Annotated in this window: 111 protein-coding genes and 1 riboswitch (2 of these 112 cut by a window edge); of the genes, 52 read left to right on the top strand and 59 right to left on the bottom strand. The window is 71.4% G+C overall.

What is annotated here, in order from left to right:
- The 6 genes from DDE18_RS10590 to mraZ form a co-directional block, all read right to left on the bottom strand.
- Positions 1-161, bottom strand: partial view of a UDP-N-acetylmuramoyl-L-alanyl-D-glutamate--2,6-diaminopimelate ligase gene (locus DDE18_RS10590; RefSeq protein ID WP_116572229.1) — the beginning only. The gene continues 1,366 nt to the left of window position 1, outside the view; 161 of the gene's 1,527 nt are visible here — the first part of the coding sequence; it begins with the start codon at positions 159-161; its stop codon lies off the left edge, out of view.
- 23 nt (positions 162-184) lie between these two features.
- Positions 185-1,936 (bottom strand): peptidoglycan D,D-transpeptidase FtsI family protein, encoded by a 1,752-nt coding sequence (locus DDE18_RS10585; RefSeq protein ID WP_245916594.1) that lies wholly within the window; start codon positions 1,934-1,936, stop codon positions 185-187.
- A gap of 104 nt (positions 1,937-2,040) precedes the next feature.
- Positions 2,041-2,628 (bottom strand): cell division protein FtsL, encoded by a 588-nt coding sequence (gene ftsL, locus DDE18_RS10580; RefSeq protein ID WP_116572227.1) that lies wholly within the window; start codon positions 2,626-2,628, stop codon positions 2,041-2,043.
- Complete coding sequence (gene rsmH / locus DDE18_RS10575) at positions 2,628-3,608, bottom strand: 16S rRNA (cytosine(1402)-N(4))-methyltransferase RsmH (RefSeq protein WP_116572226.1); 981 nt, start codon at positions 3,606-3,608, stop codon at positions 2,628-2,630. The genes ftsL and rsmH overlap by 1 nt, the downstream gene beginning before the upstream one ends.
- Before the next feature lie 10 nt (positions 3,609-3,618).
- Positions 3,619-3,765, bottom strand: a complete 147-nt coding sequence (locus DDE18_RS22955) for a hypothetical protein (RefSeq protein ID WP_165821117.1) — start codon at positions 3,763-3,765, stop codon at positions 3,619-3,621.
- Between the two features lie 235 nt (positions 3,766-4,000).
- On the bottom strand, positions 4,001-4,429 hold the full coding sequence (gene mraZ, locus DDE18_RS10570; RefSeq protein ID WP_116572225.1) for a division/cell wall cluster transcriptional repressor MraZ: 429 nt from the start codon (positions 4,427-4,429) through the stop codon (positions 4,001-4,003).
- A 367-nt stretch (positions 4,430-4,796) separates the two neighbouring features.
- Here mraZ and DDE18_RS10565 point away from each other — a divergent pair, with 367 nt between their 5' ends.
- The 3 genes from DDE18_RS10565 to DDE18_RS10555 are packed head-to-tail and all read left to right on the top strand — an operon-like array spanning position 4,797 to position 9,395.
- Positions 4,797-5,771 (top strand): AAA family ATPase, encoded by a 975-nt coding sequence (locus DDE18_RS10565; protein WP_116572224.1) that lies wholly within the window; start codon positions 4,797-4,799, stop codon positions 5,769-5,771.
- On the top strand, positions 5,764-7,017 hold the full coding sequence (locus tag DDE18_RS10560) for a DUF58 domain-containing protein (protein ID WP_116572223.1): 1,254 nt from the start codon (positions 5,764-5,766) through the stop codon (positions 7,015-7,017). The genes DDE18_RS10565 and DDE18_RS10560 overlap by 8 nt, the downstream gene beginning before the upstream one ends.
- Entirely contained in the window at positions 7,014-9,395 is a 2,382-nt protein-coding gene (locus DDE18_RS10555) for a transglutaminase TgpA family protein (protein WP_116572222.1), read from the top strand. Before DDE18_RS10560 ends, DDE18_RS10555 begins: the two co-directional genes overlap by 4 nt.
- Positions 9,396-9,697: 302 nt before the next feature.
- On the opposite strand, the gene DDE18_RS10550 is transcribed toward DDE18_RS10555, so the two are convergent.
- From DDE18_RS10550 to DDE18_RS10520, 7 genes are all read right to left on the bottom strand, one after another.
- Complete coding sequence (locus DDE18_RS10550; protein WP_116572221.1) at positions 9,698-10,138, bottom strand: DUF3040 domain-containing protein; 441 nt, start codon at positions 10,136-10,138, stop codon at positions 9,698-9,700.
- 107 nt (positions 10,139-10,245) lie between these two features.
- Complete coding sequence (dinB, locus tag DDE18_RS10545) at positions 10,246-11,436, bottom strand: DNA polymerase IV (protein WP_116572220.1); 1,191 nt, start codon at positions 11,434-11,436, stop codon at positions 10,246-10,248.
- Between the two features lie 18 nt (positions 11,437-11,454).
- Complete coding sequence (locus DDE18_RS10540) at positions 11,455-12,192, bottom strand: methyltransferase domain-containing protein (protein WP_116572219.1); 738 nt, start codon at positions 12,190-12,192, stop codon at positions 11,455-11,457.
- Between the two features lie 28 nt (positions 12,193-12,220).
- Complete coding sequence (locus tag DDE18_RS10535; RefSeq protein WP_116572218.1) at positions 12,221-16,069, bottom strand: DNA polymerase III subunit alpha; 3,849 nt, start codon at positions 16,067-16,069, stop codon at positions 12,221-12,223.
- The gene (locus tag DDE18_RS10530) at positions 16,017-16,454 is read right to left on the bottom strand and encodes an SAV_6107 family HEPN domain-containing protein (protein ID WP_116572217.1); all 438 of its coding nucleotides are present in this window, start codon (positions 16,452-16,454) and stop codon (positions 16,017-16,019) included. The genes DDE18_RS10535 and DDE18_RS10530 overlap by 53 nt, the downstream gene beginning before the upstream one ends.
- An 11-nt stretch (positions 16,455-16,465) precedes the next feature.
- Positions 16,466-16,747: a DUF6504 family protein gene (locus tag DDE18_RS10525; RefSeq protein WP_116572216.1), complete on the bottom strand. Its 282-nt coding sequence runs from the start codon at positions 16,745-16,747 to the stop codon at positions 16,466-16,468.
- A gap of 167 nt (positions 16,748-16,914) precedes the next feature.
- Complete coding sequence (locus DDE18_RS10520; protein WP_116572215.1) at positions 16,915-17,385, bottom strand: hypothetical protein; 471 nt, start codon at positions 17,383-17,385, stop codon at positions 16,915-16,917.
- Positions 17,386-17,468: 83 nt separating this feature from the next.
- On the opposite strand from DDE18_RS10520, the gene DDE18_RS10515 reads away from it, so the two are divergent.
- Genes DDE18_RS10515 through DDE18_RS10505 form a run of 3 tightly spaced genes read left to right on the top strand, consistent with a single transcriptional unit; the run spans position 17,469 to position 19,877 of the window.
- Positions 17,469-17,942, top strand: a complete 474-nt coding sequence (locus tag DDE18_RS10515; RefSeq protein WP_116572214.1) for a YbaK/EbsC family protein — start codon at positions 17,469-17,471, stop codon at positions 17,940-17,942.
- 24 nt (positions 17,943-17,966) lie between these two features.
- The gene (locus DDE18_RS10510) at positions 17,967-18,557 is read left to right on the top strand and encodes a DUF4126 domain-containing protein (RefSeq protein WP_116572213.1); all 591 of its coding nucleotides are present in this window, start codon (positions 17,967-17,969) and stop codon (positions 18,555-18,557) included.
- Between the two features lie 18 nt (positions 18,558-18,575).
- The gene (locus DDE18_RS10505) at positions 18,576-19,877 is read left to right on the top strand and encodes a phytoene desaturase family protein (protein WP_116572212.1); all 1,302 of its coding nucleotides are present in this window, start codon (positions 18,576-18,578) and stop codon (positions 19,875-19,877) included.
- A gap of 32 nt (positions 19,878-19,909) precedes the next feature.
- Here DDE18_RS10505 and metF read toward each other — a convergent pair whose 3' ends face one another.
- Entirely contained in the window at positions 19,910-20,800 is an 891-nt protein-coding gene (metF, locus tag DDE18_RS10500; protein ID WP_116572470.1) for a methylenetetrahydrofolate reductase [NAD(P)H], read from the bottom strand.
- A gap of 63 nt (positions 20,801-20,863) precedes the next feature.
- Between metF and DDE18_RS10495 the strand changes: the two genes are divergently transcribed.
- Positions 20,864-21,931 carry a polyprenyl synthetase family protein gene (locus DDE18_RS10495; RefSeq protein WP_116572211.1) on the top strand — a complete coding sequence of 356 codons (1,068 nt, stop codon included), beginning with the start codon at positions 20,864-20,866 and terminating at the stop codon, positions 21,929-21,931.
- A gap of 4 nt (positions 21,932-21,935) precedes the next feature.
- Here DDE18_RS10495 and DDE18_RS10490 read toward each other — a convergent pair whose 3' ends face one another.
- Entirely contained in the window at positions 21,936-22,307 is a 372-nt protein-coding gene (locus DDE18_RS10490; RefSeq protein ID WP_116572210.1) for an Rv2175c family DNA-binding protein, read from the bottom strand.
- 157 nt (positions 22,308-22,464) lie between these two features.
- On the opposite strand from DDE18_RS10490, the gene DDE18_RS10485 reads away from it, so the two are divergent.
- The 7 genes from DDE18_RS10485 (at position 22,465) to DDE18_RS10455 (ending at position 28,677) form a co-directional block, all read left to right on the top strand.
- Positions 22,465-23,268 carry a transglycosylase SLT domain-containing protein gene (locus DDE18_RS10485; protein WP_116572209.1) on the top strand — a complete coding sequence of 268 codons (804 nt, stop codon included), beginning with the start codon at positions 22,465-22,467 and terminating at the stop codon, positions 23,266-23,268.
- 119 nt (positions 23,269-23,387) lie between these two features.
- Positions 23,388-25,412 (top strand): Stk1 family PASTA domain-containing Ser/Thr kinase, encoded by a 2,025-nt coding sequence (pknB, locus tag DDE18_RS10480; protein WP_245916591.1) that lies wholly within the window; start codon positions 23,388-23,390, stop codon positions 25,410-25,412.
- Positions 25,413-25,458: 46 nt separating this feature from the next.
- Positions 25,459-26,451 (top strand): deoxyribonuclease IV, encoded by a 993-nt coding sequence (locus DDE18_RS10475; protein WP_245916589.1) that lies wholly within the window; start codon positions 25,459-25,461, stop codon positions 26,449-26,451.
- Positions 26,448-27,356 carry a DMT family transporter gene (locus DDE18_RS10470; protein WP_245916588.1) on the top strand — a complete coding sequence of 303 codons (909 nt, stop codon included), beginning with the start codon at positions 26,448-26,450 and terminating at the stop codon, positions 27,354-27,356. Before DDE18_RS10475 ends, DDE18_RS10470 begins: the two co-directional genes overlap by 4 nt.
- Positions 27,357-27,454: 98 nt before the next feature.
- Positions 27,455-27,931 (top strand): SRPBCC family protein, encoded by a 477-nt coding sequence (locus tag DDE18_RS10465; protein WP_116572206.1) that lies wholly within the window; start codon positions 27,455-27,457, stop codon positions 27,929-27,931.
- A 42-nt stretch (positions 27,932-27,973) separates the two neighbouring features.
- On the top strand, positions 27,974-28,195 hold the full coding sequence (locus tag DDE18_RS10460) for a hypothetical protein (protein ID WP_116572205.1): 222 nt from the start codon (positions 27,974-27,976) through the stop codon (positions 28,193-28,195).
- Between the two features lie 2 nt (positions 28,196-28,197).
- On the top strand, positions 28,198-28,677 hold the full coding sequence (locus DDE18_RS10455) for a GNAT family N-acetyltransferase (protein ID WP_116572204.1): 480 nt from the start codon (positions 28,198-28,200) through the stop codon (positions 28,675-28,677).
- On the opposite strand, the gene DDE18_RS10450 is transcribed toward DDE18_RS10455, so the two are convergent.
- From DDE18_RS10450 to DDE18_RS10435, 4 genes are all read right to left on the bottom strand, one after another.
- Positions 28,649-29,656 carry a threonine aldolase family protein gene (locus DDE18_RS10450; RefSeq protein ID WP_116572203.1) on the bottom strand — a complete coding sequence of 336 codons (1,008 nt, stop codon included), beginning with the start codon at positions 29,654-29,656 and terminating at the stop codon, positions 28,649-28,651. The genes DDE18_RS10455 and DDE18_RS10450 overlap by 29 nt on opposite strands.
- A 23-nt stretch (positions 29,657-29,679) precedes the next feature.
- Positions 29,680-31,029: a class II 3-deoxy-7-phosphoheptulonate synthase gene (locus DDE18_RS10445; protein WP_116572202.1), complete on the bottom strand. Its 1,350-nt coding sequence runs from the start codon at positions 31,027-31,029 to the stop codon at positions 29,680-29,682.
- A gap of 66 nt (positions 31,030-31,095) precedes the next feature.
- Positions 31,096-32,562, bottom strand: a complete 1,467-nt coding sequence (locus DDE18_RS10440; RefSeq protein WP_116572201.1) for an APC family permease — start codon at positions 32,560-32,562, stop codon at positions 31,096-31,098.
- A gap of 199 nt (positions 32,563-32,761) precedes the next feature.
- Positions 32,762-33,790: a 6-phosphofructokinase gene (locus tag DDE18_RS10435; protein WP_116572200.1), complete on the bottom strand. Its 1,029-nt coding sequence runs from the start codon at positions 33,788-33,790 to the stop codon at positions 32,762-32,764.
- Positions 33,791-33,870: 80 nt separating this feature from the next.
- Here DDE18_RS10435 and DDE18_RS10430 point away from each other — a divergent pair, with 80 nt between their 5' ends.
- On the top strand, positions 33,871-34,692 hold the full coding sequence (locus tag DDE18_RS10430; RefSeq protein WP_116572199.1) for a DUF1028 domain-containing protein: 822 nt from the start codon (positions 33,871-33,873) through the stop codon (positions 34,690-34,692).
- On the top strand, positions 34,689-36,161 hold the full coding sequence (gene glpK, locus DDE18_RS10425; protein WP_116572198.1) for a glycerol kinase GlpK: 1,473 nt from the start codon (positions 34,689-34,691) through the stop codon (positions 36,159-36,161). The genes DDE18_RS10430 and glpK overlap by 4 nt, the downstream gene beginning before the upstream one ends.
- Here glpK and DDE18_RS10420 read toward each other — a convergent pair.
- From DDE18_RS10420 to DDE18_RS10385, 8 genes are all read right to left on the bottom strand, one after another.
- A complete protein-coding gene (locus tag DDE18_RS10420; RefSeq protein WP_133241209.1) occupies positions 36,158-36,916 on the bottom strand; it encodes a methyltransferase domain-containing protein in 759 nt (252 codons plus the stop codon). The two genes, glpK and DDE18_RS10420, sit on opposite strands and share 4 nt — an antisense overlap.
- A 78-nt stretch (positions 36,917-36,994) precedes the next feature.
- A complete protein-coding gene (locus tag DDE18_RS10415; protein WP_245916586.1) occupies positions 36,995-37,882 on the bottom strand; it encodes a hypothetical protein in 888 nt (295 codons plus the stop codon).
- Positions 37,883-37,891: 9 nt separating this feature from the next.
- Positions 37,892-38,365 carry a GNAT family N-acetyltransferase gene (locus DDE18_RS10410; protein WP_116572196.1) on the bottom strand — a complete coding sequence of 158 codons (474 nt, stop codon included), beginning with the start codon at positions 38,363-38,365 and terminating at the stop codon, positions 37,892-37,894.
- A complete protein-coding gene (locus DDE18_RS10405; RefSeq protein ID WP_116572467.1) occupies positions 38,352-38,987 on the bottom strand; it encodes a response regulator in 636 nt (211 codons plus the stop codon). The genes DDE18_RS10410 and DDE18_RS10405 overlap by 14 nt, the downstream gene beginning before the upstream one ends.
- A 42-nt stretch (positions 38,988-39,029) precedes the next feature.
- A complete protein-coding gene (locus DDE18_RS10400) occupies positions 39,030-39,542 on the bottom strand; it encodes a flavin reductase family protein (protein ID WP_116572195.1) in 513 nt (170 codons plus the stop codon).
- Positions 39,539-40,693 carry a MacS family sensor histidine kinase gene (gene macS / locus DDE18_RS10395; RefSeq protein ID WP_116572466.1) on the bottom strand — a complete coding sequence of 385 codons (1,155 nt, stop codon included), beginning with the start codon at positions 40,691-40,693 and terminating at the stop codon, positions 39,539-39,541. The genes DDE18_RS10400 and macS overlap by 4 nt, the downstream gene beginning before the upstream one ends.
- A complete protein-coding gene (locus tag DDE18_RS10390) occupies positions 40,690-41,427 on the bottom strand; it encodes a lysophospholipid acyltransferase family protein (RefSeq protein ID WP_116572194.1) in 738 nt (245 codons plus the stop codon). Before DDE18_RS10390 ends, macS begins: the two co-directional genes overlap by 4 nt.
- A gap of 31 nt (positions 41,428-41,458) precedes the next feature.
- A complete protein-coding gene (locus tag DDE18_RS10385; protein WP_245916585.1) occupies positions 41,459-42,256 on the bottom strand; it encodes an alpha/beta hydrolase in 798 nt (265 codons plus the stop codon).
- Between the two features lie 25 nt (positions 42,257-42,281).
- On the opposite strand from DDE18_RS10385, the gene DDE18_RS10380 reads away from it, so the two are divergent.
- Both DDE18_RS10380 and DDE18_RS10375 read left to right on the top strand, forming a co-directional pair.
- Complete coding sequence (locus DDE18_RS10380; protein ID WP_165821110.1) at positions 42,282-42,716, top strand: hypothetical protein; 435 nt, start codon at positions 42,282-42,284, stop codon at positions 42,714-42,716.
- A 37-nt stretch (positions 42,717-42,753) separates the two neighbouring features.
- Positions 42,754-43,992, top strand: a complete 1,239-nt coding sequence (locus DDE18_RS10375; RefSeq protein ID WP_116572191.1) for an ornithine cyclodeaminase, nickel-pincer nucleotide-dependent — start codon at positions 42,754-42,756, stop codon at positions 43,990-43,992.
- Here DDE18_RS10375 and DDE18_RS10370 read toward each other — a convergent pair.
- Genes DDE18_RS10370 through DDE18_RS10350 form a run of 5 tightly spaced genes read right to left on the bottom strand, consistent with a single transcriptional unit; the run spans position 43,977 to position 47,953 of the window.
- On the bottom strand, positions 43,977-44,930 hold the full coding sequence (locus DDE18_RS10370; RefSeq protein WP_116572190.1) for an ROK family protein: 954 nt from the start codon (positions 44,928-44,930) through the stop codon (positions 43,977-43,979). The genes DDE18_RS10375 and DDE18_RS10370 overlap by 16 nt on opposite strands.
- 5 nt (positions 44,931-44,935) lie before the next feature.
- The gene (locus DDE18_RS10365) at positions 44,936-45,886 is read right to left on the bottom strand and encodes an ROK family glucokinase (RefSeq protein ID WP_116572189.1); all 951 of its coding nucleotides are present in this window, start codon (positions 45,884-45,886) and stop codon (positions 44,936-44,938) included.
- On the bottom strand, positions 45,883-46,341 hold the full coding sequence (locus tag DDE18_RS10360) for a hypothetical protein (protein WP_116572188.1): 459 nt from the start codon (positions 46,339-46,341) through the stop codon (positions 45,883-45,885). Before DDE18_RS10360 ends, DDE18_RS10365 begins: the two co-directional genes overlap by 4 nt.
- Positions 46,338-47,507 carry an ArsA family ATPase gene (locus tag DDE18_RS10355; RefSeq protein WP_116572187.1) on the bottom strand — a complete coding sequence of 390 codons (1,170 nt, stop codon included), beginning with the start codon at positions 47,505-47,507 and terminating at the stop codon, positions 46,338-46,340. The genes DDE18_RS10360 and DDE18_RS10355 overlap by 4 nt, the downstream gene beginning before the upstream one ends.
- Before the next feature lie 8 nt (positions 47,508-47,515).
- Positions 47,516-47,953 (bottom strand): SRPBCC family protein, encoded by a 438-nt coding sequence (locus DDE18_RS10350; RefSeq protein WP_116572186.1) that lies wholly within the window; start codon positions 47,951-47,953, stop codon positions 47,516-47,518.
- A 92-nt stretch (positions 47,954-48,045) separates the two neighbouring features.
- On the opposite strand from DDE18_RS10350, the gene DDE18_RS10345 reads away from it, so the two are divergent.
- The 13 genes from DDE18_RS10345 (at position 48,046) to DDE18_RS10285 (ending at position 62,678) form a co-directional block, all read left to right on the top strand.
- Entirely contained in the window at positions 48,046-49,845 is a 1,800-nt protein-coding gene (locus DDE18_RS10345) for an AMP-dependent synthetase/ligase (protein WP_116572185.1), read from the top strand.
- A gap of 189 nt (positions 49,846-50,034) precedes the next feature.
- Positions 50,035-50,454 carry a TadE family protein gene (locus DDE18_RS10340; RefSeq protein ID WP_116572184.1) on the top strand — a complete coding sequence of 140 codons (420 nt, stop codon included), beginning with the start codon at positions 50,035-50,037 and terminating at the stop codon, positions 50,452-50,454.
- Positions 50,454-52,100, top strand: coding sequence for a pilus assembly protein TadG-related protein (locus tag DDE18_RS23350; protein ID WP_211754504.1), 1,647 nt, complete (start codon positions 50,454-50,456; stop codon positions 52,098-52,100). The genes DDE18_RS10340 and DDE18_RS23350 overlap by 1 nt, the downstream gene beginning before the upstream one ends.
- 30 nt (positions 52,101-52,130) lie before the next feature.
- Entirely contained in the window at positions 52,131-52,907 is a 777-nt protein-coding gene (cpaB, locus tag DDE18_RS10330; protein WP_116572183.1) for a Flp pilus assembly protein CpaB, read from the top strand.
- Complete coding sequence (locus DDE18_RS10325) at positions 52,904-54,106, top strand: CpaE/TadZ family protein (protein WP_116572182.1); 1,203 nt, start codon at positions 52,904-52,906, stop codon at positions 54,104-54,106. Before cpaB ends, DDE18_RS10325 begins: the two co-directional genes overlap by 4 nt.
- A 1-nt stretch (position 54,107) precedes the next feature.
- Entirely contained in the window at positions 54,108-55,517 is a 1,410-nt protein-coding gene (locus tag DDE18_RS10320; protein ID WP_116572181.1) for a TadA family conjugal transfer-associated ATPase, read from the top strand.
- A gap of 17 nt (positions 55,518-55,534) precedes the next feature.
- On the top strand, positions 55,535-57,400 hold the full coding sequence (locus DDE18_RS10315; RefSeq protein ID WP_165821116.1) for a type II secretion system F family protein: 1,866 nt from the start codon (positions 55,535-55,537) through the stop codon (positions 57,398-57,400).
- Between the two features lies 1 nt (position 57,401).
- Positions 57,402-58,334: a type II secretion system F family protein gene (locus DDE18_RS10310; RefSeq protein WP_116572179.1), complete on the top strand. Its 933-nt coding sequence runs from the start codon at positions 57,402-57,404 to the stop codon at positions 58,332-58,334.
- A complete protein-coding gene (locus DDE18_RS10305) occupies positions 58,334-59,932 on the top strand; it encodes a sensor histidine kinase (protein ID WP_116572178.1) in 1,599 nt (532 codons plus the stop codon). The genes DDE18_RS10310 and DDE18_RS10305 overlap by 1 nt, the downstream gene beginning before the upstream one ends.
- The gene (locus DDE18_RS10300) at positions 59,904-60,551 is read left to right on the top strand and encodes a response regulator transcription factor (protein ID WP_211754503.1); all 648 of its coding nucleotides are present in this window, start codon (positions 59,904-59,906) and stop codon (positions 60,549-60,551) included. The genes DDE18_RS10305 and DDE18_RS10300 overlap by 29 nt, the downstream gene beginning before the upstream one ends.
- 213 nt (positions 60,552-60,764) lie before the next feature.
- Positions 60,765-60,950 carry a Flp family type IVb pilin gene (locus DDE18_RS10295; protein WP_116572176.1) on the top strand — a complete coding sequence of 62 codons (186 nt, stop codon included), beginning with the start codon at positions 60,765-60,767 and terminating at the stop codon, positions 60,948-60,950.
- Positions 60,951-61,044: 94 nt separating this feature from the next.
- A complete protein-coding gene (locus DDE18_RS10290) occupies positions 61,045-61,206 on the top strand; it encodes a Flp family type IVb pilin (RefSeq protein ID WP_211754502.1) in 162 nt (53 codons plus the stop codon).
- A gap of 8 nt (positions 61,207-61,214) precedes the next feature.
- The gene (locus tag DDE18_RS10285; RefSeq protein WP_133241207.1) at positions 61,215-62,678 is read left to right on the top strand and encodes a hypothetical protein; all 1,464 of its coding nucleotides are present in this window, start codon (positions 61,215-61,217) and stop codon (positions 62,676-62,678) included.
- Here the strand turns inward: DDE18_RS10285 and DDE18_RS10280 are convergent.
- From DDE18_RS10280 to DDE18_RS10255, 6 genes are all read right to left on the bottom strand, one after another.
- The gene (locus tag DDE18_RS10280; RefSeq protein WP_245916584.1) at positions 62,672-63,943 is read right to left on the bottom strand and encodes a M48 family metallopeptidase; all 1,272 of its coding nucleotides are present in this window, start codon (positions 63,941-63,943) and stop codon (positions 62,672-62,674) included. The two genes, DDE18_RS10285 and DDE18_RS10280, sit on opposite strands and share 7 nt — an antisense overlap.
- Entirely contained in the window at positions 63,940-65,133 is a 1,194-nt protein-coding gene (locus tag DDE18_RS10275; protein WP_133241206.1) for a hypothetical protein, read from the bottom strand. Before DDE18_RS10275 ends, DDE18_RS10280 begins: the two co-directional genes overlap by 4 nt.
- Before the next feature lie 52 nt (positions 65,134-65,185).
- Positions 65,186-66,175 carry a C40 family peptidase gene (locus DDE18_RS10270; protein WP_116572172.1) on the bottom strand — a complete coding sequence of 330 codons (990 nt, stop codon included), beginning with the start codon at positions 66,173-66,175 and terminating at the stop codon, positions 65,186-65,188.
- A 15-nt stretch (positions 66,176-66,190) separates the two neighbouring features.
- Positions 66,191-66,371, bottom strand: a riboswitch (cyclic di-AMP (ydaO/yuaA leader).
- 149 nt (positions 66,372-66,520) lie between these two features.
- A complete protein-coding gene (locus DDE18_RS10265; protein ID WP_116572171.1) occupies positions 66,521-66,727 on the bottom strand; it encodes a hypothetical protein in 207 nt (68 codons plus the stop codon).
- A 73-nt stretch (positions 66,728-66,800) separates the two neighbouring features.
- Positions 66,801-68,027 (bottom strand): NYN domain-containing protein, encoded by a 1,227-nt coding sequence (locus DDE18_RS10260; RefSeq protein WP_116572170.1) that lies wholly within the window; start codon positions 68,025-68,027, stop codon positions 66,801-66,803.
- 32 nt (positions 68,028-68,059) lie between these two features.
- The gene (locus tag DDE18_RS10255) at positions 68,060-68,323 is read right to left on the bottom strand and encodes a hypothetical protein (RefSeq protein ID WP_116572169.1); all 264 of its coding nucleotides are present in this window, start codon (positions 68,321-68,323) and stop codon (positions 68,060-68,062) included.
- Positions 68,324-68,415: 92 nt separating this feature from the next.
- Between DDE18_RS10255 and DDE18_RS10250 the strand changes: the two genes are divergently transcribed.
- Positions 68,416-70,200: a DEDD exonuclease domain-containing protein gene (locus tag DDE18_RS10250; protein WP_116572168.1), complete on the top strand. Its 1,785-nt coding sequence runs from the start codon at positions 68,416-68,418 to the stop codon at positions 70,198-70,200.
- Positions 70,201-70,260: 60 nt separating this feature from the next.
- Here the strand turns inward: DDE18_RS10250 and DDE18_RS10245 are convergent, their stop codons facing one another.
- Positions 70,261-70,539 (bottom strand): Lrp/AsnC family transcriptional regulator, encoded by a 279-nt coding sequence (locus DDE18_RS10245; RefSeq protein ID WP_116572167.1) that lies wholly within the window; start codon positions 70,537-70,539, stop codon positions 70,261-70,263.
- Between the two features lie 155 nt (positions 70,540-70,694).
- On the opposite strand from DDE18_RS10245, the gene DDE18_RS10240 reads away from it, so the two are divergent.
- Positions 70,695-74,822, top strand: a complete 4,128-nt coding sequence (locus DDE18_RS10240) for an Ig-like domain repeat protein (protein WP_133241205.1) — start codon at positions 70,695-70,697, stop codon at positions 74,820-74,822.
- A 123-nt stretch (positions 74,823-74,945) separates the two neighbouring features.
- Positions 74,946-75,170 (top strand): hypothetical protein, encoded by a 225-nt coding sequence (locus tag DDE18_RS10235; protein ID WP_116572165.1) that lies wholly within the window; start codon positions 74,946-74,948, stop codon positions 75,168-75,170.
- A gap of 225 nt (positions 75,171-75,395) precedes the next feature.
- Here the strand turns inward: DDE18_RS10235 and trpD are convergent, their stop codons facing one another.
- The 3 genes from trpD to DDE18_RS10220 form a co-directional block, all read right to left on the bottom strand.
- Positions 75,396-76,424 carry an anthranilate phosphoribosyltransferase gene (gene trpD / locus DDE18_RS10230; protein WP_116572164.1) on the bottom strand — a complete coding sequence of 343 codons (1,029 nt, stop codon included), beginning with the start codon at positions 76,422-76,424 and terminating at the stop codon, positions 75,396-75,398.
- Positions 76,425-76,607: 183 nt separating this feature from the next.
- Positions 76,608-77,021, bottom strand: coding sequence for an Rv3143 family two-component system response regulator (locus DDE18_RS10225; protein ID WP_116572163.1), 414 nt, complete (start codon positions 77,019-77,021; stop codon positions 76,608-76,610).
- 50 nt (positions 77,022-77,071) lie between these two features.
- Entirely contained in the window at positions 77,072-78,004 is a 933-nt protein-coding gene (locus tag DDE18_RS10220) for a cytochrome c oxidase assembly protein (RefSeq protein ID WP_245916583.1), read from the bottom strand.
- 134 nt (positions 78,005-78,138) lie between these two features.
- Here DDE18_RS10220 and ctaE point away from each other — a divergent pair, with 134 nt between their 5' ends.
- The 4 genes from ctaE to qcrB all read left to right on the top strand — a co-directional run bounded on the left by ctaE (position 78,139) and on the right by qcrB (position 82,475).
- Complete coding sequence (ctaE, locus tag DDE18_RS10215) at positions 78,139-78,717, top strand: aa3-type cytochrome oxidase subunit III (protein WP_245916581.1); 579 nt, start codon at positions 78,139-78,141, stop codon at positions 78,715-78,717.
- A gap of 31 nt (positions 78,718-78,748) precedes the next feature.
- Positions 78,749-79,621: a cytochrome bc1 complex diheme cytochrome c subunit gene (gene qcrC, locus DDE18_RS10210; RefSeq protein WP_116572160.1), complete on the top strand. Its 873-nt coding sequence runs from the start codon at positions 78,749-78,751 to the stop codon at positions 79,619-79,621.
- A 65-nt stretch (positions 79,622-79,686) separates the two neighbouring features.
- Positions 79,687-80,721 carry a cytochrome bc1 complex Rieske iron-sulfur subunit gene (gene qcrA, locus DDE18_RS10205; protein ID WP_245916624.1) on the top strand — a complete coding sequence of 345 codons (1,035 nt, stop codon included), beginning with the start codon at positions 79,687-79,689 and terminating at the stop codon, positions 80,719-80,721.
- A gap of 2 nt (positions 80,722-80,723) precedes the next feature.
- Positions 80,724-82,475: a cytochrome bc1 complex cytochrome b subunit gene (qcrB, locus tag DDE18_RS10200; RefSeq protein WP_116572158.1), complete on the top strand. Its 1,752-nt coding sequence runs from the start codon at positions 80,724-80,726 to the stop codon at positions 82,473-82,475.
- A 69-nt stretch (positions 82,476-82,544) separates the two neighbouring features.
- Here the strand turns inward: qcrB and DDE18_RS10195 are convergent, their stop codons facing one another.
- The 4 genes from DDE18_RS10195 to ctaC all read right to left on the bottom strand — a co-directional run bounded on the left by DDE18_RS10195 (position 82,545) and on the right by ctaC (position 86,929).
- The gene (locus DDE18_RS10195; protein ID WP_116572157.1) at positions 82,545-83,750 is read right to left on the bottom strand and encodes a L,D-transpeptidase; all 1,206 of its coding nucleotides are present in this window, start codon (positions 83,748-83,750) and stop codon (positions 82,545-82,547) included.
- Positions 83,751-83,889: 139 nt separating this feature from the next.
- The gene (locus tag DDE18_RS10190; RefSeq protein ID WP_116572156.1) at positions 83,890-84,288 is read right to left on the bottom strand and encodes a cytochrome c oxidase subunit 4; all 399 of its coding nucleotides are present in this window, start codon (positions 84,286-84,288) and stop codon (positions 83,890-83,892) included.
- Complete coding sequence (gene ctaD / locus DDE18_RS10185) at positions 84,285-86,048, bottom strand: aa3-type cytochrome oxidase subunit I (RefSeq protein ID WP_116572155.1); 1,764 nt, start codon at positions 86,046-86,048, stop codon at positions 84,285-84,287. The genes DDE18_RS10190 and ctaD overlap by 4 nt, the downstream gene beginning before the upstream one ends.
- Positions 86,045-86,929, bottom strand: a complete 885-nt coding sequence (ctaC, locus tag DDE18_RS10180) for an aa3-type cytochrome oxidase subunit II (RefSeq protein WP_245916579.1) — start codon at positions 86,927-86,929, stop codon at positions 86,045-86,047. Before ctaC ends, ctaD begins: the two co-directional genes overlap by 4 nt.
- A gap of 117 nt (positions 86,930-87,046) precedes the next feature.
- On the opposite strand from ctaC, the gene DDE18_RS10175 reads away from it, so the two are divergent.
- The gene (locus DDE18_RS10175; protein WP_116572153.1) at positions 87,047-88,177 is read left to right on the top strand and encodes a cysteine desulfurase family protein; all 1,131 of its coding nucleotides are present in this window, start codon (positions 87,047-87,049) and stop codon (positions 88,175-88,177) included.
- Entirely contained in the window at positions 88,174-88,452 is a 279-nt protein-coding gene (locus tag DDE18_RS10170) for a sulfurtransferase TusA family protein (protein ID WP_245916577.1), read from the top strand. The genes DDE18_RS10175 and DDE18_RS10170 overlap by 4 nt, the downstream gene beginning before the upstream one ends.
- Before the next feature lie 89 nt (positions 88,453-88,541).
- Here the strand turns inward: DDE18_RS10170 and DDE18_RS10165 are convergent, their stop codons facing one another.
- Positions 88,542-89,528 carry a carbohydrate kinase family protein gene (locus DDE18_RS10165; RefSeq protein WP_116572152.1) on the bottom strand — a complete coding sequence of 329 codons (987 nt, stop codon included), beginning with the start codon at positions 89,526-89,528 and terminating at the stop codon, positions 88,542-88,544.
- Positions 89,529-89,590: 62 nt separating this feature from the next.
- On the opposite strand from DDE18_RS10165, the gene DDE18_RS10160 reads away from it, so the two are divergent.
- Positions 89,591-89,833 carry a hypothetical protein gene (locus DDE18_RS10160; RefSeq protein ID WP_116572151.1) on the top strand — a complete coding sequence of 81 codons (243 nt, stop codon included), beginning with the start codon at positions 89,591-89,593 and terminating at the stop codon, positions 89,831-89,833.
- A gap of 66 nt (positions 89,834-89,899) precedes the next feature.
- Here DDE18_RS10160 and erpA read toward each other — a convergent pair whose 3' ends face one another.
- A complete protein-coding gene (erpA, locus tag DDE18_RS10155) occupies positions 89,900-90,262 on the bottom strand; it encodes an iron-sulfur cluster insertion protein ErpA (protein ID WP_116572150.1) in 363 nt (120 codons plus the stop codon).
- A 318-nt stretch (positions 90,263-90,580) separates the two neighbouring features.
- Positions 90,581-91,663, bottom strand: a complete 1,083-nt coding sequence (locus tag DDE18_RS10150; protein ID WP_116572149.1) for a glycerate kinase family protein — start codon at positions 91,661-91,663, stop codon at positions 90,581-90,583.
- A gap of 73 nt (positions 91,664-91,736) precedes the next feature.
- On the opposite strand from DDE18_RS10150, the gene DDE18_RS10145 reads away from it, so the two are divergent.
- Together DDE18_RS10145 and nadA are read left to right on the top strand one after the other, a co-directional pair.
- Complete coding sequence (locus tag DDE18_RS10145; protein WP_116572148.1) at positions 91,737-92,636, top strand: GNAT family N-acetyltransferase; 900 nt, start codon at positions 91,737-91,739, stop codon at positions 92,634-92,636.
- Between the two features lie 32 nt (positions 92,637-92,668).
- On the top strand, positions 92,669-93,841 hold the full coding sequence (gene nadA / locus DDE18_RS10140) for a quinolinate synthase NadA (RefSeq protein ID WP_116572147.1): 1,173 nt from the start codon (positions 92,669-92,671) through the stop codon (positions 93,839-93,841).
- Positions 93,842-93,854: 13 nt separating this feature from the next.
- Here the strand turns inward: nadA and pspAB are convergent, their stop codons facing one another.
- From pspAB to DDE18_RS10120, 4 genes are read right to left on the bottom strand one after another with little or no spacing between them, the layout of a single operon-like run.
- Entirely contained in the window at positions 93,855-94,424 is a 570-nt protein-coding gene (gene pspAB, locus DDE18_RS10135) for a PspA-associated protein PspAB (protein ID WP_116572146.1), read from the bottom strand.
- A 1-nt stretch (position 94,425) separates the two neighbouring features.
- Entirely contained in the window at positions 94,426-95,325 is a 900-nt protein-coding gene (gene htpX / locus DDE18_RS10130; RefSeq protein WP_116572145.1) for a zinc metalloprotease HtpX, read from the bottom strand.
- Position 95,326: 1 nt separating this feature from the next.
- Positions 95,327-95,605 carry a PspA-associated protein PspAA gene (gene pspAA / locus DDE18_RS10125; protein WP_116572144.1) on the bottom strand — a complete coding sequence of 93 codons (279 nt, stop codon included), beginning with the start codon at positions 95,603-95,605 and terminating at the stop codon, positions 95,327-95,329.
- Positions 95,602-96,396, bottom strand: a complete 795-nt coding sequence (locus DDE18_RS10120; RefSeq protein ID WP_211754501.1) for a PspA/IM30 family protein — start codon at positions 96,394-96,396, stop codon at positions 95,602-95,604. The genes pspAA and DDE18_RS10120 overlap by 4 nt, the downstream gene beginning before the upstream one ends.
- Positions 96,397-96,547: 151 nt before the next feature.
- On the opposite strand from DDE18_RS10120, the gene DDE18_RS10115 reads away from it, so the two are divergent.
- The 5 genes from DDE18_RS10115 to DDE18_RS10095 are packed head-to-tail and all read left to right on the top strand — an operon-like array spanning position 96,548 to position 99,486.
- A complete protein-coding gene (locus DDE18_RS10115; RefSeq protein WP_116572143.1) occupies positions 96,548-97,138 on the top strand; it encodes a DUF3043 domain-containing protein in 591 nt (196 codons plus the stop codon).
- Positions 97,139-97,180: 42 nt separating this feature from the next.
- Positions 97,181-97,840 carry an alpha/beta fold hydrolase gene (locus tag DDE18_RS10110; protein ID WP_116572142.1) on the top strand — a complete coding sequence of 220 codons (660 nt, stop codon included), beginning with the start codon at positions 97,181-97,183 and terminating at the stop codon, positions 97,838-97,840.
- Positions 97,841-97,871: 31 nt separating this feature from the next.
- Positions 97,872-98,423 (top strand): GNAT family N-acetyltransferase, encoded by a 552-nt coding sequence (locus DDE18_RS10105; RefSeq protein WP_116572141.1) that lies wholly within the window; start codon positions 97,872-97,874, stop codon positions 98,421-98,423.
- Positions 98,420-99,190, top strand: a complete 771-nt coding sequence (locus DDE18_RS10100; RefSeq protein WP_116572140.1) for an AzlC family ABC transporter permease — start codon at positions 98,420-98,422, stop codon at positions 99,188-99,190. The genes DDE18_RS10105 and DDE18_RS10100 overlap by 4 nt, the downstream gene beginning before the upstream one ends.
- On the top strand, positions 99,190-99,486 hold the full coding sequence (locus DDE18_RS10095; RefSeq protein ID WP_116572139.1) for an AzlD domain-containing protein: 297 nt from the start codon (positions 99,190-99,192) through the stop codon (positions 99,484-99,486). Before DDE18_RS10100 ends, DDE18_RS10095 begins: the two co-directional genes overlap by 1 nt.
- An 87-nt stretch (positions 99,487-99,573) precedes the next feature.
- On the opposite strand, the gene dapB is transcribed toward DDE18_RS10095, so the two are convergent.
- On the bottom strand, positions 99,574-100,320 hold the full coding sequence (dapB, locus tag DDE18_RS10090) for a 4-hydroxy-tetrahydrodipicolinate reductase (RefSeq protein WP_116572462.1): 747 nt from the start codon (positions 100,318-100,320) through the stop codon (positions 99,574-99,576).
- An 87-nt stretch (positions 100,321-100,407) separates the two neighbouring features.
- Here dapB and DDE18_RS10085 point away from each other — a divergent pair, with 87 nt between their 5' ends.
- The gene (locus tag DDE18_RS10085; protein ID WP_116572138.1) at positions 100,408-100,923 is read left to right on the top strand and encodes a class I SAM-dependent methyltransferase; all 516 of its coding nucleotides are present in this window, start codon (positions 100,408-100,410) and stop codon (positions 100,921-100,923) included.
- A gap of 25 nt (positions 100,924-100,948) precedes the next feature.
- On the opposite strand, the gene DDE18_RS10080 is transcribed toward DDE18_RS10085, so the two are convergent.
- From DDE18_RS10080 to DDE18_RS10065, 4 genes are all read right to left on the bottom strand, one after another.
- Positions 100,949-102,328 carry a M16 family metallopeptidase gene (locus DDE18_RS10080; RefSeq protein WP_116572137.1) on the bottom strand — a complete coding sequence of 460 codons (1,380 nt, stop codon included), beginning with the start codon at positions 102,326-102,328 and terminating at the stop codon, positions 100,949-100,951.
- The gene (locus DDE18_RS10075) at positions 102,325-104,577 is read right to left on the bottom strand and encodes a polyribonucleotide nucleotidyltransferase (protein WP_116572136.1); all 2,253 of its coding nucleotides are present in this window, start codon (positions 104,575-104,577) and stop codon (positions 102,325-102,327) included. The genes DDE18_RS10080 and DDE18_RS10075 overlap by 4 nt, the downstream gene beginning before the upstream one ends.
- A gap of 365 nt (positions 104,578-104,942) precedes the next feature.
- Positions 104,943-105,218, bottom strand: coding sequence for a 30S ribosomal protein S15 (gene rpsO, locus DDE18_RS10070; protein WP_116572135.1), 276 nt, complete (start codon positions 105,216-105,218; stop codon positions 104,943-104,945).
- Positions 105,219-105,392: 174 nt separating this feature from the next.
- Entirely contained in the window at positions 105,393-105,656 is a 264-nt protein-coding gene (locus DDE18_RS10065) for a DUF6458 family protein (protein ID WP_116572134.1), read from the bottom strand.
- A gap of 147 nt (positions 105,657-105,803) precedes the next feature.
- Here DDE18_RS10065 and DDE18_RS10060 point away from each other — a divergent pair, with 147 nt between their 5' ends.
- Complete coding sequence (locus DDE18_RS10060; protein WP_116572133.1) at positions 105,804-107,912, top strand: molybdopterin-dependent oxidoreductase; 2,109 nt, start codon at positions 105,804-105,806, stop codon at positions 107,910-107,912.
- Positions 107,913-107,930: 18 nt separating this feature from the next.
- Here DDE18_RS10060 and ptsP read toward each other — a convergent pair whose 3' ends face one another.
- Positions 107,931-109,622, bottom strand: coding sequence for a phosphoenolpyruvate--protein phosphotransferase (gene ptsP / locus DDE18_RS10055; RefSeq protein WP_116572132.1), 1,692 nt, complete (start codon positions 109,620-109,622; stop codon positions 107,931-107,933).
- A 112-nt stretch (positions 109,623-109,734) separates the two neighbouring features.
- Here ptsP and DDE18_RS10050 point away from each other — a divergent pair, with 112 nt between their 5' ends.
- Entirely contained in the window at positions 109,735-110,502 is a 768-nt protein-coding gene (locus tag DDE18_RS10050) for a DeoR/GlpR family DNA-binding transcription regulator (RefSeq protein ID WP_116572131.1), read from the top strand.
- Positions 110,499-111,397: the 5' portion of a 1-phosphofructokinase family hexose kinase gene (locus DDE18_RS10045; RefSeq protein ID WP_116572130.1), read on the top strand. Its footprint extends 55 nt past the window's final position; 899 of the gene's 954 nt are visible here — the first part of the coding sequence; its start codon is at positions 110,499-110,501; its stop codon lies beyond the right edge, outside the window. Before DDE18_RS10050 ends, DDE18_RS10045 begins: the two co-directional genes overlap by 4 nt.

Below are 111,397 nucleotides of genomic sequence, written 5' to 3'. Positions count from 1 at the left end.
ATCCGCTGGCTGCTCAGGGACAGGCCCGTCACCTCGGCGTCCAGCTCGCCGGAGGTACGTACGGCGGTCACGCCGGCGAGCCAGCCGGCGAGCTCGCGCAGCGACGACCGGACAGGCGTGGCCGGGCGTGCGGCCCGCACGAGGTCGTCCGGAGTGCTCACCGACCGACCGTATCCCGCCCCCCTCACCACGTGACGGGGAGGCGCGAGGGCTTGCCGCCGGTGGGCGGGACGCCGTAGCGGCTCAGCGTGTAGCCCATGATCCGGGAGAAGGCAGGACCCGCGATGGAGCCACCGCCGCCGTCCTTGGTCGGCGCGTGCACCACGACGTAGACGGTGAAGCGCGGGTCGTCCGCCGGCGCGAAGCCGCCGAAGGACACCGTGGTGGAGCCGTCGTAGCAGCCGCACTTCTCAGAGACGCGCTGGGCCGTGCCGGTCTTGCCGGCGACGAGGTAGCCCGGCACCTGGGCGCGGGGCGCCACGCCGACGTTCTCGTCGACGACCCGCTCCATCATCCGCGCCACCTGGCGGGCGGCCTGCTCGCTCACGACGCGGGTCTCGACCGCGGTGTCGGTGCCGACCGTGACGCCCTCGTCGGTCGTGGCCGAGCCCTGGACCAGGCTCGGCGTGACGTGCACCCCGCGGTTGGCGATGGTGTTCACCGCCGCGGCCATTTGCATCGCGTTGACCGACAGCGACTGGCCGAACGCGACGCGGTCCTTGGTCTGTGACGTCATCGACTCACCGGGCGTGAGGATGCCGGCGCTCTCGCCGCGGACGCCGACGTCGGTGCGCTGGCCGAGGCCGAACTTGCGCAGGTAGTCGACGAGCTCGAGCTGGCTGAACGCGTCGGCGGCGAGCACCGTGCCGATGTTGGACGACTTGGCGATCACCCCGGTCAGGGTCAGCCGCAGGTTGCCGTGGTCGAACCAGTCGCCGATGGACCGGTCCTGGCGGTCGAGGCTCGGTGGCACCTTGATCCGCGTGCGCGGCGTGACCTTGCCGGCGTCGATCAGCGCGGCGACGGTGAGCACCTTCTGGACCGAGCCGGGCTCGTAGGGCTCGCTGAGGGCGCGGGAGCCCAGGTCGTCCTCGTCCGCCTCGAGCGGCTCGTTGGCGTCGTACGTCGGGTAGTCGGCGAGGGCGAGCGTCTCACCCGTGCGGGTGTCGAGGACGACGGCGGCGCCGCTCCTGGCGCCGTAGCTCTGCACCGTCTGGGCGACGACCTTCTGGGTGAACCACTGCAGGTCGCGGTCGAGCGTGGTCTGCAGCGGCGTGCCGTCGCGCGCCGGGACGACGGTGTTCTCACCGAGGGGGATGCGGTTGCCGGCGCCGACCTGGTAGCGGGCCATGCCGTCCTTGCCGGCCAGCTGGCGGTCGAAGGTGCGCTCGAAGCCGCCGAGCGCCTCGTCGGTGCCGAGGAAGCCCATCAGGTTGGCCGCGACGTCCCCGGCGGGATAGTCCCGCACCGGGTCGTCGCGGAGGATGATCCCCTCGAACCCCAGCTCCTCGAGCTCGTCGACGGCGTCGTTGGCCAGCGTCGACGGCACCCGCCGCGCGACGTACTCGAAGCGGCTGCCCTCCTTGCGCCCCCGCAGCCGCTCGAGCGCCGTGAAGTAGTCGATGCCGAGCCGCTGGGCCAGGAACTGCGCGATCTCCGGGGCGTTCTCGGCCGTCATCAGCGGGTCTGCGATCACCATCTTGCCGTGCACCGAGTCGGCCAGGGCCACGCCGTTGCGGTCCAGGATGTCGCCCCGCTCGGCGGGGAGGACCACCTCCTCGACGCCCTCGGCGGCCGCCATCGCGGCGTACGAGTTCGGGTCGATCCCCTGCAGCTGCACCAGCCGGGCCCCGAAGAACGACAGCACCATCGCGATCACGATGAAGCCGAGCCGCAGGCGGAGCTGCGGGGCGCCTCTGCCGGGGGTGCGGGACAACGGGGCTCCGTTCCTCATCTGTCTCGGGGGGTCCACGGGGGACGGAGCCCCCCGTGTGTGTGTTTCTACCTTCCGGGGGGTGCCCCTCCGGTGAGGCCGCGCCGTCAGCGCTGCTTCTGGCGGGCGTTCCTCTGCTTGTGCTCTGCCGTGTGCTGCGCCTTCTTGCCCTTCTTCTTCCCGGCCTGCGCGTCCTTGGTGACAGGCGTCGGCTCGGCCGTCACCTTCACGATCGTGGGCGCGGGGTCGAGCACCTTTGGCTTCGGCACCGGCGGCGGGCTGATCCGCAGGCCGTCCTCGGGCGTCGCGGGCACCTTCATGCCGCGCACCTCCCCATCGAGGGAGAGGAACGTCGGAGCCGGGGGGACGACCATGCCCATCTGCTGGGCCTGGGTCGCCACCCGCTGCGGGTCGCGCAGCTCCTCCAGCTCCATCTGCAGCGTCTGCTCGCGCGCCGCCAGGTCGCTCGCTTGCTGCTCCAGCGCCGTGGCGGCGAAGGCGGCCTGCTGCATGGAGGTGTTGAAGAGGAGGAGGCCGACGATGCCGCCCACCAGGATCAGGCTCACGAGGGTCACGAACGGCACGCGTGCCGCGCGGTTGCGGGCTCGCGGGACGACGCTCAGGCGGGCCCGCTCGACGGCGGCCTCGGCGATGCGTGGGACTCGGTTGCGGAGCTGGACGGCGGGGCTGGACATCAGGCGACTCCTCGGCGACGGGTGGGCCGATTCGGGGGAAGGACGCGTTCGATCGCCCGCAGCCGCACGGAGGCTGCGCGCGGGTTCTGCTCGATCTCGTGCTGGTCGGCCTGCTCGGCCCCGCGGGTGACGAGCCGCAGCGCGGGCTCGGCGCCCTCGGGGACGAACGGCAGGTCGTGGGGTACGTCGAGGCGCGAGGCCTCGGCGAAGGCCCGCTTGACGAGCCGGTCCTCGAGCGAGTGATAGGACTCCACGACCACCCGGCCGCCGACGCTGATGGCGTCGATGGCTGCCGGGATGGCGCGACGCAGGACGGCCAGCTCGTCGTTGACCTCCATGCGCAGGGCCTGGAACGTGCGCTTCGCCGGGTGGCCGCCGGTGCGGCGGGCCGGCGCCGGGATCTCGGCGTACAGCAGCTCGACGAGCCGGCCGCTCGTGGTGAACGGCTCCACCTCGCGCTGCCGGACGATGGCCGCGGCGATCTTGCGGGCGAACTTCTCCTCGCCGTAGTCGCGCAGCACGCGGGTCAGCTCGGCGGCGGAGTAGGTGTTGAGGATGTCTGCCGCGGTCGGGCCGGTGGTGCGGTCCATCCTCATGTCGAGCGGCGCGTCCTCGGCGTAGGCGAAGCCGCGCTCGCGCAGGTCGAGCTGCATCGAGGAGACTCCGAGGTCGAAAAGGACGGCGTCGACGCTCTCCAGGCCCTGCTCGGCGATCACGTCGGCGATCTCGTCGTAGACGGCGTGCACGGCCGTGAACCGCTCGCCGAAGGGGGCGAGCCTCTCGGAGGCCAACGCGAGGGCCTGGGGGTCGCGGTCGATGCCGATCACCCGGGCCAGGCCGCACCGCTCGAGGACCGCCTCGGTGTGGCCGCCCAGGCCGAGGGTGCAGTCGACCATGACGGCGCCCTCGTGGGCGAGGGCGGGCTGCAGGAGAGCGACGACCCGGTCGAGCAGGACCGGGGCGTGGCTGGGGGTCGGCATCTCCGTGGACCTAGCGACCGAGCCGGGTGAGGACCAGGAGTGCCGTGGCGAAGGCCGCGGAGGTCACGGCCGAGAAGGCCATCAGCGTGGCGGCCTGGCGCGCCTGGTCACGCACGCGCAGCTGCGGCGGTGCCACGCCCTGCGTCGAGTTGCCCATGGTGTCGACCCGCTTCTCGTTGACTGTGCTGCTGGGGAATCTGGGTGGGAATGCCACTGGCGAGCCGCCGCCGGACCTGGTCCCTGCCCGCTCCTTCGGTGGGAAGTGCCGTCTGGAACCGGGGAAGGTGCCCCAGAAGGCCGCGAAGGAGCGGGCACGAGACCGGGTGCTGCGGTGTGCTCGCCAGCTGTGGAGTTGTGGTGCTGCTTCGTGGTGCCGGGTGGAACGGGGTGGGTCAGATGCCGGGGAAGACCTCGTCGCTGAGCTCGGAGAACTTCTGCTCCTGCTCCTCGGAGTAGGCCGTCCAGGAGGCCGGGTCCCAGATCTCGATGCGGTTCATCGAGCCGATGACGACGACGTCCTTGTTCAGCGACGCGTACTCGCGCAGTGCCGGCGGGATCGAGATGCGCCCCTGCTTGTCCGGCACCTCGTGGGAAGCGGCGGCGAACAGCATGCGGACGTAGTCACGAGTGCCCTTGTTGGTGACCGGCGCCTCGCGCAGGCGCTCGGTCAGCCGGCCGAAGTCCTCCATGGACCAGACCGTCAGACAGCGCTCCTGACCTCGAGTCACCACGAGTCCCTCCGTGAGCTGGTCCCTGAACTTGGCCGGGAGGAAGAGCCGCCCCTTCTCGTCGAGCTTGGGCGTGTAGGTGCCGAAGAACATCCGGCACCTCCCACGATTCGACCCCTGTCCCCCACTGCGCTCCACTTTACCCCACTTCCCTCCACCGTCAACCATTCCGCGCATGAATTCCTCCGCGAACGGGCCGCGGGTCGCGTCGAGGGCGGCGCTGGCGGCCTCGCGGCTGTCCGGGCAGCCGGGTTGGGGCGTGCTGGCACAAAGGCGCAGGTCAGCGCGTCGTACGCCGCCTGGTGGTGCGTCGCGGAGGGCCCGTGTGGAGCACCGGTGGGGAGGCGCTGCGGCCGGTGGTGGAGGAAAGTGGAGCGAAAGGTGGAGCAAAACCGGACCGGTTATCTTGCGCGTGGTCCTAGGTTGGGGCTGAGGCACTGGACGAGGGGATACGGCGGACGTGAGTGGGAACGCGGGCGGGGCGGACCTGGACACCCTGGCGAGGGTGACCGGGCGAGTCCGGGCCAATATCGAGAAGGTGATCGAGGGCAAGCCGGACGTCGTCGCGGCGGCCCTCGTCGTGATGCTCGCCGAGGGCCACCTGCTCATCGAGGACGTCCCCGGCGTCGGCAAGACCCAGCTGAGCAAGGCGCTGGCGCGCAGCATCGACTGCTCCGTGCGCCGGATCCAGTTCACGCCCGACCTGCTGCCCTCCGACGTCACCGGGGTGTCGGTCTTCAACCAGGACACCCGCGAGTTCGAGTTCCGCCCCGGTGGCGTCTTCGCCAACATCGTGGTCGGCGACGAGATCAACCGCGCCTCGCCCAAGACCCAGTCGGCGCTGCTCGAGTGCATGGAGGAGCGCCAGGTCACGGTCGACAACACGACCTACCTCCTCGACCGGCCGTTCATGGTGATCGCGACGCAGAACCCGATCGAGATGGAGGGCACCTACGCGCTGCCCGAGGCCCAGCGCGACCGCTTCATGGCGCGCGTGTCCGTCGGCTACCCGGTCGAGGCGGCCGAGATCGCGATGCTCGACTCGCACACCGACGCCAACCCGCTCGACGACCTCGAGCCGGTCACCGACGCCGCGGAGATCGGCAAGCTGATCGACATCGTCGGCCAGGTCCACGTCTCGCAGGCCGTGCAGCGCTACGCCGTGGCCCTGACCACGGCGACCCGCAGGTCGCCCGAGCTGCACCTCGGCGCCTCGCCGCGGGCCACGCTCCACCTGGTCCGCGCCGCCAAGGCGGTCGCGGCTCTCCAGGGGCGTGACTACGTCCTGCCCGACGACATCCACGGACTGGCGCAGCCGGTGCTCGCCCACCGCCTGCTCCCCAGCGTCGAGGCCGCGATGGGCGGGCGCACCAGCACGGCGATCCTCGAGGGGATCATCGGCGGCGTGCCGGTCCCCGAAGCCGGCCGTGCGTGAGGCCCTGGCCTCGCTGACCGTCCGCGGACGGGCCTTCCTCGCTGCCGGAGTCACGGCCATCGCCTGTGCCATCGTCACCGGCCACCCCACGATCGTGCGGGTGGGCGTGCTCGTCGGACTGCTCCCGATCCTGGCCGCCGCCTGGATCGGCCGGTCGCGCTACCGGCTGGCCCTGGTGCGCACGGTGCACCCCCAGCTCGTCTCCGCCGGCCAGCCCTCGCGCGTCGACCTCACCCTGACGAACGAGGCCCGCACGCCGACGGGGGTGCTGCTGCTCGAGGACCAGCTCCCCTACGTCCTCGGCACCCGGCCACGCTTCGTCCTGGACGGCATCGGGCAGGGCTGGCGTCGCCACGTCACCTACCAGGTGCGCTCCGACGTCCGTGGCCACTTCGAGATCGGCCCGATGACGGTCCGGGTGACCGACCCGTTCGGCCTGGTCGAGCTCGGGCGCGCCTTCCACACCACGGTGGGGCTCACGGTGACTCCGCGCACGGTCGCCCTGCCGACGATCCCGCTCGGGGGTGCGTGGACCGGCTCGGGCGACAACCGGCCCCGGGCCTTCGCCACCGGAAGCGCCGAGGACGTCACCGTGCGGGAGTACCGCCGCGGCGACGACCTCCGGCGCGTGCACTGGCGCAGCTCCGCCCGCGTCGGCGAGCTGATGGTGCGCCGGGAGGAACAGCCGTGGCAGTCCCGCGCCACCGTCTACCTCGACAACCGGCTGGTCGCCCACCGCGGCCAGGGCATCGCCTCGTCGTTGGAGTCGGCCGTCTCCGTCGCCGCCTCCATCGCCGTACACCTGAGCCAGCGCGGCTATCTCGTGCGCCTGGTGACCGCGGCAGGCGAGCAGCGGGGCGCGGCCTGGCACGCGCACAGCTCCGGGGTCGACGTGGCCCCGCTCCTCGAGGCGCTGGCCGTCGTGCAGGTCGACCACACCCCCCACCCGGACGCCGGCTGGCTGGCTGAGCCCGGGCACGGCGGGCTGCTCGTCGCCGTGCTGGGCGGCATCACCGACAGCGACAACGGCTTCCTCCGCCGCCTCCAGCACCAGGCGGCGACCGCGATGGCGGTCGCACTCGACGTCGACGCCTGGGCCCCCCACCTCCCGGCGCTCGGCGGCGACGGCCCCGCCGCGCTCGGCGCTCTGGGCTGGCAGGCCGTCGGCCTCGGTCCCCGCGACCGGCTGGAGGTCGCATGGCAGTCGCTCGGACGGGTGGGCACCCGGCAGCGGGTGGGCACATGAGCCGCGTCCGCCCCCCGCTCCCCCGCGCCCTGCTCCACGCGGTCGTCACCGCGCTGACCGGCTGGGCCACGCTGCTCTCCTGGCGCGTGCTCACCTCCGACTCCTCGGAGGTGATGATGCCGCTGCTCTTCGCGGCCCTCCTCCTGTGCGCGGGCGGAGCAGCCCTGCGCTGGCTGCGCGTGCCGACGGTCGCCGTGATCGCGCTCCAGGTGCTCGTGGCGGGCGGTCTCCTCCTCGCGAACGTCGCCGGCAACCCCTTCCCCACCGACACGACCCTCGCGTCCTTCGGCGCCCACTGGCAGGCAGCGCTGGAGTCCTCGCGGCTGTACGCCGCGCCCGTTCCGCCCCATGCCCCGCCGGTCCATCCCATCCTGCTCGTCGGCGGGCTGCTGGTCGTGCTGGCCCTCGACGTCGTGGCGGGCAGCCTCGACCGGGTCACGGCCTCCGGCCTCGTCCTCCTCGCGGCGTACAGCATGCCGGCGACCCTCACTGGCGACAGCGTCTCCTGGTGGGTGTTCCTGGCGGCGGCTGCGGGTTACCTGGCGATGGTCTTCCTGCAGCACGACGACCACATCGATCGCTGGGGACGCACCCTGGGCGGGATCGACGGCGACCTCACGGCGTTCGGCGTCCGCACCGGCGCCGTGCGGCACACCGCCTTCTCGCTGGGCGCCGTGGCCACGGCGTCGGCGCTCCTCCTGCCGATGGCCGTGCCCACCCTGGAGCTCACCCTGCTGCCGGGCACGGGCCCGGGCACCCGCGAGATCGAGGTCGAGGACCCGCTGCTGGACATGCGCCGCGACCTCCAGCGGGGCGAGGACGTCCCGCTGGTGTACGTCGAGACGCGCGGGGCGCGGCCCAGCTATCTCCGGCTCTCGGTGCTCACCCACTTCGCCGACAACACGTGGAGCCCGGGCGACCGCGAGATCCCCGAGGAGCAGACGGCCGGCTCCGAGCTCCCGGGCCTGCAGGGCGTCGACCGCGCGCTGCGGCGCACCGAGCAGCAGCACCACGTCGACGTCAGCGAGGACTTCCGGTCCACCTGGCTGCCGACCAGCGAGCACGTCACCGAGGTGCAGGCGCCGCCGCTGTGGCGCTACGACATCTCGACGATGGACTTCATCTCCTCGGAGGAGGACCAGACCACCGCCGGGCTCAGCTATGACTTCACGGCTGTCGCGCTCGACTACGAGCAGCAGCGGCTCGACGCCTCGATGCCGGGCACGGCCCTGGTGCGGCCGATCTTCTCCGACGTGCCGGCCGACCTCAGCCCGCAGGTGCGCGAGCTCGCGTCGGAGGTGACGGCGCAGGCCCCCACGCGGTTCCAGAAGGCCGTCGCGCTCCAGCAGTGGTTCCGCGAGGAGGGCGGGTTCGTCTACGACGCGAGCGCGGTCGAGGAGGCCGGTGACGGCGACGACATGAGCGCGTTCCTCGAGGAGCGCAGCGGCTACTGCGAGCAGTTCGCCGCCACCATGGCGATCATGGCGCGCACGCTCGGGATCCCCGCCCGGGTCTCGGTCGGCTTCCTGATACCGCGGTCTGTCGGCGACGACCGCTGGGAGTTCTCCGCGTGGGACCTGCACGCCTGGCCGGAGCTCTACTTCCCCGGATCGGGCTGGATGCGGTTCGAGCCGACTCCGGGCAGCCGCGCGCCCCAGGTGCCGTCCTACACCCAAGGCCAGCTGAGCGGCCCGCTGCCGTCGGTCTCCCCCGGCGCCAGTGGCGCGGGCCAAGAACGGCCCACGCGTCCCACCGAGCCGCCCGCCGCACCCGACACCGGCAGCGGCACCGGCTCCTCGGACGACAGCGTGCTGCCGCGGGGCATGGTCCTCGGGGTGGCGGCCGGCCTGCTCGTCCTCCTCGCGCTCGTGCTGCTCCCCCGCTTCCTGCGGCAGGCGCGACGTCGGCGTCGCCTGGCAGGCGGGATCGAGGAGCTCTGGCTGGAGCTGCGGTCGGTCGCGACCGACCTCGGCCATGCCTGGCCGGCAGGCCGGTCACCCCGCGCCCAGGGCGCGTGGCTCGGGCGGGTCTTCGGCCGGCCCGGCGAGGACGCCGACCGGGTCGAGCGGCCGGTGCGAGGCCGCGAGCAGGCACCCGAGGCCGCCGACGCCCTGGACCGGCTGGTCGGCGCACTGGAGCGGTCGCGCTACGCCCGCGAGCCCGGGGAGTCCGACCTCGCCGCCCTCCGCGCCGACGTCACGGCCGTCGAAGCGGCGCTCACCGCCGGGGTGTCCCGCCGCACCCTGCGCCGCGCGACGTGGTGGCCGCGGTCGCTGCGGCTCGACCCCCGCGGGCGCACGGTCTCCACGGCACCCTCACGGGGAGAGGCCCCCGTCCAAGTGGCGACCGCCGGCGGCGTGGTCGACCGGGTCGAGTGAGTCGGCGCGTCTGTACACGCCCCCGGTGCCGAGTCGGCGCGTCTGTACACGCCCCTGGGGCCGAGTCGGCGCGTCTGCACACGCCAGGTGGCTTCGCGGGCGGTGAGCCAGCAACCGTCTGCGGCCGCGCAATGGTTGCCAGGTCACCGGCCGTGCGGCGTGTCTCGGCGACTCGCCCAATCGGGAGGTGGGACAGCAACCATTCGCCGCGGCGACACGGTTGCCGGGTCACCGCCAGTGCGTCGAAGCGACTGCACCCAAGGCGTACTGACCTGTCGCTCGGCGGCGCGGTCGGCGGAGGGTCAGAGGCCCTGCTCGCGGCGACGACGCCAGCGCTCCTCCATCCGCTCCATGAAGGAGCCGGAGGGGCGCGGCCGACGGGTGCGGTGGGGGCGGTGGCCGCGACCACCGTCGACGACGCCGAAGCCGTCGTGGCGGGTCTCGCGGAGGTGGGGGTGGGGCATGGTCATCGGCGCGGGGTTGCGCAGCGAGGCCACGGCGATGGTGGCCGCGAGCAGCATCACGACGAAGCCGATGATGCCGACGACGGCGAGGCTGGTGATCACCCCGGTCGTGAGGAGGGCGATGCCGGCCACGAAGACGACTCCGCTGATGATCGCTCGACGGCGCGCAGCGCGCTGGAGCGACGTGCCCCGGAGGGTGGAGGCCAGCTTGGGATCCTCCTCCACGAGGGCGCGCTCCATCTGCTCGAGCAGTCGCAGCTCTTCCTCCGACAGTGGCACGGTTCCTCCTCCACCCAGTCGGGCTCGCACCTTGCGTGTCTTCAAGTCTAGGCACGCCCTCGCGCAGGGGGTAGGGCGAGCCCCGAAATTGGCCCGGCCATCTGTGCTCACGCCGGCCTGAGCAGGCTTGCCGGGCGGACTGCGGCGTTGCCGAACCGGCGAGTGGCCCGGTCGACGGCCCGGTCGGCGTCCGCCCAACCGTGGTCACGCTCGCCCAGCACCAGCTGGCGGTGCACCGTCTCACGCGGCACCAGGCCCTCCACCCGCACTCCCACCAGCCGGAGCCGGGCGCGCTGCAGCCCGAGGGCGTCGAAGAGGCTGGTGGCGGTGTGATGGATCTCCACGGTGACGTCGGTGGCCTCGGGCAGCGTGCGCGAGCGCGTCAGCGTGGTGAAGTCGGCGAATCTGACCTTGAGCGTCACCGTGCGCCCGGCCACCCCCGCGGTGCGCATCCGCGTGGCGACCCTGCTGGAGAGCCGCAGCAGCTCGCGCCGGATCACCTCGGGGTCGTCGGTGTCGCGGGCGAACGTCTCGTCGGCGCCCATCGACCGGTCGGGCTCGTGCGGACCGGCTCGCGGGGTGAGGGCGCGGCGGTCGGTGCCCCACGCGAGGTCGTGGAGGTGACCGCCGAGCTGGTGGCCGACCACGCGCTGGAGCGTCTGCACCGGCGTGTGGGCGACGTCGCCGACGGTGACGAGGCCGAGGCGGTGCAGCATGTCGCGGGTCTTCTCGCCCACGCCCCACAGCTCGCCCACGTCGAGGGGGTGGAGGAACGCCGTGACCTGGGCCGGCGGCACCACGACCACCCCGTCGGGCTTGGCCCGACGGCTGGCGAGCTTGGCAACCGACACCGTGGCCGCGACGCCGACCGAGCAGGTGATGCCCTGCTCGTCGTGGATCGTGGTGCGCACCTGCTCGGCGATCTCGGCCGGGGAGCCCAGCCGCCGGGTCGCGCCCCGGACGTCGAGGAACGCCTCGTCCAGCGACAGGGCCTCGACGATCGGGGTGACCCTCCGGAAGCACTCCATCACCGACGCCGACACCTGGCCGAAGGTCTCGAAGTCGGGCGGGATCACCACGGCGTGCGGGCACAGTCGCCGCGCCCGGGTCATCGGCAGCGCCGAGCGGACGCCGCTCTTGCGGGCGAGGTAGTTGGCCGAGAGGACGACGCCCCGGCTGCCCCCGCCCACGATCACGGGTACGTCGGCCAGCTCGGGCCGGTCGCGGGTCGCCACCGACGCGTAGAACGCGTCCATGTCGACGTGGAGGATCGGCGCGCGCCAGGACTGGTCGGTCATGGCCGACCCCTGGTGCGGTCAGTGGCGGGCCAGGACGTGCAGCTGGGTCGCGAGCGGGAAGAAGTCGGGGCGGGACGAGACCGCCTGCTCCAGCTCGACCAGGGCCGCGGCGGCACCGGGCTCGGAGTCGAGCAGGGCGCCGGGGACGAGGTCGGCGAAGACGCGTACGGCGTGCACCGAGGTCGTCGCGAGACCGGCTCCGGCCAGCAGCGGCTCGAGCTCGTCGAGGGTGAACCGGCGCCCGCCCCGGCCGGTCGACGGGTTGTCGAGCAGCTCGCGGGCGGCCTGGAAGTGGCCGGCCATCGCCCGGGCCACCACGGCGGCGTGCCGCTGGGCGACGAGCAGGCTGAGATGGCCGCCGGGGCGGAGCACGCCGGCGATGGTGGCCAGCGCCGCGGCGGGGTCGTCGACGACCTCGAGGACCCCGTGGCAGAGCACCAGGTCGGCCTCCTCGACGAGGTCGGCGAGGTCGGCGAGGTCACCCTGCTGACCGGTGATCCGGTCGGCGACGCCGCTCTCGCGGGCCCGGCGGCCGAGGGCGGCCAGGGCGTCGGGGCTGGGGTCGATGACCTCGACCCGGTGGCCGAGCGCAGCCAGCGGGACGGCGAAGCCGCCGGTGCCGCCGCCGATGTCGATGATCCGGGCCTGCGTCGAGGGGTCGGCCTCGGGCCGGGCCAGCAGCTCGTGGATCGCGGTCCACACCACGCCGGTGCGGACGGACTGGCGACGCTCGCTGGCGGAGGCAGGACCCGGCATGTGGCCAACCCTAGTGGCAGGGAGGCGCTCATCCCGGGCTCCCCGGGCTGCGGTGCCACAGCTTCCGTGCCACGTCGCGGGCCGGCTCGCCGGCCGGGCGGATGTCGGAGTAGGGGGACATCTGGAACCCACTGGTGTGCACAAGCACCCGACGGCGCTCCGGCTCGTCGGCCTCGCGGTAGCCCAGCGGCAGCCGCGCCATCTCCGCCCGCACCGCCTCGAGCCCCTCCTCCACACTGCGGGCCCGCGAGTAGAGGGACGCCAGGGCGGGCAGCTCCCAGGCGCCGGTGGCGCGCAGCGAGACGCCTCGGTATCCGGTGCGCCGCAGCTCGCCGCGCACCACCAGCAGCCAGGAGTGGAAGACCGTGGCGGCGTAGGGACCCTGGACGTCCTCGAAGAAGGTGGCGTCCACCGGGCCGGTGCCGTCATCGAGGGTCAGGAAGACGACCCGGCGGCCCGACCGCACCGGCGGGGTCTGGGTGGCGACCTTGACGCCGGCCACCAGCAGCTCGGACTGGCTGCGCCGCTGGAGCAGCTCGCGGCTGCGGGTGACGCCGAGGACGTCGAGGAACGGGCCGTAGGCGGACACCACGTGCTCGCTGACGTCGAGGCCGAGGATCTCCAGCTCGGCGCGCATCCGCTCGGCAGTGGTCATCTCGGGCAGCCCGCTGGCGACCTCCCCCGGCTCGTCGCCGAGCTCGAGGGCCAGCTGCACCGAGTCGACCGGTCGCACCGGCCGGGGGGCCTGCGACTGGGCCGCGGCCCGCACCGCGGGGTCGGAGCTGTTGCGCCCGCCGGCGGCATCGGCGCGCACCGTCGCCGGGAGCGGCGCCCGCCCCCGGGCCAGCCCCCGTCCCCGGGCCAGCCCCCGTCCCCGGGACGTCCGGTCGAGCAGCCGGGCGTGCTGGTCGAGCTCGGCCACCTGCAGCAGCAGGTCGCGCCGGGTGACCCGGCCACGCGGCCGCACGGTGCGGTCACCGGCCCCGATCCCGTAGAGGGAGTCGAAGGCACCGCCCAGCACCAGCCGCTCCAGCACCGGCCGCGACACACATGCCCGCTGGAAGAAGTCGGTGAGTGAGGCATAGGGCCGGGACGCCACGATCCGCTGCACCTCGGCCTCGTTGATGCCCTTCACCTCGGCCAGGGCCAGCCGGATGCCGTAGCCGGTGGGAGCCGATCCGTCCCGGTGCGGCGGCTCGTCGTGGACCGGCACCTGCTCCACGGCGTACGACGCTTCCGAGGCGTTGACGTCGAGCGGGAGCACGGCCACGCCACACTGCCGGGCGTCGTCGAGGATCAGCCGCTTGGGGTACATCCCCGGGTCGTGGGTGAGGACGCCCGCCAGGAAGTGGGCCGGCCAGTGGGCCTTGAGCCAGGCCGACTGGTAGGTCGGGAGCGCGAACGCCGCCGCATGGGCCTTGCAGAAGCCGAACGACGCGAACCCCTCGAGCACCTTCCAGATGCGCTCGACCAGGGGCAGGGAGTATCCCCGGCCCAGGGCGCGCGGGAAGAACCACACCTTCGTCTCGGCCATCCCCTCGGTGTCGCCCAGCGCGCGGCGCTTCTCGTCGGCCTCGGCGAGCCCGACCCCGGTGAACAGCGCGATCATCTCGATCACCTGCTCGTGGAAGACCACCACGCCCTGGGTCTGGCCGAGGATCGGGGCCAGGTGAGGATGGAGGTGCTGGACGGTCTTCCAGCCCTGCTTGGCCTCGAGGTAGGGGGTGATCATGTCGCTCTTGACCGGCCCGGGCCGGAACAGCGAGATGTCGGTGATGATCTCCTCGAAGGACTCGATGCCGGACTTGCCGACGAGCTCGCGCTGGCCGGGCGACTCGATCTGGAAGACGCCGAGCGTGCGGGCCTCGCTGATCATCGTGTAGGTCTGCTCGTCGTCGAAGGGCACCTGCGCCTCGTCGTCGAGGTCGATCTCGACGCCGTCGACCCGCTGGATCTCGGCGACGGCGTGGGCCATCGCCGACTGCATGCGGATGCCGAGGACGTCGAGCTTGAGCAGGCCGAGCTCCTCCACGTCGTCCTTGTCGAACTGGCTCATCGGGAAGCCGGCGAACGACGCCTCCACCGGCGTGCGGTCGAGCAGGGTGGCGTCGGAGAGCAGCACCCCGCAGGGGTGTACGGCGATGTGCCGGGGCAGTCCGTCGAGCCGCTCGACCAGCCGGAACATCAGGTCGAGCCTTTCGTCGCCGAGCCCGCTGAGCCGCAGCTCGGGCAGCTCGCGCAGCGCCACCCGCGCGTCGCGGGCGCGGATGTGCGGGAACGCCTTGGCGATCGCGTCGATCTCGCCGGGCGGCATGCCGAGCGCCGCGCCGACGTCGCGCACCGCGTGGCGGACCCGGTAGGTGTCCATCATCGAGACGCACACGCACCGCTCCCCGCCGTACTTGGCCAGGATCGCCTCGTAGACCTCGAGCCGCCGGGCGGACTCGACGTCGACGTCGATGTCGGGCAGCGAGGCCCGCAGCGGGGAGAGGAACCGCTCCATCAGCAGGCCGTGGCGGATCGGGTCGACCCCGGAGACGCCGAGCAGGTAGTTGACCAGGCTGCCCGCCCCCGACCCGCGGGCAGCGCGGCGCACGCCCATCTCCTGGATCAGGTCGGTGACGTCGGCGACGGTGAGGAAGTAGGACGCGTAGCCGAGGGTGCGGATGATCCCGAGCTCGTCGTCGAGGCGCTTCCAGATGCGCTGGCGTGGGGCGCTGCCGTAGCGACGCCCGATCGCCCCCTCGCAGCGCAGCCGCAGCACGGCGTCGGCCTCGGTCTCGTCGCCGCGCCGGGCCGCTCCTGGCCGGAGGGACGTCGCGACCTCGAACTCCGGGAAGTGCACCTCCCCGATGCCCAGGTCGGCGCGCGGGTCGAGGGCGCAGCGGTCGGCCACCGCCCGGGTGCGGGCGAGCAGCTGGCGGGCGGCGCCGGCGGAGTCACCGGCCAGCCCGGCCAGCCGGCTGATCTCCTCGGCCACCTCCTGCATCTCCTTGCCGGACTTGAGGAACCCCTCGGCGTTGCCGCGGTAGTGGGCCGGCCCGATCCGGCGCTGCTGGGCCGAGCCGAGCGGCACCAGCCGGCGGGCGGCGTCGAGCACGTCGACGACGGGGGCGTCGAGCCGGTCGGCGTAGCGCACCGCATTGGTCAGCACCGTGCCGAGACCGGCCCGGTGGGCCAGGCCGGCCATCCGGGCGGCGTGGGGGGACGTGCCGGGGCCCCACGTGCCGCCGGCACCGGCCAGCCGGTGGGAGACGAGCTCGACCAGGACGTTCTCCCGCGGGAGGACCTCCAGCCACGGGGCGAGGGCGGCCAGCCCGAGGTCGTCGCGGCGGCGGGTGGCGGCCACGCCGACCTCGGAGGACGGCCCGAGCAGCACCAGCACGTCGCCCCCGGCGAGGTGCTCGGCCAGCAGGTCGAGGGTGGCGACGGGTCGGCCCCGCTCCCCGGCGAGATGGGTGGCCGAGACCATCCGGCAGATCGCCGCCCACCCCGCCCGGCCGCTGGCGAGGAAGGTCGCCCGGGGCAGGTCGTCGTCGCCCCGCACCGCCCCGCCCCTGACCGGCGTACGGCGCGTGACCGGCGCCGCCCGGCCCGGGTCCGCCGGGCCGACCGGCGCCACGGCGAGGTCGACGCCGAGCACCGGCCGGATGCCCGCGGCCATGCAGGCGCGGGTGAACTTGACCGCGCCGTAGGTGCCGTCGCGGTCGGTGAGGGCGAGGGTGTCCATCTCGTGCTCCACGGCGCGCTCGACCAACACGTGGGGGTGGGACGCTCCGTATTGCAGGGAGTGGCCGGAAGCCACGTGGAGATGGACGAACGGGTCAGGCGACACCGGACCAGGCGCCGGCCGCGAGCCGGCGTCCCATCGGGGCATGGGGCACCAGGCCCAGCGACGACTCCACGACCGCGAGGAACCGGTCGGCGTCGCGGACCAGGTCGTCGGCCTCCCGCTCGCTGACCGCCCGGGTGGAGCCGGCCTCCGCCGCGGCCCGCTTGGCGGCCCCGGCGGCGAAGAAGGTGGCCCACTCCGACAGCTCCGGGGCGACCTGGGCGAGCAGCACCCAGGCGTTCTTCTGGCGGCGGGGCCGCGTCTCGGGCCGCGCCCGGGCCGCGAGCAGCGCCGCCGCGGCCCGCAGCGCCGCCACGTGGGCGCACGCGTAACGGGTCGGCACGTCGGGGGTGGTGACCGCCTCGTGCAGCGACTCGGCCGCCCGGGCGAGGTAGGAGTGGGTGGTCGCGGGAAGGGTGAACGGGCTCATGACCACTCCCCTCAGTCCGCGCAGCCGACGAGCTGCCAGCAGCCGTCGGTCCAGCTGAAGGACAGGTCGAACACGCCGCTGCGGTCGCCCCCGCGGCCGGCCTCGACCCGCCACAGCTCCCGCTCCACCAGCAGGTCGGAACCGCTGGGCTCGGTCCCCTGCCACCACGGCGCGGTCTCCACCCAGTGGGCGACCACCGCGCGCACCTTCCACAACCGTCCCCGCCACAGGAACTGCTCGGGCCCCTCGGTCTCTCCCCGTCGCACCTCGACGGGGTCGTCGTACAGCCTCATGTGCGCCTCCTCGCTGTCCTCGACCCCACCGGCGACCCCGGTGGACGGTGGGGGTCGAGGTCACCGCCACCGAGGTCGCGTCCGAACAGATGTTCGAACAAGACCTACGGTACACGCGCCCACCGACACCGGGTCAAGCCCTGCGAGGAGGCCTGTGGACGACGGAGTCAGAACTCGCGGAGGTAGGCGCTGGTGTCCTTGTGCCAGAGGAAGAAGAGCAGCGCGAGGTGCAGCACCGCTGTGACGATCGAGAGCACCAGGAACGCGGTGGGCAGGTGGTTGCGCACGGCCAGCACGGCGACCAGCACCCCGAATCCGGCGCTCGCGGTGAGCGCGAGCCGGGCCCAGCCGTGGCCGTCGACGAGGAAGGCGCCGAGCACGAGCGCGAGCAGCGCGAAGACGACGAAAGAGACGATCGCCAACGGGAGGAAGTTGGGCACGATCGGGCTCTCGCGCAGGACCCCGAGACCTCCCTCGGCGAGGATCTCCCGGGCCGAAGGATTGCCCTTGCTCCACGACAGGATCAGCTCGTCGCGCTCCACCCACGTGAGCACGGCGGTGATCCCGAAGGCCACCACGAGCGCAACGAGCACCCACAGCGCATTGACGATCGAGCCGGGCAGCTGGCGAGTCAGCAAGTCGTCCCCCTGTGAACGGAGCTGGTGGAATCGTGGTCTGGCGCGGCCGCCGTCGCCGACCGCTGCGTCACTAGGCTCGCAGCATGTCGAACGAACACCCGGCCATCACCTCATTTAGGGCGGCGCTGGCCCGCGAGGGCGGGACCGGCGACGTGGTCATCCTGCCCGATTCGGTCCACACCGCCGCACTCGCCGCGGCGGCGCTCGGGTGTGAGGTGGGCGCCATCGCCAACAGCCTGCTCTTCGACGCGGGCGGCACACCGGCCCTCATCCTCACCTCCGGAGCCCACCGGGTGGACACCGCCAAGGTCGCCGGGACGATCGGCGTGGAGAGGCTCAGGCGGGCCACGCCGGACTTCGTCCGCGAGCACACCGGGCAGGTCATCGGGGGCGTCTCGCCGCTCGACCACCCCCGGCCGGTGCCGACCTGGATCGACTCCTGGCTCCGCAAGTACGACGTGGTGTGGGCCGCCGCGGGCCATCCCGCCGCGGTCTTCTCGACCGACTTCGACGAGCTGGTCGCCCTGACCGGCGCCACGGAGATCGACGTCGAATGAGGGCTCCGGCCCTACCCTGACCTCGTGGAATCCCTCCCCCTGGTCTTCTCCAGCGGCTGGGCGAGCGGCATCAACGCCTACCTCGTCGTGCTCGTGCTCGGGATCGCCGAGCGGCTCGGCGACCTCGCCCAGGTGCCCGACGTGCTCGCCCGGTGGGACGTGCTGGCGGCTGCCGGCTTCATGTACGCGATGGAGTTCATCGCCGACAAGATCCCCTACATCGACTCCACCTGGGACGCGATCTCGACCGCGATCCGGCCGACCGCAGGCGCCGTGATCGGCGTGCTGCTGGCCGGCGAGGCCTCCACGCTCGACCAGGCGGTGCTCGGCGTCGTCGGCGGCGGCACCGCCCTGCTCTCGCACCTCGTGAAGGCCGGCGGCCGGCTGGCGATCAACTCCTCCCCCGAGCCGGTCACCAACGTCGTCGCCAGCGTGACTGAGGACTTCGCGGTGCTGGGCGTGGTCTGGTTCGCGCTCGAGCAGCCCCGTGTCGCCGCGGGCATCGCCGGCGTGCTGCTGGTGATCGGGCTGGTCCTGCTCGTCGTCCTCGCCCGGCTGGTCCGCCGTGGCTGGCGCCGGTGGAAGAGGAAGGACCCCCTCACCTCGTCCGCGTGACCCCCTAGGCTGCGCCGCATGTCTCGCGTGGTGGTGGTCGGTGGCGGCTTCGGCGGCATGGCCTCGGCGGCGAGACTAGCCAAGCTGGGCCACGAGGTCACCCTGCTCGAGCGCGCCGACGCCCTCGGCGGAGCCCTGTCCCGCGTGCAGCTCGAGGGCTTCACCTGGGACGCCGGCCCGGCGATGACGCTCCTGCCGGCCGTGATCCGCGACCTGTTCCGCAAGTCCGGCCGCCCGCTGGAGCGCGAGCTCGACCTCGAGCCGCTCGAGGTGATCCGCGAGCACCGCTTCGCCGACGGCTCCTCGGTCGCCCTCCCGGGCGGGTCGCGGGCCGCGCAGGTCGCCGCGTTCGACGCGCTCGCGCCCGGGCTCGGCGACTCGTGGGCCGCCCACGTCGCGTCGTACGGCGACGCCTGGGAGCTGCTGCGCCGCGACTACCTCGAGCGCCCCTGGGACCCCGCCGTCTCCGGCAAGGACCTGACCGCCCTCCTGGAGAGCCGGGAGACGTTGCGCAAGCGGCTGCGCCACGACTTCCGCGACGAGCGGCTGCGCCTCGTCGCCGCCCACCCGTTCGTCGTCGACGGGCACGACCCGCGCAACGTCCCTGCCTGGGCGGGCGTGACGGCTTACCTCGAGCAGCGCTTCGGCGCCTGGACCGTCCCAGGAGGCCTGGCCCGCCTGGGCGACGCGATGGCCGACCGGCTCCGCACCCGCGGCGTCACGGTCCTCACGGGTGCCGAGGCGCTCGACATCGTCGTCCGGGACGGCCGGGCCGTAGCCGTGAGGACACTCAGCGGCGACCTCGACGCCGACGTCGTCGTGTGCGCGGTCGACCCGCGCCGGCTCCCCGCGCTCGCGCCGTACGTCGCCCGCACGATGCCCGCGATCCCGCCCGTCGTGTGCCACGTCGGCCTCGAGGGCGAGGTGCCGGACCTTCCCCGCGAGCTGGTGCTGCACGGCGACCCGATGCTCGTCGTGCGCACCGGCGGGCAGGCACCGGCGGGTGGGGCTGCCTGGACCGTGCTCGCCCGCGGCCGGATCGCCGAGGACCTGCTGCGGGCGCTCGCCCGGCTCCGGATCGACGTACGCCAGCAGGTGGTCTGCCGTGTCGACCGCTCGCCCCGTGACCTGGTGCAGGAGTGGGGCGGGTCGCCGCTCGGCGTCCTCTGGGAGGGCCGCGGCACGGTGCGCAAGCGCCTCGGTCCGCGCACGCCCGTGGCCGGGGTCTTCGCTGCCGGCGCCCACGCGACCCCGGGGTCGGGGCTGCCCTTCGTCGGCCTCTCGGCCGCGCTCGTCGCCCAGGCGGTCGGTCCGGCCTGACGGCCTCGGCACCGCTCGACCAGCCGGAACCGTCAGGCGGTGATCTGCAGCGCCGCGAAGATCTCGCGCGTGGCGCGGGAGAAGTTGAGCGTGTAGAAGTGCAGGCCGGGCGCACCGCCGGCGAGCAGCTCCTCGCACAGCTCGGTGGAGATCCGGATCCCCTCGGCCCGCAGCGCCTCCGGGTCGTCGGCGAGCGGCTCGATCCGGGCGGTGACCTCCGGCGGCATCTGGCGGCCGGAGAGCTCGACCATGCGGTGCATGGAGCGCAGGTTCACGATCGGCATGATCCCCGGGATGATCGGGAAGTCGACGCCGATCGCCCGGGCGCGCTCGACGAGGCCGAAGTAGTCGCTGGCCCGCAGCACCATCTCCGTGACCGCGAACTCCGCGCCCGCGTCGTACTTGGCCTTGAGCACCTGGGTGTCCTGCTCCAGGCTCTCGGCGTTGACGTGGCCCTCGGGGAAGGCGGCCACGCCGACGGCAGCGCCGTAGTGCTCCTTGATGAAGGCCACGAGCTCGGAGGCGTACTCCAGCCCGCCGTCGGTGCTGACCCACTCGGTGTGCGGCCCGCCGGGCGGGTCGCCGCGCAGGGCCATGATGTGGAAGACGCCGCCGTCGCGGTATTCGTCGAGGATCTGGGCGAGCTCGTCGCGGGTGTGTCCGACGCAGGTCAGGTGGGCCACGGGGGTCAGGCCGGTCTCGCGGGCGATCCGGCCGGTGATCCGCACGGTCGTGTCGCGCGACGAGCCGCCAGCGCCGTAGGTCACCGACACGAACGTCGGGCGGTAGGGCTCGAGCTCGGTGATCGCGCGCCAGAGCCGCTCCTCGCCCTCGGCGTCCTTGGGCGGGAAGAACTCGAAGGAGAACGACCTCTCGCCGCCCTCGATGAGCTCCCGCATGCTTCGACCACGACCCAGCGTCATGCCGCAAGGGTAGGAGCCGACGCCCTGCACGGGAGAATCGGTCCACTGACTAGGCTCACGTGCGTGACCGAGCCCTGGGATCCCGCAGCCTTCCGCGCCGGGGTCCAGACGGCCCTCGACGACTTCCTCGACGGGCAGGCCGAGCGCCTCGCCGACCTCGGCGACGACGCTGCCCGCCTGGTCGCGGAGGCCCGCACCTCAGTGAGCGGCGGCAAGCGCTTCCGCGCCGCGTTCTGCTACTGGGGCTTCCGTGCGGTCCAGCCACACGTCGCCGACGACCCCGCGCTCGTCCGGGCCTGCGCGGCCCTCGAGCTGCTGCACGCCAGCGCACTCGTTCACGACGACTACATGGACGCCTCCGACACCCGGCGAGGCCGGCCGGCCACGCATCGCCAGTTCGAGGGCGAGCACCGGGGTGCGGCCTGGCGCGGGGACGCAGGACAGTACGGCGCGGCCGCGGCGATCCTGCTGGGCGACCTGCTGCTCTCCTGGGCCGACGAGATGCTGCGGCGCTGCGGACTCCAGGCCGAGCAGGTCGCCCCGGCGCTGGACGTCTTCGACCTGTGCCGCTCCGAGGTGATCGCCGGGCAGTTCCTCGACGTCTCCGTGCAGGCGCGGGGCCGGGCCGACGTCGAGACCGCCATGACGGTGCTGCGCTACAAGTCGGCGAAGTACTCCATCGAGCGGCCGCTGCACGTCGGCGCCGCCCTGGCCGGGGCGACGCCGGCGCAGCTGGCCGACCTGACGGCGTTCGGGCTGCCGCTCGGCGAGGCGTTCCAGCTGCGCGACGACCTGCTCGGCGTCTTCGGCGACCCGGCCACGACGGGCAAGCCCGCGGGCGACGACCTGGTCGAGGGCAAGCGGACCGTGCTGGTCGCGCTCGCGCTCGACAGTGCCGACGAGGCGTCGGCGCGCGAGCTCGACGCGGCCCTGGGCAGCCCGCTCGACGAGGCCGAGGTGCAGCGGCTGCGCGCGATCATCGACGGCTGCGGGGCGCACGCCGCGGTCGAGAAGCTGATCGACGAGCTCGGCACCCGGGCCGTCACCGCGCTCGAGGTCGCCGACGTCGACCCCGGCGCGCGCGGCGTACTCCGCGACCTGGCGGCCGCCGCCACCCAGCGCGTCGTCTGAGGGGTCAGAGCGCCATCGCCTGGGCGCGGCGCTTGACCTCGGCTCCCCTGTTCTCGCGCAGCGCGTCGATCGGGCGGCCGGGCAGGTCGGCGTCGGTGAAGATCCACGCGATGCACTCGCGGTCGCTGTAGCCGCCGTCGTGCAGCGTGGTCAGCAGCCCGGGCAGGCCCTTGACCACGAGCCCGTCCTGCAGGAACTCGGCCGGCACCTTCGGGCCGCCGCCCGGCACCGGCACGGCCTCGGCGAGCTCGTGCTCCTTGATCATCGCCCGCACCCGCGAGACGCTCACGCCGAGCTCCGAGGCCACTTGCGACCAGTCGAGCCAGGCCGGCACGAGGGCGTCGAGATCGGCTTCCGAGAGCGGTACGTCGTTCATGCCGGCCAGTCTTTCACGCGGCTGACGACACGCCGGGACGGGCCGACGGCGTGGGCGGGCATGGTCCCGTGGGTAACGTCGAGGGCTCGTCCTGCGGTGCTTCCCCCTCCGGGAACCTCGGACTCCCGGGCTCCGCGGACGGGACGAGGAGCCCCTGATGCGACCCCTGCGCCGCTTCCCCACCACGCTCGTGACGGCCCTGGCGATCGGAGCCGCAGGCGTGACGGTCCTCGCGTCGCCCGCGGCCGCCGACCACGTGGACCTCCCCCGCAGCCGTGACCTCACGCCGTACACCGTCCGCTCCGGCGACACCGCCACGGAGCTGGCCGTGCGGTTCCGCGCGTGGACCGACGAGCTCATCTCGCACAACCACCTCGGCGGCTCCGGGTCGCTGCGCGTGGGCCAGCGGATCGAGATCCCGGTGGTCGTCGACGCGAAGAAGAAGCAGGACCAGAAGGAGAAGGAGAAGGAGTCGAAGTCCGGGTCGAAGAGCCAGGACAAGGGCGAGCCGAAGGCCGAGCCGGAGGCGAAGGGCTGGCAGCACGCCGACCCCTCGCGCGAGCGGGTCCGCCGCACCATCGTCCGGCTGTCCCACCGCTACGGCGTCGACCCCGAGCTCGCCCTGGCGGTCTCGTGGCAGGAGGCCGGCTGGCAGATGCACCACGTGTCCAGCGCGCACGCGATCGGCGCGATGCAGGTGCTGCCGAGCACGGGCCGCTGGATGGAGTGGTACGCCGGACGCCGCCTCCACCTGCACCGCCTCCGCGACAACGTGACCGCCGGGGTCCTGCTCCTCGGCGTGCTCGACGACCAGACCGGCTCCGTGCGCCACCAGGTCGCGGCCTACTACCAGGGCCTCGGCGCGCTCCGCCGCCACGGCCTGTACGACGACACGCAGGGCTACGTCGCCAACGTGCTCGCGATCCGGCAGCGCCTGGAGGCCGGCCGGTCGCCGGCCTGAGCCTGCCGCAGACGCGCTCTCGCGCCACGCCGGGGGCGACCAGCGCCCGGGAGCCGCCCGCGCGTCTCCGTACCATGGGACGACCGGATCCTTCCCCGTCCGGTGATGGAGGTCGACCTGTGCAGCCACCTGAGCACGCCCGCGCCGCCGACCCGGTCGTCGGCAGGATCCTGGACCGCCGCTACCGCATCGGCGCCCGGATCGCTCGGGGCGGCATGGCCAGCGTCTACGAGGCCACCGACCTCCGCCTCGACCGCACGGTCGCCGTGAAGGTGATGCACCCCGGCCTCGGCGACGACGACGACTTCGCCCAGCGGTTCGTGCGCGAGGCGCGTGCCGCGGCCCGGCTCAACCACCCGCACGTCGTGGGGGTCTTCGACCAGGGCGACGACGACGGCACGGTGTTCCTCGCGATGGAGTATGTCCCGGGGCACACGCTGCGCGACGTCGTACGCAAGGAAGCGCCGATGACGCCGACCCGGGCGCTGGCGCTGCTGGAGCCGGTCGTCTCCGCCCTGGCCGCGGCGCACCGCGCCGGGCTGATCCACCGCGACGTGAAGCCGGAGAACGTGCTGATCGCCGACGACGGCCGGGTCAAGGTCGCTGACTTCGGCCTCGCCCGCGCGGTGAGCGCCGACACCCAGCACACCGCCACCGGCGGGGTGCTCATCGGCACGGTCTCCTACCTCGCGCCCGAGCTGGTCGTCGACGGCCGGGCGGACGCGCGCGCCGACGTCTACGCCGTGGGCGTCGTGCTCTACGAGCTGCTCACCGGCCGCAAGCCGCACGACGGCGAGTCGCCGATCCAGGTCGCCTACAAGCACGTGCACGAGGACGTGCCGCCGCCGTCGGAGGCCGTGCCCGACCTCCCCGACTACGTCGACGCGCTGGTCGCGCGGGCGACCAGCCGCGACCGCTCGCAGCGCCCTGCGGACGCCGGGGTGCTGCTCCACCAGGTGCACCGGGTGGCCCAGGCGCTGCGCGAGGGGCTCACCGACGACGAGGAGCTGACGGCCGACCTGGCGCCGCGGCCGAGGGTCGAGACCGAGGACACCACGCCCGACCCGTTCGACGGCTTCGTGGTCGAGGACCCCGACCACGAGCGCACGACGGCGCTCGAGGCGCTGCCGCGGCCGGTCGAGGCGCCTCTGGCCGCCGCGACCCGCTCCGAGCAGCCACGTCCGGCGCGGCCGCGTCCCGCGGCGGCGCGCCCTGCACCCAGCCGGGCGACGGCGATCACCACGGTCCCCCGCCGCCGCTCCCGCAAGGGCCCGCTCGTCTTCCTGCTCGCCCTCCTCCTCGTTGCCGGCCTGGGCGTCGGGGCCTGGTGGTTCGGCTACGCCCGCTACACCACGACCCCCGGCGTGCTGGGCCTCGACCAGGCGGCCGCCACGGCCACCCTGGAGAAGGCGGGCCTCGAAGCGGCGACCGGTGACCCGGCGTACTCCGAGACCGTGCCCGCCGGCATGGTGCTCGCCACCGACCCCGAGCCCGGCGGCAACGTCCTCGACGGCGGCACGGTGGAGCTCACCCTCTCGCTGGGTCCCGAGCGCTACGACGTGCCCGCGCTGGCGGGACTCACGGAGGACCAGGCGCAGGACGCGCTCCGCGAGGGGCACCTGGCGTTCGGCGAGAGCGTGGAGAGGTGGAGCGAGAAGGTGCCCGCGGGGCAGGTGATGCGCAGCGACCCGCCCGCCGGCCAGAGCCTCAAGCCCGACGCCGTCGTCGACCTGGTCGTCAGCAAGGGGCGCAAGCCGATCGAGGTGAAGGACTTCACCGGGGAGTCCCTCTCGCGCGCGACCGCTGCCCTGGAGCGCAAGAAGCTGGTCGTGAAGGTGGTGTCCGAGGAGTTCAGCGACACGGTGCCCGAGGGCGACATCATCTCGCAGACGCCCAGCTCCGGCACGCTGTTCCGCGGCGACACCGTCGGCGTCGTGGTGTCCAAGGGGCCGGACCTCGTCGAGGTGCCGAGCACCGTGGCGATGGGCGTCGAGGCCGCCACCGACAAGCTCGAGGACCTCGGCTTCGTCGTGCGCGTGGAGAACTCCTCCAACTACATCGGCGTCGGCTTCGTCTTCAGCAGCGACCCGGCCGCGGGAGAGCTGGTGCCGCGCGGCAGCACGATCACGCTCTACCAGATCTGACCGCCCGGCACCCGATCACCCACGCCCGATGACCTAGGGTCTGCGCGTGATCCCTGCCCCTTCCTCGATTGCAGAGCGCAACCCGATCGGCACGCACGTGATCGTCGGGAAGGGCCTGGTGGCGGGGGCGCTCGCCAACGCCGACGAGGTCGGCTGCGAGACGATCCAGGTGTTCACCGGCAACCCGCGCGGCTGGGCCCACTCCGCAGGCAAGCCGGCCGACGACCGCGCGTTCCGCGCCGAGTGCGAGCGCCGCGGCATGCGGACCTTCATCCACTCGCCGTACCTCGTCAACCTCGGCTCCCCCACGGCCCTGACCTACGAGCGGTCCGTCGGGATCGTCGCCCACAACCTGCGGCGCGCGGCCCAGATCGGCGCGGAGGGGGTGGTGGTGCATACGGGCTCCTACGTCTCGGTCGGCGACTCCGAGGCGAGGTACGCCGCCGCGTTGCGGCAGGTGCGCGAGGGGCTGCTGCCGATCCTGGACGCGATCGCCGACGAGGCCGCACCGTGGCTGCTGCTCGAGCCGACCGCCGGTCAGGGCCGCTCGCTGTGCGCAGGCGTCGACGACCTCGAGCCCTACCTCGAGGCGCTCGACTTCCACCCCAAGGCCGGGATCTGCCTCGACACCTGCCACGCCTTCGCGGCGGGGGTCCCCCTGGACGAGCCGGGTGGGGCGACGGCCGCCGTCGACCGCATCGTCGAGATCGGCGGCCCGGGACGGCTCCGGCTGGTGCACGCCAACGACTCGATGGACGTGCGCGGCGCCCACCTCGACCGGCACCAGCAGATCGGGCGGGGCCACATCGGCGAGGACCCGTTCCGTGAGCTCTTCGCCCATCCGGAGCTCGCCGGGGTGCCGTTCATCCTGGAGACGCCGGGCTCACGCGACGCCGACAGCACCGACTTCCCCACCCTGCGGCGGCTCCGCGACGAGGCAGCCGCGGGTCTCGACTCCGCTCGACCATCCGACTCCGCTCGACCAGCCGACGCCGCTCGACCAGCCGACTCCGCTCGACGCGCAGGGACGTCGGCGTGACCGCGACCGTGACCGCGACCGACCGCCGTACCTCCCTGCTGGCGATGCTCGCCCTCCTCGCGCTGACCGCCTGCTGGGGCTCGACGTTCTTCCTGATCAAGGACCTCCTCGACCGCGTCCCGACCCTGGACTTCCTGGCGGTCCGGTTCGCGATCGCCGGGGTCGCGCTGGTGCTCGCCGCGCCACGGGCACTGGGCCGGCTCTCCCCCGCGACCCGCAAGCACACCCTGGTGCTCGGCGCGCTCTACGGCGTCGCCCAGATCCTCCAGACCGCCGGCCTGGCGCACACGGCGGCCAGCGTGAGCGGCTTCGTCACCGGCATGTACGTCGTCTGCACGCCGCTGCTGGCCGCCGCGATCCTGCACACCCGGATCACGGCGATCACCTGGGCGGCGGTCCTGCTGGCCACCGTCGGGCTGGGGGTGCTCACCCTCAGCGGCTTCAGCGTGGGGTACGGCGAGGCCATCACGCTGGTGGCGGCGGTGCTCTATGCCCTCCACATCGTGGGGCTGGGCGCCTGGTCGACCCCGGCCGACGCCGTCGGCATGACCACCCTCCAGGTGATCGTGATCGCGGTGATCTGCCTCGTCGCCACCGTGCCGGACGGCATCGTGCTGCCCGCCACTGCCGGCGACTGGGCGAGCCTGGGCTACATGGCGCTGGTCGTCGGCGCCATGGGGCTGCTCGCGCAGACCTGGGCGCAGGCGCACCTGCCGCCGACCCGGACCGCGATCATCATGAGCATGGAGCCGGTCTTCGCCTCGCTCTTCGCCATCTGGCTGGGCGGCGAGCACGTGACCATGCGGCTCGTGGTCGGCGGCCTGATGGTGCTCACCGCGATGCTCGTCGTCGAGCTCGTGCCTCGCCGCCACGTGGAGGGCGAGGTCCCGCACATCGCGGTGTGACGCCGCCCTGCCCAGCCTGCGCGGCTCTCCGGTCTGGCGTGCGCACCGCCGGAGGAGCACCATGGAGAGTTGGGGAGGGGACGAGTCGAGGAGTCCCCATGGCAGGCCACATCATCCACGTCCACACCACGATCGCCGGCACGCCGCAGGAGGTCTGGGACGTCATCACCGACGTCGAGCGTGCCGACCGGATCCTGCGCTCCGTGACCGACAGCCGCAAGCTCAGCGAGGGCGAGTACGGCGTCGGCACCTTCTGGCGCGAGAAGCGCACCGTCTTCGGCCACCACGGCACCGAGGAGCTGCACGTGGTGGAGTGCGACCCACCACACCGCACCCTGGTCTCGACCCGGCTCGGCAACGACGTCGTCCGCACGGCGTACTCCCTGACTCGCGCCGGCGGCGGGCAGGGCACCCGCCTCTCGATGACGACGACGGTCGTGATGGACGAGCGGAGCCTGGTGGGCAACCTCGCCTGGAAGTTCTTCGGCGGCTTCAGCTATGAGTCCACGAAGCGGATGCTCGAGCACGACCTCGAGGACATCGCGGCCGAGGTGAGCAGGCGCGCGGCAGCCTGAACACCCGGCAGGGCCGGTGGGCGGGGCCCCTATCGTGGGGCCATGACGTTGTGTGCGCGGTGCAGCCAGGAGCTGGGGATCGGCCGCTTCTGCACCAACTGCGGCCACCGGATCGGCGAGCCCGTGCCGGCGGAGGCGCGGTTCGGCGCGCCCGTGCCGGCCGGCTCGGCCCTCGGTCCGGAGCTGCCCCGCACCCCGCTGCTCGTCGCCGGCGTGGTCGTCCTCCTCCTGCTGCTCGTCCTGCTCGTCTCCTGCCTGGGCTGACAATGCCGCGCACCCTCATCACCCCGATCCGCGACGGCGCACAGCTCTCCGCCGCCGCGGACATCTGGGCCGCGGCACGCCTCGCCGGTGGCCGGACGCCCACGCCCGGCCGGCGCGAGCGGGTGGAGACCAAGCTCCGGGAGAGCGACGTCGCCCTGCTCGCCCACTACGGCGAGCGTGCGGCCGGGATGGTCGTCGCCGAGCCCTATCTCGAGGGGTCGGCCGTCGACCCGACGTGCGGCCACATCGCGATGCTCTTCGTGACGCCGGCCTACTGGGGTTGCGGCATCGGCACCGCCCTGGTCCGCGCGCTGCAGGCGCCGCCGGAGGGCACCGCGTGGACCCGGCTGAGCGTGTGGACGCGCGTGGACAACCGGCGCGGCCAGCGCCTCTACGCCGCCTGTGGCTTCGTCGACACGGGCGAGCGCAGCACGCTGCACGACGGCGAGGAGATCAGCCGCCTGGAGTGGCGAGCCGGCTGAGCACGGCCGCGGCACGCTCGGCGTCGGCACGGCTGACGTCGAGGTGGGTCACGAGGCGCACGGCGCGGGGGCCGACCATCGCGACCCGGACTCCCTGCTCGGCGGCCGCGTTCACGAAGGCGGGCGCGTCGTCGCGCTCGACGACGACGATGTTCGTGTCGACTGCTGCCGGGTCGACGCCGACCGCCTCGGCCAGCAGCCGGGCGTGCGCGTGGTCGTCCGCGAGCCGCTCCACGTGCCGGTCCAGGGCGTGCAGGCCCGCGGCCGCGAGGATGCCGACCTGGCGCATGCCGCCGCCCATCCGCTTCCGCCAGACCCGCGACTCGTCGATGGCGGCCTGCGAGCCGATGACCAGCGACCCCACGGGAGCGCCCAGCCCCTTGGACAGGCACACCGCCACCACGTCGGCCACCGCGCCGTACTGCCGAAGCGGGGTGCCGGTGGCGACGTGGGCGTTCCAGATCCGGGCGCCGTCGAGGTGGATCGACGTGCCGACCGTGTCGGCCCACGCGCGCAGGGAGCGAAGGTCGTCGATGGGCAGCACGGCGCCACCGGCGAAGTTGTGGGTGCACTCGACCGAGACGGCTGCGGTGGGGACGAAGAACGGACCCATGTCCGGGGCGAAGAGACCCTCGACCTGGGCCAGGTCGACCTGCCCGCGGGGATGGGTCCAGGTGCGCATCGTCAGCCCGGTGAAGGCGCCGTGCGCACCCAGCTCGGCGCGCGCGATGTGGGCGCTCGACTCGCAGAGCACCTCCTGGCCGACCCCGACCACCGTGCGCACGGCGAGCACGTTGGCCATCGAGCCGGTCGGCGTGAAGAGGGCGGCCTCGTGGCCGAAGAGGTCGGCCACCCGCTCCTCCAGCGCCAGGACCGTCGGGTCCTCGGAGTAGACGTCGTCGCCCACCTCCGCGCGGGCCATCGCGGCCCGCATCGCCTCGGTCGGGCGGGTCAGGGTATCGGAGCGGAGGTCGATCACGCCCCGAACCTACCGGGGGGCGCTCAGGCCTTCCGCAGCATCTCCGCGACGAGGAAGGAGAGCTCGAGCGACTGCACGCGGTTCAGGCGGGGGTCGCAGACCGACTCGTAGCGGTTGCCGAGGTCGATCTCGGCCAGCTCCTCGCCGCCGCCGACGCACTCGGTGACGTCGTCACCGGTGAGCTCCACGTGCACGCCGCCGGGCCAGGTGCCCAGGGCGCGGTGCACGTCGAAGAAGCCCTGCACCTCGTCGATGACGTCGTCGAAGCGGCGGGTCTTGTAGCCCGAGCTGGCCTCGAAGGTGTTGCCGTGCATCGGGTCGCAGATCCAGGCGACCTGCACTCCCTCGGCGGTGACCTTCTCGATCAGCGGCGGAAGGCCCTCGCGGATCTTGCCTGCGCCGAAGCGGGTGATGAACGTCAGCCGGCCGGCCTCGTTCTGCGGGTTGAGCTTGGCGGCCAGCGCGAGCGCGTCGTCGGGTGACGTCGTCGGGCCGAGCTTCACGCCGATCGGGTTCTTGATGTGGCTGAGCAGCTCGACGTGTGCGCCGTCGAGCTGGCGGGTGCGCTCGCCGATCCAGACGAAGTGGCCGGACACGTCGTACGGCTGCTGGGTGCGGCTGTCGATGCGGGTCATCGCGTGCTCGTACTCCAGCACCAGCGCCTCGTGGCTGGAGTGGAAGTCGACGCGGTGGAACTCGTCGGGGTCGGCGCCGATGGCGCGCATGAAGGTGAGCGCGCGGTCGATCTCGCTCGCCACCGCCTCGTAGCGCTGGCCGGCGGCCGACGACTTCACGAAGTCGGTGTTCCAGGTGTGCACCTGGCGCAGGTCGGCGTAGCCGCCGGTCACGAAGGCACGGACCAGGTTGAGCGTCGCGGCCGAGGAGTTGTAGACGTCCACGAGCCGCTGCGGGTCGGGGATGCGCGCCTCGGGGGTGAACTCGTAGCCGTTGACGGCGTCGCCGCGGTAGGCCGGCAGGGTCACCTCCTCACCAGCAACAACGCGGGTCTCCATGTCCTTCGAGCGCGGCTTCGCGTACTGCCCGGCGATGCGGCCCACCTTCACGACCGGCACGGACGCGGCGTAGGTCAGCACGACCGCCATCTGCAGCAGGACGCGCAGCTTGTTGCGCACGTTGTCGGCGGTCACGCCGTCGAAAGTCTCCGCGCAGTCGCCACCCTGCAGCATGAACGCCTCGCCGCGCGTGACCGCGGCGATCTTCTCCTTGAGCTCGTCGCACTCGCCCGCAAACACGAGCGGCGGCGCCGTGCGGAGGCGCTGGACGGCGGCAGCCACCGCAGCGCTGTCCGGGTAGGACGGCTGCTGGGCGGGGCCGAGGGCGTGCAGCTGCTCGAGGGTGGGGACGGTGCTCACCGGTCAAGGGTACGGCGCGGCGCACCGCGACCCCGATTCGTGACCGGTGGGCGGGCTACTCCCCGGCTACTCCCCCAGGTGGTCGATGTCGCGGAACCCGGTCTTCTTGGCCCGGATCGCGCGGTTGGTCAGCCAGGTCAGGGCCCACAGCACGATGCCGATCACCATCAGGCCGCCGGCGATCTGGTAGACGATCGCCTCACGGTCGACCCACGGGCCGGCGAGGTAGACGCACAGCGCCGAGGCCAGGAACGGCGTCGGGCCGGGCGACTTGAAGATGCCCTGCTCACCGCCACGCGACCCGCGCAGCACCATGCAGGCGATGTTCACGACGGCGAACACGCACAGCAGCAGCAGCGCCGTCGTGCTCGAGAGGTTGGCGACGATGTTGCTGTCCGGGTCGCTGGCGACGTACCAGATGACGAAGAGCGCGAGGACCGTGGAGAAGACGATGCCGGCCCACGGGGACCTGCGGCCGGGCAGCACCGCGGCGAGGCCGCGCGGGAGGACGTCCTGCTTGGCCATGCCGTAGACCAGCCGGCTGGCCATCATCATGTTGATCAGCGAGGTGTTCGCGACCGCGAAGACGGCGAGGAACGGGAAGACGCGGTCGATCGGGAAGTCCGGGGCACCCTTGCTGACGACCTCGAGCAGGGCCCGGCCCTCCGACTGGTTGATGACCTCCAGCTCGTCGGGCGTCAGCACGCTGACCACGGAGACGGCGACGAGCATGTAGATGATCGCCGCGATGCCCAGGCCCATCAGCATGGTGCGCGGGAAGATCTTCTCGGGCTCCTTGGTCTCCTCGACCATGTTGACGGAGTCCTCGAAGCCGACCATCGCGAAGAACGCGACCGAGGTGGCGGCGGTGATCGCGAAGACCATGCCCATGCCCTCGTAGTCGGTGAAGCTGGCGAGCTCACCCATGTCGGCCTCGCCCTGGAGGATCACGAAGAAGCCCACGCCGATCACGATCGAGAGGGCGACGACCTCGACGAGCGTGAGGATGATGTTGAACTTCACGCTCTCGCCCACGCCCCGGAGGTTGATCAGGGCGAGCAGGACCATGAATCCCATGGCGACCGCGGTGATCACGCCGCTGCCCGGCAGCTCGTCGATCCAGCCGTTGATCTGCAGCCCGCCGAAGAACTGCTGGGCCAGCGTGTTGGCCGACGTCGACGCACTGGTGATGCCGGAGCACACCACGGCGAAGGCCACCAGGAAGGTGACGAAGTGGATGCCGAAGGCCTTGTGCGCGTAGAGCGCGGCGCCTGCGGCCTGCGGATACTTCGTGACCAGCTCGAGGTAGGACAGCGCGGTCAGCGAGGCCACGATGAACGCGATCAGGAAGGGCAGCCACAGGATGCCGCCGACGTAGCCGGCCATCGTGCCGGTCACGGCGTACACGCCCGCACCCAGGATGTCGCCGACGATGAAGAGCAACAGGAGCTTGGGCCCCATCACCCGCTTCAGCTCGAGCCGGCCGCCCTCGGGGGCGTCGTGAGAGTCCTGCTCGACAGACGTGATGGACATGCCTGCTACCTCCCCGTTCAGGTGTGATCCACCACACTGTGGACCCTCACTTGAGGGTTGGCAACAACCGACCCGATTCAGGTCCCTCCGAGTCGTCGCGATAGTCCGTGACGAACGGACCCTTCCCGGCCGCGGCCATGGGTCCGATCGTCACGGACTATCCAGCTGGGCCGACGGCCTGACCCGTCGACGCCACTGCCTAGCCGAAGAAGACCTGTGCCTCGGCGTACTCCTCGTCGGAGACGAGCTTGAGCTCGCCGGTGCCCTCGATCAGCGGGACCCGGTCGATGCGGGTGCCGCGCAGCGCCATCATCTTCCCGTAGTCGCCTTCGGCGACCGCGTCGATGGCCTGCAGCCCGAAGCGGGTTGCCAGCCAGCGGTCGAACGCCGTGGGGGTGCCGCCGCGCTGGATGTGCCCGAGCACGACGGCGCGGGCCTCTGCGCCGGTGCGCTGCTCGATCTCGGCGGCGATCCGGTCGCCGATGCCGCCGAGGCGCACGTGGCCGAAGGCGTCCTTCTCACCGCTGACGAGGGTCATCTCGCCACCCTCCATCGGGACGGCCCCCTCGGAGACGACGACGATGGGGGCGTACTTGCTCCGGAAGCGGTCCTTGACCTTCGTGCAGACGTCCTCGATGTCGAAGGGCTGCTCGGGGATCAGCACCATGCTGGCGCCGCCCGCGATGCCGCTGTGCAGCGCGATCCAGCCGGCGTGGCGGCCCATCACCTCGACGACCAGCACCCGGTGGTGGGACTCGGCGGTCGTGTGCAGCCGGTCGATCGCCTCGGTCGCGATGTTGACCGCGGTGTCGAAGCCGAACGTGAAGTCGGTGCCGGACAGGTCGTTGTCGATGGTCTTCGGTACGCCGACCACGTTGACGCCCAGGTCGGCGAGCCTGGTGGCGACTCCGAGCGTGTCCTCACCGCCGATCGCGACGAGCGCGTCGACGCCGTCCTTGGCGAGGTTGTCCTTGATCCGCTCCACGCCGTTGTCGAGCTTGAACGGGTTGGTGCGGCTGGAGCCGAGGATGGTGCCGCCGCGAGGCAGGATGCCGCGGCACTGCTCGATGCCGAGCTCCATGGTGAGCCCCTCGAGAGGGCCCTTCCAGCCTTCGCGGTAGCCGACGAAATCGAATCCGTGGACCTTGACGCCCTTGCGCACGACCGCGCGGATGACGGCGTTGAGGCCGGGGCAGTCGCCTCCGCCGGTGAGGACTCCGACTCGCATGACACTCCATTCGTCGTACAGGCATGTTGGATCGATCCAAGAGACGGGGTCACAGTAGCGAACCCACTAGGGTCGGCGCCATGACGTACTCCATCGTGGCCCGCTCGGAGGACGGGGAGTCCTGGGGGGTGGCGGTGGCCTCCAAGTTCCTCGCCGTCGGCAACGCCGTCCCGGCGGCCGTGGCGGGCATCGGCGCCATCGCCACCCAGGCGGAGGCCAACGTGGCGTACAAGTTCCTCGCCCTGGCCCACCTCGACGACGGCGCGACCGCCGGGGTCGCGCTGCAGCGGCTGCTCGAGGAGGACGACAAGCGCGACCACCGCCAGGTCGGCATCGTCGACGTGGAGGGCAACGCCGCCACCCACACGGGCAGCGCGTGCTTCGACTGGGCCGGCGGCGTCACCGGCGACGGCTTCGCGGTGCAGGGCAACATCCTCACCGGTCCCGAGGTGGTCGAGGCGATGCGCACGGCCTTCGAGGCCAGCGACCCCGCCGCGCCCCTGGCCCGCCGGCTGCTGGCCGCGCTGCAGGCCGGTGAGGAGGCCGGGGGTGACCGGCGCGGCCGCCAGTCGGCCGCACTCCTCGTCGTACGCGAAGGTGCCGGGTACGGCGGGGGCGACGACGTCGCCGTCGACCTGCGTGTCGACGACCACCAGGCGCCCGTGGACGAGCTCGCCCGGCTGCTCGACCTCAACGACCTCTACCTCACCGCCTCCATCGAGGACGAGAAGATCGCCGTGACGCCGGAGCTCGAGGGCGAGATCGCCGAGCGCGTGCGAGCGCTCGGGCATCCCGACCTGCACGCGTGGGTCGGCACCGAGAACTACGAGATGCGGGTCGCCGACGACGGGTCGTGGATCGACGCGCGCGTGCTGGAGATCCTCCGAGGGGAGAAGGCATGAGCATCCTGGCCATCGACGCAGGTACGACGGGTGTCACCGCCGTCGTCGTCTCCGACCGGGGCGAGATCGTGGCGAAGGGCTACCAGGAGTTCGCCCAGCACTTCCCCCGCTCGGGGTGGGTCGAGCACGCACCCGAGGAGATCTGGCAGGCGACGCTCGAGGCGACCCGGGAGGTGCTCGGCAAGATCGACCCCACGTCGCTCACCGCGGTCGGGATCACCAACCAGCGCGAGACGGTCGTGCTCTGGGACCGCGAGACCCTCGGCTCACCGCGGCGCGCGATCGTGTGGCAGGACCGCCGCACCGCGGACATCTGCAGCCGGCTCCGCGACGCCGGCCACGAGAAGCGGGTCACCGAGCTGACCGGCCTGCGGCTCGACCCCTACTTCTCGGGCACCAAGCTGACCTGGCTGAAGGAGAACGAGCCACACACCTGGGCACTCGTCGAGGCCGGCCGCTACGCCGTCGGCACCGTCGACTCCTACCTGATCGCCCGGATGACGCGCGGCACCTGGCACGTCACCGACGTCTCCAACGCCTCTCGCACCCTGCTCTTCGACCTCGAGGCCGGCGACTGGTCCGACGAGCTGTGCGACCTCTTCGGCGTCCCGGGCGACGCGCTCCCTCAGGTGGTGCCGAGCTGGGGCGAGATCGCCATCACCGATCCGCGCAGCTTCGCCGACCTGTCGCTGCCCATCGCGGGGATCGCGGGCGACCAGCAGTCCGCGCTCTTCGGCCAGACCTGCTTCGACGAGGGCGACTCCAAGTGCACCTACGGCACCGGCTCGTTCATCCTCACCAACACCGGCTCGAACGTGGTGCGCAACGACGCCGGGCTCCTTGCCACGGCCGCCTGGCGATCGCCGGAGGGTGAGCTCACCTACGCGCTCGAGGGTGCCATCTTCGTCACCGGCGCTGCCGTCCAGTGGCTGCGCGACGGGCTCCAGATCGTCGGCTCGGCCGCCGAGACCGCGGCCATCGCAGCGACCGTCCGGGACACCGACGGCGTGGTCTTCGTGCCCGCCCTCACCGGCCTCGGCGCCCCGCACTGGGACCCGCACGCCCGGGGACTGATCATCGGGCTGTCGCGTGGCACGACGCGCGCACACCTGGTGCGGGCGACCCTCGAGGCGATCGCCTTCGAGGTGCGCGACGTTCTCGAGACCATGCCCGAGGTCGCCTCGCTGAAGGTCGACGGCGGCGCGGCCGCCAACGACCTGCTGTGCCAGGTGCAGGCCGACCAGGTCGGGCTGCCGGTCGAGCGGCCCCGGATCGTCGAGACCACAGCGCTGGGCGCCGCCTTCCTCGCCGGCCTCGGCACGGGTGCCTGGTCGTCGACGGAGCAGCTGCGCGAGACCTGGGCCCTCGACCGGCGCTTCGACCCGGTCGGTGACCGCGGCGCTGCCGACGCGGCGTACTCCCGCTGGAAGGACGCCGTCGAGCGCTCCAAGGGCTGGGCGAGCGACTAGGAGGCGGAACGTGCCCTGCGGTGGTGACCACTCGAGCGGCGCAGCAGCGCCAGCCAGTAGGGCAGGATGATCCGCTGGTAGCGATCCTCGTTCCGCACCGCGAGCGCGATGGGCCGCAAGGGCGCCCGCACCAGGCGGTGCGCGAGCGGCAGCATGCGGGCGATGGGCTTCACCTGATCGTCCGTGGGCAGGGCGGCCACGGGACGGGCACCCGGATCACCGGCGCGCACCCCTGCGAAGTAGAGGTCGAAGGTGGAGCTCATGCGCCAGAAGCGAAAGCTGGTGAACCACTCTGCAAGCGGGAGCGAGTCGAAGTCCACCTCCACCAGGTTGCGGTAGTAGTCCAGCCCCTCGGCCTGGGTGCCGGGCGAGTCGGTCACGTCGCTGCGACGTGTGCCGTGTTCCGGCCGGCCGTGGGAGGCGCACGTGAAGGCGACCAGGCCACCGGGTCGGGTGAGGCGGACCATGTTGGCGAACGTGTCCTGCCAGTGCGGGTCATGCTCGAAGCACTCGCCGGACACCGTCGCGTCGAACGAGCCGTCTGCGTCCGCGACCTCGTGCCCGTAGGCCACCACGTCCACCCCGGGCCCTGCCGTGAGGTCGACCCCCACGAACTCCTGAACCTTGGCGAAGACTTCACGCATCGACCCGTTGACGTCGTAGGAACCGACTTCGAGCAGGCGCGCGTCCCCGAGCAGGGCCGCGTTGCTCTCGGCCACGGCCCGGAAGAAGGCCAGCTGTTCTGGGTGACTCAACGGATCCGCTCCCCCTCGACAGGCCTCGGCAGGCCCGTTCGATTGGTCAAGATACACACGCGCTGCCGGCGCACGCGGTCACGGCAGTCGGGCACGGGCCTTCCGCGCGGCCTCGAGCTCACGCTCGGCGCCGCGCAGGGCGTCGGACGCCTCGGCCTTGACGTCCTCGGCGTCGCCGAGCTCGTCGTCGACCTCCTCGAGTGCGGCCTCCTTCTCGGCGATCAGGCGGCGCAGCTCGTCGATCTCGGCCTGCAGCTGCATCACGCGCGCCTCGAGCTCGGCCACGTCGCTGGCGGCGGCGTCGAGGTCGGTGCGGGCGGCAGCCACCGCCGCCTCGGCCGCCGCGACGCGCTCGTCGGCGGCGTGTCGGGCCTTCAGGTCGGCCTCTGGGTCGGGTACGACGTGCAGCTCGGGTCGCGGGGTCGGCTCGGGCTCCCGCGTGGCGGCCTCGAAGCCCAGCGCCTCGGGCACGGCGAGCGCCGGCCCGACGTCGACCGCCTCGATGCCGGTCGCGGCCAGTGGCGTGACGAGCAGCCCGCTGCGGACGGCCTGCGCCGCGCCCTCGTCGAGCATCGCCGCCGTCAGGGTGGCCTCGACCTGGTCGGCCACGGCCTGCGTGACCTTGAGGCCCTCCTCGCGAGCCACCCGTCGCGCGTCGGTGGTGACGGCGGCGGTGAGCTGACGGCGCTGGCGGGTGAACTCGCGCAGCTGGTCGGCGTCCAGGGTCGCCTGGGCCTCGCGCAGCGCCTCGCCGACCTGCAGCAGCTGGGCCACGCGGTCCGGGTCTCGGCGGACGAAGAGGTTGACGACCCAGGCCGCGACCGACGGCTTCTTCAGCGCCTTGATGCTGGCCGCGAGCTCCTTGTCCGCCTTGTGCTCCTTCACCAGCGCGTCGCGCGCCGGCGTGAACTGCTCCAGCGACAGGGCGTAGAGCTCGTCGGCGATCGCGAGCAACGGGTCGGTCACGCCCTGATCCTAGGGATGCGCCATCTCCAGCTCGGTCGGATGGGGCGGCCAGGGGCACTCCTGACTCACCCCGGTCAGCTGCCAGCCGAGCCGGTCGTAGAGCGCCCGCGCCCGGTGGTTGGCCTCGAGCACCCACAGGTGCGGGACCTCTCCTCTGGCCCGGATATGGGCGACGGCCCGCTCGACGCCGGCGCGGCCGAGGCCCCGGCCCCAGGCGTCGGGGTACACCGCGAGATGCCGCAGCGAGCGGTCGTCGTACGCCGTGCAGGCCAGCAGTCCGCCGTCCCCGCTGTCGACCACGTCGACAGTGACGCCCGGGTCGGCGAGCACCAGCACCCAGCGCGCGAGGACGTCGTCGGCGGGATAGGGCAGGTCGCCGAAGACGTGCGCCAGGGCGGCCAGGTTGGCCGCCCGCTCGAGGTCGCGGAGGGCGACGGCGTCGTCAGGTCCGGCGGTGCGCCAGGTCAGCTCACTCGTCGTCATCGTCGAGGCCGTGCTCGATCGCCCAGCGGGTCAGCTGGACGCGGTTGTTCATCTGCAGCTTGCGCAGGGTGTTCTGCACGTGGTTCTGCACGGTGCGGTGCGAGAGGACGAGCCGCTCGGCGATCTGCTTGTAGGACATCCCCTTCGCGACCATCTTGAGCACCTCGGTCTCGCGCTCGGTGAGCTGGTCGACCGGGTCGTCGGCGGGGCCCTCGGCGATCCGGCGGAACTCCCCCAGCACGAGCCCGGCCAGGCCGGGGGTGAAGACCGTGTCGCCGGCCGCCACGCGGCGTACGGCATCGAGGAGCTCCTCGCGGGACGCCGACTTCACGAGGTAGCCGGTCGCGCCGGCCTTCACCGCGCCGAGCACGTCCGCCTGCTCGCCCGATGCCGAGAGGATGAGCACGCGGGCCGCCGGGTCCTGCTGGAGGACCTGCGCGGTGACCTCGACCCCGCTGGGGCCGGGGATCTGGAGGTCGAGCACGACCACCTGTGGCCGGGCGGCCGGGAAGCGCGCGAGCGCCTGGTGGCCGTCCGCCGCCACCGCGACCACCTCGAACCCCGCGGCGGCGAGGTCACGCTCCACCGCGTCGCGCCACATCGGGTGGTCGTCGACCACCATCACCCGGACCCGCTCGTCCACCCGTTCGTCCACGGCCCCAACCTAGTGGTGGTAGCGGCCGCGCCGGTGGAGGAGCGGGTCGTCGTCCTCCCCCACCTCCACCTCGTCGAGCCGGCAGGTGACCTCCACCGACCAGCCCACGTCGCGCGTGTCCGACACGACGCACTCCGCCCACGTGGTGGCGTCGGCCAGCCGCGGCCCCGCTCCGGTCTGCACCCACTCCGCGTGGCCGAACGCCCCACCCGGCGCCGGCATCAGGCCGGCGAACATCTCGGCCAGGTCGCGGTGCCACCAGTGCAGGAGCTGGACGACGCAGCGGGGGTCGTCCCCGCGGGTGAGCCGTTGGGCGAGGTCCGAGTCGGGGTCGAGCAGGCCGAGGACGTACGCCGGCTCCCCCGGGGCGACCATCAGCGACGACACGGTGAGCCCTACCCGCTCGGCACCGGCGCCCGCGGTCCAGAGGCTGACCTGCCCACCGAGCCGCCCTCGCAGGCGGCGTGCCTGATCCCGCTCGCCCTCCGGTGTCGCGAACGGGTGGTCCGAGTGGATCGTCATCGGGGTGCCTCCAGCTCCCACTCGGTCCCCCACGAGCCGGTGTCGAGGCGGGCCTCGCCTCCGAGGGCTGCGAGGCGGCCGCGGATCGACTCGGCCACGCCGAGCCGTCCCTCGTGCTGGGCCGCCTCGAGCCTGCCGGCCGGGATCCCGGGGCCGTCGTCCCGGACGGTCACCACCACGGAGGACTCGAGCTCTTCCAGCAGCACCCAGGCCCGCGCGTCCGGGCCGGCGTGCCTGCCGACGTTGTCCAGGCACGCGCCCGCGGCGGCCACCAGCTCCGAGACCACCGGGCCTGGCAGGAGCACCGGATGCCCCGGGGTCGACACCTCCACGCGGGTCGCGCTCGCCGTGCCGAGCGCCTCCAGCGCGCCGGCGAGGTCCTGCTCCCGGTCGGACGCCTCGGCCGTCACGCCGGCCTGCTGCCGGATCAGCGAGCGGAGCGACCGCTCCTGCTCACCGGCCACCTGGCCGAGCTCCGCCCAGGCTCCGCCGGCCTCCGCCCCACGCCGCTGCATGAGCGAGAGCACCTGCAGGACGCCGTCGTGGACGGCCCGGGCGAGCCGCGCCCGCTCCTCGGCCGCGGCAGCCGCGCGCTCGGCGAGGTCGCGCTCGGTCGCCATCCGCTGCAGCGAGCCGCACATGTAGCCGACGATCGGCCCGCCGATCATCAGCAGGAAGACGTTGCCGTAGTTGGCCTGCTCGATGTGGTCGCGGATCCCCAGGTCGGCCACCGAGATGGCCATGGCCGCGACCAGGCCGCCGCGCACGTGCCAGTGCACCGCCCAGGCCAGCAGGGCTCCCATCACCCAGAAGCCGGGCACGGTGGCGTTGAAGTCGGCGCCCTTGACCACCGGGGTGAGCAGCAGCGACCCGATCGCCAGGGCCAGGTCGAGACCGAGCAGCACAGGAGTACGGCGCCGCGGCGCGCCGTACGCCCAGATCGCCACGCCCGACCACCCGGTCATCGCGACGACGAGCAGCGCTCCCGCGACCGGATGGTCGAAGTTGTCGCGTCGGTAGAGGTTGAGGGCGACCGCGTTGACGGTGACGACGACGCGCAGGATCGCCAGGGCCCGGAAGAGGCGGTCCTCGACGGCGACCCCCGCCGCGGAGGCTGCCGCCGGCGTGGTCGTCCGGGGGGAGGGCGTCAGGACGCCTTCTTCTCTTCCGTGGACGGACCGCGCTCCTTGGCCGCTTCCCTCGCGGCCTCCTTGGAGAGCTCCTTGGCCTTGCTGGCATACATGTCGACGTACTCCTGGCCGGAGAGCCGCATGATCTCGTACATGATCTCGTCGGTGATCGACCGCAGGATGTAGCGGTCGTTCTCCATGCCCTCGTAGCGGGAGAAGTCCAGAGGTGGGCCGAACCGGACGACCGGCCGGGTCCAGCTGCCGAACTTCTTGCCGGGCGGCGCGACGACGTCGGTGCCGACGACAGCGCACGGGATGACCGGGGCTCCGGTCTCGAGCGCGAGGCGGGCGACACCCGTCTTGCCGCGGTAGAGCTTGCCGTCGTGGGAGCGGGTGCCCTCGGGGTAGATCCCGAACAGCTCACCCTCCGCGAGGATCTTCTTCGCCGACTTCAGCGCGCCCTCGGCCGCGTTGGCGCCGGAGCGGTCGATCGGCACCTGGCCGGCGCCGGAGAAGAACTTCTTCTGGAACCAGCCCTTGATGCCGGGCGTGGTGAAGTACTCCGCCTTCGCCACGAAGGTCACCCGCCGGCTCAGCGTCAACGGCATGAACAGCCAGTCGGCGTAGGACAGGTGGTTGCTCGCCAGGATGGCAGGTCCCTGCTCGGGGACGTTCTCGAGACCGTGTGCGTGGGGCCGGAAGACCAGGCGCAGGGCCGGTCCGATGGCGATCCACTTCAGGAACCAGTAGAGCACGGGCTGAGCCTAGCCCCCCGCGGTGCCGGCCTCACGTGACGCGAGCGAAGAAGTCCGCGGAGCCGTCGAAGATGGCCTGGGCGTCGTGGTCGAGCGTCGCCACGTGGTAGCTGTCCGCGAGGACGCGCTCTTCGACGTCGCGCGAGCTGACGGCCCCCAGCACGGTCTGCCGGGAGGAGTCGTCGATGACGTGGTCGACCGCGGACCGGAAGTAGAGCAGGGGCTGCGTGACCTTGGGCAGGTCCGGCACCACGTCCCGCCACATCCGGGTCACCTGCGCGAGTCCTCTCAGGGGCAGCTTCAGGTAGCCGACCTCGTCCTGGCCGGGCTTGCTGATGTCGTTCGTGATGCCCTTCAGCGCCGGGACGACCCTGGAGAGCACCGGCAGCACCAGCAGCTCCTTGCGCACGCTGGACACGAAGGGGTTCACGAGCACGAGGCCGGCCACGTCATCGCCACGCTTCTCGGCGAGCCGCAGGGCCACCGAGCCGCCCATCGACAGGGCACCCACGCACACGCGGTCGCAGGACACGAGCAGGCGGTCCAGCGCGGCCTCCGCCTCGTCGTACCACTGCGTCCAGGAGACCGCGTTGAGGTCCTGCCATCGGGTGCCGTGGCCGGGCAGGAGGGGCACCTCGACGGCGTAGCCCCGCGCGGCGAGGTCTTCCGCCCACGGCCGCATCGAGGCGGGCGAGCCGGAGAAGCCGTGCAGGAGCAGCACGCCGATCGAGCGGCCACCGGTGAGCTCGGGACTGGCCGGGGTCGAGAGTGGAGCGACCGCTGCGGACGGCGCAGCCTGGACCGAGGTGCTGCGGAACGGGATCTTCACGGGCAGGAGTCTGCACCATGTCCCGGTGCCGGATACCGTGGACGACGTGACATCTCCGGGCGACGAGGAGCGCAGGACCGACGAGGCCTGGCGCTCCATCGTGGAGCACTACGGCGACCGCCCGGCGCTCGAGCCGGAGCCCGACCCGCTGCCAGAGGTGGCGCTGCCGCCCTTCGACGAGGACCTCGACGACGAGCCCGACGAGCCGGCGTACGACTCGGAGCGGTTCGTCCCTCCGCTTCCCCCGCCGCTGCCGCGCCCGACACCGCGTCGGGCGGTTGCCTGGGCGGGCGTGTTCGGGGCGCCCATCCTGCTGCTCGTCCTCCTGGTGTTTCGGGTCCGCACGCCGGCGCTGGTCGACCTCGTGCTGCTCGGCTGGTTCGTGGGTGGGTTCGTTTACCTCGTCGCCACGATGCCGCGTGCTCCGCGGGAACCCTGGGACGACGGCTCCCGAGTCTGAGTCGCGGCCCCGTGAGGCTGTCGCTAGGGTCGCTGGGGTGAGCATCAGCGAGACCGTCGAAGTCACCGGCCATCTCATGGACAGCGGGATCCTGAGCAGGATCCTCGACGACATCCGGGAGTACGGCGGCGACTACGTCATCGACCGCTTCGACGTCGGCCACGATGCCGCCGACGTCAGCCGGGCGACCATCACCGTGACCGCCGAGGACGACGAGTCCCTCCAGCGCCTGCTGATGCGCCTGCAGACCCGCGGGGTCAACCAGGTCGACCCGGGCGAGGCCTCGGTGGTCGAGGCGGACATGGACGGCGTCTTCCCCGACGGCTTCTACTCCACGACCAACCTGGCCACCAGGATCCGTCTCGACGGCCGCTGGTACGACGTGGAGAACCCCGAGATGGACTGTGGACTCATCGTGGAGCAGGACGGCGGATCGGTGCGCGTCTACACGCTGCCCATGTCCGACGTGCGCACCGGCATGAAGGTCGTCTGCGGCGCGTCGGGCATCAAGGTGTCCGTGCCGGTCATCGAGAAGGGCAGTGACGCCTTCGGCTTCATGGAGTCCGACGTCTCCTCGGAGAAGCCGCAGGCCGTGCTGGTGCGCCAGGTCGCCGACGGCATGCGGGAGGCCAAGGCTGCCGGCAAGAAGGTGCTCTGGGTCGGCGGTCCCGGCGTCGTCCACACGGGCGCCGCCCCGGCGATGGTGCAGCTGGTGAAGGCCGGCTTCGTCGACGTGCTCTTCGCGGGCAACGCCCTGGCCACGCACGACATCGAGTCGTCCCTCTACGGCACCTCGCTGGGCATCGATCTGGCGATGGGGCGGGGCGTCGAGCACGGCCACGAGCACCACATCCGGGCGCTCAACACGATCCGCAAGGCGGGCTCGATCCGCGCGGCCGTGGACTCCGGCGTGCTGACCAGCGGGATCATGCACGCTCTGGTGACCCAGGACAAGCGGTTCGTCCTCGTCGGGTCGGTGCGCGACGACGGCCCGCTGCCGGACGTCTACACCGACGTCATCGAGGGCCAGCGCGCGATGCGTGCCGAGCTGAAGGACGTCGGCTTCTGCCTGATGGTCGCGACGATGCTGCACTCGGTCGCCACCGGCAACCTCCTGCCCGCGTCCATCCCGCTCGTGTGCGTCGACATCAACCCCGCGACCGTCACCAAGCTCGCGGACCGTGGGTCGAGCCAGGCCAAGGGCATCGTGACCGACGTCGGCCTCTTCCTGGAGCAGCTGGCCCTCGAGCTGGTGCCCGACTACCGCCGTTCCTGACGGCGTACGAGCTCGGCGGCGCCGACCAGCCCGGCGGACGGCCCGAGCAGGGCGGTGACCACCGCGGGTACGTCGCGGTGTGGGGCGCCGACGAGCGAGCGCACCAGGGCATGGCGGGCCGGCTCGAGCAGGCGGTCGCCGGCGGCGGAGAGGCCCCCGCCGATCACGACCACCTCGGGGTCGAAGGCGGCGACGAGGTTGGCCAGGCCGACGCCGAGCCAGTCTCCCACGGACTCGAAGGCGTGCCGGGCGACCAGGTCGCCCTCCTCCGCGGCGTCGCCCACCATCGACCCGGTGATCAGGTCGGGGTCACCACCGCAGGCTTCCTCGAGGAGGCTCGGCAGCTCGCCGAGCCGCTCTCGCGCGTCGCGGACCAGCGCGTTGCCCGAGGAATACTGCTCCCAGCACCCCCGGCCCCCGCACTCGCAGGGCCGGCCGCCGGGCACGACCTGCATGTGGCCGAACTCCCCCGCCATCCCGTTGTGGCCCCGGACGAGAAGGCCATCGATGATGACGCCGCCGCCGATACCGGTGCCCATCGTCACCACGATGGCCGACGAGGCACCTCGCGCCGCGCCGTACGTCCACTCGGCCAGGGCGGCGCAGGTGGCGTCGTTGTCGAGCGCCACGGGGACCCCCCAGCGCTCGGCCAGACGGTCGCGGACCCGCTCCCCCTGCCAGGGCAGGTGCGGCGCGAACATCACCCGCTCACCCCCTGCGTCCACGAAGCCCGCCGCCGCGACGCCGACCCCCGCGATCGGCTCCCCGTCGGCGGCCTCGCGCACCGCCGCATCCAGGGCGTCCTCGACGTGGCGCACCTCGACCCGCCTCCCTGGCGTCGCCCGGCGCGCCTGGCGCACGACGTGGCCCTGGGCGTCGACGACGCCCGCGAGCACCTTCGTGCCGCCGACGTCGACGCCGACGTAGACCCCGGGCATCGCCGTCAGGGACGTCGCGCGAGGTCGGCTGCGCCGACGAGGCCGGCCAGGTTGCCGAGCTCGGCCCGCACGACCTGCGCCACGGGTCGGTAGCCGCGGCCAGACAGCTCGCGCGCGAACGCAGTGCGGATCGGGTCCATCAGCAGGTCACCCGCCTCGCTCACCCCGCCGCCGATGGCGACCATGGCCGGGTCGAGGACCGCGGCGAGCGATGCGATGCCCTCACCGAGCCACCGGCCGACGTCGGCGATCAGCTCGAGGGAGAAGGGGTCCCCGCCGCGGGCGACCTCCGTGATCAGCGGGCCGTTGATCTTCTCGGGATCGCCGCCCGCCCGGTCGAGCAGGGTCCGGGCCAGCAAGGACTTGCCGGAGGCAGCTTCACGGGCCTCGCGGACCAGCGCGGTGCCGGAGCCGTAGGACTCGAGGCAGCCGCGGTTGCCGCAGCCACACAGGATCCCGCCGGGCACGACCCGCATGTGGCCGATCTCGGCCGCGACGCCGAAGGCACCCCGGTGCAGCGCCCCGTCCAGGACGAGACCCCCGCCGACACCCGTGCCGACGGTGACGAGCATGAAGTCCTCGACGTCCTCGCCGACCCCGAAGGTGAACTCCCCCCACGCTGCGGCGTTGGCGTCGTTCTCCACGACGACGGGCAGCTTGACACGCTCCTCGAGCTCGGCGCTGAGGTCGATGTCGCGCCAGGCCAGGTTGGGCGCGAAGTAGACCCGCCTGCGGTCACTGTCGACGTAGCCGGCGGCACCGATGCCCACGCAGGCGACGTCGTGGCGGGAGGCCAGGTCGCTGACCAGCGAGGCGATCGCGTCCTCGATGGCCTCGACGTCCTCGGCCGGCGACTCGAGCGTGAGCCGCTCGAGGATCTTGCCCTCCTCGTCGACGACGCCACCGGCGATCTTGGTGCCGCCTACGTCGACGCCACATGCGAGCGTGCCCGTCACTGGTCCTCCTGCGGTGGTTGCCCTGCCGGCTCGGTGTCGTCCGGCCAGTCCTCGTCGAGGTCGATGTGCTCCACGCCCGTCGACGCCTCGGCGCCCGGATGGCCGGTTCTGTCGGCGTCCGGCTGGGGCGCGACGGTCGCCAGCATGCCCGCGGCGGCCTGCGCCAGCGAGGACGCGGCGACGGCAAGGTGATGCTTCACTTCAGGGTTCAGCGTCCGTACGGCGTGCACCGTGCGGCAGATCGGGCAGTAGGTGCACTCGGCAGACCCGGTCGCGATGTGCTGGTCCACCTCGTGGACGAACTGGCCGACGCCGTCGGCTGCTCCCGCCATGCCCTGGGCGACGTCGGCAGCGCCGTGGTCGCGGGCCCAGCCGGACAGCGCGCCGAGCAGCTTGGCGGTCTCCTCGGCGAGGGAGCCCACTTCGGGGTCGCGTGCGTCTTCGCCGTCCGTCACGACGCCCCTTCCTCGAACCTGACCTGGAGCTCGCCGTCCTCCACCCGGGCCCCGGCGACTGGGAGCCGCGCCAGCCCGGAAGGCAACGTGAGGACACGACGATACGACGCCACGGTCACCACCAGCTCGTCGCCCTTGCGCGCCAGGTCGACATCGGTGCGCATGACGTGCGGCAGCGCGAGGTGCAGTACGGCGCCGCGGGACGTGCGGGTCACGCGGAACGGCCCCGGGCCGGCCGGGACGGCGAGCGGGTCGGCATCGCGGTAGACGGCCTCGGCGAGGCTGCGCAGCGCCTCGACGCCCACTGGCTCCTCGGAGAGGTAGCCCGAACGCCATGTGGTCACGCCGTCGAAGGAGGCCTCGACCTCCTCCAGCACCTTCGCCTGAGCGTCGACCCAGCGGGAGCGCCACTCGTCCGCCCCGTCGCACGGGAAGATCCTGTTCACCACCGCGCCGTCGACGCGATAGCCGAAGAGCGAGAGCATGGTGAGCGACCGGCGCGCCTCGGCGAGCACGACCGTCTCGGGGGTGAGCACGATCCGCACGCTGGAGTCGGGCCCGGACAGCAAGGCCCGCACCTCCTCCAGCTCCCCGTGCAGGCGCTCGATCGCGTCGAAGACCGAGTCCTCCGGCATCGGCACGCCAGCGGCCCGGGTGAGCAGGGGCTTGAGAGCCTTGACCATGCGGCGCTCGGCGGAGAACACGCGGTCCATGTACCAGCCCAGCGCCTCGGGCAGGGCGAGCAGGCGCAGCGTCTCAGCGGTCGGGGCGCAGTCGACCACGATCACGTCCCAGTCCCCTGACAGGGCGTGCAGCCGGAGCTCTAGCAGCGCGAGCACCTCCTCGGCGCCGGGGATCACCGTGAGCTCCTCGGCCGCGACCGGGTCGACGCCCGCGACGTCCAGCACGCTGAGGAGATAGCCCTGGATCTCGCTCCACGACTGCTCGAAGCGCAGTTGGGCGTCGACCTGCTGGACGAAGAGTCGCTCGGCCACCTGCGTCGGCTCCGCCCCCACTGGGGCGTCGAAGGCGTCGGCGAGGGAGTGCGCCGCGTCGGTGGACAGGACGAGGGTGCGGTGGCCGGCGGCGGCCGCGAGCGCCGCCGTACCGGCTGCGACCGTGGACTTGCCGACCCCGCCCTTGCCTGTGAAGAGGAGGACCCGCACGCGCTCGCTCAGTGCGACTCGACGCGCTTCTTCAGGCCCTTGAGGGCGGTGTCTATCAGGATCTTCTCGCCCTTGCGCTTGAGCATGCCGATGAGCGGGATGGAGACGTCGAGGGCGAGGCGGTAGGTCACCTCGGTGGAGCCGTTGCCGAGGTCGCGCATCGTGTAGGCCCCGTCGAGGGCCTTCAGCATCTGCCCCTCGACCAGCGTCCAGGTCACCTCGCGGTCACCCTCCCAGTCGTAGGACAGGGTGTAGGTGTCCTTGATCGGGGAGACGTCCAGGTCGAAGTGCACCTGCTCGGCGCGCCCGTCAATGCCGGTGGAGAGCACCTGCGCGCTCTTCACACCCTTGGCCCAGGCCGGGTAGGAGGTGAAGTCGGCGATCACGGCCATCACGGCGGCCGGAGGTGCGTCGATGACGATCGACGAGGTGGTCTGTTCGGCCATGGCCGTGACCCTACCGGACCCAGGACCGTTCACCTGACGGCGAGGAGGCAGGGATAGCCTGCCCGCACAACGCCAGCGAAGGAGGCCCCCGGGTGCGCGAGTTCTCCACGCCCCTGACCATCGAGATCCCCTCGACCGGCAACCTGACCGACGCCGTCGTCACCAATGCCCGCGACCACGCGGACGCAGTCGTCTTCAGCCGCCCGTCCCCCGAGGGCGGGGGCTGGTCGGACGTGACGGCCGCCGAGTTCCTCGCCGAGGTGCAGTCGGTTGCGAAGGGCCTGATGGCGGCCGGGATCGAGGCCGGCGACCGCGTCGCGCTGGTCTCCAAGACCCGCTACGAGTGGACCCTGATGGACTACGCCATCTGGTTCGCTGGCGCCGTGACCGTGCCGGTCTACGAGACCTCCTCGGCCGAGCAGGTGGGCTGGATCCTCCAGGACGCCGCCGCCAAGGCGGTCATCGTCGAGGGGCCTGGCCACCTCGCGCGGGTCCGGGAGGCCCGGCAGGCCGGCTCCCTCGATGACCTCAACCACGTGTGGTCCCTCACGGACAACGCCGTCGCGGTGCTCGGCAAGCTCGGGCAGGACATCACCGACGAGGCGCTGGAGGCGCGTCGTACGGCGACCACGCCGCTCGACCTCGCGACGCTCATCTACACCAGCGGCACGACCGGTCGGCCGAAGGGCTGCATGCTCACCCACGGCAACTTCATGTTCGAGCTGGGCGTCGCGGTCGACGAGCTGGACGCCCTCTTCGTCGAGGGCGCGTCCACGTTGCTCTTCCTCCCCCTGGCCCACGTCTTCGCGCGGATCATCCAGGTCGGTGCCGTCCAGGCTCGGGTCCGCCTGGGCCACAGCAGCGACATCAAGAACCTGCTGGGCGACCTCGAGGTCTTCAAGCCCACGTTCATCCTGGCGGTGCCGCGGGTCTTCGAGAAGGTCTTCAACACCGCGTCTCAGCGGGCCGCGGCAGACGGGAAGGGCAGGATCTTCGACCGTGCCGCGGAGACCGCGATCGCCTGGTCCCGGGCGTTGGACAAGGGCCGGGTGCCCATCCGGACCAAGGCGCAGCACGCCCTGTTCTCCAGGCTGGTCTACGGCAAGCTGCTCGACGCCCTGGGCGGCAAGTGCCAGTACGCCGTGTCCGGCGGGGCGCCGCTGGGCGAGCGCCTCGGCCACTTCTACCGCGGCATCGGCCTGACGGTCCTGGAGGGCTACGGGCTCACCGAGACCACGGCGGCGGTAACAGTGAACCTGCCCGACGCCCAGAAGATCGGCACCGTCGGGCGGCCGCTGCCGGGCACCACCGTCCGGGTCGCCGACGACGGCGAGCTGATGTTCAAGGGCGGCCAGGTTTTCGCCGGCTACTGGGAGAACGAGGCGGCCACCGCCGAGGCCCTGGAGCGCGACGGGTGGTTCCACACCGGTGACGTGGGTGAGGTGGACGACGAGGGCTTCGTCAGGATCACAGGCCGCAAGAAGGAGATCCTGGTCACCGCGGGCGGCAAGAACGTCGCGCCCGCCGTCCTCGAGGACCGCCTCCGCGCCCACGCCCTCGTCGACCAGTGCATGGTCGTGGGCGACGGCCAGCCGTTCATCGCGGCCCTGGTGACCCTCGACCGTGAGTCGCTGCCCGCCTGGGCCGAGTCCCACGGCAAGGACGGCTCGGTGGAGGATCTCGCGTCCGACCCCGACCTGCGCGTCGAGATCGAGGCCGCGGTCGAGGACGCCAACAAGGCCGTCTCGAAGGCGGAGGCGATCCGGAAGTTCGCGATCCTCACCGACCAGTGGACCGAGGAAGGCGGGCAGCTCACGCCCAGCCTCAAGCTCAAGCGCAACGTCGTGATGCGCGAGTTCCGCGAGGACGTCGAGGCTCTGTACCTGACCTGAGGTCGGATTTGCCTTCGCGGTTCCTCAACCTTCAAGAACTACTTCGGAGGGGCTTGGAGTAGTCAATTCGGGCCATCTCCGTGGTCGGGTAGGCGATTCGCCGTGAAAGCACCACGGCCGCGTCCCGCCCGCCCATAGATTCCGGGGGCTGGGAGTTCTCGGGCCTCCCGATCTGTGAGGGAGAGGGACATGGGGCCTGCCGAGAAGGCTACGCGCGACGAACGCGGCGCTGCTGCGGTCGAGTTCGCGCTTGTCGCGATGATCCTGCTCACCCTGATGATCGGGATCATCCAGTTCTCCATCTGGTTCTGGGGCTACCAGTCGGCGTCGCACGCCGCCCGGGAGGCGGCCCGTCTTGCGGCGGTGGAGCCGTGCGACATCGGCGTCATCCAGGCGCGTGGCAACGACCGCGTCAACGAGTCCGCGCCTACGCCGGACAACACTGCAGTCGTCACCGTCACTGGGAGCCCCCCGGCCGCGATCGGCGATGACATCACGGTCCAGGTGGCCTTCACCGTCCTGGACATGGGCCTGATCCCGGGCTTCTCCGGCTCCGTCTCCCGGTCGGCCACGTCTCGGGTCGAGAACATCCCGGCAGGACCATGCTAATGAGAATCCCCCGACCCGCCCGCGACGAGCGTGGGGCGACCGCCGTCCTGGTCGCCGCGCTCGCCATGGCCCTCTTCGGCGCCGGCGCGCTGGCCATCGACGTGGGCCAGGTCTATGCCAAGCGCGCCTCTCTCCAGTCCACCGTCGACATGGCCGTGATGGCAGCTGCCGCAGAGCTGAACACCAGCGGCGCCTGCAACGTCGAGGTGGTGAACAAGGCCGAGGAGTTCCTCACCAAGGCCACGAACAAGACGCCCGATCAGTACCCCACCCCGAACCTCGGCGGCGGCCCGGGCGACACCGACGGCTTCATCCAGTGCGTCAACTGGCACGTCAAGCTCTGGGCACCCCGGAGCCATCACGACTTCGGCTTCGCCAAGGCGGTGTCGAACGTGGAGGAGCTCGAGGTCCCGGCGTTCGCGGAAGCGGCGGTGAAGTCACCCAGCCGGTCGTCGTCCCTACCCATGTACGCCGTGTCGGGCTGCGACACCGGACACCGCACGATCAGCGACCCCCCTCCGGGTCCGCCGGCAAGCCACTCCCCGCCCACCCTGGCGCCGGCCGGCACTGCGGAGGTCAAGGGGATCACCATCAGTCCACCTGACGCGCCGACTGGCAGCGTCGCTCCGTATCCCGCAACCGTGTCCTTCCAGGTCAAGAGCATGCCCACCGGCGCCACGGGCCAGGTGACCTTCACCCACCCGGACACCGGCGCGATCCACGAGGCGGGCACGGCGACTGCACTACCGACCGGGCCGGGATGGAGCAGCACCACCATCTCTATCTCGACCGTGCCCGCCGACGTGCTCAACACGAGCGCCATCTGGTGGGTTCGGATCAAGGTGGTCACCTCCGCCGGCACCGACTACTCCCCCACCGACGAGGCGGAGCCGTTCGTTGTGGGAGACCTGATGTTCTGCGACGGCGTGGTCAGCGGCAACTTCGGCACCCTCAAGGTGGCCCGCACGAACGGCACCCCCGCGACCTGGCTCCAGGACAACATCATCCACGGCTTCGAGCCGTTGCTGGTCGAGAACGCGTCGTCCGCGGTCCCGTGCTCACCCGCCGACTCCGAGCACGCGCCCGTGAGCCCCACCGACTGCATCAGCACCGACCCCGGCTTCCCCAACGAGGCCGCCACCGACGGCCTCGTCAACGGCTCCGGGAGCACTCCCGGCCGTCTCGACGTCGACACGACGCCCGGCTGCGACCGCGCCGGAGGCAGCAACCGGACGGCGACCGCGCCGGCGCTCAACGACGACGTGCTCACGTGCTACATCCTCGGAGGCCACAGCGTCGGCGACGTGGTCGCCGGCACTCCGAACATCCTCTCGGGCGACATCTTCAAGTCCCCCAGGTTCTTCCAGATCCCGATCATTCCCGTCCAGGCATCCTCGGGCGCCTCCGGGGAGTACCCCATCGTCGACTTCCGCCCCGGCTTCATCACCGAGGAGCCCGACAGCGCCACCGCCGCCGCGCGGGGAGCCGTCACCGGCCACAACGGCGTGCACTTCCACGCCGGCCACGTCGAGCAGCTCAACGTGGTGCTGTTCCCCGAGGCAGCGCTTCCGACGACCGCACCCCCCGTGGGCGGCGAGATCGAATACACCGGCTCTGGCACGAAAGTCATCGTGCTCGTCAACTGACCCCCACCCCCGTCTCGAAGGAACTTTCCCATGGCTCGCCGCTCCGTCCTCCTGACTGTCGCACTCGTCATCGCCGCATTGGGCACCGCGATGATCGTGCTCTACGTGCAAGGCATCGACGCCCGCGCCGCCGAGGGCCAGGACCTCGTCGAGGTCCTGGCGGCAACCGATGTCATCGATGCCGGTGAGTCCGTGGCCTCAGCGCAGGCGGCCGGCAAGTTCGAGAAGGTCGAGGTACGACGCGAGGACATGGTCGAGGGGGCGCTCGGCTCGATCAGCTCGATCGAGGACAAGGTGTCCCTCGGGACGATCTTCCCCCAGGAGCAGATCATCAGCCAGAAGTTCGGCGACCCGGGCTCCGAGGAGGGCCTCGTCATCCCCGACGACAAGCTGGCGATCTCGGTCGAGCTCACCGACCCTGCCCGGGTGGCCGGCTTCGTCAACCCGGGCTCGCAGGTGGCGATCTTCGTGTCGGCTGACCCAGTGTTGCTCAAGCCGGACGGCACCGAGCAGAAGCTGGCGCCATACACGCGGCTGCTGCTCCCGCAGGTCCAGGTCATTGGTGTCGGCACGACCAGCATGACCGCCAAGACCACCACAACCGAGGAGGGCGAGCAGACGACCGAGCAGGTCCCTCGCACGATCCTGACCGTCGCCGTCGACCAGGAGCAAGCCGAGAAGGTGATCTACGGAAGCCGCAACGGTGAGCTGTCCTTCGCACTCCTGAGCAAGGAGTCCAAGGTCATCGACGGCCGCGGGATCACGGCTGCCGACATCATGCCCGAGCCGTTCAGGACAGCACGATGACCGCGCTCGTCGAACCCGACGCCTCCCAGCTCGAGCTCCTTCACGGGACTCTCGCGGGGTCCACGACCTTCAGCACGATGCAGCAGGTCGACGAGCACGTACGCGCCCACCCGCATGAGCACGCAGTGGTCGTCGGACCGTCGGTCCCGACCGAGGCGGCGACGATGTTCGCCCAGTGGGCGCGCATCCACCGGCCCGCGCTCGGTGTCATCCTGCTCCGCCACCGCGTCGACAGCTCGATCCTGGCGGAGGCCCTACGAAGCGGCATGCGCGAGGTCGTCGAGGCGCGGGACCTGACGGGCCTCGCACAGGCGGTCCAGCGCGCCCACGTGGTTGCCGAGGCGATGCTCCAGTCCCAGGAAGGCGGCGCCACCGACGGTGGACCTCTCGGCTCACTGGTGACGGTCTTCTCCACAAAGGGAGGCGTCGGCAAGAGCTTCCTGGCCACCAACCTGGCGGCCGCGCTCGCGGACCGGGACCTGAAGGTCTGCCTCGTCGACCTCGACATCCACAGCGGCGACGTCGCAATCATGCTGCAGCTGACTCCCGCCCATCACCTGAACGACCTGGTTGCGTTCGGCGGAGTGATCGACGAGGGAGCCGTCACGTCACTGCTGACGGAGCACTCCCCCGGGCTGTCCGTCATCGCCGCACCGATCCACATCGACTCGCCTGACCAGGCCTCACCGGACGCAGTCGGCAAGCTGCTGGACCGGCTCAAGGCGATGTTCGACATCGTCGTAGTCGACACCTCCGGGATCTTCGACGACCACGCGCTGGTGGCTCTGGACCATACCGACGCGCTGGTGCTCATCGGCACGCTCGACATCCCGGCGCTCAAGAGCCTCAAGCTCGCCGCTGGCACGCTGGACCTTCTCAACTACCCGCGGGAGAACTGGCGCTTCGTCCTCAACCGGGCCGACGCCCGGGTCGGGCTGACCGAGAAGGAGTTCGAGGACACGCTCGGCCTGAAGTCCGACTGCCGCCTCGCCTCGAGCCGCGAGTTGCTCGCCTGCGTCAACCGCGGCGAGGCCCTCGTCCGCGCTCATCCCGGCCACCCCAATGCCAAGGCCATCGCCGAGCTCGCCGCGTCGATCGTCACGGCAACGTCGGGCTCCCCCAAGGTGCCTGAGCAGGGCTCCCCCGCCAGTCGTCACGCCACTCCCTCACGACGACTCCGATTCCGGAAGGTCACCTGACATGGGTCTCACAGATCGGATCGCCGCAGCCCAGCGCTCCCGTGAGCAGGGAGCCGACCAGCGGCAGATCGAAGCATCAGCTCCGACCACCACGAACGGCGCACCCGCACCTGCCCGCAAGAAGTCCGCGCGCGACCCCTTCGCCGATGTGAAGCGCGCGGTGCACGCACACCTTGTCTCGACTCTCGGGCCCAAGCTCTACGACGTCAACATGACCCAGAGCGACCTCGAGCAGGAGGTGCGGATCGCGCTGCAGACCAGCATGGCCGCCTCCGAGACCATGATGTCCAGCGCCGACCGCACCCGGATCTCCCAGGAGATCGCAGACGACATCCTGGGATACGGCCCGATCGAGCCACTACTCCGCGACCCGAGCCTCAGCGAGGTGATGGTCAACTCGTTCCAGGACATCTACATCGAGCGAGACGGCCGGCTCCAGCGGGTCGACGCCACCTTCGCCGACGAGGCCCACCTGCGCCGCACCATCGACAAGATCGTGGGCAAGATCGGCCGCCGGGTGGACGAGACCAGTCCCATGGTCGACGCCCGTCTCCCCGACGGCAGCCGTGTCAACGCCATCATCCCGCCCCTGGCGCTGGACGGTTCCAAGCTCACGATCCGCAAGTTCTCCGCGGACCCCTACACGGTCGACGACCTGATCTCCTTCGGCACGCTCACGCGTCCGGCGGCCGATCTGCTCGAGGCCTGCGTGCGCGGACGGCTCAACATCCTGGTCTCGGGTGGCACCGGCGCCGGGAAGACGACGACGCTCAACGTGCTCTCGTCCTTCATCCCCACCGACGAGCGCATCGTCACCATCGAGGACGCCGCCGAGCTCAAGCTCAACCAGGACCACGTGCTCCGTCTGGAGTCTCGTCCGGCCAACATCGAGGGCAAGGGCGCGGTGCACATCCGCGACCTGGTCCGCAACTCCCTGCGCATGCGACCCGACCGCATCGTCGTCGGCGAGATCCGCGACGCTGCCGCGCTCGACATGCTCCAGGCGATGAACACCGGCCACGACGGCTCCATCTCGACCGTGCACGCGAACACGCCGCGTGACGCGCTCTCCCGCGTCGAGACGATGGTGCTGATGGCCGGCATGGACCTCCCGGTGCGGGCCATCCGTGAGCAGGTGTCCAGCGCGGTCGACCTGATCATCCAGCAGACGCGTCTCAAGGACGGCACCCGACGGATCACTGCCATCACCGAGATCGTGGGCATGGAGGGCGACGTCATCACCACCCAGGACGTCTTTATGTTCGACTACGGCGCGGGCTACGACGACCAGGGCAGGTCGCTCGGGCACCTCCGGTCGATGGGCCTCCGTCCGCGATTCCTCGACCGGCTCACCGACCACGGTGTCCACGTCGACCCCATGGTCTTCGCGACGGCGGGCGCAGTGCGATGACCCGTCATGGCTTCCGGGTGGCCGCAGCAACTGGCGTGGCGGCGGTGACGCTCTGGGCGCATCCCGCCGCTGCGGCCGACGAGATCAACATCGACCACGTCGAGTCGACGGACGGCAACGTCTCCGTCCTGGTCGCGGTCGACGGACTCCCAGCCGGTGTCACCCCCGACGTGGGAGGCGTCACGGTCTCCGTGGACGGCGAGGCGGTCACCGCCGAGGCCAAGGCCATCGAGGCCGGCGAGATCGAGCGCACCACGATCCTCACGATCGACGCCAGCAACAGCATGAACGGCGATCGCATCGCGGCGGCCAAGGCCGCCGCTCACGCGTTCCTCGAGTCAGCTCCGCCGGACGTCCGGATCGGGCTACTGACCTTTTCAGGCACGGTGCAGGACACCATCGCGCCGACCACGGACCACGAGTCGATCGCCGCCGCTGTCGACACGATCACCCTGGACAAGGGGACGCGGGTCTACGACGCGATGGTGCAGTCGGTGAACCTCGCCGGCACCGATGGGGCGCGCTCTCTCCTCGTCCTCTCGGACGGCGCGGACACCGGGAGCGAGGCGGCAGTCCAGGACACGGTCGACGCTGCGACCGACGCGCGCGTGATCGTCGATGTCGTCTCCCTCGACCAGTCCCCGAAGCATGAGGCGGTCCTCACCGAGATCTCGAGCGCCTCGGGGGGCAAGGTCATCGCCGCCGACGCCAGCGCCCTGTCCGAGGTCTTCAAGGCCCAGGCAGACGCCCTGGCGAGCCAGCTGCTCGTCACCTTCCCCGCCCCCCAGACAGTGGGCGAGGAGGCCTCGCTCGACGTGACGCTGACAGCCGGCGACACGACGTACTCAGACTCGGCCTTCGTGAGCCTTGGCTCGGCGGCCGAGGCGCCACGCAGCGTGGATCTCGGGGAGCCACTGGTCAACCGCGGGGCCATGCTCCTGGGCGCCGTGGCACTCGCGCTCGGCCTCGCCGGCGTCCTGGCAGTGGTGCTCCTGGGCAACCGCGGACCGTCGGATAGCGAGCGTCGGATCAGTGCCTATTTCGGCCAATCCACTGGGGGCAAGCGGTCGAAGGAGATGCCCGCGCACCAAGGCCTCGTTGACTCGGCGGTCCACATGACCGCCAAGGTGGTCAAGGGCGACTTCGAGTCAAGGGTGGCCACGAAGCTGGCAGGTGCCGGCTCTGCCCTGACCCCGGCGGAGTGGCTGCTCATCCACGCGGGGGTTGCAGTCGGCATGGGCTTCGTGGGGTTTGTGTTCCGGGGCGGGGCGTTGGCCGTCTTCCTCACGATCCTGGGCGTTTTGGCGCCCTGGGTCTACCTGAAGTTCCGGCACTCCAAGCGCCTGGCCGCCTTCAACGCCCAGCTCGCCGAGACCCTGACCCTGATGGCGGGCGGTCTCTCCGCCGGTCTCTCCCTGCCCCAGGCAGTGGACACGGTCGTCCGGGAAGGGCAGGAGCCCATGGCCAGTGAGCTGCGCCGAGTGCTGGTCGAGCAGCGACTCGGAGTCGACATCGAGGACGCACTCGACGGGGTGTCCCATCGCATGGAGAGCCAGGACTTCGGCTGGGTGGTCATGGCCATCCGCATCCAGAGAGAGGTGGGCGGCAACCTGGCCGAGCTCCTGACCACCGTGGCGGACACGATTCGCGAACGCGAGTACCTGCGCCGCCAGGTCAAGGTGCTGAGCGCGGAAGGGCGGATCTCTGCCTGGGTCCTGGGCGCGCTTCCGATCGTCATGTTCCTCTACATGCTCATGGTCCGACCCGACTTCGTGCGACCGCTCTACACAGAGCCCATGGGCCTGGTTCTCGGTGCCGCGGCAGTCGGTCTGATCTGCGCAGGCTTCTTCATCATGTCCCGACTCGTGAGGATCGAGGTCTGAGATGCCGGCCACCGTCTTCCTCGCCCTGGGCGCAGCACTGTTGTTCGCGGGCTTCGGAATCGTCCTGTCCATCATGGGGGTCCTGACCACCGAGCGACGCGCAGTCACCCGCTCGCTCTCGGCCATCCAGGCGCTCGACAATGCGCCCGACGTCCTCAAGCAGGAGCTCGAGCGTCCTTTCGCCGAGCGAGTCATCGCCCCTTTGGGCGAACGGCTCGTCGGCATCGGTCGGCGCCTCGTGCGGGCCGACACCGCGGACCGGATCAAGCACAAGCTCGACGTCGCGGGCAACCCGCCGGGCTGGGACGTCAACCGGATCATCGGCCTCAAGGCGCTCGGACTCGGCCTGTTCGGGATCTTCGGCCTCCTCTACGTCCTGCCGAGGGACTACACGCTGATGAAATCGGCGCTCATCTGCGGAGGCGTCGCAGCGCTCGGCTACATGATCCCCAACATCCTGCTCAACAACGCCGGCCAGAAGCGCGAGCAGCTCATGCAGAACTCGCTGCCGGACGCGCTGGACCTGCTCACGATCTCGGTCGAAGCGGGGCTCGGATTCGACGCTGCCGTCGGTCGCGTGGCCAAGAACACCACCGGCCCCCTGGCCCAGGAGTTCTCCCGACTCCTGCAGGAGATGCAGATCGGCGTGGGACGGATGGAGGCGATGCGGGCCATGGGCGAGCGCACTACCATCAAGGACCTGCAGTCGTTTTGCCTGGCCATGGTGCAGGCCGACCAGCTCGGCATCCCGATCGGCCGTGTGCTGCGCATCCAGAGCAAAGAGATGCGCACCAAGCGCCGGCAGCGTGCTGAGGAGAAGGCACAGAAGCTCCCGGTGAAGATTCTCTTCCCGCTGGTCTTCTTCATCCTTCCGTCGCTCTTCATCGTCATCATCGGGCCCGTCGTCCTGCAGATGATGGACTTCTTCGGCTGATGAACCGGACCCCCGCCTCTCCGGCGACGCACGTGGCACCGGCTGTGCGGTCGTGGCGCGTCACCACGGCTGTGAGGGCCTTCGCCCTTGCGCTGGCGACTGGACAGGTGCTGAGCGCCGACACGATCACCACCGACGTGCTTCCCCTGACCGCGCTGTTCGTCATCGCGACTGTCTGCTGCGTCCTGGACCTGGGTGTCTCTGGCCGTGCCACGCTGTGGATCCCTGTCGTCGAGGGGATGCTGGCAGCCGTCGTGCTCGCCAGTGGGATCAAGGTGACCCCGCCGTTGATGATCTATCTGGCCGTGCCACTGGTCGTGGCGGGCATCCGGCGTGGGTCCGTCACCACCCTGAACACGTTCCTGGCGACCGGCAGCACCCTCGCCGTCGCCTGGTACGGCGCGGAGGTGCTGGGGCTGGAGGCGACGTTCGCCTCCGCGGCCGTGCCATGGTTGAGCGTAGGCCTCGGCGCCGGCCTTCTCGCAGGATGGCAGACGCGGTCCCTTCGAGTCCTCGAGGCGGCCCAGGCTCCGTACGCCGCGGCTCATCAGCTGATGAGCCAGTTGCACACCCTCACGAAGGCCGGCACGGTCGGCCTCGACCCGGTGAGCTCGGCGACCGCGCTCGTCAACGAGGTGCGAGACCGCACCGGCGCCATCCGCGCGGCGCTCTACGTCTATGGAGAGTCCGGTCGACTCGACCGGCTCGTCTCGTCCGGCAACATCGACGGGTACGACGACCTCGCCGGGAGCTTTCCGGCCACACCGCCCTGGGGCTGGAGCCTCGCGGACCTTGCGCTCCCCCTGACCGTCGGTGACCACACTGCGGGGCTCCTCGTCCTGGGGCGTCACGGCGCGTGGCCCCACGAGGCCCGTGAAGTCGCTCGCAGGTCAGCCGATGAACTCGCGCTGCGACTCGAAACCACCTTGCTGTTCGATGAGGTGCGCGCGTCTGCGACTGTGGAGGAGAGGCACAGGCTGGCGAGAGAGATCCACGACGGCGTGGCCCAGGAGATCGTAGGCCTGGGCTACCTCGTCGACGAGATCGAGTCGACGACGGCCGAGCCGGGCACGCTCTCCACGGCCGAGGCCCTGCGCAACGAGATCACGCGGGTCGTCTCCGAGCTGCGCTTCTCCATCTTCGACCTGCGCCACGAGGTGGCGGAGCAGAATCTGTCGGGCGCCCTGGCCGAGTACGTGCGCGAGATCAGCGCAGGGTCGGACCTACGGGTCCACCTCCTGCTCGACGAGCAGGGCCCGCCGCTCCCCCGCCGGGTGGAGTCCGAGCTCCTCCGCATCGCACAAGAGGCACTCGGCAACGTCCGCAAGCATGCGAGAGCCAACAACGTCTGGGTCAGCCTGGTCACCGACGGGCACACACTGCGGTTGAGTGTCGAGGATGATGGCGTCGGAGCCGTCGCACCGAAGGACCGCCACTACGGTTTGCACACCATGCGTGAGCGTGCCGAGCGGATCGGTGCAGAGCTTCTCATCATCCCCAGACCGGATCGGGGTACCGCTGTGACGGTGACCTCTCGTCCGCCGCAGAGTTCAGAGGAGCCCCATGCCCATGAGCACCACAGTCCTGCTCGTCGATGACCACGAGCTGATCCGCCAAGGCCTCGCACGCGCATTCGAGCGCGACGAGGAGATGACCGTCATCGGCCAGGCCGGCACGGTGGCGCAAGGCCTCGCGGCCTTCTCCACGCTCTCACCCGACGTGGTGGTGACCGATCTCCAGATGCCCGACGGCACGGGTCTGGACATCGTCCGGGCAGCGCGGCGGCAAAGCGAGACCGTCGGCCTGGTCGTGCTCACGATGCACGCGGGCGACGACCAGATCTTCGCGGCGCTCGAGGCTGGAGCTTCGGCCTTCGTGGGCAAGAACAGCAAGGCATCGGAGGTTGTGGGCGCCGCGCGGCACGCGGCAGTTTCGCCCCGCACCTTCCTGTGCTCGGGGCTCAGTGGCGCCATGATGCGGCGGGCTGCTGGACCCAAGACGCCGCAGCTCTCCACCCGTGAGCAGGAAGTGTTCGGGCTCCTCGCAGAGGGTCTGCGCACGAGCGAGATAGCCAAGCGGCTCTACCTGAGCGAGTCGACCGCGAAGACCCACATCGCGCACATCTACCAGAAGCTCGGGGCAGCCAACCGCGCCCAGGCGCTGGTGGCGGCCATGAGGCTCGGTCTGCTCAACGAGGTCGTGCGCGACTCGTTCTGACCGACGGCGCCGGACCAGCTGGACCGGGCGACTCGACCATGCCCGATGGTGTGCACGACGGGTCTCTTAATAGTCACATCGGGCCCCCGAAGCGCGGCCGATCACCCGATCCGCCGGAAGGCCTCAGTCGCGCAGACTCTTCCATGACGGGTCCTCTTGCGGGGCCACGTAAACAACCGGACTCGGACTCATCACCCAAGAGGGAGACCCACCATGCTCGAGAAGTTCATCACCTTCATGCTCATCGGCCGCGACGAGGAGAAGGGCGCGACCGCCACCGAGTACGCGCTGCTCGTCGGCCTGATCGCCCTCGCCCTCGTCCTCGGCGTCGGCTTCTTCGGCAACACGCTCAACACCTGGTTCAACAACCTGGGCACCACGGTCTCCGGCTGGATCTGAGCCGCGCCTTCGGTCCGAGCCGGTCACGTCGTTCGTCGGCGTGACCGGCTCGGCGCATCTCCACCATCCCAGCCACATGAACCGGGGGTCTCCCATGCATCACCACCTGCGCGACGACCAGGGCGCCACGGCGACCGAGTACGCCCTGGTCGTCTTCTTCGTCGCCCTCGCGATCGTGCTCGGCGTGACCTTCTTCGGCACCAGCCTTAACGACGCATTCGACAGCTTCGGTGACTGGATCGTCGCCAACCTCTGATGCGCTCCATGAGCCTGCACGACCCCGCCGTCAACAGCCGTCTCGTCCCGGGGGCCCGACCGCCCGACGACGCTCACCCCACCTCGGCGTCATGGCTGCTTCCCACCATGGTGCTGGGCTTCTTCATCGCCTCTCTCGCCAGGCAGGCCGCCAAGCCGATCTCCGACTTCGACACCTTTTGGCACATCCGGCTGGGCGACGACATCCTGGCCAGCCGCTCGGTCCACGCACCCACGGCCTCGTGGAGCGCCCTGTCGGACCGCCCATGGGTGCCGACGCAGTGGCTGACCGAAGTCGTGGTCGCCGGTGTACACGAAGTGGCGGGGCTGCCCGGGGTTGCCTTCCTCTTCGCCACGGCGCTCTTCGCGCTCACGTGGTTGATCCACCGGCTCTGCCGGGGCCGGGCAGGTGCCACAGCCGCTGCGATGACCACCGGTCTCACGGTCGTCGCGATGAGCGGCAGTCTCTCACCGCGCCCCCACCTCGCGACGTACCTGCTCCTAGCCGTCACCCTGATCGGCTGGCTGCGCACGGCGGACGACCTGCGACCGCGCTGGTGGCTGGTCCCCCTCACCTGGGTGTGGGCGATGAGCCACGGGATGTGGTTCACCGGCCCGCTGCTTGGCCTCGTCGTCATTGGTGGCTTGGTCGCCGACCGGCGAGTCACGCGCGCGCAGGCGACGCCACTGATGGTTGTGCCCTTGCTCTCGATCGTCGTGGCTGGGCTCACTCCAGTCGGGCCAGCCCTTTGGGGCACCCCGTTCGCGGTGGCTGGAGTCGGCTCGTTCATCACGGAATGGCAGGCACCCTCGTTCCGGATGGTCGGGCCAGCAGCCGCGATGGCCCTGGTGGCACTCGTGACCCTCGTCTGGTCACGACGGCAGGAGCGTGCATCCTGGGTGGAGATCGGCGTCCTCCTGCTCGGAACGGCGTGGATCCTGCTCGCCGCCCGCACGGTCGCCCTCGGCGGACTCCTGGTGGCGCCTCTCGCGGCGAGCGCACTCCAGACCTTGGTGGGTCGACCGAGAGACGTCCCTTCACGGGCGGAGCGGCGCGTGATCGCTGGGTGGATGCTGCTCTGCCTGGCTGCGGTGGGTCTGGCGGTGCCTTCCACCGCGGCCACGCCGGCGGCGGTGCCCACGGCTCTCGACGCCGACCTCCATGATTTGCCGGACGGCTCGGTCGTGCTGAACAGCTATCAGCTCGGCGGTTGGCTGCGGTGGGCTCATCCGGACCTCGAACCCGTGGTCGATGGGATGACAGAGGCCTACTCGGTGGACCACCTCTCCGACTACCAGCGGGTCTACGCGCTCATGCCTGGCTGGCACGAGATCGTCGAGGCGTACGACGCTTCGTACGCGCTCGTGGAGGAGCAGTCTCCGCTCGCGGAGGCCCTCCGCGACAAGCGGTGGACCACGCTGGCAGAGGCCGAGGGCTACCTCCTGCTGCAGCGGGCGGCCACGCCCTACTGACCCGGTTCCAGCTGGCGCGCCACTCCGATCCGCTCCAGCGTCGCAGGATGACTCCCCCACCAGATCTGCGCCCACCGAGGCGGCGTCGGGTCAGCCAGCGCACGCACCGCGAGCCGCACCTGCATCCGCTCGAACGCCTCGGCATCGCGGGTGGCAGTCAGCGCGTCCACGTCGGCCCGGGTCTCGATCCGGCGGCTGATGCCGCTCTCGACTGGCGCGGTCATGAGCGTCGCCACTGCGACGAGCGCGAGAATCCGCGGCACCGAGGACGCGTCCGCCGCCCGCTGCCCCAGCAGGAGCCCCAGCGCCGCCACTCCGAGTGCCGAGCCGAGCGCCCCGAGGCCGGTGCCGAGCAGCACGTCGTCGTGCCGGGCATGGGCCAGCTCGTGGGCGACGACGGAGAGCGCCTGGTCCTGCGGCAGGTCCTCGACCAGGGTGTCGTAGACGACGACCCGGCGGCTCCCCCACAGCCCGGACACGTAGGCGTTGAGTGTGGTCGTACGACGCGAGGCGTCCGCCACCAGCACGTCCTCGATGACCACGCCCTCGCGGTCGGCGAGCTCGAAGATCTCGGTCCTCAGCGGACCGTCAGCCAGCGGCTCGAACGAGTTGAAGAGCGGCTCGACCAGGACCGGATAGACGAACGACCCGAGCACGACCAGCGCCGCCACCGCGCCACCCGCCAGCCAGGTCCACCACACCCGCCACCTGCGGGCGCAGCCGATCACGACCAGCAGGGCCAGCCAGGTGACGACCACCGAGATGAGCTCGCTGACCACGACGTCGCGCGCCCAGGCCGCCCAGCCCTGTGTCGACAGTCCGTGCTCCAGGCGGTGGCGGTGGGCCAGCCCCGAGATGGGCAGCGTGAGCCAGCGGACCAGCAGGTGCACCAGCAGCACCCCGGCGAGCGCCTGGACCCACCAGGGTCCCGGCACCCGGGAGACCAGTCGCGCACCCCAGCGCGTGAAGCCGACGAGGCAGGTCGTGGCGAGCGAGATCGCCAGCCCGATCCAGCCGAGCCAGCGGGCGACGCGGGAATAGGCCTCTCCGGCCGCGATCTGCTTGGCGGTGAAGACGTCGGTCGCGGCTACGGGCTCGACACGGCCTCCGGGCACGGGGTCCCAAGGCACCGCAGCCCAGGCGAGCACCAGGAAGCCCACGGTGCAGATGAGGGCAAGTGCCAGGGCGGGTCTCGACTCCGCTCGACCGGCCGACTCAGCTCGACCAGCCGCCTCCTCCCGCTCCATCTGCTCAGGGTCGCTCACGACGCCAGCCTGCGCAGGTCGGCACGCCACAGGTCCTCGAGCTCGGCGAGCGACAGCCCGGCGTGGGTCGCGACTGCGCGGGCCACGGGCACGCCGTCGCTGGCGGCGGCGTACACCGCCACCAGCGCGTCCTCTCCCGCCCGCTCCGCGAGCGTGCGGCAGGCCAGCCACGCCAGCTCATAGCTGGCTTCCAGGTCGGGAGCCGACGTGCCGAAGTCGTCATCGGACGGCAGGTGCTCGGGCACACCGTCGCGCCGCACGAGGGCGATCGCGCGGCCCGCGGTCGTCGACAGCGGCAGCTTCACGTCGCGCAGCGCGACGTAGTCGGCGAAGCCCTCGAGCAGCCAGAGGTCCACCGGGCTCGTGGCCGCATCCGTTGCCACGTGCACGAGCTCGTGGCTCATCACCACCTGGGCGCCGTCGACCCGCAGCCTCCGGGTGACGTCGGGGTTGACGAAGACGTGCACCGGCGAGCCGGGGTCGTTGGAGCGGTCCACGGTGGTCGTGACCGCGGCGATGCCCGCATAGGTGCCAGCCGGGCTGTCGAGCGCGGCGTCGAGCTCGGCTGCGGTGCCCGGGACCTCCACGACGACGGACGGCTGCCACTGCGGCAGCACGCGCCTGACCACGGGGATCGCGCGGCGCACGCGTTGCACGACCTCCCGGGTCTCCCGCCTGCTGCCGTCGACCAGCACCAGGCTCCGGGCGGTGCGCACCACCTCCACCGGCCCCGCAAGCCAGACCGGCGTGTAGTCGCCGCCACCGCCGAGCCGCACGATGCCGATGCCGTCGCGGTCATCGGGCGCGAAGGCCACCTGCATCTCGCCGCCGACCGCCCTGGAGTCGAAGCCGTCGAAGGCGAACCGGACGTCGACGGCTGCGTTCCACGAGCCGTCCGGAGCGACCGCGCCCACCTGGTCGACGTACCTCAGGTCGAACCCACGGACATGTAGGGCCTCCGCGTTCGCGACCACGGTGGCGAGCAGCTCCCCCGGCTCGGCGTCGCCGTCCGGGGCGAGGCCGGCCGCGCCCTCCTCGTCCCCCGCGGCCACGGCGTCCTCGAACGCCTCCAGCAGTGCGGAAGCCTCACCCGGCGAGGCGGTGCGTACGGCGGGCGGCGCGCTGTCGACCTCGTGCTCGTCGCCGCGAACGAACAGTACGGCCGCGACCAGGGCCAGCACTGCGGACAACGAAAGACCGGCCACCCACCAGCGGGGGTGACCGGTCCTCGACGGGGGCTGGTCAGCCAGGGCGGACCGCGCCGACGTAGGGCATGGAGTGGAGGCCGGTGACCTGGACGCCGGTGCTCGGGTTGGCCGCGTGCACGATCAGGCCGTTGCCGATGTACATGCCCACGTGGCTGATCGGGCTGTAGTAGAAGACCAGGTCGCCCGGCTGGAGGGCGCTGACCGGGATGTGCGGGCCGGAGCCGTACTGCGCGCTGGACGAGTGGGGCAGGCCGACGCCCGCAGCACCCCAGGCGCGCATGGTGAGGCCGGAGCAGTCGAAGGCGCTCTCGCCCGTGGCGCCGTAGACGTAGGCGTCGCCGACCTGGGCCATGGCGTAGGAGATGGCAGCAGCGGCGCGGCCGGAGGCGGGCACCGAGCTGGGCATGCGGGTGACGCCGCCGCGGGAGGCGAGCACGCGCTCGCGCTCCTCCTCCTCGAGGTCGGCCAACACGTCCTTGGCCTCGTCGAGCTTCTCGTCGATCGTCTTCTTCTCGGCCTCGAGCTGCGCCGTCTTCTTCGCGATCTCCGCGGCCCGCTCGGCGGTGGCCTCACGGCGGAGGTCGAGGGCCTGCAGCTCGGTGGAGTAGCGGGAGAAGAGGCTCTCCTGCATCTCTCCGAAGGCGGACATCGTGGAGAGCTGTCCCAGGAAGGACTCGGGGTCCTCGGAGACGAAGACCTGGCCGACGGTGGAGATGCCCTCACCCTGGTATTGGCGGAGGACGACGTCGGTCACCTGCTCGCGCACGTCTTCGAGCCGGTCGTCCTGACGCTCCTCGTCGGAGCGGACGGCGGCGAGGTCCTTGCGGAGCTCGGCGAGGTCGAGCTTGGCGTCGTTGTAGCGCTCGGAGGCCTGTTCGGCCTCGTGGTAGAGCCGCTCGACCTTGGCCTTGACGGTCTTGATGTCCGGCTCGGCGGACGCTGGGGAGGAGGGAACGAAGCCGAGTGCTGCGAAGGTGGTGAGGCCGAGGATGGCGCTGCCGATGCGCTTGCGGTCACGAGCCACGTGCGGGGGTCTCCCTCAATTAGTCGTCCGCCTACCGGGTGAGCTGACGGGTTCGGGCACGACCTGCCCTACGTCGTCTCCTCGCCTCGCGGCGCCTTGACGGCGATTCACCCCAGGGGGAAGTGGTTCCCCGGCTCCCGTCCACTCCCGCCGGCATGCCGGACGGTGAGCCTCAGGGATTCGGCGTGGTGACCGCGCGGATCCGAATGATCCACTTCCACGGTCACCTCTGGGCGCTCAGACTAGTGGTGCTCCGCGCGGCGCGCCAAACGAGGTCGGCAGGTCGAGCGAAGTGCGGCCCGGCTGGTCGAGCGAAGTCGAGACCCCGACGGCCCCTTGCGCGCGTCAGGCCGACTCGATGATCGGGGCCGGCATCGGGGTGACGAGCCGCAGTGGAGGCACCAGGCCGCCCGCCGCCAGGGCATCGAGCGCCTCTCGGTCGCCGTCGTCGAGGATGAGCTCGTCAGGCGGACCCAGCAGCACGGTCACGACGCAGTCGTGGCAGTGCAGCCCGCGGACGAGGCAGGTGTCGCAGTCGATGTGCGTGGTCATGCCGGGGACGCTGGCAGGGGCCACCGACAACGAGCCCCGTACGCCGCGGCCACCGGCGTGTCGCGCCGTCGGCTCAGGTCTCGATCAGGGCCACCAGGGCGTCCGAGGACACCACCCGGGCCCCGGCCCTTGCCACGTCGGTCGCGAGCTCCTGATCACTCGTCACCACGACCACCACCCGCCCGACGGGCTCGGCCGCGACCAGCTCGCGGATCACGTCGTCGGCGATGACGCCCTCGGGGCTGAAGACCACCCGGACGCCCCGCGGCTGGACGGTGACCGGTCGGGTCGTCGACGACGCCGCGTCGAAGACCACCGTAGTCTCCGCACCGGTGCGGCCGGCCAGCGGCGCGAGGGCTTGCACGAGCCGGATGCGCTGCGCCTCCAGCGAGCTGCTCGGCCAGGCCGCCTTGCTCACGTTGTAGCCGTCGATCACCAGCCGTGATCTCGGCATGGCCAGTAGCTGTTCGAGCGCGACAGGGCCAGCTGCACGGCCCGCGGCCTCCGCTCCCGCGACGAGGCGACCCTCGACCTGGTCGCCGGGCGCGCCCTCGACGGCCGGCAGTGCCAGCTCCCTGCGGAGCCCGGCGGCGGCCTCCAGGACCGTGTCGAGCAGGTATCGCGCCCGGAGGGTCGCGGCGTCACGCCCCTCACGCACCTCCTTCCGGCCGGCGGCGAGTCCTGCGGTCGCCTCGTCCAGCCGGGCGCGGAGGCGGCGTACCTCTGCCTGCGCGCGCTCGGCGGCCTCGGTGGCGGCGCCCTGCGCACGACGCATGGCCTCCTCCGCCTCCTGGCGGGCGGCCTCGCTCTCGCGCAGCTGGGCCCGTGCCTCGCCCAGCTTGCGGCGGAGTGTGGCGTTGTCCGACTTGAGCTCGTCGAGGCGATGCCGCTGCGCGGCACGGAAGTCGCGCAGCTCGCGCTGGAGCGAGGCCACCTGCTCGCGCGCCCGGTCGAGCTCCGCGCTGTCGACACCCCGGGTGGCCGACGACTCCCCGGTGAGGCTCCCGAGCGTCGCCTCGAGCTCCTCCTGCCATCCGTCGCCGCGGGCGAGCCAGAGCAGGGCGGCACGGGTCGGCGCGTCGCTGTCCAGGTCGAGGGCGGAGACCTGGGTCGCGACTCGCTCGCGGAAGTCGTCTTCCTCGAGTGCCGACCAGATGCTCGAGGCACCCAGCCGGGCGCGGCGCGCCGGAGCGAAGGCCGCGACCCGCCGCAGCGCCGGCGGCAGCGGCGTCACCACGGGCAGCACCTGGGCCGCCAGGGCCAGCACGCGTGCCCGCACGCGCTCCGGGAGCTCGGGCATGTCAGCCCTCTGCCTTGAGTCCGGGCCTCGACTCAGCCTGCGGTCGAGGGGTCGGTGGACGCCTCGGCCTCGTTGCGGTCGACGCGCTCGATGGCGTCGTCGCGACCGCACCAGCGGCAGGACACGCGCTCGACCGTCTCGTCCTTGACCTCGGTCGACTCGACCCGGTGGTCACCGGCGAGGTCGAAGTGCCAGAACTCGGTGGTGCGCCGCGTGCGCGTGACGTCGAAGCGGGTCAGGTTGCCGCAGCCACCGCAGCGCCAGCGGTGGGTGGCGTCGGGGATCTCGTGGCTCACGGGTGCTTCTCCTCCGGTCGGCGTGGCGGCGCTGCCAGCGTAGTGCGCGCGTCGCCGCGGGATTGTCGGTGGTCCGCCCTAGCGTCCTCGACATGAGCAGTGCCGCACGAGCCCCCCAGTCCCGATGGGAGGACCAGCGGAGCTTCGACGAGCTGGGGCGGCCGTTGCGGGACACCACCTTCTGCGTGGTGGACCTCGAGACCACGGGGGGCTCCGCGGCGGGTGGCTCGATGATCACCGAGATCGGCGCGGTGAAGGTGCGCGGCGGCGAGGTGCTCGGGGAGTTCCAGACGCTGGTCAACCCGCGCGCCGAGATCCCCGCGTTCATTGCGGTGCTCACCGGCATCACCAACTCGATGGTCGCCGACGCCCCGTCGATCGACTCGGCCCTGCCGGCGTTCCTGGAGTTCGCGGCCGGCACGGTCCTGGTCGCGCACAACGCGCCCTTCGACGTCGGCTTCCTCAAGCACTTCGCCGAGCAGCTCGGCCAGCCGTGGCCTCGCTTCGAGGTGCTGGACACGGCCAAGCTGGCCCGTCGCGTGGTGACCCGCGACGACGCGCCCAACTGCAAGCTCTCCTCGCTCGCCAAGGCGTTCGGGTCGTCCACGACGCCCAACCACCGGGCGCTGGCCGACGCCCGAGCCACGGTCGATGTGCTCCACGGCCTGATGGAGCGGCTGGGTGGCCTGGGCGTGCATACGCTCGAGGAGCTGCAGACCTTCAGCAGCCGGGTCACGGCCGCCCAGCGCCGCAAGCGCCACCTGGCCGAGGCCCTCCCGCACGCCCCGGGCGTCTACCTCTTCCGAGACGACCGCTCCCGCGTGCTCTACGTCGGCACGTCCAAGGACCTGCGCACACGGGTGCGCACTTACTTCACGGCCTCGGAGACCAGGTCCCGGATGGGCGAGATGGTCGGCCTGGCGGCGTCGGTGACAGGCATCGAGTGCGCCACCCCGCTCGAGGCCGAAGTGCGCGAGCTGCGCCTCATCGCGGAGCACAAGCCGAAGTACAACCGCCGCTCCCGCTTCCCGGAGAAGGTGCACTTCGTCAAGCTCACCCGCGAGGCGTGGCCGCGTCTCTCCTTGGTCCGGCGGGTGCTCGATGACGATGGCGACTACCTCGGTCCCTTCTCTTCGAGGCGCACGGCCGAGAAGTGCCTGGCCGCGCTGCACGAGACGTTCCCCGTGCGCCAGTGCAGCGACCGGCTCGGCAAGGAGCCGTCCCGCTCCCCCTGCGTGCTCGCCGAGATGCGCCGGTGCCTGTCTCCCTGCGACGGCAGCGCCGACGAGGCGACGTACGCCGCGGTGGTGCGGCAGCTGCGCGACACACTGCTCCGCCGGCCGGACGAGGTCGTCGAGGCGATCAACCGGCGGATGACCGCGTTGGCCGAGCTCGAGCGCTTCGAGGAGGCCGGGATGCACCGCGACCGGCTCGCCACCTTCATCCGGGCGGCCGCGCGCACGCAGCGGCTCTCGGCGCTCACCCGGTGCCCGGAGGTCGTCGCGGCCAGACGTGAGGACGACGGCCGGTGGTCCGTCCACGTCGTCCGGCATGGGCGGCTGGCCGCTGCCGGAGTGATCCCGCCCGGCGCCGACGCCCACCAGTTCGTGCGCGAGCTGCGCGCCTCCGCCGAGACCGTGGCGCCCGCCCCCGGGCCGGTGCCCGCGGCGACTGCGGAGGAGACCGAGCGCATCCTGCGCTGGCTCGAGGCACCCGGCCTCCGGCTGGTGGACGTCGACGGCGAGTGGGTCTGCCCGGTTGCCGGCGCGTCCCGGCACCTCGCGGTCTACGACGCCGTCAACCAGTCACGTCTCTCGCTCGTGCCTTTCGACGAGCAGCGCGGGCTGCTCCGGCCCGAGCACCAGCCCGCCCGCTGATCCGACGCCCCACTCGCTGGTCGAGTAGCCGACCGAGGGACGAGAGAGGCGTATCGAGACCTAGTCAAGCCCCAGCGAGAACGCCGACTCCAGGTCGTGTCGCGAGTAGGTGCGGAAGGCGATGTGCGTCTCCGTTGCCGTCACACCAGGCACCTTGTTGAGCCGGTCCGCGACGACGGCCGCGACGTCGTCGTGCGCCCTGACCCGCACGAGCGCGATCAGGTCGATCTGCCCGGTGACGGAGTAGACCTCGCTCACGCCGTCGAGGGCGGCAATCGCCTCGGCGACCTCGGGGATGCGCGCGACGTCGGCCTTGACGAAGACGATGGCGGTGATCATGGGGACACGGTAGCGGGGCCGTTGGCTCTCTAGGTGGTTAGGCCTTTCGGCGGCATTCACTAGTCCGTTGGGGCCACTCGCCTCCATTCAGACCCGCAGGCGGGGTGGGCCGTCCTAGGTTCGGCGGGTCCGCATTGTCTGCAGGGGAGCTCCGGATGACACGCACGCACGAGCGCCGAGCCCATGTTGCGGGGGCCGCCGCGGCGCTGGCACTTGGCCTGGCCGTCAGCCTCAGCGGACCGGCGCCGCTCGCCAGCGCCGTACCGCCGGATGCCCCCGGGTCTCTGTCCGTGCAGCAGCCCGACGACGCCACCAGCATCCTCACGTGGGCGCACGCAGGAGGAGCATCGCGCTACGAGGTGCAGGTCGATGACGACGCAGGCTTCGGGAGCCCCTACGCCACCGTGCAGACGGTCAACAACACGTACATCCCGACGATGAACCTCAAGTCCGGAACGAACTTCTGGCGCGTGCGGGCCCTCAACTCCGCGAGCGAGTCGTCGTCCTGGTCGGATCACTCCTTCGGCAATCCGGCCTTGAAGGTGCCTGTCCCGGCCTCTCCGGCCGAGGGTGCGGTCCTCGTCCAGCCGGCCAATCCACCGCTGCTGTCCTGGACCGGTGTCCCCTCCGCCACGTCGTACTCGGTGGAGGTGGATGGCGACAACGACTTCGTCGGGGCGTTCAGCTACACGACCCAGACCACTTCGCTCGTGGTCCCCGACCCCCTTCAGGACGGCGACTGGTACTGGAGGGTCACAGCCAGCAAGGGCCCGGGCTTCGCATCCATGCCGAGCAACGCCTCGCGCTTCGTCATCTCCCCGCTCGCCGCGCCCACGATCACCTCGCCGCCCGACAATCCGGACATCGAACTCCAGGACGTCGTCTTGGACTGGGCTCCGGTGCCGGGCGCCAAGTCCTACGACGTACAGGTCGCGACCAACACCGACTTCACCGTCGGAGGCTCCCTCATCGAGGAGAAGCTCGGCATCCTCGGTACGCGCTACTCGCCGCCGATTACCTACAACAACAACCAGTACTTCTGGCGGGTGCGGGCGGTCGACCTGACGGGGCACGCGACGCCGTGGACCGAGTCCCACTTCAGCTTCAACCGCACCTATCCGTACGTGCCCGAGCCCGTCTACCCCGCTAAGGCGACGCTCGAGACCGTCGGCGCGCCGTTCCACTTCCAGTGGCGCTCGGTCAAGCACGCATCGGAGTACGAGCTCCAGGTCGGCACACAGAGCAACTTCTCCGCGGGCACCTTCGACAGCTGCCGCATTGCCGGCACCACGTTCACGCCCGGCGCATTCGCCGTGAACACGAACGGGCAGCCCAGCACCAACCGAATCAACGAGGACTGCCTCCCGCAGGCGGGCGCGATCAACTACTGGCGCGTGCGCCCGCTCGACCGCCCCCGCACCCAGCCCGGCGAGATCCCCGGCGTGCAGGGCCTCTACTCCCCCACCCACTCCTTCATCTATCAGCCGCTGAGCGTCAAGAACCTGTCGCCCTCGGGTGGGGAGACAGTCGACGTGCCGACTCTGACGTGGGACCCCGTGATCGGCGCGGAGACGTACGAGATCAGGATCAGGCGGGCCAACGGCTCCGAAGTCGACAGCGCGACGACCTCGTCGACCTCCTACACGATGGACGGCACCACGCCGCTGGACCCCGCCAACAACCCCCACCGCTGGGAGATCATGGCGGTCAACGCCAAGGGCGAGCGCTCGGTCAACTACATCAACACGTTCAACGTCTCGGGGTCCGTGCCGAGCGAGCCGGAGCCGGGCCTCACCCCCTTGTCGCCCACAAGCTCGACTCCGGGCATCCAACAGGCCCCCTCCCTCACTTGGTCGCCGCTGCCCGCCGCACACCACTACGCGGTGCTGATCGGCAACGCCACCGACGAGGATCCCGCTACACCAGGTCCCGACCAGGTGTGGTTCGGACACGGAGCAGGAGACCTGTTCGGCCAGCCCGTCCCCTATCCAGCGATGACGGACACGTCGAAGCGTCTGCTCGAGCCCGGCAGCTATGACTGGAAGGTCATGGCCTTTGCCGCCGACGACACGATCTTGGCCACAGGGCCCGAGGGGCGCTTCACCGTCCAGCCGCTTACTTCAGTGACCGGCCACGCGGTGGCGCTCGACGGCGGAGAGCTGGCGCTCTTCGAGGCTGACCCGCCCACCGGCACGCCGTGCGTCCCGGGCTCGGGCCCGTGCACGGTGCCTGCCACGCCGGTGCTGCGTTGGACCCCTGACGTGCGGGCGTCCTTCTACATGGTCTACGTCAGCGAGGACGCCAGCTTCACGAACCTGATCGAGCCGAGCAGCGCGATCCCAGCGACGGCGAACACCTATTACGCCCCGACCCTCGACAACCAGGACCACACCTACGCCGATAACCAGGCAGGACAGGCCTACTACTGGCACATCAGGCCCTGCCGGACGATCGGTAACTGCGGGCCAGATCCGGTCTCCACCATCGGCAACGCCCAGCACAGCTTCGTCAAGCAGTCTCCGGCAGTCGGCGGGGACGCGTTCGCCGGCTCAATCGGACTCACTTCGAGCTCACCGGCAGGCACCGAGATCACATTCTCCTGGGACAACTACTTCGACACCAACCGCGCTGCCCTCTGGGCTCGGACCGGTGAGGAGCGCCCCCAGGCCGCGAAGCAGTACCGCATCCAGGTGGACGACGACCTGTCGTTCGCGGCGCCGCTCGTCGACGAGCGCGTGGTCGATCAGACGACCTACACGGCCTTCGATCGCCTCTACCCCGAGGGCACCTTCCACTGGCGGGTCCAGGCCATCGACTCCGACGACAACGGCTTGACCTGGTCGACCGTCAAGACGTTCACCAAGCAGAGCCCGCAGGTCAGTCTCACGTCCCCGGTGGGCCAGCAGGTGGTCGCCGGCACGACTCCCCTGCGCTGGGCGTCCCAGGCCTTCGCCAGCTCCTACGAGGTCGAGGTCTACAAGAACAACGACGCGACGTTCTCGAGCGCCAACAAGGTGTTCGGCAAGACCAACCTCAAAACACCGGCATACGCCCACAACGTTCCCCTGTCACCCAGTCCACAGCCTTACATCTGGCGCGTGCGGCGGACCGACGCCGACGGCAACAAGGGGCCGTGGTCGGAGCCCGGCCGCTTCTTGGTGAGCTCCGGCGCGATGTCGATCGTCTCGCCCGCCAACGGCGGCTCGCAGCCCGCGAACGCGCCGGTGCTGCAGTGGGCCCCGGTCGCCGGGGCGTCCACTTACGCGGTCCAGGTCAGGCCAGCCTCGGGATCGGGTGCGACCGTCAACACGACGACTGTCGCCTCGGGCTACGCGGCCGTCTCCACCCTAGGCACCGGCACCTACGTCTGGACCGTGACCGCGAAGGACCCTGGCGGCAACGCCATCGGCTCGGCCGAGGGCACCTTCTCGGTCGACGCCAGCGTCGGGGTCGTCCAGGGCGCCCAGATCCACGCCCCGACCGGCACAGGCGTGGGCCAGACGGTGACGAGCACGCTGCCGACGTGGAACCAGGCAGGAGTGACCAGCACCTACCAGTGGCTGCGCGACGGCGCGAACATCGGCGGCGCCACCGCCGCGACGTACGTCCTGTCGGCGGCTGACTACGGCAAGAGCGTCTCACTCAAGGTGACCGGCAAGAAGGACGGCTTCTCCGACGGCACGTCCGTCAGCAACAGCATCGGGGTCTCGGCTGGTGGCGCGCTCCAGGCGACGGCCCCGCCGGCCATCACCGGGACAGCCGTGGTGGGCAACTCCCTGAGGGTGTCCACCGGCTCCTGGGCCGAGCCCGGCGGGACCTTCGGCTACCAGTGGCTCCGCACCGGTGCACCTATCCCTGGGGCGACCACCCCGTCCTACACGCTGAAGCCAGGGGACGCGGGGAAGGACATCTCCGCCACCGTCACTGCCAGGAAGGCCGGGTTCTCGGACGGTGCAGCCGCCGCAGCCGCCGTGGCGGTGCCGAAGCTCGTCTCGTCGACTGTCGCCACTCTCTCGAAGACGCGCACGTCGCCGGCGAAGCGGGTCAAGATCGGCATCACCGTCACCGTGCCTGGCGTGAAGGGTCCAGTGGGTCCGATCAAGGTCTACGACGGCGCCAAGCGCCTCAAGACGCTGACCCTCGTCTCCACCCGCGACGGGAAGATCGGCTGGCGGCTGCCGAAGCTGAAGGTCGGCAAGCACAAGATCAAGGCCGTCTACAGCGGCAACGCTTCCACCGCATCGTCCAAGTCCAAGATCGTCAAGCTGTACGTCGTCCGGTGAGGGCTCACTCCGCCGGAGGCGGCGGAGTGAGCCGACGCGGATAGCATCCGGCAAGTGACCTGGCTCGACCTCATAGGCTGAACGGCAGTGCCCTGCTGGTCTTCTCCCTGCCAGTCGCGGGTCTTGCGCTTCCGGGTGCTCGACCTCATCGCCGCAGCGTACGTGGACCTGGACTACGTCGCGCCCCGTTACTGCGACTTCTCACCCGGTGAGTTCGTCTGCGGGCGGAGCGGGATGCTGACCGATCACGGGCTGAGTCGTGTCGTCACGTCCCCGACGATGGTCGCGCCCTACTACGACCGTGTCGGCTTCCGGCGCGAGGGCGCGGGCTTCGTGCTCGACCCGTGACCCGACGCCCCAGCAAGTTTTCCTTGGCGCGACGCGCGCCGGCTCCTACCCTTGAAGTCTTCCAGAAGGGTTGCGTGCCGCGGATGTTCAGGAACGGCTGGCTCAACAACAACGTCGTCATCGGCGCGATGTTCTTCGCGCTGGTCGTGCTCAACGCGGTCGCGGTCATGCAGGGGTGGTACTCCGGCTGAACGCCGGACGCTTCCGCTAAGTGGGTCGTGCCCCTCAGCGCGCCGTCGCAGCGACCCAGCGCTCGAGGGTCGCAGCAGCGGACCCGTTGTCGATCGCGTTCGCGGCGCGCTGGATGCCCGCGGCCAGCGCCTCGTCGACCGGCAGCTCCGGCGCCCCGTGCACGGCGAGGGCGGCCCCGGCGTTGAGCACCACGGCGTCCCGGACCGGGCCCTTCTCGCCGGCGACCAGGCGGCGTACGACCTCGGCGTTGTGCTCGGCGTCGCCGCCGCGCAGGTCCTCGGTCGTCGCGGGAGCGATGCCGTACGCCGCGGGGTCGACCTTGGTCTCGTTGACCTCACCGGCGTGTACCGCCCAGACCGCGGAGGTGGTCGTCGTGGTGAGCTCGTCGAACCCGTCGTCCCCACGGAAGACCCACGCGTCCACGCCGCGGCTCGCGAAGACCCCGGCCATCACCGGCGCCATCCGCCGGTCCGCGCAGCCGATCGCCTGAGCGGCCGGGCGGGCCGGGTTGGTGAGCGGGCCGAGGAAGTTGAAGGTCGTGCCGATGCCGAGCTCGCGCCGCGCGACCGCGGCGTGGCGCATGGCCGGATGGAACGTCGCCGCGAAGCAGAACGTGATGCCTGCCTCCTCGGCCACCTCGGCGACCCGGGCGGGCGGCAGGTCCAGGCGTACGCCGAGCCGCTCGAGGACGTCGGCGGAGCCCGACTGGGACGAGGCCGACCGGTTGCCGTGCTTGACCACACGCGCTCCGGCGCCTGCGGCGACGATCGCCGCCATAGTGGAGATGTTCACCGACATCGAGCGGTCGCCGCCGGTGCCGACGACGTCGAGAAGGCGCCCGGGGACGTCGATGGTGTTGCCGGCGGCCAGCATCGCGTCCGCACAGCCGCCCAGCTCCTCGACCGTCTCGCCCTTCGCACGCAGCGCGACAGCGAAACCGGCGATCTGGGCGGGCGTCGCCTCTCCGGCGAACACCTGCCCCAGGGCCCACTCGGCCTGCTCGGCGGACAGGTCCTGACGGGAGACGAGGGTCGAGAGCACCTCTGGCCACGTGTGCGTCATGGCGCCGAGTGTTCCAGACGTACGCCGCGGCGCCGGGGCAGTCTCGACTTCGCTCGACCGGCCGGGGACGGCGCCGGGGGTCTCGATACGCGCCCTCCTTCGTCGGGCGCTACTCGACCACCGAGGACCAGCGCGACTCGACCACCGAGGACCAGCGCTGCTCGACCAGCGAAGGGCCGTCCGTCAGGCCGTGGTGGCGGGGACGCGCGAGCGCAGCAGGTCGACGACCACGTCGGCCAGCTGGATCGGGTCGATCGGGTGCGCCACCGCCGCGTCTGCACGCGACCAGGTGGCGAGCCAGGCGTCCTGCGGCCGCCCGATCAGCACCAGGATCGGCGGGCACTGGTAGATCTCGTCCTTGAGCTGCTTGGCGATGCCCATCCCACCGGCCGGCACGGCCTCGCCGTCGAGGATCGCCAGCGCGATGCCGCCGGCATCCATGTTCTGGATGACCACGGGCTCCGTCGCGACCTCGACGTACTGCAGCTCCGGCAGGTCCGGGTGCGGCCGGCGGCCGAGCGCGAGGATGACCTGCTGGCGGGTGTTGACGTCGTCGCTGTAGACGAGGACCTTCAACGGCGTGGTGGTGTCGGTCACGTGGGCATAGTAGTGCCCGGGGTTTCGAGACGGGGCCTGGACGGCCCTCCTCAACCACCGGGCGGCGGCTGCTCGCGGCGGGCGCGGGCCTCCATCATGTCCAGCCGCCGGTCCTCCCGCTTCGCCTCCGCCATCGACGAGCGGACCCACTGGGTGAAGAGCACCGCGAAGAACACCAGGCCGATGAGGTCTCCCGCGCCCCACAGGATCCCGCCGGCGAGGTGCTGCTCCTCGTACGGGTCCGGCAGCCACGCCCCCATCGGCCCCTCCCGGAGCGCGAGGTAGTGCTCGCCCCCGATCAGCGTGCTCTGCCCCATGATCGTGACGCCCAGGAAGGCGTGGAACGGCAGCGTCAGCACCGTGAGGAGCACGCGGAACGGGTAGCCGACCCGGCCGGGCAGCGGGTCGATGCCCATGAGCGGCCAGAAGAACAGCGCGCCCACCGCCACCAGGTGGACGTGCATCATCTCGTGGACGTACGCCGACGCCAGGGACGCGTCGTACCAGCTCGAGAAGTAGAGCGCCCACGGCGACACGACGTAGAGCAGGAACGCCAGCGGGGGGAACGAGAGCACCTTGGCCACTCGTGAGTGGAGTACGGCGAGCAGCCAGCGCCGCGGCCGGGCCGGGAGCGTGCGGAGGGCGAGCGTGACGGGCGCGCCGAGCGCCAGCGACAGCGGCACCACCATCGACAGCACCATGTGCTGCACCATGTGCACGCTCAGCAGGGTGGTGTCGTAGCGGCCCAGGCCCGACTGCGTCGCGAAGAAGAACGACCCCATCCCGGCCACGACGAAAGCCAGGGTCCGGCCCACCGGCCAGCGGTCCCCGCGGCGCGTCAGCACGGCCACGCCCCACAGGTAGAGACCGGCGACCCAGACGGCCAGGACGAAGGGCAGGGGGTCGATCCCCCAGTCCGTGAAGACCCGCGCGAGCGTGAATCTCGGAAGGACCTCGTCGGTCGTCAGTACGGGATGGATCACCCCATGAACGATATGACTCTCAAAGACAGGGGGTCGGGGTGCCCTCGGGTCCCACTCACGACATAATGGCGCCCGTGGCGACAGCAACAGCGATTCCGGCATCCCGACTTCATGGGCACCACGACCGGCCGAGCATGGTCAGCGTCGGGACGATCATCTGGCTCTCCAGTGAGCTGATGTTCTTCGCGGCCCTCTTCGCGGCCTACTTCACCATCCGCGCCGTGAGCCCGGACCTGTGGGCCCAGGAGACCGCGAAGCTCAACGTCCCCTTCTCCACGGTCAACACCGTCATCCTGGTGCTGTCGTCGGTCACCTGCCAGCTGGGCGTCTTCGCCGCCGAGCGCGGCCAGGTCGGCCGCACGGGCTCGGTGCTCAAGGTCGGCGGCTGGGGCCTCCGCGAGTGGTTCATCCTCACCTACGTCATGGGTGCGGTGTTCATCGGCGGCCAGGCCCTGGAGTACGCCGAGCTGATCCACCAGGGCGTGACCATCCCGAGCTCCGCCTACGGCACGATGTTCTACCTGACGACCGGCTTCCACGGCATCCACGTGACCGGTGGTCTCGTGGCCTTCCTGTTCGTGCTGGGCCGCACCTACATCGCCCGCCGCTTCACCCACGAGCAGGCGGTCAGCGCCATCGTCGTGTCCTACTACTGGCACTTCGTCGACGTCGTGTGGATCGGCCTCTTCGCCACGATCTACCTCATCAAGTGACAGCTCGACCCGGATCAAGACAGGACTCAACGTGCGTTTGCTGAACCGCTCCGCTGGTCGGCTCTCACAGCATCGTCGCGGCCCCCTCGCCGGCCTCGTCGTACTGCTGCTCGGCCTCCTCCTGACCGGCGGTCTCTACACCGTCCTCGCCCCGGCCCAGGCCCAGAAGGCCGAGTCCGACGCCGAGCTCGTCGCCAAGGGCCGCGAGCTGTTCCTGGTCGGCTGCTCCTTCTGCCACGGCCAGAACGGCGAAGGCATCTCGACCGCCCGCCCCGGCTACCAGATCGGCCCCTCGCTGGTCGGCGTCGGCGCCGCCGCGGTCGACTTCCAGGTCGGCACCGGCCGCATGCCGATGGCCCAGCCCGGCGCCCAGGTGCCGCGCAAGGAGGTCCAGTACAGCGAGGAGGAGATCGCCGCCCTCGCCGCGTACGTCGCGTCGCTGGGCCCCGGCCCCGCCATCCCCTCCGAGCAGGACTACTCCCTCGAGGGCCTCTCGGAAGAGGAGCGCGAGGAGGCGGTCGTCCGCGGCGGCCAGATCTTCCTGACCAACTGCACCGCCTGCCACAACTTCGACGGCTCCGGCGGAGCCATGCCCCAGGGCGGCTACGCGCCCCAGGTGCGTGGCGTCGAGCCCAAGTACATCTACGAGGCCATGCTGACCGGCCCCCAGGCGATGGACAACTTCACCAACGGCAACCTCTCCCCCGAGATGAAGCGCGACGTCATCGCCTACCTCCAGTCCCTCGAGACGACCCCCGAGTACGGCGGGTTCGGCATGGGCGGCATCGGCCCCGTCGCCGAGGGCCTGTTCGCCTGGCTCGTCGGCATCGGCTCGCTCGTGGGCTTCGCCGTCTGGATCGCCGCGCACACCACGCGCACTAGCAAGGACAAGGTGGAGGCCTGATGAGCGACCACACCCCCAGCACTGTGCCCAGCCAGGGCGACGGGCACGGCGCCCAGGTCGCGACCATGCACGAGGCCGACCCGATCGCCGACCCGGGCGTGCACCCCCACCAGTGGCGCCCGACCGACGTGGACGAGCGCGCCGCGAAGCGCGCCGAGCGCCAGGTGGCCAGCCTCTTCGGGCTGTCCGCGGTCTTCGCGATCCTGTTCTGCGTCGCCTACTTCACCCTGGAGATCGGCGACAACCACGACACGTTCCTCGGCATGGGCGCCTCCACCGTGGCCCTCGGCACCAGCTTCGGTGCTGCCCTGCTGCTGATCGGGGTCGGCATCATCCAGTGGGCCCGCAAGCTCATGGGTGACCAGGAGATCGTCGAGATGCGCCACCCGGCTCACTCCACCGACGAGGACCGCGACAAGGTCCTCGCCGACCTCAAGACGGGCATCGAGGAGTCGGGCATCGTCCGCCGCACCCTCGTGCGCAACTCGCTGCTGGGCGCCGTCGGCATGCTCGGCCTGCCCGCCGTCGTACTGCTCCGCGACCTCGGTCCCACGCCGGGCCAGGTCGTCGGCGAGTACGAGGGCGCGGGCCTCGAGCACACGCTGTGGACCGAGGGCATGCGGGTCGTGCGCGACGTCGTCGGCACGCCCATCAAGGCGTCCGACCTCGAGGTCGGTGACCTGGTCAACGCCGAGCCCGCCGCCATCTTCGAGACCGACGAGCACGGCGAGCACCTCATCGAGGGCGTCGAGCTGCAGATCGCCAAGTCGAAGGCCGCGCTGATCCTCCTGCGCATGGAGCCGGACGACATCACGCCGGGTCGCGGCCGGGAAAACTGGACCGTCGACGGCATCGTCGCCTACTCCAAGATCTGCACCCACGTCGGGTGCCCGATCTCGCTCAACGAGCGCACCACCCACCACCTGCTGTGCCCCTGCCACCAGTCGACCTTCGACCTGGCCGACAGCGGTAGGGTGGTCTTCGGACCGGCCGCGCGGGCACTGCCCCAGCTCCCGCTCGCGGTGGACGAAGAGGGCTACCTCGTCGCGCAAAGCGACTTCACCGAACCCGTCGGCCCGAGCTACTGGGAGCGTGGCTGAACATGGACACCACCAAGATCGCCTCCACGAACGGCACGACGGCGGCCACGACCGGCAGGCCGTCGCCCCTCGCCGGCGTCGGGACCTGGGCCGACGAGCGCCTCGGCCTGGCGACCGCCATGAAGAAGCAGATCCGCAAGGTCTTCCCCGACCACTGGTCCTTCATGCTGGGCGAGATCGCGCTGTGGAGCTTCGTCGTCCTGCTGCTCTCGGGCGTCTTCCTCACCCTGTGGTTCACGCCGAGTATGGCGGAGATCCAGTACGAGGGCTCCTACGACCAGCTCCGCGGCATCCACATGTCCGAGGCCTACGCCTCGACGCTGAACATCTCGTTCGACGTGCGCGGCGGCCTGTTGATGCGCCAGATGCACCACTGGGCGGCGATGCTCTTCATCGCGGCGATGCTGGTGCACCTGATGCGCGTGTTCCTCACCGGCGCCTTCCGCAAGCCGCGCGAGCTCAACTGGGTGATCGGCGGCGTGCTGATCCTGCTGGGCATCGTCGAGGGCTTCGCGGGCTACTCCCTCCCCGACGACCTGCTCTCCGGCACCGGCCTCCGCATCGCGGACGGCCTGGTCAAGGCCACTCCGGTGGTCGGCACCTACATGTCGTTCTTCATGTTCGGTGGCGAGTTCCCCGGTGAGCTCATCATCCCCCGCCTCTACATCGCCCACGTGCTGCTGATCCCCGGCCTGATCCTGGCCCTGATCGCCGCCCACATGCTGCTGCTCGTCTACCACAAGCACACGCAGTGGCCTGGCCCCGGCCGCACCGAGCAGAACGTCGTCGGCTACCCGCTGCTCCCGGTGTACGCCGCCAAGGCCGGTGGCTTCTTCTTCATCGTCTTCGGCGTGTGCGCCACCATGGGCGGCTTGCTGGCCATCAACCCCGTCTGGAAGTACGGCCCCTACGACCCGTCCAAGGTGACCGCTGGCTCCCAGCCCGACTGGTACATGGGCATCGCCGAGGGCCTGCTGCGGATCATGCCCGGCTGGGAGACCCACATCTTCGGGGTCACCATCTCCTGGAACGTCTTCCTGCCCGGTCAGATCGCGCCCGTCGCGCTGCTGATGATGGTGCTGGCCTGGCCGTTCCTGGAGGCCTGGGTGACCGGTGACAAGCGCGAGCACCACCTGCTCCAGCGCCCGCGCAACGCCCCGACCCGCACCGCGTTCCTCGCGGCGATGATCACCGCCTACGGCCTGCTCTGGGCCGCCGGCGGCAACGACATCCTGGCGCTCAAGTTCAACCTGAACCTGAACTACATCACCTACTTCATGCGGGTCGCGATCTTCGTCGTCCCGGTGCTGGTCTTCTTCCTCGCCCGTCGCTGGTGCATCTCGCTGCAGCGCCACGACAACGAGGTGCTGCTGCACGGCTACGAGACCGGCATCATCATGCGGTCCCCGGAGGGCGGCTACTCCGAGCGCCACCTGCCGATCAGCACGGAGCGGGCCTACTCGCTCACCGCACGCGACCGTGACGTGGTGGTCCCGGACCCCCAGCCCACCGACGGCCAGGGCGTGCGGGACAAGGGCTACCCGGTCCGCAAGCTCCGGGCCAGGCTCTCGCAGGGGATGTTCGCCAACAACGTCCAGAAGCCGACCACGTCCGAGCTCGAGGAGGCGCACCACCACGCCGAGCACGAGCACGAGCTGGAGCACGCGTCCGGCATGGACCGGCCGGCCGACGGCCACCAGTTCGACGGCCACGCCGACCACACGCCCGACGAGGCCCCGCTCCGCGGCCACTGAGGCGTGCTGGACTGACGCAGGCGAGAAGGGCCCGGACCGATTGGTCCGGGCCCTTCCGCTTGCTCGGCGTCAGCCGAGGGCGGAGCCGGCCTTGTAGTCGGCGTAGGAGGCGTTCCAGTCGCCGTAGCCGTTGGTGAGGTCCATCCAGCGGTCGGTGCCGGTCACCTCGACGACGTCGCCGCGCTTGGACACGTCGTAGACCCAGGCGGCATCGCGGGTGCTCATGCCGACGCAGCCGTGGCTGACGTTGGCACTCCCCTGCGACCCCACCGACCAGGGTGCGGCGTGGAGGAACTCCCCGGAGTAAGTCACGCGGAGGGCGTACTCCACGTCCTCGATGTTGTAGTACTCCGGGTCGCCCTCGGCGATGCCGGTCGTGGCGGCGTCCATCGTCTTGAAGCGGTGCTTCTCGATGACCACCTTGGTCCCCGAGCGGGTCTCGAAGCCGGGCTTGCCGGCGCTGACCGGCGTGGTGCGGGCGAGCGCACCGTTGATGTAGGTCTTCATCACGTGCGCCGCGGCATCGACGCGGTGGATCACCGAGTCGCCGATGTCGAAGGACACCGTGCGGTCCTCCTGGCCGTAGACCCCGCCGCCGGCGGGCAGGCTGTTGAGGTCGAGGTCGACCGTGACGTCGGTGCCGGGCTTCCAGTAGGTCCTGGGACGCCAGTGGGCCTCGCGGTCGCTGAGCCAGTGCCAGGTGCCGGGCTGGGCGGGCTCGCTGGTGACCCGCATGTGCCGCTCGAAGGCTGCCTTGTCGGTGACCGCGACGTCGAAGGAGACGATGACGGGCATGCCGACGCCGACGGTCTCCCCCTCGAGCGGCGCCACGGCTGCGAACGTCTGCTCGTCGAGCGTGAGGTCCTGGGTGTGCAGCTGGCTGCGGTCGCGCTGCACGGTGCCGTCGGCGCGCTCGGAGACCGTGCGGACCACGTAGTCGGTGCCGGGCTCCAGGCGCTCCGTGGCGCGCCACGCGGAGCCCGAAAGCTTTCCGGGCAGGGCACCGGCCTCGGACGTCACCCGCACGCGGCGCAGCGTGCCTCGCGCCGCCCGCACCCTCAGCAGGCGGTCGACCGGCACGGCGGTTGTGTCGCGGGAGTTGAGGCGCACCTTCACGCGCGCGGCCTTGCCCGCGGCGGTCGCGTCGTCGCCCGGGATCAGGTCGGCCGGCGATGCGTCACAGCCCGCGAGGCCCGCGGTCACCAGCACGGCGGCAGCGGCGAGCGACGTACGGCGGCGGGCCGGCGCGCTGGCGCGACCGAGCGTGGCTGGCATGGCGAGTCCCCCGTGCTGACGTGGATGAGCCCAGACAGCCTAACTGCCACACCCACGCAGATCGGCCCCACCGGGCGTGGACTCCGTCACGCGAGACGCGTGCGGGAGCCCAGCCGACGGGGCCGAGCCGGGTGGAGCGTCAGTGGGCGTGCTCGCCCCGGTAGTACTCGAAGATCCAGCCGCTGAGCGCGATCATCCCCATCGCGCCGCCGATGATGAACAGCCACCAGGCGCCCATCGCGACGCCGAACACGCACACCCCGAGGGTGAGCGCGCACCAGAGCGGCCACCAGGAGTAGGGCGGGAAGAAGCCCAGCTCGCCGGCGCCGTCGGCGATCTCGGCGTTCTTGCGGTCCTCGGGACGGGGGTCCATGCGGGCCGCGTGGAAGCCGAGGTAGAGCGAGACCATCAGGGTGAGCAGCGTGGTCATCGTGAGCGCGGACGTGCCCGTCCAGTCACCGGCGATCAACCAGTAGGCCGGGGTGACCAGCACCAGGAAGATCGTGGTGAGGATGAAGATCCAGGCCTCAGCCTTCATCGCTGGCCTCCCTCGGGGTCGTCGGTGATCTCGTGTCCGGTGCGCTGCTCGAGCATCTCCTCGCGGCCCTCGACGTCCGGCGCGTCGGCCAGGCGGCCCTCACGCTCCGCCTCGTTCTCCTGCAGCTCCAGCGCGGCGATCTCCGGGTGGTGGAGGTCGAAGGCCGGCGACTCCGAGCGGATCCGCGGCAGCGACACGAAGTTGTGCCGCGGCGGCGGGCTGCTGGTGGCCCACTCGAGCGAGCGGCCCCAGCCCCACGGGTCGTCGACGCCGACGAGCGGCGCCTTGCGGGAGAGGTAGACGTTGAGGAGGAACGGCAGCGTCGAGGCACCCAGCAGGAACGCACCGATGGTGGACACCTGGTTGAGCGTGGTGAAGCCGTCCTCCGGGAGGTAGTCGGCGTAGCGGCGCGGCATGCCCTCGACACCCAGCCAGTGCTGGACGAGGAAGGTCGTGTGGAAGCCGACGAAGAGCAGCCAGAAGTGCAGCTTGCCGAGGCGCTCGTCGAGCATCCGGCCGGTCATCTTCGGCCACCAGAAGTAGAAGCCGGCGAACATCGCGAACACCACGGTGCCGAAGACGACGTAGTGGAAGTGCGCCACCACGAAGTAGGAGTCGGAGACGTGGAAGTCCAGCGGCGGGCTGGCCAGGATGATGCCGGTGAGGCCACCGAAGAGGAAGGTCGTCAGGAAGCCGATCGACCACAGCATGGGCGTGTCGAACGAGACCGACCCGCCCCACATCGTGCCGATCCAGTTGAAGAACTTCACGCCGGTGGGCACCGCGATCAGGAACGTCATGCCGGAGAAGAACGGCAGGTCGACCGCGCCGGTGACGAACATGTGGTGCGCCCACACCGCGACCGAGAGGATCGCGATGCCGAGCGTGGCGCCGACGAGGCCGACGTAGCCGAAGATCGGCTTGCGGCTGAAGACCGGGAGGATCTCCGTCACGATGCCGAAGAACGGCAGCGCGATGATGTAGACCTCCGGGTGGCCGAAGAACCAGAACAGGTGCTGCCACAGGATCGGCCCGCCGTGGGCGGTGTCGAAGACGTGGGCGCCCAGCAGGCGGTCGGCCTCGAGCGAGAGCAGCGCGCCGGCGAGGATCGGGAACGCGATCAGCACGAGCAGCGACGTGATCATCGTGTTCCACACGAAGATCGGCATCCGGAACATGGTCATGCCGGGTGCGCGCATGCAGATGATCGTGGTGATGAAGTTGACCGCACCCAGGATCGAGCCCAGACCGGCCATCCAGAGGCCCATGATCCACAGGTCGCCGCCGACGCTGGGGGTGTTCACCGCGTCGGAGAGCGGCGTGTAGGCGAACCAGCCGAACGACGCGGCGCCCTCGGGGGTGAGGAAGCCGGCCCCGGCGATCAGGCCGCCGAAGAGGAACAGCCAGTAGCTGAACATGTTCAGGCGCGGGAACGCGACGTCGGGAGCGCCGATCTGCAGCGGCATGATCACGTTGCCGAAGCCGAAGAACAGCGGCGTCGCGAACAGCAGCAGCATGATCGTGCCGTGCATGGTGAAGAGCTGGTTGTAGAGCTCGTCGTTCACCACCTGCTGGCCGGGGAAGGCTAGCTCGGAGCGGATCAGCATGGCCATCAGGCCGGCGACCATGAACCAGCCGAACGACGTGCCGAGGTAGAGCTTGCCGATCAGCTTGTGGTCGGTGGTGGTGAGGATGCGGACCACCTGGTGGCCCAGCTCCTTGCGCGGCGCTCCGGTCGTCGGAGCGGCGGTGGCGGTCACTCGTGTGCCCCTTCCTGGGAGTCGTCCTCAGCGAGGCCGTGCTGGGTGCGGGCCGCCTCGCCGCCGAGCAGCGGCTCCTCGGCCTCGAAGCCCTGGGCGGCCAGGTCGGCGAGGTAGGCGTCGTAGTCCGCCTGGTCGACGATCTTGACGTCGAAGAGCATCCGCGAGTGGTAGGTCCCGCAGAGCTCGAAGCACTTGCCGTTGTAGTCGCCGACCACGGTCGGCGTGGCCTGGAACTGGTTGATCCGGCCGGGCACGACGTCCATCTTCATCAGGAACGCGTCGATGCCGAAGGAGTGGATCACGTCGGGCGACTGCAGGTTGAACTGCACGGTCTGGTCGACGGGCAGCACCAGCGTCGGCCGCTGGCTGCCGGTGCCGACGGTGTAGGGCGTGCTGCCGCCCTCGCCCTGGCCGGTGTAGTTGAACGTCCACTGCCATTTCTGGCCGACGACGTCGATGGTGATGTCGGGGTCGTCCTCCATGTGGGTCATCTTGTTCTGGACGTCGACGGTCCAGTAGAAGAAGACGACGACCATCATGATCGGGGCGATCGTGTAGAAGATCTCGAGCGGCAGGTTGTAGCGGGTCTGGATCGGGACCTCGTCGTCGCTGCGGCGGCGGTAGCGCCAGATGGCCCAGAAGATCAGGCCCCACACGATGACGCCGGTGATCATCGCGGCCACCCACGCCCACTTCCACAGCTCGAACGTGGCCGGAGCCTGCTCGGTGGCCGGGTCGGGCATGGCCAGACGCGCGATCTGGTCCTTGTCCGCGGCGTCACCACAGGCGGCCACCGTCAGGGCGAAGAAGCCCAGCATCACAGCCGTCGCAGCCCGGCGTGCGGGCGCGGCGATGCGCTTGGGGAGTTGCAGACCCACGAACGAGCCTCTCTCTCGGTCAGTCTCGACAGGTCGCACACTATCGGAATCCCGACCCGGCCGACGGGGCGGGTCCGGTGTCGTGGAGCGGTCGTGGGCTTGGTCTAGGTTCGCGGTGTGAGCAACGACCCGGCACGCGGTCGCGTCGACCTCGACGCGGCGTCCTCGGCGCCGCTCCACCCCGCCGCGCGGGAGGTCCTCCAGGCGGCGCTGGAGCGGGGGTACGCCGACCCGCGGCGCCTCCACGGCAGCGCGCGCGACGCCCGGCTGCTCCTCGACAACGCCCGCGAGGCCACGGCGGACGCCCTCGGCGTACGGCCCGACGAGGTGACGTTCACCTCCAGCGGCACCGACGCGGTCCACCGCGGCCTGCTGGGCCTGGTCCGGGGCTCCCGGCGCGGCGACATCGTGGTGCACCCCTCCGTGGAGCACTCGTCGGTCCTGCATGCGGTCGCGTGGGGCGCGACCGGCCGGCAGGTCAGCGTCGACTCCCACGGCCGTGCGCACGACGGTGACCTCGTGCAGGAGGCCGCCGCGCCCGGTGTCGCGGTCGTCGCGCTCCAGACCGCCAACCACGAGGTCGGCACCCTGCAGCCGGTCGGCGAACTCGAGCTGCCCAGCGACGTCCCGCTCTTCACCGACGCCTGCGCCTCGATGGGCCGCCTCCCGCTGCCGGACGGCTGGACCGTCGCGGCGGGCTCGGCGCACAAGTGGGGCGGCCCCGCCGGAGTCGGCGTACTCCTCGTGCGCAAGGGCGCCCGCTGGCGCAACCCCTTCCCCGGCGACGACCGCATCGACGAGCGGATCACCGGCTTCGAGAACGTGCCGGCAGCCCTGGCGGCGGCGGCGTCGCTGCAGGCAGTCGTCGCCGAGCGCGACCGGGTCAATCCCGAGCAGCACGCCCTCATCGACCTGGTGCGGGACCGGGTGGCCCGCGAGGTGCCCGACGTCGAGGTCGTCGGCGATCCCGTCGACCGGCTCCCCCACCTGGTCACGTTCTCCTGCCTCTACGTCGACGGCGAGGCGCTGGTCCACGAGCTCGACCGGCGCGGCTTCGGGATCGCGAGCGGCTCGGCCTGCACGGCGTCGACGCTCGCGCCGAGCCACGTGCTGGAGGCGATGGGCGTGCTGACCCACGGCAACGTGCGCCTCTCCCTGCAGCGCGACACCACCAGGGCCGACGTGGAGGCGTTCTGCGACGTGCTGCCCGAGGTCGTGCGCGAGCTGCGGGGCAGGGTGGGACTGTGAACGGCTACAAGTCCCGCCTGGAGCCCGGCTCCGGCGAGCTCCCCGAGCCGGATCTGGAGCTCGACTGCCGGGACATGCGGTGCCCGATGCCGGTCATCGAGCTCGCGCGGCACCTCGGCGACGTCGAGGTGGGGCAGGTCGTCGGCGTGGTCGCCCACGACGTCGCCGCGCGGGTCGACGTCCCGGCGTGGTGCCGGATGCGGGACCAGGAGTACGTCGGCGAGGACACCGCCGACGACGGCGCGCCGCGCTACCTCGTGCGGCGGCTGAGCTGAGCCGCGCTGTAACGCCGGGTTACGGCTTGTAGTGCCTATGAAATTTCAGGGGGCCTACAGCAACTAACCCGGCGTTACAGCGGCGCGAGTCACGGGTGCAGGGTGACCAGGTGCGGCTCGAAGTCGGCGGCGACGTCCGCGCCGTACGTCGCCTCGCAGCGCTTGAGGAAGGCGTCGCGGGACAGGACGTACTCCTGCGTGCCGACCTGCTCGACCACGTAGACCGCCAGCAGGCAGCCGAGCTGGGCGGCGCGTTCGTGGCCCAGGCCCCAGCTGAGCGCAGCGAGGAAGCCGGCCCGGAAGGCGTCGCCGACGCCGGTCGGCTCGACCTTCTCGATCTCCGGGACCGCGGCCACGGTGATGGAGTCCTCGCCCATCCTGTCGATCCGGACGCCCTCGGCGCCCAGCGTGACCACCCAGGTGCCGACCCGGCCGAGGACCTCCTCGCGCGACCAGCCGGTCTTCTGCGTGATCAGGCTGGCCTCGTACTCGTTGGAGAACAGGATCTCGGCGCCGTCGACGAGATGGCGGATCAGGTCGCCGTCGCCGAAGGCGAGCTGCTGCGACGGGTCGGCGACGAAGGGGTAGCCGCGGTGGCGGCACTCGTCGGTGTGGCGGCGCATGCCCTGCGGGTCGTCGGGGCCGATGAGCACGAAGTCGGGCTCGCCGACGCGGTCGGCGATCGGCTTGAGCTCGATCTCGCGTGACTCGCTCATGGCGCCGGGGTAGAAGCTGGCGATCTGCGCCATCGAGGCGTCGTTGGTGCAGACGAACCGGGCGGTGTGGCGGGTCTCGGACACGTGCACGGAGTCGCAGTCGACGTTGTGGCGCTCGAGCCAGGAGCGGTACTCCGTGAAGTCCTCGCCGACCGCGCCGACCAGGACCGGCCGCAGCCCGAGGTTGCCGAGGCCGAAGCAGATGTTCGCGGCGCAGCCGCCGCGGCGTACCTCCAGGTCGTCGACCAGGAAGGACACCGAGAGCTTGTCGAGCTGGTCGACGACGAGGCTGTCGGTGAACTTGCCGGCGAACGTCATCAGGTGGTCGGTCGCGATGGACCCGGCGATCAGAAGAGGCACGGCGGAACACTACCCGGCGGTACCGCTGGGGATACCCCGTAGTAGCCCCTAGCGTCGGTGGCATGCCCCAGTCGAAGCCCGCCTCGCACCTGCCCTACGACGAGCTCGCCCCGACCCAGGAGATGGCCGCCGACTGCCGTGCCGTGGGCGTCAACCTGCGCCTCGAGAAGGCTGCTCGCAAGGCCGTCTCGACCCCTCCCAGCCTCCACTTCGAGGACTTCCCGCGTGAGGTCGCCAAGCGCGACATCCCGATCAGCGAGGCGGCTGCGCGCCTCGCCGGCGCGCTGCACCTCCACCTCGACTGAGCCCTTCCGCCGGTCGAGGACGACGAAGGCCCCCAACCTCAGGTTGGGGGCCTTCGTCTTGACAGATCAGTGGAACGAGTCGCCGCAGGCGCAGGAGCCGGTCGCGTTGGGGTTGTCGATCGTGAAGCCCTGCTTCTCGATGCTGTCGACGAAGTCGATCATCGCGCCGTTGAGGTAGGGGACGCTCATCCGGTCGACGACCACGGTGACGCCGTCGAAGTCGGTGGTCACGTCGCCGTCGAGCGTGCGCTCGTCGAAGAACAGCTGGTAGCGCAGGCCCGAGCAGCCACCCGGCTGGACGGAGATGCGGAGCGCGAGGTCGTCGCGGCCCTCCTGCTCGAGGAGGCTCTTGACCTTGGCAGCCGCGACCGGGCTGAGGTTGATCTGGTCGGTGCGGCGGTCAGTGGCGGTCTCGACCTGCTCGGTCATGTGATGCTCCCAATGAGTCGGTTCAGGCGGTTACCTCCCCCAATGGTCGCATACGCGCGGTTATTCCCCGACCTCTCCGCCGAGTCGGCGCATCTGCACACCCGCGACCCGCCGAGTCGGCGCATCTGCACACCCGCGACCCGCCGAGTCGGCGCATCTGCACACCCGCGACCCGCCGAGTCGGCGCATCTGCACACCCGCGATCCGCCGAGTCGGCGCATCTGCACAGGCTCGCGCCCGCAAAACCAGCCGACTCGACGCCGTTCGCGCGTGCAAACCAGCCGACTCGACACGCGTCAGCTGTGCAAACCAGCCGGGTCAGCGCGACCAGGTGCGGGCGACCCGCTCGGCGAGGTCGGCCAGCGAGCCGGCCGGATCGGCGAACGCCCGCTCCTCCCCCACCAGGTCGACGAGGGAGTAGGCCGACTCGATGCCGAGCGCCCGCATCTCCCGCGCGCCGACCAGGACCCGGCCCGCGAGGGCCACGCAGGGGCGCAGCGCCTCGGCGGCCACCTCGGCCACGCCGTACGGCACCTTGCCCGAGCGGGAGCTGAAGTCGAAGGCGCCCTCCCCCGTGACCACGACGTCGGCCAGCCGCGCCCGGGCCGCGAGGTCGACGGCGGAGGCCACGAGACCGATGCCGGGCTCCCGGGTCGCGCCGAGCGCGAGCAGCGCAAAGCCGAGCCCCCCGGCCGCCCCGGCGCCCTTCTCCAGGGCGACCCGGCGGTCCACCGCGGCGGCGAACGTCTCGAGCCAGCCGTCGACCTCGACGAGCCGCTCCTCGGGGATGCCCTTCTGTGGGCCGAAGGTCTTGGTGGCGCCGAAGAGTCCGGTGAGCGGGATGTCCACGTCGGTGGCAGCGACCAGCGACACGCCCTCGAGGACCGCGACCGCCGGGGCGAGGTCCACCTTCGAGACGGTGTCGAGCGTGATGGCGCCGCTGTCGAGGATGCCGTCGGAGGTGGCGCCCAGGGCCGCGAGCAGCCCGGCACCGCCGTCGTTGGTGCCGGAGCCGCCAAGCCCGACCACGATCCGCCGGGCGCCGCTCTCCACGGCCGCCAGCAGCAGCTGGCCCACGCCGAAGGTCGACCCCAGCTCCGCGCCGCCCGCGAGGAGGTGCAGCCCGCAGGCCTGGGCGCTCTCGACGTACGCCGTGTCCTCGACGAACAGCACGGTCGCCGGCACCTGGTCGCCGTGCGGCGCCTGGACGGTCACGCCCAGCAGCTCCCCGCCGAGCGCCGCCTGCAGGACGTCGACGAAGCCCGGGCCGCCGTCGGCCATCGGCGCGAGGTCGAGCACGTCGTCCGGCGCGTGCCGCCCCCAGCCGGTGGCGATCGCGTCGGCCGCCTCGACCGCCGTCAGGGTGCCGGCGAACTTGTCGGGGGCGACCAGGATGCGCATGGCCTCATCCTGCCCTGCGCCGGGTCTCGACTTCGCTCGACCGACCGGGGGCACGGCATACGATCGGCGCGCCATGGCAACCAGTCCGCACGACGTCCTGATCCGGCCCGCGACCGACGCGGACCTCCCAGCGATGGCGCGGCTCACCGCCTCGGCCTACTACGAGGTCGACGCGCGCACCTTCCAGCGGTCCTGGCCCGATCCCGCCCCGCGCGCTCCCGAGCGCGACGCGCACTGGATCCGACGCACGGCGCACACGCTGCGCACCGACCCCGGCGGCTGCTGGGTCGCCGAGCTCGACGGCGAGGTCGTCGGCTGCGCGGTCTCGCGGGTGCGTGAGCTGATGTGGATCCTCGCGTCCTACGCCGTGCGGCCGGGGCTGCAGGGACGCGGCATCGGGCTGCAGCTGCTCGCCGCCGCGATGCACCACGGCCGCGGCTGCCTGCGTGGGATGCTCGCGTCGTCGGCGGATCCGGCGGCCGCCCGTCGCTACCGCCTGGCCGGGTTCACGCTCCACCCGCAGATGCTCCTGACCGGCACGGTCGAGCGCGACCGGATCCCGGTCACCGACCGCGTCCGTGTGGGATCGGCCGGCGACTTCGACCTGATGGACTCCGTGGACCGCCAGACCCGCGGCGCCGCGCACGGGTCCGACCACCAGCTGCTGCTCGACCAGTTCCGGCTGCTCGTGGTCGACCGCACGACCGGGCAGGGCTACGCATACGTCGACGAGTCGGGATCGCCGGCGCTCGTGGCCGCCACCAACCGGCGTACGGCCTCGGCACTGCTGTGGGAGGCACTCGCCTCCTCACCGCCGGGCGGCACCGTCGACGTGAACCACGTCACCGCCGTCAACGAGTGGGCGATCGACGTCGGCCTGGAGGCGGGGCTGGCGCTCCACCAGAGCGGCTATCTCGCCCTCCGCGGCATGAAGCCCCCGGCGCCGTACATCCACCACGGAAGCATGCTCTGAGGCTGCGCCCGCGAGCCCAATAGGATGGGGGCATGACGACGATCGACCTGCCGCTGCTGCCGCTGGGCAAGGGACGCGACCTCACCACCGAGCGCGGCGTCGAGTGCCCGGGCGACCTGCCTGCGGCGTCCGACCCCGACCTGGTGGCGCGTGCCCGCAAGGCCAAGGAGGCCCTGGGCGACCGGGTGTTCGTGCTGGGCCACCACTACCAGCGCGACGAGGTCATCCAGTTCGCCGACGTCACCGGCGACTCCTTCAAGCTCGCGCGCGACGCGGCGGCCCGGCCGGAGGCCGAGTTCATCGTCTTCTGCGGCGTGCACTTCATGGCCGAGTCGGCCGACATCCTCACCGCCGACACGCAGAAGGTGATCCTCCCCGATCTCTCCGCGGGCTGCTCGATGGCCGACATGGCGCGGCTCTCACAGGTCGAGGACGCCTGGGACGCGATGGCCGACGCCGGCGTCCAGGGCAGTGTCGTGCCGGTCACCTACATGAACTCCAGCGCCGACATCAAGGCGTTCTGCGGACGCAACGGCGGTGTCGTGTGCACCTCGAGCAACGCCGACGTGGCGCTCGAGTGGGCCTTCGCGCAGAAGCCCGACGCCAAGATCCTCTTCCTCCCCGACCAGCACCTGGGCCGCAACACCGCGGTGCTGAAGATGGGCTTCTCCCTCGACGACTGCGTCGTCTGGGACCCGCAGAAGCCCGGCGGCGGCCTGACGGCCCAGCAGCTGCAGGACGCGAAGATGATCCTCTGGAAGGGCCACTGCTCCGTGCACGGCCGCTTCAGCGAGGCCGTCGTCGACGAGCTGCGCGCCCAGCACGAGGACATCAAGATCCTGGTGCACCCCGAGTGCAAGCACGAGGTCGTGCTCAAGGCCGACCTCGTGGGCTCGACCGAGTTCATCATCAAGACGATCGAGGCCGCCGAGCCCGGCACCACCTGGGCGATCGGCACCGAGCTCAACCTCGTCAAGCGCCTCGCGGACGCCCACCCGGACAAGAACATCGTCTTCCTCGACCGCAACGTCTGCTACTGCTCGACGATGAACCGCATCGACCTCCCCCACTTCGTGTGGGCCATGGAGTCGCTCGTCGCCGGCCAGGTGGTCAACCAGATCACGGTCGACCCCGACACCGAGCGCGACGCCCTCGTGGCCCTCGAGCGGATGCTGTCGCTGCCCGGCAAGTCGCACCGGGACTGATCCCGGCCCGGCGTCATAGCCCTGGAGCGTCCCAGAGGGCAAGCCACTTCTGCAGGTCGGGCTCCATCGGGAGCTCGGCGGCCAGGTGGTCGCGCACGGAGATCTCGAGCAGGTTGTCGCGCTGGTGCTCGCCCGCCGGGGCGAAGGCGTAGAAGGTGCCGCTCTTGTAGAGGTAGACGAGGCCGAAGGTCCGGCGCCCGTCCGTGAACGGCAGCATCGAGCACAGCAGCCCGGACGCGAAGCCCTGCGCCTCGAGCGTGGTGTTGACGGCGTGCAGGTCGGTGCACAGCCCGGAGATGTCGGCCGGGTCGTCCTGGGTGACCAGCCAGGTGAAGCCGTAGCGGTCCGTGGAGACGGTGACGTCGGGGGCGTCCGGGTCGTCGCGGATCAGCGACACGACCTCGTCCTGCAGCTGGCTGAACGCCGCCCCGGCTGCCGAGCGGTAGCAGACGGATCCCGAGCCCGTCGGGGTGAAGCCGGCCGCCGTCTGCAGGGTGATCGCCGCGCTCGGCACCAGGAACAGGGCATCGAGGTCGTTGGCCTTGGCCGGCCGTCGCCCGGTGAGCGCGTCCCAGATCCGCACCTCAGCCTCCCGGCCGCGACAGCTCGGCCTGGATGCGGGCGAGCTGCTCGAGCCGCTTCTCCAGCGGCGGGTGGGTCGCCGCGAGGGTGCGCAGCGAGGCGCCACTGATCGCCGGCACGATGCACAGCGCGCTGACGGCCGGGGCGGTCTGGCGCAGGTCGCGCTGCGGGATCGAGGCGGACTCGCCGCTGATCTTCTGGAGGGCGGACGCGAGCGCGGCCGGCTTGAGCGTGAGGTAGGCGCCCGAGCGGTCCGCGCACAGCTCGCGGTAGCGCGAGAGCAGGCGCAGCAGCAGGAAGCTCACGGCGTACACGACCAGGCTGACGAGCAGCACCGCGACCACGCCGGCGGCGCTGTTGCGGCTCCGGCCGCCCAGGCCGAACTGCGCGCCGCGGGTGAGCATGCCGGCGAGGATGCCGGCGGAGCTGGCGATCGTCATCACGAGTACGTCGCGGTGTGCGACGTGGCTGAGCTCGTGCGCCAGCACCGCCTCGAGCTCCTCGGCGGTCAGCTTGTGGAGGATGCCGGTCGTCACGCAGACCACCGCGCGATCGGGCGAGCGGCCGGTGGCGAAGGCGTTGGGGAGGTCGAGGTCGGACACGCCCACGCGGGGCTTGGGCATGTCGGCCAGGGCGCAGAGCCGGTCGATCATGCCGTGCAGCTCGGGCGCCTCCTCCGGGGTGACCTCGCGGGCCCGCATCGCCCTCATCGCGACCTTGTCGGAGCTCCACCACTGGTAGACGGCGACACCGATGCCGGCGAGGCCGATGAGCAGGGCGTATTCCGGAAGCGCGTACATCAGTGCCACGACGAGCGCGACGAAGAGGCCGCCGAGCAGGAACATCACCAGCGTCATCCGGACGGTGAGCCCGGTGTCCTTGATGAAGCGGGAGTGCGCCATCTCAGCCGGGGATCAGGCCCTCGTCGCCGAGCAGCTCGCGAACCTCCTCGAGGGTCGCGTCGCCGGGCGGCAGGATCAGGTCGGACTCGTCGAGCGAGTCGGCCGGGTGGGCCGTGCCCCGCTCACGGACGCCGGCGAGCAGGGCCTCGAGGGCTGTGCGGAACGACTCCTCGTCGCCCGCCTCGATCGCCGACTCGACCTGCGCGTCGAGGGAGTTGAGCGCGTCGACGACGGTGTCGGAGACGTCGTACTGGCCCTCCCCCAGGATCCGGACGATCATGCCCGGCCCCCCTGCTCGCCCTCGACGGTCGAGGTCTCGGGCTCGGCCCTGAGGATGTCGCCACCGTCGTCGGCGGACTCGATCGCCTCCGGCTGGGAGCCGGCCTTGAGGCGGGCGAGCTCGGCCTCGACGTCCTGGGTGGAGCTGAGCGCGTCGAGCTCGCGGGCGATGTCGTCGCCGGCGTTGAGCTGGGAGGCGTCGTCGAGGGCGCCGGAGGCGATCAGCTCGTCGATGGCGCCGGCGCGGGCCTGCATCTGCGCCGTCTTGTCCTCGGCACGCTGGATCGCGAGGCCGACGTCGCCCATCTCCTCGCCGATGCCGGACATGGCCTCGCCGATGCGGGTCTGGGCCTCCGCGGCGGTGTAGTTGGCCTTGATCGTCTCCTTGCGGGTGCGGAAGGCCTCGACCTTCGCCTGCAGCCGCTGCTGCGCGAGGACCAGCTTCTCCTCCTCGCCCTGGAGGTTGGCGTGCTGCGCCTTGAGGTCGTTGATCTGGGTGGTGAGGCCGGACTTGCGGGTGAGGGCCTCGCGGGCGAGGTCCTCACGGCCCGCGGCGATGGCCTTCTCCGCCTGGCCCTGGAGCTTGGCGGACTGCTGCTGGAGCTGGTTGACCTGCAACTCGACGCGCTTGCGGCTGGTGGCGACGTCGGCGACACCGCGGCGCACCTTGCTGAGCAGCTCGAGCTGGCGCTGGTAGCTGTAGTCGAGCGTCTCGCGCGGGTCCTCGGCGCGGTCCAGCGCCTTGTTGGCCTTGGACCTGAAGATCAGGCTCATCCGCTTCATCAGGCTCATCGGGGTGCGGCCCTCTCTGGTGATGTGTCCCTCGTGGTGTCTTCACCCTAGGACCAAACCCAAGCACGGGACAGGCTGGCCTGCCGCCCACGTCGCACGCCGGTAGGCTGGGCCCGCCCGATCCGCCGCTCCGCTCCCTCGAAGGCCCGCGTTGTTCCGTCGCAGCAAGACCGAGACTTCCTCCACCACCGACCCCACGCCGGCCTCATCTGGCAGCGGCAAGGGTCGTCCCACGCCTACGCGCAAGGAGGCGGAGGCCTTGGCGCGTGCACGCGCCAAGGCGCCCCGCACCCGCAAGGAGCAGGCCGCCGCCGCCCGCGCCGTGCGCGGTGAGTCGAGCCGCAAGATCCGCGAGGCGATGAAGACCGGAGACGAGCGCTACCTGCCGGCCCGCGACCGTGGCCCGATGCGACGGTTCGTGCGCGACTTCGTGGACTCGCGGTTCTCGTTCATCGAGCTGATGGTGCCGATCCTGGTGGTCACCCTGATCCTCGGCTACTCCGGCAGCACCTACCTCGCCGGCGTCGCCAACTCGGTGCTCTTCGGCGCGCTGCTGCTGATCGTGCTCGACATGGTGATCCTCCGCTTCCGGCTCCGCCGGGAGCTGGCGCGCCGCTTCCCCGGAGAGTCGGTCAAGGGCGCGACCTACTACGCCGTGATGCGGGCGCTGCAGATGAAGTTCATGCGGCTCCCGAAGGCCCAGGTGAAGATCGGGCAGAAGCTGCCCGAGACCTACCGCTGACCGCGGACAGCATCTGTCCGCGGCGTCCCCTACGGTCAGCCCATGACGACTGACCAGCTGCTCCTGCTCTCCGGCGCCGGCCTGCCCGACTGGATCTGGGACGAGGTGCGCGGCCGCCTCGACCTGCCCTCGGTGGTGGCACCGGTCCCGCCAGGGGCGACGTCGCTCGACGACCTGGCCCGGGCTGCCCTGGCGGCGGCCGAGGCGGAGCGCCTCCACCTCGTCGCCCACTCGGCGGGAGGCGTCGTCGCGGCGGCCGTCGCCGCCCTGGCGCCCGAGCGGGTCGCGTCGGTCACCGGGCTGAGCGCCAGCGTGCCGGCGGCCGGCCGGTCGTTCGCTGGCGCCCTGCCCTTCCCGATGCGGCACGTGATCCCGCTCGTGGTGCGGCTGGCCGGCACCCGGCCGTCCGAGAAGGCGATCCGTGGTCTCTGCGCCGGAGTCGACGAGGCGACGGCCGACCGGGTGGTGGCCGACTTCGTGCCGGCCCCGAAGGCCCTCTTCCTCGACGGCACCCCTGCGCGCACCTGGCCCGCCCGCCGGGCCTACCTCCTCACGGAGCGGGACACCGAGTTCCCGGTCGGTCTCCAGGAGACGTTCGCCGCCGAGCTGGACGCCCCCGTGACCCGGGTGGCGACCGGCCACCTGCCGATGCTCGAGGCACCGGAGCAGGTGGTCGCGCTGGTGGCGGCACGGGCGTCCTAGCCGCTCCCGGCACCGGCTAGCGTTGCGTGGCATGAGCCACTCCTCCCCCACGGCCGACGTCTCGGTCCGGATCGCCTGGGCAGACGACGCCCCGGCGATCGCCGAGCTGCAGCTGCGCGCGTGGCGGGAGCAGTACGCCGCGGTGCTGCCGGCCGGCGCGCTGCCGACCGACGTCGCGACGGTCGCCGAGGCCTGGCGCGTCTCGCTGACCCGGCCCGGGGACGCTCGCCAGCGGGTGCTCGTGGCCCTCGAGCGCAACCGGGTGACCGGCTTCGCCCTGACCGCACCGGCCACCGATCCGGACTGCGACCCGGTCGCCGACGGCGAGCTCTCCGACCTCACGCTGGACCCTGCCGAGCAGCACAAGGGCCACGGCTCGCGCCTCCTGCAGGCGGCGGTCGACACCATGGTGGCGGACCGCTTCACCCGGGCGGTCTGCTGGACGATCGCCAGCGACGACGCCCTGCGCGGTTTCCTCACGGGCGCCGGCTGGGCCGCCGACGGCGCCCACCGAGAGCTCGACCTGGACGGCACCGGCACGACGCTCGTCAGGCAGGTGCGCCTCCACACCGCGCTCGCATGAGCTCGCCCGACCCGCTCGATCCGTCTTCCGGCTCGGGACCCATCGGTTCGGATCCGGATGCCGGATCGCGGGGCATCGTCCGCGACGGCCTCGCCGTGGGCCTCGCCACGGGCGCGTACGGCGTGAGCTTCGGCGCCGTGGGCGTCGCCTCCGGCCTCAGCGAGCTGCAGACCTGCGCGCTGTCGCTGCTCATGTTCACCGGCGCCTCCCAGTTCGCACTCGTGGGAGTCGTGGCCGCGGGCGGCTCGCCGGTCAGCGGCGCGATGACCGCACTCCTGCTCGGCACCCGCAACACTCTCTACGGCCTGCGGCTGGCGCCGTTGCTCGACTGGCGCGGCTGGCGCCGGGTCGCCGCAGCCCACCTCGTGATCGACGAGTCGACCGCGATGTCGGTCTCGCGCGACTCCCGGGCCGCCGCCCGGCTGGGCTTCCTGAGCACCGGGCTCGCGGTCTTCGTGCTCTGGAACGCCGCCACCCTGGCCGGCGCCCTCGCCGGGCGCGCCCTCGGCGATCCGCGGACCTACGGCCTCGACGCGGCCGTCGGGGCGGCGTTCCTCGCCCTGCTCTGGCCGCGCCTCCGGGACCACCGCAACCGGGCGATCGGACTGGTGGCCGCCACAGTGGCCCTCGTCCTCGTGCCGGCCACTCCGGCCGGGGTGCCCGTGCTCGCCGCCGGAGGGGTGGCGCTGCTCGGCGGCCTGCTCAGCCGCAGTCCCGACCCGACGGAGGTCCCGGGCCCCGACGACGTCGCAGGGGGTCACCCCTGATGTGGACCGCGGTCCTGCTGGCCTGCGTCGGCTGCTACCTGCTCAAGCTCGCCGGGATGTCCGTGCCCGCGCGGGTCCTCGACCACCCGCTCGTCGAGCGAGTCGCGGACCTGATCCCCGTCGCCCTGCTCGCGGCGCTGGTCGCCGTGCAGGTATTCGCCGCGGGCCCCGGGCTCACCGTGGACGCGCGGGCCGCCGGCCTGGCGTTCGCCTTCGTCGCCCTGCTGCTGCGCGCGCCGTTCCTCGTCGTGGTCATCGGTGCGGCGGCCGTGGCGGCTGGCCTCCGGCTGCTGTAACACGGTGAAACTGCAACTGGCACGGCCGCCGGCAACCGTGGGAGCTGCAGTTCCACCGTGTTACCTGCCGCGAGCGTCGGCCAGGCGTCAGTCGAGGTCGAGGAAGTGCTCCAGCCCCACGGTGAGCCCGGGGTGCTGCCCGATCGCCCGGACACCGGCGAGGACGCCGGGGGCGAAGGAGGCGCGGTCCAGCGAGTCGTGGCGGATCGTGAGGGTCTCGCCCGGGCCACCGAGCACGACCTCCTGGTGGGCGACCAGCCCGCGGATGCGCAGCGCGTGCACCGGCACCCCGTCGACGACCGCGCCGCGGGCACCGTCGAGCGCGGTGGACGTGGCGTCGGGCATCGGCGGACTGCCGACCTCACGGCGGGCGGCGGCGATCAGCTCGGCGGTGCGGCGCGCCGTGCCGGAGGGAGCGTCGGCCTTCGTCGGGTGGTGCAGCTCGACGATCTCGACCGACTCGTAGAACGGGGCTGCGACGGCCGCGAACCGCATCATCAAGATGGCGCCGATGGAGAAGTTGGGGGCGATGAGCACGCCGGTGCCGGGAGACAGCTCCAGCCAGGAGCGCAGCTGGGCCAAGCGGCCCTCGTCGAACCCGGTGGTCCCGACCACCGCGTGGATGCCGTGGTCGATGCAGAACTCCAGGTTGTCCATCACCACGTCGGGATGGGTGAAGTCGACGACGACCTCGGCCCCCGCAGTCACCAGGTCGGTGATGTCGTCGTCCGAGCCCACCCTGGCCACCAGCTCGGTGCCCTCGGCCGCCTCGACCGCCGTACAGATCTCGCTGCCGACCTTGCCCGCAGCACCCAGCACGCCCACCTTGATCACGTCGTCCACGCGTCACAACCTACTGTCGTCGATGTCAACGGGTGGCGGTGGCTGACTCGCGAACCACCTAGTGGCAGGCTTGGCGCCATGCCGTTGCAGACGATCCCGCCCCGCATCCACTGGGCGGTCGAGCTCATGGATGTCCAGCCGGGTGACCAGGTCCTCGAGATCGGATGCGGGCCAGGCGCGGGGGCCGAGCTGATCTGCAGCAAGCTCGAGACCGGCAAGCTCTTCGCGATCGACCGCTCCGAGTCGGGCGTCGACCGCACGAAGCGCCGCAACATCAAGTACGTGGAGGCCGGGCGCCTCGTCGTCCGCCAGATCGACCTGGCGACCCTCCGGGTGCCGGTGAAGCGGCTCAACAAGGTCTTCGCGTTCAACGTCAACCTGTTCTGGGTGCGCAACTGCGACGACGAGGTCGCCCTGCTGCACGAGCGGGTCGTCCCCGGCGGCTCGGTCTACCTCTTCTTCGACGCCCACCGCTCCGAGCTGGTGCCCAACATCGTCAAGAAGACGTCCGACGCCCTGCTGAAGGCCGGCTTCCGCGTCTCTGTCGTCGAGCAGAAGGCGCCGGCCGTCATCGGCATCATCGGCAAGCGCTGACCGGCCCGAGCCGGGTCAGCGCCGCTCAGGCCGGCCCGACGATGGCCAGCAGCTCGGGCTGGCTGAACAGCTCGCACGCCACGGCGCGCACCTCGTCGAGGGTCACGCCCTCGATCTTCGCGAGCACCTCGTCGATGGTGAGCAGCTCGTCGTAGACCAGCTCGGCCTTGCCGAGCCGCGACATCCGCGAGCCGGAGTCCTCCAGGCCGAGCACGAGGCCGCCGCGGAGCTGGCCCTTGCCACGCACCAGCTCCTCCTCGGTGATGCCGTCGGCAGCCACCTTGGCGAGCTCGGCCCGCACGGTGGAGAGCACGTCGTCGAGCTTGTTGGGCAGGCAGCCCACGGAGACGCCCACGAGGCCGGCATCGGCGTGGTGGCTCGCGAACGAGTAGACCGAGTAGGCCAGGCCGCGGTGCTCGCGCACCTCCTGGAAGAGGCGGGAGGAGGTGCCGCCGCCGAGGGCGGTGTTGAGTACGCCGAGCGCCCAGCGCCGCTCGTCGGTGCGGGTGATGCCGTTCATCCCGAGCACGACGTTGACCTGCTCGAAGGGCCGGGACGTGCGCGACTGCCCCGGCGTCACCCGGCGGACCCGGGTCGTGGCCCGCGGCCGGCCGGGCAGGGAGTCGGCGGCGAGGAAGCCGTTGCGGGAGAACGCCGTGCGCACCTGCCGCACGACGGTCGCGTGGTCGAGGTTGCCGGCCACGGCGACGACCATGTTGTCGGCGCGGTAGTGGCGCCGGTAGAACCTGGCGACCTGGTCGCGGGTCATCGCCGTGATCGAGTCGACCGTCCCGGCGATCGGCCGGCCGAGCGGGCCGTCGCCCCACGCCTGGTGGGCGAACAGGTTGTGCACCACGTCGTCGGGGTCGTCGTCGTGCATCGCGATCTCGTCGAGGATCACGTCCCGCTCCGCGTCGACGTCGGGCCTGGAGATCGTGGAGGAGGTGATCATGTCGCCGAGGACGTCGATCGCCATCGGCAGGTCGGCGTCGAGGACCCGCGCGTGGAAGCAGGTGTACTCCTTGGCGGTGAAGGCGTTGAACTCGCCGCCCACCGCGTCGAGGGCCACCGAGATGTCGAGCGCGCTGCGCTCGCGGGTGCCCTTGAAGAGCAGGTGCTCCAGGAAGTGGGAGCAGCCGTGCAGCGCCGGTGTCTCGTCACGGGAGCCGACGTCGACCCAGACGCCGATGCTCGCCGAGCGCACGCCGGCCATCTGCTCGGTGATGACGCGCAGGCCGCCGGGCAGGACGGTCCGACGCACCCGGGAGGTGACCTGGCCGTCGGCATCCTCGACCTCGTGGAGGGTCAGGGTGCGGCCGGGTCCCTGGGACAGGTCGCTCAAGCGGGACGACCGGCCGGCAGCGGACTGCCGGCCGGTCGCACCACGGGTGGGACGAGTGGTCACTCGGCGTCAGTCGCCTCGGCGTCAGTCGCCTCGACCTCGGCCGACTCCTCGGAGCCGGCCTCCTCCTCGACCACCGGGACGAGCGAGAGCTTGCCGCGGTCGTCGATCTCGGCGATCTGGACCTGGACCTTCTGGCCCACGGAGAGGACGTCCTCCACGGCCTCGACGCGCTTGCCACCGGCCAGGCCGCGCAGCTTGCTGATGTGCAGCAGGCCGTCCTTGCCCGGGAGCAGCGAGACGAAGGCGCCGAAGTTGGTCGTCTTCACGACGGTGCCGAGGTAGCGCTCGCCGACCTCGGGCATCGTCGGGTTGGCGATCGCGTTGACGGCGTTGCGCGCGGCCTCGGCGGCCTCGCCGTTGGTGGCACCGATATAGACGGTGCCGTCGTCCTCGATGGACAGCGTCGCGCCGGTGTCGTCCTGGATCTGGTTGATCACCTTGCCCTTGGGGCCGATGACCTCGCCGATCTTGTCCACGGGCACCTTGATCGTGATGATCCGCGGCGCGTGGATCGACATCTCCTCGGGGGCGTCGATGGCCTCGGCCATCACGTCGAGGATGGCGTGGCGGGCGTCGCGGGCCTGGTTGAGGGCCTTGGCGAGCACGTCGGCCGGGATGCCGTCGAGCTTGGTGTCGAGCTGCAGGGCGGTGACGAACTCGCGCGTGCCGGCGACCTTGAAGTCCATGTCGCCGTAGGCGTCCTCGGCTCCGAGGATGTCGGTGAGAGCGACGTACTCCGTCTTGCCGTCGATCTCGCCCGAGATGAGACCCATGGCGATGCCGGCCACCGGTGCCTTCAGCGGCACACCGGCGTGCAGGAGCGCCAGGGTCGAGGCGCAGACCGAGCCCATCGAGGTCGAGCCGTTGGAGCCCATGGCCTCGGAGAGCTGGCGGATCGCGTAGGGGAACTCCTCGCGCGACGGCAGCACCGGCAGGATGGCGCGGCGCGCCAGGGCGCCGTGGCCGACCTCGCGGCGCTTGGGCGAGCCCACGCGGCCGGTCTCGCCGGTGGAGAACGGCGGGAAGACGTACTTGTGCATGTAGCGGCGCGACTTCTCCGGGGAGAGGGTGTCGAGCTGCTGCTCCATCTTGAGCATGTCGAGGGTGGTGACACCGAGGATCTGGGTCTCGCCACGCTCGAAGAGCGCGGAGCCGTGGACCCGCGGGACGACGCCGACCTCGGCGTGCAGCGGACGGATGTCGGCGAGGCCGCGGCCGTCGATGCGGATCTTGTCGCGCAGCACGCGCTCGCGCACGAGCGTCTTGTTGAGGGAGCGGTAGGCGGCGCCGATCTCTCCCTCGCGACCCGCGAACTTCTCGCCGAGCGACTCGAGGAGGCCGGCCTTGATCTCGTCGAGCTTGTCCTGGCGCTCCTGCTTGCCAGCGATCGTGAGGGCCGCGGCGGTCGCGTCCTTCACCTCGGCCTCGACGGCGGCGTAGACGTCGTCCTCGTAGTCGAGGAAGACCGGGAAGTCCTGGACGGGCTTGGCGGCCTCGCGGGCGAGCTCGACCTGGGCCTCGATGAGCTGCTTGATGAACGGCTTCGCGGCGTCGAGGCCACCGGCCACGACCTCCTCGGTCGGCGCCTGGGCGCCACCCTGCACGAGCGCGATGGTCTCCTCGGTGGCCTCGGCCTCGACCATCATGATCGCGACGTCGCCGGTGTCGGTGACGCGGCCGGCGACGACCATGTCGAAGACGGCCGTCTCGAGCTGGGCGTGGGTCGGGAACGCGACCCACTGGCCCTCGATCAGGGCGACGCGCACGCCACCGACCGGGCCGGAGAACGGCAGGCCGGAGAGCTGGGTCGACATCGACGCGGCGTTGATCGCCAGCACGTCGTACGGCATGTTCGGGTCGAGCGCCATCACGGTGATGACGACCTGGACCTCGTTGCGCAGGCCCTTCTTGAAGGTCGGGCGCAGCGGCCGGTCGATGAGGCGGCAGGTGAGGATCGCGTCCTCGCCCGGGCGGCCCTCGCTGCGGAAGAACGAGCCGGGGATCTGGCCCACGGCGTACATCCGCTCCTCGACGTCGATCGTGAGGGGGAAGAAGTCGAAGTGCTCCTTGGGCTGCTTGGAGGCGGTCGTCGCCGAGAGCAGCATCGTCTCGTCGTCGAGGTAGGCCGTCACGGAGCCGGCGGCCTGGCGGGCCAGGAGGCCCGTCTCGAACTTGACCTTGCGCTGGCCGTACTTGCCGTTGTCCAGAACGGTCTCGACGGCGGTGATGATGGGTTCTGAGCCTGACATGAGTGAGTGGGCTCTGCTTTCTCTTCGCGGAGCGATCCGCGGCGTCCGCCTCTCGTCGGCGGATCTTCCAGATTTCGAGACGGGCCTGGCGGCCCTCCTCAATCCAGGGGGTTGCCCCTATCCGCCATGGGTGCCTGTCGGTCGACAGGGCCGGTCTTCGATCGAGGCCCGCGGCTCGGCGGCTCGGCGATCGCGAGATCGGTGAGCGGATCCGAAGGCCACTACCGAGGACCGGGCCGGACGTGCGGTCGCTCCTGGTGTGAATTGCATGTCTTCAGTTGTCGTACGTGTCCGAGCCTAGCGACTGAGGCCCCGATGTGAACGAAGGCGGCTCCCCCCGTCAGGGAGAACCGCCTTCGCACGAGTCAGCGACGCAGGCCGAGGCGCTCGACGATCGAGCGGTAGCGCTCGATCTCCGTCTTCTGCAGGTAGTTCAGCAGGCGACGACGCTGGCCCACGAGGAGCAGCAGGCCACGACGGCTGTGGTGGTCGTGCTTGTGCTGCTTGAGGTGCTCGGTGAGGTGGCTGATGCGGTGGCTGAGCAGCGCGATCTGCACCTCGGGTGAACCGGTGTCGCCCTCGGTCGTGGCGTACTCGGCGATGATCTTCTTCTTGGTCTCCGCGTCGGTTCCGATCGACATGAAGGCTCCTCTTCGGTTCTCGTTGCGCGGCGCGCCCGGGCCTGTTCACCGGGGCACTCTTGATCCGCGGCCGTTACACGGCAACCGGGAGAATCTATCAGCGCACGACGCCCCTCCCCAAAACGCTGGGGAGGGGCCCGTACGCCGCGTGGTCGTCGGCGCGGCGAACGCGAATCAGACAGCCGGCGGGGGCGGCGGGTCCGTCTCGGTGCGGCGCTCCGTGGTGGCCTGGCGACCGTAGGGGTCGGTGGTGGTCGCCACGGAGGTGCGGCGGCGCCGGGAGTTGACCTGGAACGCCGTGATGGCGAGGACGATGAGCCCGGCGAGTACCAGAATCCAGCCCACAGTGGTGAGGTCGATGGCGTCGACCGCGTCCCGCACGGCAAGCGCGAGGATCAGGCCGATGGTCAGCAGGGTGACGCCGAGTCCGTAGCCCATGGAGGCCTCCAGTCAGGGTGAGCGGGTGTGTCCGACCCCCGGTACCCGCTCACCCCGACCGGACCACACCGGTGTGATCAGCGCCTCTCCCGTCGGTCGCCAGCCCGGGACCTCCCGAACGTGCCCCCCGTCTGCCACGATGCCCGGATGAGCGAAGAGCGGCGCCTCGGCGTGTGCAACCTGTGCGAGGCCATCTGCGGGCTGGAGCTCACGCTCAGCGACGGCCGGGTGACCGGCGTACGCGGCAACGCCGACGATCCCCTCTCGCGCGGGCACGTGTGCCCCAAGGGCGTGGCGATCGGCGAGATCCACGCCGACCCCGACCGCCTGCGCCGCCCGGTCCGCCGCGACCGGCGGACGGGTGAGTGGAGCGAGATCGGCTGGGACGAGGCGTTCGACCTCGTGGCCGACGGGCTCGCCCGCACCATCGACCAGCACGGCCGGGACGGCGTCGGGATCTACCTGGGCAACCCCAACGTGCACAGCCTCGGCTCGATGACCCACGGCCTCGCGCTGGTGAAGGCGCTGCGGAGCCGCAACACCTTCAGCGCCACCTCGGTCGACCAGCTGCCCCACCAGCTGATGGCCCACCTGATGTTCGGCCACCAGCTGTTGCTGCCGATCCCCGACCTCGACCGCACCGACTACTTCCTCGTCATCGGCGCCAACCCGATGGCCAGCAACGGCTCCCTGATGACCGTCCCCGACTTCCCGCGGCGCATCCGCGAGCTCAAGCGCCGCGGCGGCCGGATGGTCGTGCTCGACCCGCGACGCACCGAGACCGCGAAGGTCGCGACCGAGCACCACTTCGTCCGTCCCGGCACCGACGCCTGGGTGCTGCTGGCGATGCTCAACGTCCTCGTCGCCGACGGGCTCGCCGTGGCACCCGAGTACGCCGCGGGGCTGGACGCCGTGGAGCGTGCGGTCGCGCCCTTCACACCCGAGCGGGCCGAGGCCGTCAGCGGACTGCCTGCCGCGGTGATCACCTCGATCGCCCTGGAGCTCGCCACCGCGGAGTCCGCCGTGGCCTACGGACGGGTGGGGGTCTCGACCCACGAGTTCGGGACGGTCTGCCAGTGGGCGGTCAACCTGCTCAACATCCTCACCGGCAACCTCGACCGGGAGGGCGGGGCGATGTTCACCTCCCCCGCGATCGACATCGTCGGAACGGGGCAGATCGGCCGGGGTCACCACGGCGCCTGGCACTCACGGGTCCGCGGCCTCCCCGAGACGGCCGGCGAGCTGCCGGTGGCGGCGCTGCGGGAGGAGATCGAGACGCCCGGCAAGGGCCAGGTCCGCGCGATGCTCACGCTCAGCGGCAACCCGGTGCTGTCGACCCCGGACGGAGCTGCCCTGGACCGCGCGTTCGCGGGGCTCGACTTCATGGCGGCCGTCGACATCTACCTCAACGAGACCACCCGGCACGCCGACGTGATCCTGCCGCCCACCTCGGCCCTCGAGCGGGACCACTACGACCTGGTGTTCCACGTCTTCGCCGTGCGCAACACGGCGCGCTTCACGCCCGCCGTGTTCCCCAAGCCGGCGGACGCCCGCCACGACTGGGAGATCTACCGCGAGCTCGCCCTCCGCACCGTCGCTCGCCTCGCCAGCAAGCCGCCCCTGAAGAAGAGGCTCCTGCTGCGGGCCCGGATGACGCCCAGCCCGACCACCCTGGTCGCCCTGCTGCTCAGGCGCACGGGTCGGACGACGATGAAGCAGCTGCGCGCCCACCCGCAAGGCGTGGACCTCGGGCCGCTGGAGGCGGGCCTCCTGCCCGGCCGCCTGCAGACGCCGACCGGCACGGTCGACCTCGCCCCGCAGCTGGTGCTCGACGACCTCGCCCGGCTGGAGGCGGTCACCCCGCCCGAGGCCGGCCAGCTGCTGCTCATCGGGCGTCGCCACCAGAAGGACTGCAACTCCTGGCTGCACAACGCCGAGCTGCTGACCAAGGGCAGGGCGCGCCACCACCTGCTCATGCATCCCGAGGACATGGCGGCGCGCGCCCTCCGGGACGGGGAGACCGTGACGGTGACGTCCCGGGTCGGCTCGGTGAAGGTCGAGGTGCTCGGCACCGACGACGTGATGCCGGGTGTGGTGAGCCTCCCCCACGGCTACGGCCACGGGCGCAGCGGCGTACGTCTCTCGCGCGCGAGCCAGCTGCCCGGGGTCTCGATCAACGACCTCACCGACCCCGAGCGCCTCGACGTCTCCGGCAACGCCGCGTTCAGCGGCGTGCCGGTCACCGTGGAGGTCTGACCGCCTCCCCGGCCGGCGTCAGGACAGGAGGGCGCGCACCGCGTCACGCGCGGCCATCGGGTCCTTCGCCGACAGCGCCGCTTCGGCCGCCTGCTCGCAGACGTCCATGCTGGCCCGCGAGATCGCCGCGCCCACCGGGCGGACGGCCTTGGCAGCCATCGACAGCGAGGAGATGCCCATGCCGACCAGCGCGAGGGCGAGCAGCGGGTCAGCCGCCGCCTCGCCGCACACCCCGACCGGCTTGCCGGCCTGCTTGCCGGCCTCCGCCGTGATCGCGATGAGCTGCAGGACGGCCGGCTGCCACGGGTCGGTGAGGTGGGCCAGGTCGGTGGCCATCCGGTCGGCGGCCATCGTGTACTGCGTGAGGTCGTTGGTGCCGATCGAGAGGAAGTCGACCACCTCGAGCATCTGGTGGGCGAGCAGCGCCGCGCTGGGGATCTCCACCATCACGCCGGGCTTGAGCCCGCGGGCGCGCACCTTCCCGGCGAAGTCAGCGGCCTCGGCCACGGTCGCGACCATCGGCGCCATCACCCAGGTCTCGGTGCCGGTGCGCTCGGCGGCCAGCTTGATCCCGTCGAGCTGCCGGTCCATCAGGCCGGGGTTGCTGAAGGAGAGCCGGAGGCCCCGAACGCCGAGGGCGGGGTTCTCCTCGCCCTCGAGGGTCGCGAAGGCGATCGGCTTGTCGGAGCCCGCGTCGAGCGTGCGGACGACGACGTAGCGGTCGTCGGAGTAGGGCGCGAGCACCGACGAGTAGATGTCCGCCTGCTCCTCCACCGACGGCTCGTCCTTGCGGTTGAGGAAGCACAGCTCCGTGCGGAACAGGCCCACGCCCTGGACCGGCTCGGGGCCAGCCTGCTCGGCGGAAGGCCCGTCGGCGACGTTGGCGAGCAGCTTGACGGGGGTGCCGTCCGCGGTGGCCGCGGGGCCGCTCCAGGACGCGAGCGCCTCCCGGGCCGCCTTGCTGTCCGCGACGAGGCGCGCAGCCTCGGCGGGGTCGACCCCGAGACGCAGCTCGCCCGTCTCGCCGTCGAGGACGAGGAAGGTGCCGGCCTCGATCGCGGTGACGCCCGCCGCACCCACCACACAGGGGATGCCGAGCTGCCGGGCGATGATCGCGGTATGGCTCGTCGCCCCGCCACGCTCGGTGACGAGCCCGGTGACCAGCTCGGGGTCGAGTCCCGAGGTGTCGCTGGGAGCGAGGTCCTCGGCCACCAGCACCGACGGCTCGGACGGCGTCGGCACCCCGGGCTCCGGCTCGCCGACCAGGTAGGCGACCACGCGACGCTCGATGTCCTGCAGGTCGGTGACCCGCTCGGCCATCAGGCCGCCCATCGAGGTGAAGATCGTGACGAACTGCTCGACCGCTCCCTGCACCGAGGCGACGAGGCCCGTGCCGCCGGCCAACGCCTTCGCGACAGAGCCGCGCAGCCCTTTGTCGCGGGCCAGCCCGGCACTCGCGGTCAGCACCTCCGCGGCGGCGCCGTGGGCCGCCTCGGCCTTGCGTGCGAAGCTCGCCGCGACGGCCTCGACCGCCTCGTCGTACGCCGCGAGGGCCGCGTCCGCGTCGGCGAAGCCGCCGTCCCCGAAACGCGCGATCGCCTCGGGCGAGACCTCGCCACGCACGAGCAGGGCGGGGCCTGCCGCCACGCCCGGAACGACCGGGGTGCCGCGCAGGACCGTGTCGGATGAAGCCGTTTCAGTCGCGCTCATGGAGGCAAACCTAGTGCATGCTGTGTGATGCCTGTCTCAGCAACGTCTTGACAAGCGAACACATTCGGGACTAAAACAACACATACACAGATCGCGTCGAGGGGAGGCAGGCATGTACGCAGAGGAACGTCAGCAGGCCATCGCCCAGCTCGTCGGCCAGCAGGGACGCCTCTCGGTCGCCCGCCTCGCGGAGGAGTTCGCCGTCACCACGGAGACCGTCCGCCGCGACCTCTCCTCCCTCGAGCGCCTGGGCCTGGTGCGCCGGGTCCACGGCGGCGCCGTGCCCGCGGGCTCGCTCACCGTCCTGGAGACCGGGCTCGGTGAGCGCGACCAGGCCAACACCGCGGCCAAGGACGCCATCGCCGCCGCCGCCCTGGAGCTGCTCCCGCCGGCCGGGTCGATGATCGTCCTCGACGCCGGCTCCACCACCGCCCGCTTCGCTGCCCTGCTCCCCCGCGAGCACCGGCTCACCGTCGTCACCCATGCGGTGCCGGTCGCCGCCCGGATCGCGGGCCACCCGCAGATCGACCTCTACCTGCTGCCCGGCCGGGTGCGCCCCACGACGCACGCCGCCGTCGGCGCCGACACCGTGGCCGCCCTCGCCGAGCTGCGCGCGGACGTCGCCTTCCTCGCCACCAACGGGATCAGCCTCGAGCACGGGCTGACCACACCCGACCGTGATGAGGCCGCCACCAAGCGGGCCATCGCGGGCTGCGCGCGGCTCACCGTCGTGCTTGCCGACTCGAGCAAGATCGGCATCGAGACCCAGCTCCGGTTCGCCACCCTGGCGGACATCGACGTGCTCGTCACCGACGACGGGATCGACCCTGCCGATCGCCGCGCTCTCGAGAAGGCAGGGGTCGAGGTGGTCGTCGCATGATCCTGACTCTCACGCCCAACCCCAGCGTCGACCAGACGATCGCCCTCGCGGGCGGGCTCTCGCGCGGGCAGGTGCAGCGCGCCGACGCCGTCATCTCGCAGGCCGGCGGCAAGGGAGTGAACATCTCCCGGGCGTCGGTCAGCGCGGGCATCCCGACGGTCGCGATCGTCCCCGCCGCCAAGGACGACCCCTTCGTGATCGAGCTCCTCGCAGCGGGCATCGACTGCCGGCCCGTGCGCCCCGCGGGCCAGGTCCGGGTCAACGTCGCCATCACCGAGCCCGACGGCACCACCACCAAGCTCAACTCCCCCGGCGCGACGGTCGGCGCCCAGCACCTCGAGGACATGGCCGACGCCCTCGTCGCCCGCGCCGCCACCAGCGACTGGACGGTGCTGGCCGGGTCGCTCCCCGCCGGCGCGCCTTCCACTTTCTACGCCGACGTCGTACGCCGCCTGCGCGGCGTCGCCCGGCAGGTCGCCGTCGACACCAGCGAGGCTCCGCTGCGGGCCCTGGTCGACGCGCTGCCCGAGTCCGCCCCCGACCTGATGAAGCCCAACGGGGACGAGCTCGCCTCCTTCACCGGGGGCGACCCCGAGGAGCTGGAGTCCGACCCCGCCAAGGCCGCCGAGGCCGCCCGCACGCTCGTGGACCGGGGTGTCCGCGCCGTGCTCGCCACCCTCGGCGCCCACGGGGCCGTCCTGGTCACCGCCGAGGGGGCCTGGCACGCGGCTCCCCCGCCCACCACCGTGGTGAGCACCGTCGGGGCCGGTGACTCGAGCCTCTTCGGCTACATCCTCGGCGACATCCGGGGGCTGCCGGCCCCCGAACGCCTCGCCCTCGCCGTGGCTTACGGCAGCGCCGCTGCCTCACTGCCCGGCACCACGATCCCCGAGCC

The organism is Nocardioides gansuensis (assembly GCF_003076135.1).
Taxonomy (GTDB): Bacteria; Actinomycetota; Actinomycetes; order Propionibacteriales; family Nocardioidaceae; genus Nocardioides; species Nocardioides gansuensis.
The sequence above is the reverse complement of the archived record's forward strand: the minus strand, read 5'-3'. Positions and strand labels throughout refer to the sequence as shown.

What these genes read in the sequence shown, in the direction of transcription:
- DDE18_RS10150 (WP_116572149.1), bottom strand. Translation starts at nt 91,663, where the DNA reads ATGCGCATCCTGGTCGCCCCCGACAAGTTCGCCGGCACCCTGACGGCG.
- DDE18_RS10430 (WP_116572199.1), top strand. Translation starts at nt 33,871, where the DNA reads ATGACGTACTCCATCGTGGCCCGCTCGGAGGACGGGGAGTCCTGGGGG.
- DDE18_RS10350 (WP_116572186.1), bottom strand. Translation starts at nt 47,953, where the DNA reads ATGGCCGAACAGACCACCTCGTCGATCGTCATCGACGCACCTCCGGCC.
- DDE18_RS10295 (WP_116572176.1), top strand. Translation starts at nt 60,765, where the DNA reads ATGCTCGAGAAGTTCATCACCTTCATGCTCATCGGCCGCGACGAGGAG.
- DDE18_RS10410 (WP_116572196.1), bottom strand. Translation starts at nt 38,365, where the DNA reads ATGACGACGAGTGAGCTGACCTGGCGCACCGCCGGACCTGACGACGCC.
- rpsO (WP_116572135.1), bottom strand. Translation starts at nt 105,218, where the DNA reads ATGTCGATCGGAACCGACGCGGAGACCAAGAAGAAGATCATCGCCGAG.
- cpaB (WP_116572183.1), top strand. Translation starts at nt 52,131, where the DNA reads ATGGCTCGCCGCTCCGTCCTCCTGACTGTCGCACTCGTCATCGCCGCA.
- DDE18_RS10305 (WP_116572178.1), top strand. Translation starts at nt 58,334, where the DNA reads ATGAACCGGACCCCCGCCTCTCCGGCGACGCACGTGGCACCGGCTGTG.
- qcrB (WP_116572158.1), top strand. Translation starts at nt 80,724, where the DNA reads ATGGACACCACCAAGATCGCCTCCACGAACGGCACGACGGCGGCCACG.
- DDE18_RS10435 (WP_116572200.1), bottom strand. Translation starts at nt 33,790, where the DNA reads ATGCGAGTCGGAGTCCTCACCGGCGGAGGCGACTGCCCCGGCCTCAAC.
- DDE18_RS10190 (WP_116572156.1), bottom strand. Translation starts at nt 84,288, where the DNA reads ATGAAGGCTGAGGCCTGGATCTTCATCCTCACCACGATCTTCCTGGTG.
- DDE18_RS10050 (WP_116572131.1), top strand. Translation starts at nt 109,735, where the DNA reads ATGTACGCAGAGGAACGTCAGCAGGCCATCGCCCAGCTCGTCGGCCAG.
- nadA (WP_116572147.1), top strand. Translation starts at nt 92,669, where the DNA reads ATGACGACGATCGACCTGCCGCTGCTGCCGCTGGGCAAGGGACGCGAC.
- DDE18_RS10195 (WP_116572157.1), bottom strand. Translation starts at nt 83,750, where the DNA reads ATGCCAGCCACGCTCGGTCGCGCCAGCGCGCCGGCCCGCCGCCGTACG.
- DDE18_RS10320 (WP_116572181.1), top strand. Translation starts at nt 54,108, where the DNA reads ATGGGTCTCACAGATCGGATCGCCGCAGCCCAGCGCTCCCGTGAGCAG.
- DDE18_RS10405 (WP_116572467.1), bottom strand. Translation starts at nt 38,987, where the DNA reads ATGGTGGTCGACGACCACCCGATGTGGCGCGACGCGGTGGAGCGTGAC.
- DDE18_RS10060 (WP_116572133.1), top strand. Translation starts at nt 105,804, where the DNA reads ATGAGCGAAGAGCGGCGCCTCGGCGTGTGCAACCTGTGCGAGGCCATC.
- DDE18_RS23350 (WP_211754504.1), top strand. Translation starts at nt 50,454, where the DNA reads ATGAGAATCCCCCGACCCGCCCGCGACGAGCGTGGGGCGACCGCCGTC.
- DDE18_RS10440 (WP_116572201.1), bottom strand. Translation starts at nt 32,562, where the DNA reads ATGTCCATCACGTCTGTCGAGCAGGACTCTCACGACGCCCCCGAGGGC.
- DDE18_RS10490 (WP_116572210.1), bottom strand. Translation starts at nt 22,307, where the DNA reads ATGAACGACGTACCGCTCTCGGAAGCCGATCTCGACGCCCTCGTGCCG.
- DDE18_RS10120 (WP_211754501.1), bottom strand. Translation starts at nt 96,396, where the DNA reads ATGAGCCTGATGAAGCGGATGAGCCTGATCTTCAGGTCCAAGGCCAAC.
- DDE18_RS10455 (WP_116572204.1), top strand. Translation starts at nt 28,198, where the DNA reads ATGCCGCGCACCCTCATCACCCCGATCCGCGACGGCGCACAGCTCTCC.
- DDE18_RS10265 (WP_116572171.1), bottom strand. Translation starts at nt 66,727, where the DNA reads ATGACCACGCACATCGACTGCGACACCTGCCTCGTCCGCGGGCTGCAC.
- DDE18_RS10110 (WP_116572142.1), top strand. Translation starts at nt 97,181, where the DNA reads ATGACGACTGACCAGCTGCTCCTGCTCTCCGGCGCCGGCCTGCCCGAC.
- DDE18_RS10095 (WP_116572139.1), top strand. Translation starts at nt 99,190, where the DNA reads ATGTGGACCGCGGTCCTGCTGGCCTGCGTCGGCTGCTACCTGCTCAAG.
- dinB (WP_116572220.1), bottom strand. Translation starts at nt 11,436, where the DNA reads ATGACCGACCAGTCCTGGCGCGCGCCGATCCTCCACGTCGACATGGAC.
- DDE18_RS10340 (WP_116572184.1), top strand. Translation starts at nt 50,035, where the DNA reads ATGGGGCCTGCCGAGAAGGCTACGCGCGACGAACGCGGCGCTGCTGCG.
- DDE18_RS10310 (WP_116572179.1), top strand. Translation starts at nt 57,402, where the DNA reads ATGCCGGCCACCGTCTTCCTCGCCCTGGGCGCAGCACTGTTGTTCGCG.
- pspAA (WP_116572144.1), bottom strand. Translation starts at nt 95,605, where the DNA reads ATGATCGTCCGGATCCTGGGGGAGGGCCAGTACGACGTCTCCGACACC.
- rsmH (WP_116572226.1), bottom strand. Translation starts at nt 3,608, where the DNA reads ATGCCGACCCCCAGCCACGCCCCGGTCCTGCTCGACCGGGTCGTCGCT.
- DDE18_RS10485 (WP_116572209.1), top strand. Translation starts at nt 22,465, where the DNA reads ATGCGACCCCTGCGCCGCTTCCCCACCACGCTCGTGACGGCCCTGGCG.
- DDE18_RS10460 (WP_116572205.1), top strand. Translation starts at nt 27,974, where the DNA reads ATGACGTTGTGTGCGCGGTGCAGCCAGGAGCTGGGGATCGGCCGCTTC.
- ftsL (WP_116572227.1), bottom strand. Translation starts at nt 2,628, where the DNA reads ATGTCCAGCCCCGCCGTCCAGCTCCGCAACCGAGTCCCACGCATCGCC.
- DDE18_RS10240 (WP_133241205.1), top strand. Translation starts at nt 70,695, where the DNA reads ATGACACGCACGCACGAGCGCCGAGCCCATGTTGCGGGGGCCGCCGCG.
- DDE18_RS10100 (WP_116572140.1), top strand. Translation starts at nt 98,420, where the DNA reads ATGAGCTCGCCCGACCCGCTCGATCCGTCTTCCGGCTCGGGACCCATC.
- ptsP (WP_116572132.1), bottom strand. Translation starts at nt 109,622, where the DNA reads ATGAGCGCGACTGAAACGGCTTCATCCGACACGGTCCTGCGCGGCACC.
- DDE18_RS10530 (WP_116572217.1), bottom strand. Translation starts at nt 16,454, where the DNA reads ATGAGCCCGTTCACCCTTCCCGCGACCACCCACTCCTACCTCGCCCGG.
- mraZ (WP_116572225.1), bottom strand. Translation starts at nt 4,429, where the DNA reads ATGTTCTTCGGCACCTACACGCCCAAGCTCGACGAGAAGGGGCGGCTC.
- trpD (WP_116572164.1), bottom strand. Translation starts at nt 76,424, where the DNA reads ATGACGCACACGTGGCCAGAGGTGCTCTCGACCCTCGTCTCCCGTCAG.
- DDE18_RS10515 (WP_116572214.1), top strand. Translation starts at nt 17,469, where the DNA reads ATGTCGAACGAACACCCGGCCATCACCTCATTTAGGGCGGCGCTGGCC.
- DDE18_RS10555 (WP_116572222.1), top strand. Translation starts at nt 7,014, where the DNA reads ATGAGCCGCGTCCGCCCCCCGCTCCCCCGCGCCCTGCTCCACGCGGTC.
- DDE18_RS10300 (WP_211754503.1), top strand. Translation starts at nt 59,904, where the DNA reads ATGAGCACCACAGTCCTGCTCGTCGATGACCACGAGCTGATCCGCCAA.
- erpA (WP_116572150.1), bottom strand. Translation starts at nt 90,262, where the DNA reads ATGACCGAGCAGGTCGAGACCGCCACTGACCGCCGCACCGACCAGATC.
- DDE18_RS10370 (WP_116572190.1), bottom strand. Translation starts at nt 44,930, where the DNA reads ATGCCCGGGGTCTACGTCGGCGTCGACGTCGGCGGCACGAAGGTGCTC.
- DDE18_RS10260 (WP_116572170.1), bottom strand. Translation starts at nt 68,027, where the DNA reads ATGCCCGAGCTCCCGGAGCGCGTGCGGGCACGCGTGCTGGCCCTGGCG.
- DDE18_RS10250 (WP_116572168.1), top strand. Translation starts at nt 68,416, where the DNA reads ATGAGCAGTGCCGCACGAGCCCCCCAGTCCCGATGGGAGGACCAGCGG.
- DDE18_RS10065 (WP_116572134.1), bottom strand. Translation starts at nt 105,656, where the DNA reads ATGGGCTACGGACTCGGCGTCACCCTGCTGACCATCGGCCTGATCCTC.
- DDE18_RS10505 (WP_116572212.1), top strand. Translation starts at nt 18,576, where the DNA reads ATGTCTCGCGTGGTGGTGGTCGGTGGCGGCTTCGGCGGCATGGCCTCG.
- glpK (WP_116572198.1), top strand. Translation starts at nt 34,689, where the DNA reads ATGAGCATCCTGGCCATCGACGCAGGTACGACGGGTGTCACCGCCGTC.
- DDE18_RS22955 (WP_165821117.1), bottom strand. Translation starts at nt 3,765, where the DNA reads ATGGGCAACTCGACGCAGGGCGTGGCACCGCCGCAGCTGCGCGTGCGT.
- ctaE (WP_245916581.1), top strand. Translation starts at nt 78,139, where the DNA reads ATGGTCAGCGTCGGGACGATCATCTGGCTCTCCAGTGAGCTGATGTTC.
- DDE18_RS10160 (WP_116572151.1), top strand. Translation starts at nt 89,591, where the DNA reads ATGCCCCAGTCGAAGCCCGCCTCGCACCTGCCCTACGACGAGCTCGCC.
- DDE18_RS10245 (WP_116572167.1), bottom strand. Translation starts at nt 70,539, where the DNA reads ATGATCACCGCCATCGTCTTCGTCAAGGCCGACGTCGCGCGCATCCCC.
- DDE18_RS10465 (WP_116572206.1), top strand. Translation starts at nt 27,455, where the DNA reads ATGGCAGGCCACATCATCCACGTCCACACCACGATCGCCGGCACGCCG.
- DDE18_RS10535 (WP_116572218.1), bottom strand. Translation starts at nt 16,069, where the DNA reads ATGCCCCGATGGGACGCCGGCTCGCGGCCGGCGCCTGGTCCGGTGTCG.
- qcrA (WP_245916624.1), top strand. Translation starts at nt 79,687, where the DNA reads ATGCACGAGGCCGACCCGATCGCCGACCCGGGCGTGCACCCCCACCAG.
- DDE18_RS10540 (WP_116572219.1), bottom strand. Translation starts at nt 12,192, where the DNA reads ATGCCGGGTCCTGCCTCCGCCAGCGAGCGTCGCCAGTCCGTCCGCACC.
- DDE18_RS10400 (WP_116572195.1), bottom strand. Translation starts at nt 39,542, where the DNA reads ATGACGATCCACTCGGACCACCCGTTCGCGACACCGGAGGGCGAGCGG.
- DDE18_RS10105 (WP_116572141.1), top strand. Translation starts at nt 97,872, where the DNA reads ATGAGCCACTCCTCCCCCACGGCCGACGTCTCGGTCCGGATCGCCTGG.
- DDE18_RS10145 (WP_116572148.1), top strand. Translation starts at nt 91,737, where the DNA reads ATGGCAACCAGTCCGCACGACGTCCTGATCCGGCCCGCGACCGACGCG.
- DDE18_RS10075 (WP_116572136.1), bottom strand. Translation starts at nt 104,577, where the DNA reads ATGTCAGGCTCAGAACCCATCATCACCGCCGTCGAGACCGTTCTGGAC.
- htpX (WP_116572145.1), bottom strand. Translation starts at nt 95,325, where the DNA reads ATGGCGCACTCCCGCTTCATCAAGGACACCGGGCTCACCGTCCGGATG.
- DDE18_RS10290 (WP_211754502.1), top strand. Translation starts at nt 61,045, where the DNA reads ATGCATCACCACCTGCGCGACGACCAGGGCGCCACGGCGACCGAGTAC.
- DDE18_RS10325 (WP_116572182.1), top strand. Translation starts at nt 52,904, where the DNA reads ATGACCGCGCTCGTCGAACCCGACGCCTCCCAGCTCGAGCTCCTTCAC.
- DDE18_RS10285 (WP_133241207.1), top strand. Translation starts at nt 61,215, where the DNA reads ATGAGCCTGCACGACCCCGCCGTCAACAGCCGTCTCGTCCCGGGGGCC.
- DDE18_RS10525 (WP_116572216.1), bottom strand. Translation starts at nt 16,747, where the DNA reads ATGAGGCTGTACGACGACCCCGTCGAGGTGCGACGGGGAGAGACCGAG.
- metF (WP_116572470.1), bottom strand. Translation starts at nt 20,800, where the DNA reads ATGACGCTGGGTCGTGGTCGAAGCATGCGGGAGCTCATCGAGGGCGGC.
- DDE18_RS10085 (WP_116572138.1), top strand. Translation starts at nt 100,408, where the DNA reads ATGCCGTTGCAGACGATCCCGCCCCGCATCCACTGGGCGGTCGAGCTC.